General features: G+C 57.5%; 85 protein-coding genes, 3 tRNA genes and 3 rRNA genes (1 of these 91 running past the window's edge). 47 read left to right on the plus strand and 44 right to left on the minus strand.

All coding sequences use genetic code 11. The features are described 5' to 3' along the window. Window positions 1-24: 24 nt before the first annotated feature. From rrf to P8A25_RS00025, 5 genes are all read right to left on the minus strand, one after another. Window positions 25-140, minus strand: a 5S ribosomal RNA gene (gene rrf, locus P8A25_RS00005). A gap of 235 nt (window positions 141-375) precedes the next feature. Then, window positions 376-3,211, minus strand: a 23S ribosomal RNA gene (locus tag P8A25_RS00010). Window positions 3,212-3,421: 210 nt separating this feature from the next. Further along, a tRNA-Ile gene (locus tag P8A25_RS00015) sits at window positions 3,422-3,498 on the minus strand. An 82-nt stretch (window positions 3,499-3,580) separates the two neighbouring features. Beyond that, window positions 3,581-3,656, minus strand: a tRNA-Ala gene (locus tag P8A25_RS00020). Between the two features lie 170 nt (window positions 3,657-3,826). Continuing rightward, window positions 3,827-5,338: ribosomal RNA gene (locus P8A25_RS00025) — 16S ribosomal RNA — on the minus strand. Together the 16S, 23S and 5S rRNA genes with 2 tRNA genes alongside form the textbook arrangement of a ribosomal RNA operon. Before the next feature lie 968 nt (window positions 5,339-6,306). Here P8A25_RS00025 and P8A25_RS00030 point away from each other — a divergent pair. Further along, entirely contained in the window at window positions 6,307-7,059 is a 753-nt protein-coding gene (locus P8A25_RS00030; RefSeq protein ID WP_215442958.1) for a PEP-CTERM sorting domain-containing protein, read from the plus strand. Between the two features lie 151 nt (window positions 7,060-7,210). Here P8A25_RS00030 and clpB read toward each other — a convergent pair whose 3' ends face one another. Further along, window positions 7,211-9,793 (minus strand): ATP-dependent chaperone ClpB, encoded by a 2,583-nt coding sequence (gene clpB, locus P8A25_RS00035; RefSeq protein ID WP_215442956.1) that lies wholly within the window; start codon window positions 9,791-9,793, stop codon window positions 7,211-7,213. 185 nt (window positions 9,794-9,978) lie between these two features. On the opposite strand from clpB, the gene P8A25_RS00040 reads away from it, so the two are divergent. Beyond that, a complete protein-coding gene (locus tag P8A25_RS00040; RefSeq protein WP_215442954.1) occupies window positions 9,979-11,583 on the plus strand; it encodes a putative Ig domain-containing protein in 1,605 nt (534 codons plus the stop codon). Between the two features lie 149 nt (window positions 11,584-11,732). On the opposite strand, the gene kdpC is transcribed toward P8A25_RS00040, so the two are convergent. From kdpC to P8A25_RS00070, 6 genes are all read right to left on the minus strand, one after another. Continuing rightward, the gene (gene kdpC, locus P8A25_RS00045; protein ID WP_102721304.1) at window positions 11,733-12,299 is read right to left on the minus strand and encodes a potassium-transporting ATPase subunit KdpC; all 567 of its coding nucleotides are present in this window, start codon (window positions 12,297-12,299) and stop codon (window positions 11,733-11,735) included. Between the two features lie 29 nt (window positions 12,300-12,328). Continuing rightward, the gene (gene kdpB / locus P8A25_RS00050; protein WP_404838797.1) at window positions 12,329-14,440 is read right to left on the minus strand and encodes a potassium-transporting ATPase subunit KdpB; all 2,112 of its coding nucleotides are present in this window, start codon (window positions 14,438-14,440) and stop codon (window positions 12,329-12,331) included. A gap of 33 nt (window positions 14,441-14,473) precedes the next feature. Beyond that, window positions 14,474-16,174, minus strand: a complete 1,701-nt coding sequence (gene kdpA, locus P8A25_RS00055; RefSeq protein ID WP_022397914.1) for a potassium-transporting ATPase subunit KdpA — start codon at window positions 16,172-16,174, stop codon at window positions 14,474-14,476. A gap of 114 nt (window positions 16,175-16,288) precedes the next feature. Then, window positions 16,289-17,059 (minus strand): TonB-dependent receptor, encoded by a 771-nt coding sequence (locus P8A25_RS00060; protein WP_215442944.1) that lies wholly within the window; start codon window positions 17,057-17,059, stop codon window positions 16,289-16,291. A 153-nt stretch (window positions 17,060-17,212) separates the two neighbouring features. Continuing rightward, complete coding sequence (locus P8A25_RS00065; RefSeq protein WP_022397916.1) at window positions 17,213-17,911, minus strand: response regulator; 699 nt, start codon at window positions 17,909-17,911, stop codon at window positions 17,213-17,215. Between the two features lie 18 nt (window positions 17,912-17,929). After that, the gene (locus P8A25_RS00070) at window positions 17,930-20,608 is read right to left on the minus strand and encodes a sensor histidine kinase KdpD (RefSeq protein WP_215442942.1); all 2,679 of its coding nucleotides are present in this window, start codon (window positions 20,606-20,608) and stop codon (window positions 17,930-17,932) included. Window positions 20,609-20,804: 196 nt separating this feature from the next. On the opposite strand from P8A25_RS00070, the gene P8A25_RS00075 reads away from it, so the two are divergent. The 4 genes from P8A25_RS00075 (at window position 20,805) to P8A25_RS00090 (ending at window position 25,990) form a co-directional block, all read left to right on the plus strand. Continuing rightward, entirely contained in the window at window positions 20,805-23,942 is a 3,138-nt protein-coding gene (locus P8A25_RS00075) for an exo-alpha-sialidase (RefSeq protein WP_404838724.1), read from the plus strand. 81 nt (window positions 23,943-24,023) lie between these two features. Beyond that, the gene (locus P8A25_RS00080; RefSeq protein WP_404838725.1) at window positions 24,024-24,236 is read left to right on the plus strand and encodes a hypothetical protein; all 213 of its coding nucleotides are present in this window, start codon (window positions 24,024-24,026) and stop codon (window positions 24,234-24,236) included. 88 nt (window positions 24,237-24,324) lie between these two features. Further along, window positions 24,325-25,302 (plus strand): hypothetical protein, encoded by a 978-nt coding sequence (locus tag P8A25_RS00085; RefSeq protein ID WP_102730698.1) that lies wholly within the window; start codon window positions 24,325-24,327, stop codon window positions 25,300-25,302. 19 nt (window positions 25,303-25,321) lie between these two features. Beyond that, a complete protein-coding gene (locus P8A25_RS00090; protein WP_102721298.1) occupies window positions 25,322-25,990 on the plus strand; it encodes a PEP-CTERM sorting domain-containing protein in 669 nt (222 codons plus the stop codon). Window positions 25,991-26,323: 333 nt separating this feature from the next. On the opposite strand, the gene P8A25_RS00095 is transcribed toward P8A25_RS00090, so the two are convergent. Together P8A25_RS00095 and P8A25_RS00100 are read right to left on the minus strand one after the other, a co-directional pair. Then, on the minus strand, window positions 26,324-30,118 hold the full coding sequence (locus P8A25_RS00095) for a glycoside hydrolase family 2 TIM barrel-domain containing protein (RefSeq protein WP_215442938.1): 3,795 nt from the start codon (window positions 30,116-30,118) through the stop codon (window positions 26,324-26,326). Between the two features lie 139 nt (window positions 30,119-30,257). Further along, the gene (locus P8A25_RS00100) at window positions 30,258-31,319 is read right to left on the minus strand and encodes a lipid A deacylase LpxR family protein (protein ID WP_215442937.1); all 1,062 of its coding nucleotides are present in this window, start codon (window positions 31,317-31,319) and stop codon (window positions 30,258-30,260) included. 123 nt (window positions 31,320-31,442) lie between these two features. Between P8A25_RS00100 and P8A25_RS00105 the strand changes: the two genes are divergently transcribed. The 3 genes from P8A25_RS00105 (at window position 31,443) to P8A25_RS00115 (ending at window position 33,551) form a co-directional block, all read left to right on the plus strand. Next, entirely contained in the window at window positions 31,443-32,258 is an 816-nt protein-coding gene (locus P8A25_RS00105; RefSeq protein WP_215442935.1) for a TatD family hydrolase, read from the plus strand. 69 nt (window positions 32,259-32,327) lie between these two features. After that, the gene (locus tag P8A25_RS00110) at window positions 32,328-32,816 is read left to right on the plus strand and encodes a LysM peptidoglycan-binding domain-containing protein (protein WP_022397927.1); all 489 of its coding nucleotides are present in this window, start codon (window positions 32,328-32,330) and stop codon (window positions 32,814-32,816) included. A 30-nt stretch (window positions 32,817-32,846) separates the two neighbouring features. Beyond that, on the plus strand, window positions 32,847-33,551 hold the full coding sequence (locus tag P8A25_RS00115; RefSeq protein ID WP_215442933.1) for a L,D-transpeptidase family protein: 705 nt from the start codon (window positions 32,847-32,849) through the stop codon (window positions 33,549-33,551). Between the two features lie 97 nt (window positions 33,552-33,648). Here the strand turns inward: P8A25_RS00115 and P8A25_RS00120 are convergent, their stop codons facing one another. From P8A25_RS00120 to P8A25_RS00130, 3 genes are all read right to left on the minus strand, one after another. Then, a complete protein-coding gene (locus P8A25_RS00120; protein ID WP_251828000.1) occupies window positions 33,649-34,083 on the minus strand; it encodes a hypothetical protein in 435 nt (144 codons plus the stop codon). A gap of 438 nt (window positions 34,084-34,521) precedes the next feature. Then, a complete protein-coding gene (locus tag P8A25_RS00125) occupies window positions 34,522-34,797 on the minus strand; it encodes a hypothetical protein (protein ID WP_215442926.1) in 276 nt (91 codons plus the stop codon). A gap of 98 nt (window positions 34,798-34,895) precedes the next feature. Further along, window positions 34,896-40,592: an RHS repeat-associated core domain-containing protein gene (locus tag P8A25_RS00130; RefSeq protein ID WP_251828001.1), complete on the minus strand. Its 5,697-nt coding sequence runs from the start codon at window positions 40,590-40,592 to the stop codon at window positions 34,896-34,898. 445 nt (window positions 40,593-41,037) lie between these two features. Between P8A25_RS00130 and P8A25_RS00135 the strand changes: the two genes are divergently transcribed. Together P8A25_RS00135 and P8A25_RS00140 are read left to right on the plus strand one after the other, a co-directional pair. Beyond that, a complete protein-coding gene (locus tag P8A25_RS00135; RefSeq protein WP_215442924.1) occupies window positions 41,038-42,096 on the plus strand; it encodes a hypothetical protein in 1,059 nt (352 codons plus the stop codon). A 102-nt stretch (window positions 42,097-42,198) separates the two neighbouring features. Next, complete coding sequence (locus P8A25_RS00140) at window positions 42,199-42,639, plus strand: hypothetical protein (RefSeq protein ID WP_022396128.1); 441 nt, start codon at window positions 42,199-42,201, stop codon at window positions 42,637-42,639. 305 nt (window positions 42,640-42,944) lie between these two features. On the opposite strand, the gene dnaN is transcribed toward P8A25_RS00140, so the two are convergent. Then, window positions 42,945-44,045 carry a DNA polymerase III subunit beta gene (dnaN, locus tag P8A25_RS00145; RefSeq protein WP_022396127.1) on the minus strand — a complete coding sequence of 367 codons (1,101 nt, stop codon included), beginning with the start codon at window positions 44,043-44,045 and terminating at the stop codon, window positions 42,945-42,947. Between the two features lie 480 nt (window positions 44,046-44,525). Here dnaN and P8A25_RS00150 point away from each other — a divergent pair, with 480 nt between their 5' ends. Then, window positions 44,526-45,239 (plus strand): LamG domain-containing protein, encoded by a 714-nt coding sequence (locus tag P8A25_RS00150; RefSeq protein WP_146017817.1) that lies wholly within the window; start codon window positions 44,526-44,528, stop codon window positions 45,237-45,239. A gap of 91 nt (window positions 45,240-45,330) precedes the next feature. Here the strand turns inward: P8A25_RS00150 and P8A25_RS00155 are convergent, their stop codons facing one another. Beyond that, on the minus strand, window positions 45,331-46,140 hold the full coding sequence (locus P8A25_RS00155) for a hypothetical protein (RefSeq protein ID WP_215442922.1): 810 nt from the start codon (window positions 46,138-46,140) through the stop codon (window positions 45,331-45,333). Between the two features lie 426 nt (window positions 46,141-46,566). Here P8A25_RS00155 and ribD point away from each other — a divergent pair, with 426 nt between their 5' ends. After that, window positions 46,567-47,622 carry a bifunctional diaminohydroxyphosphoribosylaminopyrimidine deaminase/5-amino-6-(5-phosphoribosylamino)uracil reductase RibD gene (gene ribD, locus P8A25_RS00160; protein ID WP_215442920.1) on the plus strand — a complete coding sequence of 352 codons (1,056 nt, stop codon included), beginning with the start codon at window positions 46,567-46,569 and terminating at the stop codon, window positions 47,620-47,622. Between the two features lie 357 nt (window positions 47,623-47,979). Here the strand turns inward: ribD and mnmG are convergent, their stop codons facing one another. Together mnmG and holA are read right to left on the minus strand one after the other, a co-directional pair. Then, a complete protein-coding gene (gene mnmG, locus P8A25_RS00165; protein WP_215442912.1) occupies window positions 47,980-49,866 on the minus strand; it encodes a tRNA uridine-5-carboxymethylaminomethyl(34) synthesis enzyme MnmG in 1,887 nt (628 codons plus the stop codon). Beyond that, the gene (holA, locus tag P8A25_RS00170; RefSeq protein WP_215442911.1) at window positions 49,866-50,972 is read right to left on the minus strand and encodes a DNA polymerase III subunit delta; all 1,107 of its coding nucleotides are present in this window, start codon (window positions 50,970-50,972) and stop codon (window positions 49,866-49,868) included. Before holA ends, mnmG begins: the two co-directional genes overlap by 1 nt. A gap of 250 nt (window positions 50,973-51,222) precedes the next feature. On the opposite strand from holA, the gene P8A25_RS00175 reads away from it, so the two are divergent. The 3 genes from P8A25_RS00175 to hrpA all read left to right on the plus strand — a co-directional run bounded on the left by P8A25_RS00175 (window position 51,223) and on the right by hrpA (window position 57,051). Continuing rightward, a complete protein-coding gene (locus tag P8A25_RS00175) occupies window positions 51,223-52,686 on the plus strand; it encodes a trypsin-like peptidase domain-containing protein (protein WP_022396121.1) in 1,464 nt (487 codons plus the stop codon). 124 nt (window positions 52,687-52,810) lie between these two features. After that, on the plus strand, window positions 52,811-53,293 hold the full coding sequence (gene ilvN / locus P8A25_RS00180; RefSeq protein WP_022396120.1) for an acetolactate synthase small subunit: 483 nt from the start codon (window positions 52,811-52,813) through the stop codon (window positions 53,291-53,293). Between the two features lie 68 nt (window positions 53,294-53,361). Further along, window positions 53,362-57,051 (plus strand): ATP-dependent RNA helicase HrpA, encoded by a 3,690-nt coding sequence (gene hrpA, locus P8A25_RS00185; RefSeq protein WP_022396119.1) that lies wholly within the window; start codon window positions 53,362-53,364, stop codon window positions 57,049-57,051. A gap of 33 nt (window positions 57,052-57,084) precedes the next feature. Here hrpA and P8A25_RS00190 read toward each other — a convergent pair whose 3' ends face one another. From P8A25_RS00190 to P8A25_RS00205, 4 genes are all read right to left on the minus strand, one after another. Beyond that, entirely contained in the window at window positions 57,085-57,789 is a 705-nt protein-coding gene (locus P8A25_RS00190; RefSeq protein WP_022396118.1) for a TrkA family potassium uptake protein, read from the minus strand. 10 nt (window positions 57,790-57,799) lie between these two features. Further along, on the minus strand, window positions 57,800-59,548 hold the full coding sequence (locus tag P8A25_RS00195; protein WP_022396117.1) for a TrkH family potassium uptake protein: 1,749 nt from the start codon (window positions 59,546-59,548) through the stop codon (window positions 57,800-57,802). Window positions 59,549-59,782: 234 nt separating this feature from the next. After that, entirely contained in the window at window positions 59,783-62,233 is a 2,451-nt protein-coding gene (locus tag P8A25_RS00200; RefSeq protein ID WP_215442910.1) for a sialate O-acetylesterase, read from the minus strand. Window positions 62,234-62,310: 77 nt separating this feature from the next. Then, window positions 62,311-63,084, minus strand: coding sequence for a PEP-CTERM sorting domain-containing protein (locus P8A25_RS00205; protein WP_102727245.1), 774 nt, complete (start codon window positions 63,082-63,084; stop codon window positions 62,311-62,313). 457 nt (window positions 63,085-63,541) lie between these two features. Here P8A25_RS00205 and hisF point away from each other — a divergent pair, with 457 nt between their 5' ends. The 4 genes from hisF to P8A25_RS00225 all read left to right on the plus strand — a co-directional run bounded on the left by hisF (window position 63,542) and on the right by P8A25_RS00225 (window position 69,812). After that, window positions 63,542-64,309, plus strand: coding sequence for an imidazole glycerol phosphate synthase subunit HisF (gene hisF / locus P8A25_RS00210; RefSeq protein WP_022396114.1), 768 nt, complete (start codon window positions 63,542-63,544; stop codon window positions 64,307-64,309). Window positions 64,310-64,363: 54 nt separating this feature from the next. Then, window positions 64,364-66,496 carry a glycoside hydrolase domain-containing protein gene (locus P8A25_RS00215; RefSeq protein WP_215442909.1) on the plus strand — a complete coding sequence of 711 codons (2,133 nt, stop codon included), beginning with the start codon at window positions 64,364-64,366 and terminating at the stop codon, window positions 66,494-66,496. A 591-nt stretch (window positions 66,497-67,087) separates the two neighbouring features. Continuing rightward, entirely contained in the window at window positions 67,088-68,743 is a 1,656-nt protein-coding gene (locus P8A25_RS00220; protein WP_215442907.1) for a hypothetical protein, read from the plus strand. A gap of 1 nt (window position 68,744) precedes the next feature. Next, window positions 68,745-69,812, plus strand: a complete 1,068-nt coding sequence (locus P8A25_RS00225; RefSeq protein WP_215442905.1) for a hypothetical protein — start codon at window positions 68,745-68,747, stop codon at window positions 69,810-69,812. Between the two features lie 244 nt (window positions 69,813-70,056). Here P8A25_RS00225 and P8A25_RS00230 read toward each other — a convergent pair whose 3' ends face one another. Further along, on the minus strand, window positions 70,057-70,296 hold the full coding sequence (locus tag P8A25_RS00230; protein ID WP_215442902.1) for a hypothetical protein: 240 nt from the start codon (window positions 70,294-70,296) through the stop codon (window positions 70,057-70,059). A 128-nt stretch (window positions 70,297-70,424) separates the two neighbouring features. On the opposite strand from P8A25_RS00230, the gene P8A25_RS00235 reads away from it, so the two are divergent. After that, entirely contained in the window at window positions 70,425-70,853 is a 429-nt protein-coding gene (locus P8A25_RS00235) for a hypothetical protein (RefSeq protein WP_022396110.1), read from the plus strand. A gap of 119 nt (window positions 70,854-70,972) precedes the next feature. Here P8A25_RS00235 and nifJ read toward each other — a convergent pair whose 3' ends face one another. Next, the gene (gene nifJ / locus P8A25_RS00240; protein ID WP_022396109.1) at window positions 70,973-74,551 is read right to left on the minus strand and encodes a pyruvate:ferredoxin (flavodoxin) oxidoreductase; all 3,579 of its coding nucleotides are present in this window, start codon (window positions 74,549-74,551) and stop codon (window positions 70,973-70,975) included. Between the two features lie 356 nt (window positions 74,552-74,907). Between nifJ and lysS the strand changes: the two genes are divergently transcribed. The 10 genes from lysS (at window position 74,908) to P8A25_RS00290 (ending at window position 85,604) form a co-directional block, all read left to right on the plus strand. After that, window positions 74,908-76,389, plus strand: coding sequence for a lysine--tRNA ligase (lysS, locus tag P8A25_RS00245; protein WP_215442900.1), 1,482 nt, complete (start codon window positions 74,908-74,910; stop codon window positions 76,387-76,389). A gap of 17 nt (window positions 76,390-76,406) precedes the next feature. Further along, on the plus strand, window positions 76,407-77,192 hold the full coding sequence (locus P8A25_RS00250; RefSeq protein WP_102721684.1) for a PP2C family serine/threonine-protein phosphatase: 786 nt from the start codon (window positions 76,407-76,409) through the stop codon (window positions 77,190-77,192). Between the two features lie 269 nt (window positions 77,193-77,461). Continuing rightward, window positions 77,462-78,118: a glycerol-3-phosphate 1-O-acyltransferase PlsY gene (gene plsY / locus P8A25_RS00255; protein ID WP_102752951.1), complete on the plus strand. Its 657-nt coding sequence runs from the start codon at window positions 77,462-77,464 to the stop codon at window positions 78,116-78,118. A gap of 1 nt (window position 78,119) precedes the next feature. Next, on the plus strand, window positions 78,120-79,130 hold the full coding sequence (locus P8A25_RS00260; RefSeq protein WP_102721682.1) for an NAD(P)H-dependent glycerol-3-phosphate dehydrogenase: 1,011 nt from the start codon (window positions 78,120-78,122) through the stop codon (window positions 79,128-79,130). A 57-nt stretch (window positions 79,131-79,187) separates the two neighbouring features. Next, window positions 79,188-79,622 carry an exosortase system-associated protein, TIGR04073 family gene (locus P8A25_RS00265; protein WP_022396104.1) on the plus strand — a complete coding sequence of 145 codons (435 nt, stop codon included), beginning with the start codon at window positions 79,188-79,190 and terminating at the stop codon, window positions 79,620-79,622. 146 nt (window positions 79,623-79,768) lie between these two features. Then, window positions 79,769-80,587, plus strand: coding sequence for a hypothetical protein (locus P8A25_RS00270; RefSeq protein ID WP_022396103.1), 819 nt, complete (start codon window positions 79,769-79,771; stop codon window positions 80,585-80,587). A gap of 72 nt (window positions 80,588-80,659) precedes the next feature. Beyond that, a complete protein-coding gene (locus tag P8A25_RS00275) occupies window positions 80,660-81,721 on the plus strand; it encodes a radical SAM protein (RefSeq protein ID WP_215442899.1) in 1,062 nt (353 codons plus the stop codon). Beyond that, window positions 81,714-82,961: a radical SAM protein gene (locus P8A25_RS00280; RefSeq protein ID WP_102721679.1), complete on the plus strand. Its 1,248-nt coding sequence runs from the start codon at window positions 81,714-81,716 to the stop codon at window positions 82,959-82,961. The genes P8A25_RS00275 and P8A25_RS00280 overlap by 8 nt, the downstream gene beginning before the upstream one ends. A gap of 198 nt (window positions 82,962-83,159) precedes the next feature. After that, entirely contained in the window at window positions 83,160-84,449 is a 1,290-nt protein-coding gene (locus P8A25_RS00285) for an O-acetylhomoserine aminocarboxypropyltransferase/cysteine synthase family protein (RefSeq protein ID WP_102721678.1), read from the plus strand. Window positions 84,450-84,947: 498 nt separating this feature from the next. Further along, window positions 84,948-85,604 carry a PEP-CTERM sorting domain-containing protein gene (locus P8A25_RS00290; protein ID WP_180971121.1) on the plus strand — a complete coding sequence of 219 codons (657 nt, stop codon included), beginning with the start codon at window positions 84,948-84,950 and terminating at the stop codon, window positions 85,602-85,604. Window positions 85,605-85,714: 110 nt separating this feature from the next. Here P8A25_RS00290 and P8A25_RS00295 read toward each other — a convergent pair whose 3' ends face one another. From P8A25_RS00295 to leuB, 4 genes are all read right to left on the minus strand, one after another. Further along, window positions 85,715-87,250, minus strand: a complete 1,536-nt coding sequence (locus P8A25_RS00295) for a YifB family Mg chelatase-like AAA ATPase (protein ID WP_215442890.1) — start codon at window positions 87,248-87,250, stop codon at window positions 85,715-85,717. A gap of 73 nt (window positions 87,251-87,323) precedes the next feature. Continuing rightward, window positions 87,324-88,199, minus strand: coding sequence for a rhomboid family intramembrane serine protease (locus tag P8A25_RS00300; protein ID WP_215442888.1), 876 nt, complete (start codon window positions 88,197-88,199; stop codon window positions 87,324-87,326). A gap of 84 nt (window positions 88,200-88,283) precedes the next feature. After that, window positions 88,284-89,324: an FAD-dependent oxidoreductase gene (locus P8A25_RS00305; RefSeq protein WP_215442886.1), complete on the minus strand. Its 1,041-nt coding sequence runs from the start codon at window positions 89,322-89,324 to the stop codon at window positions 88,284-88,286. Between the two features lie 129 nt (window positions 89,325-89,453). Then, window positions 89,454-90,563 carry a 3-isopropylmalate dehydrogenase gene (gene leuB / locus P8A25_RS00310; RefSeq protein WP_215442884.1) on the minus strand — a complete coding sequence of 370 codons (1,110 nt, stop codon included), beginning with the start codon at window positions 90,561-90,563 and terminating at the stop codon, window positions 89,454-89,456. Between the two features lie 165 nt (window positions 90,564-90,728). Between leuB and P8A25_RS00315 the strand changes: the two genes are divergently transcribed. The 6 genes from P8A25_RS00315 to P8A25_RS00340 all read left to right on the plus strand — a co-directional run bounded on the left by P8A25_RS00315 (window position 90,729) and on the right by P8A25_RS00340 (window position 94,631). After that, window positions 90,729-90,803: transfer RNA gene (locus P8A25_RS00315), tRNA-Asn, on the plus strand. A 693-nt stretch (window positions 90,804-91,496) separates the two neighbouring features. Then, entirely contained in the window at window positions 91,497-91,706 is a 210-nt protein-coding gene (locus P8A25_RS00320; protein WP_102721629.1) for a hypothetical protein, read from the plus strand. Then, the gene (locus tag P8A25_RS00325) at window positions 91,703-92,998 is read left to right on the plus strand and encodes a phosphoadenosine phosphosulfate reductase (protein ID WP_102721628.1); all 1,296 of its coding nucleotides are present in this window, start codon (window positions 91,703-91,705) and stop codon (window positions 92,996-92,998) included. Before P8A25_RS00320 ends, P8A25_RS00325 begins: the two co-directional genes overlap by 4 nt. Next, window positions 92,995-93,510 (plus strand): ParB/RepB/Spo0J family partition protein, encoded by a 516-nt coding sequence (locus P8A25_RS00330; RefSeq protein ID WP_022396438.1) that lies wholly within the window; start codon window positions 92,995-92,997, stop codon window positions 93,508-93,510. The genes P8A25_RS00325 and P8A25_RS00330 overlap by 4 nt, the downstream gene beginning before the upstream one ends. Before the next feature lie 17 nt (window positions 93,511-93,527). Then, complete coding sequence (locus tag P8A25_RS00335; RefSeq protein ID WP_102721627.1) at window positions 93,528-93,722, plus strand: hypothetical protein; 195 nt, start codon at window positions 93,528-93,530, stop codon at window positions 93,720-93,722. Window positions 93,723-94,001: 279 nt separating this feature from the next. Then, the gene (locus P8A25_RS00340) at window positions 94,002-94,631 is read left to right on the plus strand and encodes a thermonuclease family protein (protein WP_215442882.1); all 630 of its coding nucleotides are present in this window, start codon (window positions 94,002-94,004) and stop codon (window positions 94,629-94,631) included. A 58-nt stretch (window positions 94,632-94,689) separates the two neighbouring features. Here the strand turns inward: P8A25_RS00340 and P8A25_RS00345 are convergent, their stop codons facing one another. Next, window positions 94,690-95,712 carry an alginate lyase family protein gene (locus tag P8A25_RS00345; RefSeq protein ID WP_102721625.1) on the minus strand — a complete coding sequence of 341 codons (1,023 nt, stop codon included), beginning with the start codon at window positions 95,710-95,712 and terminating at the stop codon, window positions 94,690-94,692. Between the two features lie 193 nt (window positions 95,713-95,905). Here P8A25_RS00345 and P8A25_RS00350 point away from each other — a divergent pair, with 193 nt between their 5' ends. From P8A25_RS00350 to feoB, 3 genes are read left to right on the plus strand one after another with little or no spacing between them, the layout of a single operon-like run. Then, window positions 95,906-96,562 (plus strand): metal-dependent transcriptional regulator, encoded by a 657-nt coding sequence (locus P8A25_RS00350; RefSeq protein WP_022396434.1) that lies wholly within the window; start codon window positions 95,906-95,908, stop codon window positions 96,560-96,562. 28 nt (window positions 96,563-96,590) lie between these two features. Continuing rightward, the gene (locus tag P8A25_RS00355; protein ID WP_102721624.1) at window positions 96,591-96,815 is read left to right on the plus strand and encodes a FeoA family protein; all 225 of its coding nucleotides are present in this window, start codon (window positions 96,591-96,593) and stop codon (window positions 96,813-96,815) included. Continuing rightward, window positions 96,812-98,965 carry a ferrous iron transport protein B gene (feoB, locus tag P8A25_RS00360; RefSeq protein WP_215442880.1) on the plus strand — a complete coding sequence of 718 codons (2,154 nt, stop codon included), beginning with the start codon at window positions 96,812-96,814 and terminating at the stop codon, window positions 98,963-98,965. The genes P8A25_RS00355 and feoB overlap by 4 nt, the downstream gene beginning before the upstream one ends. Window positions 98,966-99,109: 144 nt before the next feature. Here the strand turns inward: feoB and P8A25_RS00365 are convergent, their stop codons facing one another. The 5 genes from P8A25_RS00365 to P8A25_RS00385 all read right to left on the minus strand — a co-directional run bounded on the left by P8A25_RS00365 (window position 99,110) and on the right by P8A25_RS00385 (window position 102,943). Continuing rightward, window positions 99,110-100,009 (minus strand): SDR family oxidoreductase, encoded by a 900-nt coding sequence (locus tag P8A25_RS00365; protein WP_251828002.1) that lies wholly within the window; start codon window positions 100,007-100,009, stop codon window positions 99,110-99,112. 409 nt (window positions 100,010-100,418) lie between these two features. After that, window positions 100,419-100,985 (minus strand): chromate transporter, encoded by a 567-nt coding sequence (locus tag P8A25_RS00370; RefSeq protein ID WP_102721622.1) that lies wholly within the window; start codon window positions 100,983-100,985, stop codon window positions 100,419-100,421. Continuing rightward, window positions 100,982-101,551, minus strand: a complete 570-nt coding sequence (locus P8A25_RS00375; RefSeq protein ID WP_102727899.1) for a chromate transporter — start codon at window positions 101,549-101,551, stop codon at window positions 100,982-100,984. Before P8A25_RS00375 ends, P8A25_RS00370 begins: the two co-directional genes overlap by 4 nt. A 381-nt stretch (window positions 101,552-101,932) precedes the next feature. Continuing rightward, a complete protein-coding gene (locus P8A25_RS00380; RefSeq protein ID WP_146021054.1) occupies window positions 101,933-102,169 on the minus strand; it encodes a hypothetical protein in 237 nt (78 codons plus the stop codon). Between the two features lie 132 nt (window positions 102,170-102,301). Next, on the minus strand, window positions 102,302-102,943 hold the full coding sequence (locus tag P8A25_RS00385; RefSeq protein ID WP_215442879.1) for a hypothetical protein: 642 nt from the start codon (window positions 102,941-102,943) through the stop codon (window positions 102,302-102,304). Between the two features lie 178 nt (window positions 102,944-103,121). Here P8A25_RS00385 and P8A25_RS00390 point away from each other — a divergent pair, with 178 nt between their 5' ends. Continuing rightward, window positions 103,122-103,589, plus strand: coding sequence for an acyl-CoA thioesterase (locus tag P8A25_RS00390; protein WP_022396427.1), 468 nt, complete (start codon window positions 103,122-103,124; stop codon window positions 103,587-103,589). Between the two features lie 28 nt (window positions 103,590-103,617). On the opposite strand, the gene P8A25_RS00395 is transcribed toward P8A25_RS00390, so the two are convergent. The 3 genes from P8A25_RS00395 to P8A25_RS00405 all read right to left on the minus strand — a co-directional run bounded on the left by P8A25_RS00395 (window position 103,618) and on the right by P8A25_RS00405 (window position 107,456). Beyond that, window positions 103,618-105,027: a DHA2 family efflux MFS transporter permease subunit gene (locus tag P8A25_RS00395; RefSeq protein ID WP_022396426.1), complete on the minus strand. Its 1,410-nt coding sequence runs from the start codon at window positions 105,025-105,027 to the stop codon at window positions 103,618-103,620. 116 nt (window positions 105,028-105,143) lie between these two features. Beyond that, complete coding sequence (locus P8A25_RS00400) at window positions 105,144-106,301, minus strand: acyltransferase family protein (protein WP_404838726.1); 1,158 nt, start codon at window positions 106,299-106,301, stop codon at window positions 105,144-105,146. Between the two features lie 264 nt (window positions 106,302-106,565). Continuing rightward, a complete protein-coding gene (locus P8A25_RS00405; RefSeq protein ID WP_102736768.1) occupies window positions 106,566-107,456 on the minus strand; it encodes a hypothetical protein in 891 nt (296 codons plus the stop codon). Window positions 107,457-107,743: 287 nt separating this feature from the next. On the opposite strand from P8A25_RS00405, the gene P8A25_RS00410 reads away from it, so the two are divergent. Next, complete coding sequence (locus P8A25_RS00410; protein ID WP_215442878.1) at window positions 107,744-108,685, plus strand: IS1595 family transposase; 942 nt, start codon at window positions 107,744-107,746, stop codon at window positions 108,683-108,685. Window positions 108,686-108,785: 100 nt separating this feature from the next. Here the strand turns inward: P8A25_RS00410 and P8A25_RS00415 are convergent, their stop codons facing one another. Further along, window positions 108,786-109,532 (minus strand): outer membrane beta-barrel protein, encoded by a 747-nt coding sequence (locus P8A25_RS00415; RefSeq protein WP_215442877.1) that lies wholly within the window; start codon window positions 109,530-109,532, stop codon window positions 108,786-108,788. Between the two features lie 174 nt (window positions 109,533-109,706). Here P8A25_RS00415 and P8A25_RS00420 point away from each other — a divergent pair, with 174 nt between their 5' ends. The 3 genes from P8A25_RS00420 to P8A25_RS00430 all read left to right on the plus strand — a co-directional run bounded on the left by P8A25_RS00420 (window position 109,707) and on the right by P8A25_RS00430 (window position 111,049). Then, window positions 109,707-110,090, plus strand: coding sequence for a hypothetical protein (locus P8A25_RS00420; RefSeq protein WP_215442876.1), 384 nt, complete (start codon window positions 109,707-109,709; stop codon window positions 110,088-110,090). A gap of 61 nt (window positions 110,091-110,151) precedes the next feature. Beyond that, window positions 110,152-110,400: a hypothetical protein gene (locus P8A25_RS00425; RefSeq protein WP_215442875.1), complete on the plus strand. Its 249-nt coding sequence runs from the start codon at window positions 110,152-110,154 to the stop codon at window positions 110,398-110,400. A 1-nt stretch (window position 110,401) separates the two neighbouring features. After that, window positions 110,402-111,049 carry a hypothetical protein gene (locus P8A25_RS00430; protein ID WP_215442874.1) on the plus strand — a complete coding sequence of 216 codons (648 nt, stop codon included), beginning with the start codon at window positions 110,402-110,404 and terminating at the stop codon, window positions 111,047-111,049. 165 nt (window positions 111,050-111,214) lie between these two features. Here P8A25_RS00430 and P8A25_RS00435 read toward each other — a convergent pair whose 3' ends face one another. Further along, window positions 111,215-111,436 carry a hypothetical protein gene (locus tag P8A25_RS00435; protein ID WP_215442872.1) on the minus strand — a complete coding sequence of 74 codons (222 nt, stop codon included), beginning with the start codon at window positions 111,434-111,436 and terminating at the stop codon, window positions 111,215-111,217. A 282-nt stretch (window positions 111,437-111,718) separates the two neighbouring features. Between P8A25_RS00435 and P8A25_RS00440 the strand changes: the two genes are divergently transcribed. Further along, window positions 111,719-112,195 (plus strand): hypothetical protein, encoded by a 477-nt coding sequence (locus P8A25_RS00440; protein WP_215442870.1) that lies wholly within the window; start codon window positions 111,719-111,721, stop codon window positions 112,193-112,195. A gap of 369 nt (window positions 112,196-112,564) precedes the next feature. Here the strand turns inward: P8A25_RS00440 and P8A25_RS00445 are convergent, their stop codons facing one another. Further along, window positions 112,565-113,587 carry a 2-hydroxyacid dehydrogenase gene (locus tag P8A25_RS00445; protein ID WP_215442868.1) on the minus strand — a complete coding sequence of 341 codons (1,023 nt, stop codon included), beginning with the start codon at window positions 113,585-113,587 and terminating at the stop codon, window positions 112,565-112,567. A 16-nt stretch (window positions 113,588-113,603) separates the two neighbouring features. Continuing rightward, window positions 113,604-114,368, minus strand: a complete 765-nt coding sequence (gpmA, locus tag P8A25_RS00450; RefSeq protein ID WP_102731221.1) for a 2,3-diphosphoglycerate-dependent phosphoglycerate mutase — start codon at window positions 114,366-114,368, stop codon at window positions 113,604-113,606. A gap of 203 nt (window positions 114,369-114,571) precedes the next feature. Between gpmA and P8A25_RS00455 the strand changes: the two genes are divergently transcribed. Then, a protein-coding gene (locus P8A25_RS00455; RefSeq protein WP_215442866.1) for a beta-galactosidase crosses the window boundary here: on the plus strand, window positions 114,572-115,343 show its start. The gene runs 1,160 nt beyond the window's last position; only the first 772 of its 1,932 coding nucleotides appear in the window; the start codon lies at window positions 114,572-114,574; the stop codon falls past the right edge of the window.

Raw genomic sequence — 115,343 nt, forward strand, 5'->3', positions numbered from 1 at the left:
AACTGGCGGGGCCTGATGAAAAAATCCCGGCGGCGACCTACTCTTGCGGGACCTATCGTCCGACTACCATTGGCGCGGCAGCGTTTCACTTCCGGGTTCGGAACGGGACCGGGTGGGACCACTGCGCTCTGGCCACCGGGCTTCAGGGGGAAGAGTTTTTCATTTTCTTCATCCTGCCTGCCCGGGAGCCCTTGGGGGCTTTGAGGGGGATTTTTTAAGGGTTGTTGTGTGTGTGGCTAAGAAGATTTCCTCTCGTTACGAGGGGAAGGAATCAGCGTAAACTGACATCTGCGTGGCTGGTGGTGTTACTTTTAAACATACATCCAATGAACAAGACAACAGCAAGTTGTTATTCACGAACGGGAGTGATGTAATATGATGAAGTCTATTGGTGATTAGTATCGCTTGGCTCAATACATTGCTGCACTTACACCTGCGACCTATCAACGTGGTGGTCTTCCACGAACCTATAGGGAAAACTCATCTTGGGATGGGCTTGGCGCTTAGATGCTTTCAGCGCTTATCCCGTCCGCACTTAGCTACTCGGCCATGCACTTGACAGTACAACCGATGCACCAGTGGTGCGTCAGACCCGGTCCTCTCGTACTAAGGTCTGAACCCCTCAATTTTCCAACGCCCACAGAGGATAGAGGACCGAACTGTCTCGCGACGTTCTGAACCCAGCTCGCGTGCCGCTTTAACCGGCGAACAGCCGGACCCTTGGGACCTTCTCCAGCCCCAGGATGCGACGAGCCGACATCGAGGTGCCAAACCACGCCGTCGATATGAACTCTTGGGCGTGATCAGCCTGTTATCCCTAAGGTACCTTTTATCCGTTGAGCGACGGCAATTCCACTTTCTACCGCCGGATCACTTGGGCCTGCTTTCGCATCTGCTCGACTTGTTGGTCTCACAGTTAGGCGGGCTTATGCCCATGCACTCGACACCCGGTTGCCAACCGGGCTGAGCCCACCTTCGCGCTCCTCCGTTACTCTTTGGGAGGATACCGCCCCAGTAAAACTGACCGGCTGACACGGTCCTCTGGCCGGATTCACGGCTCAGGGTTAGATCCTCCAGTTTCAAAGGGTGGTGTCTCATTGATGACTCCGACGCCCCCTAAAGGGCGTCTTCAGCGTCTCCCACTTACTCTGAGCATTAAAACCGAAGAAACAATGACAGCTTACAGTTAAGGTCTATAGGGTCTTTCCGTCCTTCTGCGGGTAGGCGGCATCTTCACCGCCACTACAATTTCACTGAGCGCCTGGTTGAGACAGTGCCCAACTCGTTTCACGATTCGTGCAGGTCGGAACTTACCCGACAAGGAATTTCGCTACCTTAGGACCGTTATAGTTACGGCCGACATTCACCGGGACTTGGGTTCAGAGCTTCGCCTTGCGGCTAACCCCTTGCCTTAATCTTTCGGCATTGGTCACGTGTCACACCCTATACTTCGACTTGCGTCTTTGCAGAGTGCTGTGTTTTTGATAAACAGTCGGTTGGGCCATTTCTCTGCGGCCTGCATCGCTGCAGGCACCCCTTCTTCCGAAGTTACGGGGCTAATTTGCCGAGTTCCTTAACCAGGTTTCACTCTTACGCCTTGGTATATTCTACCCACCCACCTGTGTCGGTTTGCGGTACGGGTCGCTTAGCATACGCTGGGGCTTTTCTTGGCACTCGATCCAATGATGCGCTGAGTCCGTGGACTCAACTCGGAATTCAATAACCTAGTCATCTTTTCTCATGCGTCCCCCCAGTTTAAGGGTCGCGAGCTCAGGATTATTAACCTGATATCCATCGCCTACGCCTCTCGGCCTCGGCTTAGGTCCCGGCTAACCCAGGGACGAAACACGTTGCCCTGGAAACCTCGGGTTTACGGCGGCCGGGGATTTCACCCGGCTTTACGTTACTCATGTCTGCATACTCACTTGCATGTGCTCCAGGGTCAGTCGCCATCACCCTTCAACGCGCATGCAACGCTCTTCTACCACTCTACCGTAAGGTAAAGTCCAGAGCTTCGGTATAACGCTTGATCGCCAATCATTTTCGGCGCAGGATCACTCGATGAGTAAGCTATTACGCATTTTTTAAATGGTGGCTGCTTCTAAGCCAACATCCTCACTGTCTGTGTAATCCCACATCCTTTCCACTGAGCGTTATTTAGGCACCTTAGCTGCTGGTCTGGGTTGTTTCCCTCTCGACAATGAAGCTTATCCCCCACTGTCTCACTGCCACGTTCCATTGCACGGTATTCGGAGTTTGATAAGGTTTGGTAAGCGGGTGTGCCCCCTAGCCTTGTCAGTGCTCTACCCCCGCGCATCAGCACGTGACGCTGCACCTAAATGCATTTCGAAGAGAACCAGCTATCACGGGGTTTGATTAGCCTTTCACTCCTACCCTCAGCTCATCAGAGAACTTTTCAACGTTCACCTGTTCGGTCCTCCACATGGTTTTACCCATGCTTCAACCTGGCCAAGGGTAGGTCACCTCCGCTTCGGGTCCAGTACCTGCGACTTAATTCGCCCTATTCGGACTTGCTTTCGCTGCGACTCCGGGCCGGAAGCCCTTAGTCTTGCCACAAACACTGACTCGCAGACTCATTAAACAAAAGGCACGCCATCGCAGATTGCTCTGCTCTGACACTTTGTAGACATACGGTTTCAGGTTCTATTTCACTCCGCTCACAGCGGTTCTTTTCACCTTTCCCTCGCGGTACTTGTTCACTATCGGTCGCCAACTAGTATTTAGCCTTGCGCGGTGGTCCGCGCTGATTCATACATCGTTCCACGTGTGATGTATTACTCAGGATCCCACTAATTCCCACGCTGGATTTCGTCTACAGGGCTTTCACCTTCTACGGCCAGCCTTTCCAGGCTGTTCTACTATCCAGTATGGTCGAATATCTCGTGGTCCTACAACCCCGAAGGAGTACCTTCGGTTTGGGCTCCATCCGCTTTCGCTCGCCACTACTTACGGAATCGATTTCTCTTTCTTTTCCTCCGCTTACTGAGATGTTTCACTTCAGCGGGTTTCGCGTTTCATACCCTATGTATTCAGGTATGAACGATCGAGTATTGCCTCGATCAGGTTACCCCATTCGGATACCCCCGGATCATCGCTTGCTTGCAGCTTCCCGAGGATTTTCGCAGCTTGCCGCGTCCTTCTTCGCCTGTTGGCACCAAGGCATTCACCGTACGCCCTTACTTACTTCATCATATTGCAAAAGTTTTTTACCACTTCCACAATACCACAAAGCCCTTTCGTGACTTACTGTATTGTCTTATTTCTTGGTATGCATGTTTTAAATTGTGTATTGTAGTTGTTTTTCAACTACCCACTTTGTTGGAAAGCAATTGCTTCTCAGCAATTGTTTTCTTTGCCACGCAGATGTCAATTTTCGCTTTCCCTCAATAATCGATTTTTTTGGTGGGCCTGACAGGACTTGAACCTGTGACCCCGCGCTTATCAAGCGCGTGCTCTAACCAACTGAGCTACAGGCCCGGTTTTGGGTCTCTGAGAGACAGTTACCAAATACTAAAGTTTAGTTACTAAAGTTTTCCGGCTCCCGCCTTCTTACCGAAACTGGTGGAGGCACGGGGACTCGAACCCCGGACATCCAGCTTGCAAAGCTGGCGCTCTACCAACTGAGCTATACCCCCAGTTGCGGTTCTTTTTGAAAAAAGGTCGTCACGCACGTCGTGCCTAGTTTCGCTCCAAGCGAACTGGCTGTTTACACATCTTTGGTTCGTTGCGGGCCCTCGCGGGTTCCGCTCTCTCTTCCCTCGGGAAGAGATCCGACCTGTGCATTTTTCATGCACTTTCTCCATAGAAAGGAGGTGATCCAGCCGCAGGTTCCCCTACGGCTACCTTGTTACGACTTCATCCCAGTTACCAGTCTCACCTTAGGACCCTGCCTCCTTGCGGTTGGCTTCAGATACTTCGGGTGCGACCGGCTTCCATGATGTGACGGGCGGTGTGTACAAGACCCGGGAACGTATTCACGGCGCCGTAGCTGATGCGCCATTACTAGCGATTCCGGCTTCGTGTAGGCGGGTTGCAGCCTACAGTCCGAACTGGGCCCAGTTTTTAGGATTTCCTCCGCCTCGCGGCTTCGGCCCCCTCTGTACTGGGCATTGTAGTACGTGTGCAGCCCTGGGCATAAGGGCCATACTGACCTGACGTCGTCCCCACCTTCCTCCCAGTTGATCTGGGCAGTCTCGCCAGAGTCCCCACCTTTACGTGCTGGTAACTGGCAACAGGGGTTGCGCTCGTTGCTGGACTTAACCAAACATCTCACGACACGAGCTGACGACGGCCATGCAGCACCTGTGTAACGCCTCCGAAGAGTCGCATGCTTTCACATGTTGTTCATTACATGTCAAGCCCAGGTAAGGTTCTTCGCGTTGCATCGAATTAAGCCACATACTCCACCGCTTGTGCGGGTCCCCGTCAATTTCTTTGAGTTTTAATCTTGCGACCGTACTCCCCAGGCGGCACGCTTAACGCGTTAGCTCCGGCACGCAGGGGGTCGATTCCCCGCACACCAAGCGTGCACCGTTTACTGCCAGGACTACAGGGGTATCTAATCCCTTTCGCTCCCCTGGCCTTCGTGCCTCAGCGTCAGTTAATGTCCAGGAACCCGCCTTCGCCACGAGTGTTCCTCTCGATATCTACGCATTTCACTGCTACACCGAGAATTCCGGTTCCCCCTCCATTACTCTAGTCTCGCAGTATCATGTGCAGTCCGGGGGTTGAGCCCCCGCCTTTCACACACGACTTACGAAACCGCCTACGCACGCTTTACGCCCAGTGATTCCGAACAACGCTTGAGACCTCTGTATTACCGCGGCTGCTGGCACAGAGTTAGCCGTCTCTTCCTCTTGTGGTACTATCTTTTTAATTTGCTCCCACATGACAGGGGTTTACAATCCGAAGACCTTCATTCCCCCACGCGGCGTCGCACCATCAGGGTTTCCCCCATTGTGAATGATTCTCGACTGCTGCCACCCGTAGGTGTCTGGACCGTGTCTCAGTTCCAGTGTGGCCGGACATCCTCTCAGACCGGCTACCCGTCATCGCCTTGGTGAGCCGTTACCTCACCAACTAACTAATAGGACGCGAGCCCATCCCCAAGCGCATTGCTGCTTTAATCTTGCGATTTTATGCGGTATTAATCCCAGTTTCCCGGGGCTATCCCACTCTTGGGGGCAGGTTACTCACGTGTTACTCACCCGTGCGCCACTAGAGAATTATTAGCAAGCTAGCAATTCTCCCGTTCGACTTGCATGTCTTATCCACGCCGCCAGCGTTCGTTCTGAGCCAGAATCAAACTCTCCATCAAATATAATTTTTGAAATTGCTGGACCAAATGGAATCTTTCGATTTCATCTGCGCCATGCTTCAGTCAGCTCTTCCCTCAAGTTGTGTCTCTTGAGGTCCTCTTCGCTCTGCCAAGCACGGCGCGCGTCACGACCTTTTTTCTTTCCCCTTGCTTCTACCAATCCGCCCCTCTCGGAGCTAGGTCGCTCCTTCGGGTTTTTTCTCCCTCACACGTCTCTCGACGCATTCAGGAAAACCCTCGGCGGGTTCGGTAGTCATTCCCTTGAAATCTTCTTATCGGCCCCTTTAATGAGGCTCTTCCGGGTGGCCGGCCCCGGCTTCATTCAGGCCCTCTTTCGAGTCCCTCCTGCCGCCGGGCTTTTCATCCCGTCGCCGTGTTGGCGTGCCGAGAAGTCTACCATTTTCACCCCCCTTGTCAATTTTTTTCGAGTCGTTTTTTGTGAGAGTCTTTCATCCATTTTGTCACGTCCATTCATAACTTCCAATTTATAAAATAGTTAGGCTTTTGTCATACTCCCCCTCCCTCGTGCCATTTTTTTGAACATTTTCTCCCGTGATGTTTCCGCAATAACTACAGTTCCTCTTTTTTGCCCCCTGCCAGGACGAAAAAAAGGGCTATTGAACGCAGGTGCTTCCTTCGCCCACCTCCATTGCATTCCTTCCCTTGAAAAGGAGACTGAACCATTTTGTTTTCCCATGGACGGAAAGGATTTTTTCTGCTATCTATAGGAAGTTTTTATTATTTTGCCATCTATGAAAAGATCATTCTGGATTGGAATTATCTGCGCTGCCTGCTGCCTGGGAAACATTCCTTCCTCATCCGCTGTACAAACAGCCAGTATAGGCTCCACTTTTTCCTGCACCTTCCTGGATTCCGGGGACCAGGGATTTTTTGATTCATCAAGCACCCATACATGGGACCAAGGCCAGATAGACGCTGCCATACGGGCGTTGACCACATGGGATAGCTTGATCAATTCCACCCCGGGCAGAACACTTAATGTTGGCCTCACCTGGTACGACGGAGCCAATTCCTCCACTCTGGCCTCCGCCTATTCTCCTTATTTCTACTACCAGTCAAATGGACCGCAACAGGTTTCCACCCTGGTGGAGTCCGTCTGGCGCGATGGGAGCACGAGGACTGCCACGGGCTACGATATTTACATCCAGTGCAATACCTCTCATTTGAATTCTCTTTATTACGAGGCCGCCTTACCGGCGGAACATACGGGAAAATATGATTTTCAAAGCATCCTGACCCATGAGGTAGGGCATGCCGCAGGGTTTCTTTCCCTGGCGACACAAACCGGTACCTTCCAGGTCCAGTCCGGGAATGCTTCAGCAGCTTACAGCACCATGCTGTACACCAGGTATGATTCCCTGTTAACCAACCAGGAAGGCCAATCCATCGTGAATAAGGCCGGAAACGGGAATACGGCATTTACACTTGGAGAAACCCTGTCCCTGGGCGATACGGGGCTCACCGCCTATAACCCCGCCACCTGGCAGCAAGGGTCCAGCATGGCCCACATCGACAGCGCGAGCGATCCGGACGCCCTCATGCAGTATTCCATTTCGCCGGATACCTACCACCGTACCCTGACGGATGGAGAAATGGAATTGATGCGTTCCATGGGCTGGAAGATGGTTCCGGAGCCCGGCACCTCCACGCTTTCCCTGCTGGGGCTGGCCGTGCTCGCTTTACGAAGACGCCGCTGCTGACGGTTTCCTCTCCCGGATTTTCCTTTCACGCCGGCCAGACGGCAGTTTCCTTTAGCCGCCAGGGAGTGGATTGATAGCAGAAGGGCGTTCCTGCCAGGGAACGCCCTTCATGGTTTTTCCCGGCGGCACACCGGAAAAGCAGCCTTTTCAGTTATTTCTTTTCCTTGGTAAAGTCCAGCTTGCCGCCCTTTTCCCGCACCACGATTTCCGTCCCTTCCGGGAAGTCGCCCTCCAGGAGCTTGAGGCTGAGGGGGTCCAGCAGGTCATGCTGAATGGCCCGCTTGAGGGGACGCGCTCCATAGACAGGGTCAAAGCCATGGTCCGCCACCAGGGCCGTAGCCTCCGGAGTCATGCGCAGGAACAGGCCCTTGGCTTCCAGGCGCTTGCGGACGCGCTGGAGCTGGATGTCCACAATGCCTTTGAGTTCCTCCGCCGTCAGACGGTCAAAGATGATGATTTCATCAATGCGGTTCAGGAATTCCGGGCGGAAGTGGCCGCGCAGGGCTTCCATCGCCTTGGCTTCCCGCTGTTCCGCGTTGGATTCATTGAGGATGTACTGGCTGCCGATGTTGGAGGTCATGATGATGACGGTGTTCCGGAAGTCCACCGTACGCCCCTGGCCGTCCGTGATGCGGCCGTCATCCAATACCTGGAGCAACACGTTGAAGACGTCCGGATGGGCTTTTTCAATTTCATCAAAGAGGACCACGCAGTACGGACGGCGGCGCACGGCTTCAGAGAGCTGGCCGCCTTCTTCATAACCCACATATCCGGGAGGCGCCCCGATGAGGCGCGCCACGGAGTGCTTTTCCATGTATTCGGACATGTCAATGCGCACGATGGCGTTTTCATTGTCAAAGAGGAATTCCGCCAGCGCCTTGCTGAGCTCCGTCTTGCCCACGCCCGTGGGGCCCAGGAACAGGAAGGAGCCGATGGGCCTGTTTTCATCCTGCAATCCCGCGCGGGCGCGCCGCACGGCGTCGGACACGGCCTTGACAGCCTGCTTCTGCCCGATCACGCGGGCGCCCAGGCGTTCTTCCATATGCACCAGCTTGGCGCGCTCCCCTTCCTGCAGGCGCGCGGCGGGAATGCCGGTCCAGGTGGCCACCACCTTGGCGATGTCCCCTTCCGTGACTTCCTCCTTGAGCAGGCCTCCGTCCTCCTTCTGCATTTTGTTGAGCTTTTCCTTGCCTTCCGTCAGGGCGCGTTCCGCTTCCGGAAGTTCACCGTACGTGATTTCGGAAGCGCGGGTCAGATCCCCCATTCTCTTGGCCCTTTCGCTTTCCAGCTTGAGAGCCTCTATTTTTTCCTGTTCCCTGCGGACGGCGTCCAGAACGTCTTTTTCACTTTTCCACTTGGCAATCATGGAGCCGGATTTTTCCTTCAGGTCCGCCAGATCCTTGGTGATTTTTTCCAGACGCGCCTTGCTGTCGGCATCCTCTTCCTTCACCAGGGCCTGCCGTTCCATTTCAAGCTGCATGGCTTCGCGTTCGATCTGGTCGATTTCCGTGGGCATGGAATCCAGCTCAATCTTGAGCCGGGCCGCTGCTTCGTCCACCAGGTCCACCGCCTTGTCAGGCAGGAAACGGTCTGAGATATAACGGTCGGAAAGAGTGGCGGCAGCCACAATGGCGGCGTCCGTAATGCGCACGCCGTGGTGAACTTCATAACGTTCCTTCAGGCCGCGCAGAATGGCGATGGTGTCCTCCACGCTGGGTTCAGACACCATGACAGGCTGAAACCGTCGTTCCAGGGCCGCATCCTTTTCAATGTATTTGCGGTATTCGTCCAGCGTCGTCGCGCCGATGGTCCGCAGTTCGCCACGGGCCAGAGCGGGCTTAAGCAGGTTGGAGGCGTCCACCGCCCCTTCACTGGCGCCCGCGCCCACGATGGTGTGCAGTTCGTCAATGAACAGGATGATTTCACCGTTGGAGTCCGTCACTTCCTTGAGGAAGGATTTCAAGCGTTCTTCAAATTCGCCGCGGTATTTGGCCCCCGCGAGCATGGACCCGATGTTGAGGGACACAATGCGCTTGTTGCGCATGCTTTCCGGCACGTCACCGTTGACAATGCGCCGCGCCAGGCCTTCTGCAATGGCGGTCTTGCCCACGCCGGGCTCCCCGATGAGCACGGGGTTGTTCTTGGTCCGGCGGGAAAGGATCTGGAGGACGCGGCGGATTTCCGTATCACGGCCGATAACGGGGTCAATCTTGCCGGCGCGGGCGCGGGCCGTCAGGTCCGTGCCGTATTTTTCCAGCGTCTGGTATTTGCCTTCCGGGTTGTCGTCCGTCACGCGCTGGTTGCCGCGCACTTCCTTCATGGCGGCCAGATAGTTGTCCTTGGACAGTCCAAAGGTGTCCGTCAACTGGTGCACCTTGTTCTGCGTGTCCAGAGCCCCCAGCATGAAGTGCTCCACGCTGAGGTAGTCATCCTTGAGCTTTTTGCGTTCATCCTCGGCAGCGTGCATCACCGTAGCCAGGTCACGGCCCATCTGGGGCTGCGTGGTAGCACCGCTCTGGGTGGGTTCATGGGATACTTCCCTCTGGGCGGCCTGCAACAGCAGGCCCGGATCACAAGAGGCCTTCCGGAGAATAGGGGAAAGAATTCCGCCGTCCTGCTCCAGCAACGCCACCAGAACGTCCAGGGAGGAAATTTCCGGCTTTCCGAGCCGCCCTGCCGTCTGCTGCGCCTGCATCAGCGCTTCCTGAAATTTTGTTGTTAGATTGTTAAGCATGGTATGTTGGTAATTTAGACATAAGAATATCTCCAACCGTTGAATGGGAAAGCAGGATTTTTGCCGTTATCCAAATTTTTTTGACCCTCCGAATTCCTTGTAATATTGTAGTGCATCCGGCGTATTTTACAGAACCAGCATTTTACCGGCCTTTTCTTTTTTCCTGTCTCCAGTTTTTTACCAAAATGATCCGTCTTTCTTTTCTTCCGTTCCTATGCTCCGCCCTGCTCCTGGTTCAAACGGGAGCCTCCGGCAAGGAGATGCCTTCCCCCTATCCCGCTCCGGAACCCGGCGTCCGCCTGACACCGCCGGAATCACCGGCTCCCGTGCTGAACGAACCGCGGCTTTTCGGCGCACGCCCCGGCTCTCCCATCCAGTTCGCCATCTGCGCCAGCGGAGAACGCCCCATGAGCTTTGCCGCCGCCAAATTGCCCCCCGGCGTGAAGCTGGACAGGGAAACCGGCGTCATCACCGGTAAGATCAGCCGTCCGGGAACTTATGCCTTTCCCGTGCAGATAAGCAACAGCCACGGCAAAGCGAACGGGACCATCACTGTCCGCATCGGGAAGGAGATGTGCCTGACTCCCCCCATGGGCTGGAGCAGCTGGTATTCCTACAGCGGCGGCGTGAGCCAGGAAAATATCCTGAAAACCGCCCGGCTGCTCATCAGTTCCGGGCTGGCCCAATACGGCTACCGCTATGTCAACATTGACGATTGCTGGCAAGGCGCCAGAGGCGGCAAGTACCGCGCCATCCAGCCCAACAAGCGTTTTCCGGATATGAAGTCCATGTGCCGTGAAATCCACAGCCTGGGACTGAAAGCGGGGATTTACTCAACCCCGTGGATGGGAACTTACGCCGGCTACATGGGAGGCACTTCCCCCAATCCGCAGGGAGATTATTCCTCCCTGGCCCTTCCTGAAAACAAACGCCCGCAGCCCGATCAATTGTTCGGGAGCTGTCCGGGTTCCCAGCGGCTGGGAGCCGCCAAAACAGGCCCCGTATGGATGATTACCCAGGATGCCAGGCAGTGGGCGGAATGGGGGTTTGACTACGTCAAGATGGACTGGTACCTGATCGACGTGCCCAGCACGGAAAGAATCGCGGCGGATTTGAAAAAAAGCGGCAGGGATATTGTGCTGAGCGTTTCCAATTCCACCCCGTTTGAGATTGCCGGCCCCATCAGCAAAACGGCCAACGTCTGGCGCACGACGGGAGATATCGAAGACCACTGGGGCAGTTTGAAGAAGATCGCTTCCTCCCAGGAGAAATGGCAGCCCTATGCCGAACCGGGACACTGGAATGATCCGGACATGCTTCAAATCGGCCGCCTGGGCAAGGTCGGAAAGGCGAATACCACATTCTCCCCCACCCGGCTGACTCCGGACGAGCAGTATTTCCAGATGTCCTTCTGGGCCATAATATCCGCCCCCCTGATTATTTCATGCGATCTGGAGCATCTGGACGATTTCACGCGGGGCATCCTGTGCAACCGGGAAGTGATCGCCGTCAACCAGACGTTTCACGGCCCTTCGGAAAAAGTCCTGTCCCAAGATGATGGAGAAGTATGGATCAAACCGCTGGGGGAAGGCCGTACCGCCGTCGGCTTTTTCAATAAAAGCAATAAAGGCCAGATCATTCATGTCCCCCTTTCCCGCCTCAAGCTGAAGTCTCCGCAAAACGCGCGCGACCTGTGGAAGCAGGAAAACGCCGGAACGGCAAGCCGGGAAATGAAGGTGCGGCTCAATCCCCACGGAGCGGCCCTGTTTCTTCTGGAAGGCAAAAGATAGCCCCATGGTTCTGGAGGAGAGTTCCTCCCTTTCATTCATAAAATCCGCCCCGGCGACCGGAGAAAGATGCGGAACCAAGGCACCGGACAACTGCCGGACGATTTTTCCGCCAGGGTATTCCCCGGACCGGGACGGTCAACTATATACCACTAACTGGGGGGCAATGTATCCAGGGCGGCGTTCAGCGTCATCACGTTGATTACGTTTTCCCCCAGGATGCCGCCCGGAATGAGGTGTTCCGCCACCAATCGCCTTACTTTTTCCAGTGGCAGCTTGCGGGCCGCCGCCACGCGGGCCGCCTGGAATTCCGCCGCTTCCGGGGAAATGCAGGATTCCAGACCGCTTCCGGAAGCGAACAGGAGATCTGCCGGAACAGGCGTTTCCTGCGGCAGGTTGTGGGCTTTCAGCAGGGCCGCCTTGCGCTCCGCCACCGTCCTGACCAGTTCTCCGGAGGTCCAGGAGAGGTTGCTGGCACCGGAAGGCATGGTGGCGTAGTCCCCGGCGGAGGGCCTGGGCCAGAAGTACCTGGCGGAAGTGAAGGGCTGGGCGATGAGCTCCGAGGCGATGACTTCCCCCCGTTCATTCCGGATCAGGGAGCCGTGCGCCTGATGGGGGAACAGAATCAGGCTGACAAGCGTGACAGCCAGGGGATAAATGCCGCCGGTGACGACGGCCAGCGCCAGAAACAGGCGCAGATTGGGAAATGTCCATTTCATAATGATTCAGCAGGTTGATTTTTAATTGTTCAGACGAGGTGCAGGGCGGTGACGGCCATGTCAATGAGCTTGATGCCGATGAACGGCGCAATCAGGCCGCCTACCCCGTAAATGAGGATGTTGCGCTTCAGCAGGGAGGCTGCTCCCGCCGGTCGGTAGGAAACCCCCTTCAAGGCCAGTGGAATAAGTGCCACGATAATGAGGGCGTTGAAGATCACCGCGCTGAGGATGGCGCTCTGCGGGGAGTGCAGTCCCATCACGTTCAGGGCGGAAAGCGGCCCCCGGGCCATGCCGTCAGCCACAAAGAGGCCCGCAAACATGGCGGGGATGATGGCGAAGTACTTGGCCACGTCATTGGCGAAGGAGAAGGTGGTCAGCGCGCCGCGGGTGATCAGCATTTGCTTGCCGATTTCCACGATTTCAATCAGCTTGGTCGGGTTGCTGTCCAGGTCTACCATGTTGCCCGCCTCCCGGGCGGCCTGCGTGCCGGTGTTCATCGCCACGCCCACATCGGCCTGGGCCAGGGCGGGAGCGTCGTTGGTGCCGTCCCCGGTCATGGCCACCAGATGGCCTTCCGCCTGTTCTTCACGGATGCGCGCCAGCTTCATTTCCGGCGTGGCTTCCGCAATGAAGTCATCCACTCCGGCCTCCGCCGCAATGGATGCGGCAGTCAGGGCATTGTCCCCTGTCACCATGACGGTGCGGATGCCCATGGCCCGGAGCCGGGCGAAGCGTTCCTTAATGCCGCCCTTGACGATGTCTTTCAGGTAAATGACGCCCAGCATGTCCCTTCCCCGTGCCACTACCAGCGGCGTGCCGCCGGCACGCGCGACGTTCTGCACGGTCATTTCCACCTCCTGCGGGAAAGCTCCGCCCTGGTCCTTCACCCACTGCGCCACGCTTTCCGCAGCGCCCTTCCGGATGGAAACGGCCGGCTGGCCGCCGTGCGCCGCAATGTCCACGCCGCTCATGCGGGTGGAAGCGGAGAACGGAACAAAGGTGATGTGGTCCGCGTCCATGTGGCGGCCCCGGATTCCAAATTGCTTTTTGGCCAGTACTACGATGCTGCGCCCTTCCGGCGTTTCATCGGACAGGGAGGCGAGCTGGGCGGCTTCCGCCAGCTGCTGGTCCTCCACGCCGGGTGCAGGCAGGAATTCATTCGCCATGCGGTTGCCGAAGGTGATGGTTCCGGTCTTGTCCAGCATCAGCACATCAATGTCCCCGGCCGCTTCCACGGCACGGCCGGACGTAGCCAGCACGTTCCGGCGCACCAGCCGGTCAATGCCGCTGATGCCGATGGCGCTCAGCAGGCCGCCGATCGTCGTCGGAATCAGACACACCAGCAGGGAGACCAGAACGGGCAGGGAAATATGGCCATCCGCCCTGAAGCCCAGCGCCCGGGCGGAATCTTCAATGTATCCGGCCATGGCTGGGAGGGAAAGCACTACGGCAATGAAGACGATGGTCAGCGCCACGAGCAGGATGCCCAGCGCGATTTCATTGGGCGTCTTCTGCCGGCTGGCGCCCTCCACCATGGCGATCATGCGGTCCAGGAAGGTATTGCCCGGTTCCGCCGTGATGCGGATGACGATGCCGTCGCTGATCACGCGGGTGCCCCCCGTTACGGCGCTGCGGTCTCCCCCGCTTTCACGGATGACCGGGGCGGATTCCCCGGTAATGGCGGATTCGTCCACGCTGGCGATGCCTTCAATCACCTCGCCGTCAAGAGGAATGATGTCCCCGGCCTCGCACAGCACTTTTTGCCCCTTGCGCAGCTCGGAAACGGAGACTATTTCCTCCGTCCCCTTGTCCGTCAGCAGACGGGCGTTCACATAGACGCGCATTTTTTTCAGAGCGTCCGCCTGGGCCTTTCCACGGCCTTCCGCCAATGCTTCCGCAAAGTTGGCGAACAGGACGGTGAACCAGAGCCAGAGCGTGACTTGCAGGGTAAAGCCGAAAGGCTGCCCGGCGGCGGCATCCCGGATAAGGACGACCGTAGCAACCAGGGCACCGATGGCCGTGACGAATATCACGAAGTTTTTGGATAAAGCACGCGGGTCAAATTTGCGCAGCGCGTCCCGGAAGGCCGTTTTCAGCATGGCCCCGTTGCACCAGGATTGATTCTTTTTTTCTTCTTTCATCATCGTAAAATCTGGTTTGTTGGTGAATGCTCCTTACAGCATGGTTCCCGAATACAGGAGCAGATGCTCCAGAATGGGCCCCAGGGCCAGGGCCGGGAAGAAGGTGAGGGCGCCTACAATCAGCACCACGGCCACCAGCAGAACCATGAACATCAGGTTGTCCGTCGCCATGGTGCCCTGGGCCGGAGGCGCGGTTTTCTTGGATACCATGCTGCCCGCAATGATCATCACCGGAATGATGGCTCCGAAGCGGGCCAGCAGCATCGCCAGGCCGCCCAGCACGGAATAGAAAGGCGTATCCCCCACAGCCAGGCCGGCAAAGGCGCTGCCGTTGTTCCCGGCCTGGGAACCGAAGCAGTACAGGATTTCCGTCAGCCCGTGGGGTCCGGCATTGCAGATGGATTCACGCCCCACTTCCGTAGCGGCGGCCAGTCCGCTCATAAGCAGGACGGTTATGCCGGGCAGCAGAACGCCCACCATGGACCAGCGCACTTCCCGCGCTTCAATTTTTTTGCCCAGGAATTCGGGAGTACGTCCCACCATCAGCCCGCACAGGAAGACAGTGATCATGGCGAACATCAGCATGCCGTACAGGCCACAGCCCAGACCGCCGAAGATCACTTCACCCAGCAGCATGTTGAACAGGGCAATGCCGCCGCCCAGCGGGGACATGCTGCAGTGCATGCAGTTCACGGAGCCGTTGGAGGAGGCCGTCGTAGCCACGGACCAGAGGGAGCTGTTCGTCACGCCCAGGCGCACTTCCTTGCCTTCCAGCATTTCCATGCCGGGGAACAGCGGGTTCCCCGTGTGTTCCGCCCACTGGGAAAGCCCGATGGTCGTCACAAGCAGAAGCATCATGGCGCCGAAGATGATCCAGCCCTGCCTTTTTTTCCCGATCATCACGCCGTAGGCATACGGGCAGGCGCAGCCGATCAGGAGCAGGGAGAGCATTTCAACCATGTTGCTGAACGGCGTGGGGTTTTCAAAGGGGTGCGTGCTGTTGTTCCCAAAGAAGCCGCCGCCGTTCGTCCCAAGCTGCTTGATGGCCACCTGGGAGGCCGCCGGACCGTTGGGAATCACCTGCTCCACGCCGTCCATGCCCGGTACGGTGGCGGGTCCGTCAAAGGACTGCACCACCCCCTGGGAGACCAGCAGAAGCGCGACGACCACGGAAATCGGAATCAGAAAGTACAAGGTACTGCGCGTCAGGTCCGCCCAGAAGTTGCCCAGAGTGGAGGCGCATTTCCTTTTCAGACCGCGGATCAGGGCGGCCATGACGGCAATCCCCGTGGCGGCACTGACGAAGTTCTGCACGCCCAGCCCGGTCATCTGGACAAAGTAGCTGATGCCTTCCGGCCCTTCGCCGGAGTAGAACTGCCAGTTCGTGTTGGTCATGAAGCTGATGGCCGTATTCAGGGCAATGTCCCACCGCATGTTTTCCGTGCCGGCGGGATTCAGCGGCAGCCATTTCTGGCACAGCAGGGAAAGGAACAGGATGAGGAATCCGGCGGCGTTGAACAGAAGAACGGCCGTCAGATACTTTTTCCAGTCCATTTCGCGGGAGGGGTCCACGCCGGCCACACGGTAGGTGCAGCGCTCCACGGGACCAAGAACCGGGGAAAGCCAGCTCCGCTTTCCCTGTAAAACATTCGCCAGCCACTTCCCGAGCAACGGAGTGAAGGCGACCAGTATGCCTATGAATAGGACAATGATTAACAAGTCGTGTGAGGACATAACGCAACTTTATACATGTTCCGGAAATTCCGGGTAGTTAACAAGGGGCTGCCGGACATTAAGAAATTGTTAATTTCCCTTTGGAAGCCCGTTTTTCATGACGCCAGTACGCCGTTAGAATTCCACGCCCAGGCGGAAGCCCACCCAGAACTCGTCCCCGGCGTCCCTGCGGCGCAGCACCGTAGCCGCCTGGGAATAATTGACGGAGCCGGAAAGGGAATAATGTTCCGCAAACCGCCACGTCACGCCCAGGCTCCAGTCAATGCAGTTGGAGCCGTCGTCATAGTCCACGTTATAACCGCCGTTGTACCCGTACCTGGCCATGGGCGTTACCGTCACGTTCTCCACGGGGGACCATTCCAGTTGCACAAAGGCGCTGTAATAGGCTTCAAAATCCTGGTGTTCCACCTTCACCTGGGTTTCCGCCCCCACGGTCAGCCAGTCCGTCACGGCATAGGAGACGGTCAGGGCCGGATTGGCTACGTTGTAGTCCTGCGTGAAATAGAACTGGTGCTCATACCAGGGATTGACGGTCCACTTCCCCAGCTTCCAGGCGTAACCCAGAACCAGGTCCAGCTCGTCATAATTGGAGGAATCCCCCCCGGCGTACCAGGCGCTGAGCGTAAGGTCTTTCCAGGAGATGCTCGGAGCCACTTCCCAGATGCCGCTGCCCGGCAGGCAGTCCAGCCCTTCCGTCACGTATTTGCTGGACCAGCCCGCGGAAAGGGAGAAAGCCCAGTCCGTGTCCGTAGAAGGGATGGCGGCCTCCTGCGCGTTGGCCAGGGAGGAAGAGGCCGTTTCCCCGCCCATGCAGACGGTTCCTGCCATCATGGCGCAGCCCAGAACTGCGGCCCCTATGTTTTTTGCGGTGTGTGTAATCTTCATAAAGACGTATCGAATACGTCCTGAATCCTACACAGCATATTGACCTTCGTGAAGTTAAGCCATGCCCTGCAAACGTTATGAAAAAATATATTTCCCGGCTTCCACGGGTGGAAGGCCACAGCCTTTCCCGGCCCGCGGAAATGGGAAAAAGATTTATTCAGCTCCGTCCGCCACAATTCTGTACCCCAGGCCGGATTCCGCGCGGATGATGCGGTTTTCCGGATCGGAATCCCCCAGCTTCTGGCGCAGGTGGGCGATGTGCACCCGCAGGTAGTGCGTATCTTCCTCATGCTGGGGGCCCCAGATTTCACGGAGAAGCTGGCGGTGGGTCATCACCTTGCCCTGATGGAGCAGCAGAAGGCGCAGAATGCCGTATTCCTTGGAGGTCAGATGGATTTCCTCCTTCCCCTTCTCCACGCGCCGGGAGCTCAGGTCCACAATGATGGATCCCAGCCGGAATACGGAGGGCTCCCTGTCCGGCCGGTTGCGCCGCAGCATCACGCGCAGGCGCGCCAGCAGTTCCCGGCCGCTGAACGGCTTGGTCAGGTAATCGTCCGCCCCGGCGTCCAGGGCGTCCACCTTCTCATCCTCCCTGTCCCATGCCGTCAGGATCAGAATGGGAACCTGCGTCCATTCCCGGAGCTGTTTGAGCACTTCCAGTCCGTTGATGTCCGGAAGGCCCAGGTCCAGAATAATGGCGTCCGGCCGTTTCAGAGCGGTCTCGCTCAGGCCGAGCTGCCCGTTTTCACACTCGCGGACATGGTAGCCTGCGCCGGTCAGCGTCAGGTTCAGGAGACGGCGTATCTGCCGTTCGTCATCAATAACCAGGATATCTGCGGGAAGGTCGCTCATAACACGGGGAAGGAAGGTTTATTCTTCAGGAACATGATCATGCTCCACCAGGGGAAGGACAAGACGGAAACAGGTTCCGGCGGGAACGGCAACCAGGGTAACGGCTCCCCGCTGCGCCTCCATGAAACCGCGCACGATGGAAAGCCCCAGGCCCAGGCCGCCGGGCCGCGTCGTCCGGAAACGCTCAAAAATGGTTTCCGCCCGTTCGGGGGGAATGCCCGGCCCCAGGTCATGGACATCCAGCCAGACCTGGCCGCGCACGGGATCGGCGCCGCCCTTCAGCGTAATGGGGGTTCCCGCAGGAGTATGCACGCAGGCATTCAGCAGCAGATTGACCAGCACCTGCTCCATCAGGGAGAAATCCGCCTTCACCAGCGGATAATCCGGCGGCAGGGCGACAGACACGGGATGGTCCCGGCGCGCCTCCCTGGTGGCGGCCAGAGCCCCTTCAATCACATCCCCCAGGTCGCACCAGTCCAGTTTGGGCTTCAGGGCGCCGGATTCCAGGCGGCTCACGTCCAGCAAATTTTTCACCAGGCGGCGCAGGCGGCGTGCGGCCAGCAGGATTTCCCCATACTCCTCCCGTTCCTCCGGCGCGGACGCGGCGCGCCCGGCCAGCTTCTCACAGCCGCCCTCAATCACGGCCAGAGGCGTCTTGAACTCATGGGAAACGCTGTCCAGCAGGGAGCGGTGCAGTTTTTCGGATTCCTCCATGAGCCGCGTACGCGCCCGTTCCGCCCGCAGCTCTTCACGTTCCAGCGCCATGGCCAGCTGCGCGCCCATGCTTTCCAGCAAATCCTTCTGCCCTGCCGTAAGGCGCTCCCCTTCCTCCGGCCTCACGCCCAGCACGCCCATGCAGCGTTCCCCGGACATCATGGGGAGGTAAAACCCTTCCGCCACCGGGAGCGTATCCGTAAACCTGCCTGCGGGCCGGCGGTGCTCCAGGCACCAGGCAGCCACGCTCCATTCCTTGTCATCCATGGAAAAAGCCCCCCCGGATTCCCAAAGCTTCAGCCTGCGGCCGCTGCCTTCCGGCGTCATGACCGCCAGGCGCACCCCCATGATCTGGCTGATCTGCCCTGCGGCGACGGAAATCAGGGAAGGCACGTCCGAGGCGGACCCAATGGCCCGCGAATACAGAAACAGGGCATTCGTCTTTTTTTCCCGTTCCCGCTCCTCCTGCTCGCGGACCCTCAGGCGGGAAGTGAGCCGCCCCGTGGAGAGAGCCACCAGAAAGAAGAAAAGGCACATCAGGGCATCCTCCAGCCGTTCTATCTTGAATGTCATCACCGGGGGAATGAACAGCAGGTTCCACAGCAGGGCGCTCAGCGCAGCGGCCATCAGCATGGCCCAGCGGGAACGGATGAAAAAGCCCAGGCCCACTACTCCCGCCAGATACAGGAAGCCGGGAGCGAAATAACCGGTAAACGCGGAAATCAACAGGCCGATTCCCGTAACGGCCGCCGTCACGCCTGCGGCCAGCCAGTAGTCCCGGCCATATTTTTCCGTTTCCCGGTGCCAGCTCTTCCACCGGTTCCGGACCGGACCGGGAGCGGCGGGAACTACGTAAATGTCAATCTGGTCGCTCCCCTTTACCAGTTTGTCCACCAGGGACATGGGCCGCACCAGCCCCCACAGGTAAGCCTCCTGCGGCTTGCCCACCACAATCTGGCTGACATTTCTCAAAAAGGCCATGCGGAGCAGCGTCTCCGCCAGGTCGGAACCGGGCATCACGATCACTTCCGCACCCAGCCGCCGCGCCAGCTCCAGGTTGGCGTCCAGCCGCTGCTGCTGTTCGGGGGACAGCGGCACGCCCGTATCCACGGAAAGGGCAATCCACGGAGCGTTCAGGGCGTAAGCCATGCGCCGCGTCCAGCGCACCAGCCGGGCGGAAAACGGGCTGGGCCCCACGGCTACCATCAGCCGTTCCCCGCTGCGCCAGATGGAGCGGTCCCCGGAGATGGTGCGCACCTCCGTCAGCTCATGGTCCACCTTCTCCGCCATGATGCGCAGGGCCAGTTCCCGGAGGGCCGTAAGGTTGGACTCCTTGAAAAAATGGTTCAGCGCGGCGGAAGCCTGGGGAGCGCTGTATACCTTCCCTTCCTGAAGACGCGTCCGCAACTGCTCCGGCGTGATGTCCACCAACTGGATGCAGTCCGCCTCCGCCAGCACGGAATCCGGCACGGTTTCCTGTACGGGAGCGGCGGTAATGTCATGAACGGTATCGGAACGGCTTTCCAGATGCTGCACGTTCAGCGTGGTGTAAACGTCTATCCCTGCGGCCAGCAAATCCTCCACATCCTGGTAGCGCTTCCTGTGACGCATTCCGGGAACGTTCGTATGCGCCAGCTCGTCCACCAGAATGAGCTGGGGCTTCACGCGCAGCGCCTCCTCCAGGTCGAACTCCTCCATCTGCACGCCCCGGTAAGCCATTTTCTTCATGGGCAGGCGCGGCAGCCTGCCGATAAGGCGCATCGTATCCTCCCGGCCATGGGATTCCGCCACGCCGATCATGACCTGCACGCCTTTGTCCGCCGCCTGGATGGCGGCCTCCAGCATGGCGTACGTCTTGCCCACTCCCGGCGCCATGCCGAAGAAGATTTTCAGCAGGCCGCGGCCGGGGCGGGATTCCTCCCTCCGGATGGAGGCCAGAATCCTGTCTGCCCACTGGCTGTCCGAATGCGTTTCTGAAAACATGAAAAAAGGGAACCGTAATGGTATCCGGCTTGAATGTTAGAATTAACCTAATGGAAGACCGTTCAGGGTGCAAATAAAACAGACCAGAAAAAACGTTAAAATTTTATTAAATCCCACCCCCCTTCCCCATTTTTGTTTCCATTCTTTCTTCTTTTCGTTATCAAGCATTTTTAAATTTTCCCCTTTCCTTTTCACAATGAACGCCTTCCAGACCATTCGCCGCACCGTCTCCTCCTCCGCAGTCCTGTTTCTCCTGCTCCTGGGAACCGCCCTGGCGCGGGGAGCGGAGGAAGCCGCTTCTGAAAACTTCGACTCCTTTCCGACGGGCAGCTTCACCTCCCTGGAAACCGCTCTGGGGACCATGACGGCGGAAAGCGGGCATGCCGCCATCGCCAGCAACCGCTGTTCCTCCCAGCCCAACTGCATGCGGCTCATCGGCCTGGGCGCCGGGACGAAAAGCACGGCCACGCTGACGCTGCCCGCTCCCCTCGCCGTCAAAAAGACGCTTGCCCTGACCGGGGAACGCTGGACGTCCGACAGCCCCTTTTCCTTCACCATCCACGCCGCGGACGGGGAAGGGAATGAAACACTGGTCGCGGACGGCTCCTCCCTGAAAACGGGCAGCAATCCCATGACCCAGCAGGTGAGGGGCGCCATCCCTTCCGGCACCGCGCGCCTCATCTTCCGCTGCGAGGCCCCCGCCAATAAGGGCGTTCTTTTCGACGATCTGGTCTTTTCCGAATTCAACCCCCTCTCCAGCACCGCGGAAGCATGGCCGGCCATGATCCGCATGGAGGCCAACGGCATCCTCCGCTTTTCCCTGACGGAACTCCCCGCTGCGTATGACGGCATGGCCGTCACGGTGGACATGAGCCCGTCCGACGACCTGGGTGACATTGAAAGCGTTTCCCTTTACACCGGTGACGCGGACGGCATCTATTCCGCGCCCGCCTACGGCAGCAGCGGCCACGGCGCCATGAGCACCACGGGCGTCCTTGCCAGCCCGGCCCAGCCGCCGGCTCCCGTCATGACGTTCCCCGTCACTCCGGGGGTTCTCACGAACGGACGGCAATACTACTTCTGGGTCAGCGTCAAGCTCAAGAACTCCGCCAGCATGGACCACAAGGTGGGCGCCAGAATCACCTCCGTCACCGTGGACGGGCAAACGACTGATGTTGCCGATGGAGTGACGGCCAGGCAGCGGATAGGCTATGCCGTCGCCAAGGCGAACGATCCGGTTTACGGAGGCTCCTTGGAAGGAAAGGCCTCCAGGAAATCCCGCATTCCGGGCATTGTGCGCGCCAGGAACGGGGATCTGGTCTCCGTTTTCGATATCCGCTACGACGGCCGGAACGACATGCAGGCCAACATCGATACGGGATGCAGCCGTTCCACGGACAACGGACGCACCTGGACGCCCGTCAACGTGGCCGTCAACTTCAACCCCACGGGCGATTCCGCCAACGACTACCATTCCGGCTACGGCGTCAGCGACCCCTGCATCCTTCTGGATGAAGTCAACGGTACCCTGTGGGTGGCAGGCATCGCCAGGCACGGGCTGGCCTCCTCCAAGGCCAACGTGGACGTGGAAAGCCTGGAAACCGCCCAGTATGTGGTAGCGTACAGCACGGACAACGGCCGGACATGGGGTTCCGCGGACCCCGGCACGGGGGAGTTCGTAAAAATGAAACCCCGGAGCATCAACAAGGACATCAAGAACAGGGCCTGGAAATCCTTTTTCCAGGGTCCGGGCCACGGCATTACGATGAAGAAGACGGTCAACGGCGTACGCCCCATTGTCTTTCCTTCCCAGATATGGACGGGCGCCAGCGGCGCGGGAACTCCCCAGTCCTGCATCATTTATTCTCTGGACCGCGGCCAGACCTGGATCAGCGAGGACATCGGCAAATCCGGCACGCCCGGCATCGGAGCCGGCTCCAGCGAATGCGCAGTCACGGAGCTCAGCGACGGGCGCCTGATGCTCAACGCCCGCAATGAAAGCAGAAGCGGGTACCGTAAGGTCTTCACGACGGACGACATGGGGAAGACGTGGACGGCTCATGCCACCAACCTGAAAGCCCTGCCGGAGCCCGCCGCCTGCCAGGCCAGCCAGCTCGCCGTGGAAAACTCCGCGAACATCAGCAGGGCCCTCCTTTTCTCCAACCCTGATAAAACTTCCGCCCCCCGCGCCCGAATGACCCTCAAAGCCTCCTTTGACGAAGGCGCCACATGGCCCTCCAGCCGCCAGGTTCTTTACGATTCCCGCCCCTGCTGCGGCTATTCCGACATCTGTGAAACGGGAGACGGCCACATCGGCGTGCTGTATGAAGGGCTCAACGGGGACGAAAATATCTTCTTCCTGCGCATTCCGTATGATGAATTCCTTCCTTCCCTGGACGTTCCCGCCGCCGGAGCGCCCGTCCGCGTGGGACCGGAAGGCGTGACGGCAGCCACGTTCACCGTCTCCAGCGACGATTCCTGGACGGCGTCCTCTTCCGCTGGCTGGATCACCGTCTCTCCCTCTTCCGGCTCCGGAAACGGCTCCGTCACCTACAGCGTGGACCGCTGGGAAGGCGCGGGCGAACGCACCGGAACCATCACGGTTGCCGTTCCTGGCGTCCAGCCGGTCTCCGTCACTGTCATCCAGTCCGGCAGGGCCCCTGCGCTGGCGGTTTCCCCCGCTGCGCTGGTGCTTCCCAAAAACGGGGGAACGGCGGTCTTCTCCGTCACCTGCGACGCCGCCTGGAATGTCTCCAAAACGGCGGACTGGATAAACATCACCGGCATGCAGGGAGCGGAAACGGGCAATGGAACCGTATCCATTGCCGCAGAGGCCAATGCCGCGGAAGGCTCCCGTACGGCGCAGCTTTCCTTTTCCTCCTTTGGAACCGTCCGCTCCGCCACCGTGACTCAGCGGGGGCAGAAACGCACGTGGAATGAATGGAAGGAGGATGAAATCACCTCCCGGGACCCGGACACGGACCAGACAGGCCCCAATGATTCCCCGGCCGGGGACGGCATCCCCAACCTGTTGAAATACGCCACAGGATTGGATCCCCTCAAACCCTGCGGTAGCGTCGTGCAGGTCACCGCGGAGGAAGCGGGCGGAGACGCCTGCCTGGTACTGGGCTGGCCCGTCAACCCGGAAGCCACCGGAATCAGGCACGCAGTGGAAGCCTCGGAAGACCTCCAGACCTGGACGGAGACGGCGGAAGTGGAAACGGAAGGCAAAAGCTCCGCCACTTTCCGGGATGCCGTGCCCATGAACGCGGAAAGTCCCCGGCGAAGATTCCTGCGCCTGAAAATTTCCCGTGAAGGGGAAAGCCCGCTTTAAGGGCAAAACAAGCACGCGGCACCGGGAATCTTCCGGCAAGGGAAAAAAAGCCTTTTTCCCTCAGCCCATCCTTTTCCGATATTGGAGAAGGAACCAGATGCCATGCCGCCATTTTTTCCGGATGAACTGCACTCCGCACTAAAAGCGGAAAATGCCGGAAAAGCACTTGAACCCGGTAAATTTCACTCTTGCCGTGTCCGCGGCCAACCGCAGGAATCCCCTTGTTTTTCTGCGTTCGCAAAAGACCGTCTAACAAATAAAATTAAAAAATCGGAACGTTTTTTCCTTTCTTAATTGACAAACCATGCCCTTTCCTCTTAATGATTTAATGTTTATGAATCCGGTATATTGTCTGCCAGCGGCCCTCTTCACATGCGTGTTGTTGTCGGCAACAGCCGCCTCCCTGCATGCGGAAACAGCGTACAGCACGCCCTGCGGCTACATCCAGACGGATCTGAATGCCAAAACAACGGGCTATCTGGGCCTGGGAGTGCATCCGGAAGCCCTGATGCAGCATACGCTTGAGGAAAACAACATCACCGTTTCCGGCAGCAAAATCACCATCACGGACCCGGACGTCAATTTTACCGACCTGATGGAGACGGATTCCGCCTATGTTCTGGAACTCATTTTCGGAGACGAGGCGATGGCCCTTCCCCTCAACAGGGACGCGTGGAAAAAGCCCGCCCCTTCCTGGACGGCGAATAAAATAACGGTGGATGACAAAAGCGCAGCGGACCTGATTAAAAACAGCAAGCCGGTTTCCTACGTGCTGCGCAAGGCGCGCACCCTGAACGATGTTCTGGGAGGCGACAATACGTTCAGCCTGAAAAGCGGCACTTCCGGCACGGCGGATGCCGTTTATATCTCCACCTCTCCCTCCATCCAGATTCCGGTTTACCACTCCGCTACGGAAAACAAATGGATGCGCCGCGGTTCCCGGGACGACATGGGCCTTCTCCCCGTCTTCAATCATGAACCCCTTAAAATCGTCCGGAAAGCCGGCAATGGCGTGCAGGCCTTCGTTATCGGGGAAGTGGCGCAGAAGCACCAGAGGCTCCAGCTCTCCCAGGAAAGCACGCTCCTTCATACGGGGCTGCCTGTTCCCCAGACGCTTCTCAGCACCTCCCTCCACACCGCCCTGCCCGATCCTTCCAGTGACGTGGTTTACGTGCCTCTCACACCCGGCGGCCCTCTGGAGCCCTGTTATTATGATTCTTCCTCCGGACAGTGGAAAAACAGGGACACGGGTGAAAACGTATCCTCCACGGCGGTGGAAGGCATCCTGAACATCCTTTCCGGCACCAGGCTTCCCGCTTACACAACTGTCCAGACCAATACATTACCTACTCCTCAATAACAACTTAACAAGTGATACCATGATGAAACATTCCTTCCTGCTGTACGCAGCCGCCGGACTGATGATCGCGGGAGCAGCCTCTGCCACGACGCTCACCGTTTACAATGAAGACGAATATGGGACTGCCCCTATTACGTCCATTCTTGACGCTTCCGGCCATTCCCTGCAAAACGGCTCCGCCATGCTCGGATACCTTCAAGACAGTACCTGGTCTTTCGACCTGGTTGACGGCAAGATTGAATGGTCCAAAAACAGCACGCCCGCAGGCCAGTTGAGCTACAGCCAAATGGCGGAAATCAGGCAAAGCTTCACCACCAGCCTTTCCGCCGTTTCTCCGGAATATCCCGGCGCCATCACCAATGGCGGCCAGTTTTCACTTTCCGGCACGCTGGCCTCCGGTCTGGAAGGAAAGCCCATTGTCCTCCTGGTCAACAACGACGATTCCCCCGGCGAATTCTCCATGTTTACGTTCCGGAACGTGGATACGGGCGAGCTGGCCAAGTACCCGGGAGTGGTGGGGAACGACATGACGTTTTTCTTCGGGTCGCAGGCGGATGCCATTACCGAGGGTTATGAGTGGTATGCCATCCCTCTCTTTAACGACAACTTCAATCTGGTTCCCGAACCCGCCACCGCTACGCTGAGCCTCCTCGGCCTGGCGGCGCTGATGATGCGCAGACGACGCTAAAAGAGCTAGCTTTCACCACCGTTAAAGCCTCCGCACGGGAATGCCTGTGCGGAGGCTTTTTTGCAGGCGGATGGCTGCCGCAGGCCAGGGACCCTTCATCAAATCCCGCCGCCGGAGGAGCGCCGCGAGCCTCTGCGGCAACCGATTCATCATGCGGCTGGCAGCCGCACTGGTTTTCAGAAAACGCGCCCGCTGGCGCCCAGGTTCATCTTTAGTTGGCGCAAGGGCTTGCGGCGCTCCAACCAGGCTCCAAACGGCATTGCGGCAAATAAAACGCCCCGCGCACTCCGAAAAGCGGCGGGGCGTCTGTTCAAGCGGTGGAAACCGCAGGAGTTACTTTTTAACGGGGATGATGTCCAACTCCGCTACAGCGGCGTAATCCCGGCCCTGCGTCTCACTGAGGGCGGAGAAGCGGAAATAGCGCGCCTTGACGGGCGCCTGGAACTTCACTTCCTGAAGGTCCACGCTGTCCGGGAAGGCGCCCTTGGCGGCAGGCTGCCATTTTTCACCGTCCGTGCTCACTTCCACGGAATAATCCTTCACGCGGCCGTTGCCGCTGCCGTCCTGGCGGGGCAGGTAGGTAATGCCGGAGAACTCCCGCTCCTTGCCCAGGTCCACGGCCAGCACGTGCGGGTGCTTGGTCACGGTCTTGTTGTACTCGGAGTGCCAGAAGGTGCCGGGGTCCCCGTCAATGGCGAACTCGGCATCCGCCTCGCCCTGCTCCTGGCTGGTCACGCTCTTGACGGTATACTTGTCCGTACGGGTCAGCATGGTCATGTCCAGCTGGGCCGCGGGCACGCGGATTTCACCCTTGTAGGACTTGGCCGTAACGGGACGCATGAAGAAGGACAGCGGGTAGGGCTTGTTGGCCTTGATGATGTCCCTGCTCATGGGGCCGGGGCCGCAGGAGGCGCCCCCCAGGCCGCGCGTGGCGGAGGAGAGGACCAGCACGGTTTTGTCCGTCGTCTTGGGCAGCTCCACGGGGTGGTTGGCCAGAATCAGGTCCGTCGTGGTGTAGGGAATGGCTGAGAAGGCAAACGGGGCGCCCACGGAACCGAAGAGCAGGCCCTGCCCCTTGTCATCCGTGACGGCCACCCAGCGGGTGTCTTCATGGTTGCCGCAGTCCTGCGGCCTGCCGTACGGGAAGAAGGAATCCCGGGCCGTCGTCTTGTAAACGCCCAGAGGCATGCCGCTCTTGCGGTCCGCATAGTTTTCCTCCGGCCCGCGGCCGTAGTAGGTCACGTTGCCCATGTTCGCCGGCAGCTGGAGCTCATACCCCAGGCGCAGCAGCTCCAGGGGATTGCCGCGCGGCAGCAGCACGGACTGGCAGACGACGGTTCCATCCGGGTAGATGGTCCATTCCAGATTGTTGATGAAATGGGTGTTCGTGTCATTCAGGGGCTGCTTTTTGGGCGTGATGGAGGTCTTGGTGTCTCCATAGCCGCTGATGTTTTCAGCCTGCTTGCCGCTTACCTTGACGGACTGCTTGACGGTGACGCTGCTGCCGTTGTCCACGGCTTCATAACTGAGCAGTTCATGCTTCAGTTCACGGAGGCCGTTGGCCATGCTCTTGGCCATGACGCCCGGCTCATTGCTGGAAGCGGCGCGCAGGGCGTTCACCGCCATGGGCGTCTTGAACAGGGGCTTGCCGTTCACGGTGAACTGGGCCAGTTCCCCGGTGGCCGCGTCAAACTGCACGGAGAAATCCTTGCCGGACACGGTGTGCTTGTCCGCGCTGAGGGTTACCTTGCCGGAAGGCGCCTTGAACATGGGCAGGTCTCCCTGCACGGGAAGCTGGAGCTGGTCAAAGGCCAGTTCATAGCCCTTCCCGGCCCAGTCCTTGTCCTTCTTCAGCTTGTAGCCGATGCGCAGGGCGTATTCCGCTCCCGGCTTCCGGTTCTTCAGCTGCGGGATGTCCGGCACGGGCACCACGATCTTCTCCCTGGGTCCGGCCGGAGGCGTATCCAGCCTGCCTTCCGCCACCACATTCCCGTTCTCCGTCAGGGTCCAGGTAATGTCGTACGGAGACAGGTCCGTGAAGAAGTTCTTGTTGAAGATGGCGATCTTGCCGTCGTCCGTCAGGGACGTGGAGATATTCTGATAGACGTGCTTCACTTCAAAGTAGCCCGGTTCCGGCGTGCGGTCCGCCAGAATGGTGCCGTTGAACACGAACTGGCCGCTGTTGGGATGGTCGTTGAAGTCCCCGCCGTAGGCCAGCATCTTTTCCCCGTTCGGCAGGGTCTTGTACAGTCCCTGGTCCACCCAGTCCCAGATGGCGCCGCCCATGATGCGGTCGGAGGACTCGATAGCCTCCCAGTAGTCCGCCAGGTTGCCCATGGCGTTCATCATGTTGTGCGCGTACTCTGAAATGTAGTAGGGCTTCGGGAAGTTCTTGTTGGCCGCCATGGAGCGCGTCCAGTCCACGGAGGGGTACTGGTTGGAGCCCAGGTCCACGATGTCGTTGTTGCGCTCATAGTGGGTGGGGCGGGACATGTCCCTGGCCTTCACGATCTTTTCCGCGCTGCGGAAATTCTGGCCGGGCCCTGCCTCATTCCCCAGGGACCACATGATCACGCTGGGGTGGTTCTTGTTGCGCTCCACCATCGCCATGATGCGGTCCACGTGGGCCGGCATCCATTCGATGGGGTGGGAAAGGGACTCCTTGCCGTAATAGTAGCCGTGGGATTCGATGTTGGCCTCATCCTGCACGTAAATGCCGTACTTGTCGCAGAGGTAGTAGAAATAGGGATCCGCGGGATAATGGGAGCAGCGCACATGGTTGATATTGGCGCGCTTCATCATCTGCACTTCCTCCTCCATCTGTTCCGGAGTCACGTAGTGCCCGGTTTCCGGGTGGCTTTCATGGCGGTTCACGCCCTTCACCTTGACCGGCTGGCCGTTTACCAGGAACACGCTGTCCTTGATCACCACGTTACGGAAGCCCACGCGGGAGGAAACCATTTCCTCCGTCTTGCCGTCACGCTTCAGCGTCAGCACCAGGGTGTACAGGTTGGGATCCTCCGCGGACCACAGGCGGGGCTTGGAGTAAATGCCCAGCAGGGAAGTTTTGAAATCCTTCATGCCGGTGAGGCGCAGGGGCTTTTCCAGCACGCCGTCATACGGGGCGTCCTTGGGCTTGACGGGCTCCACCAGCTTGCCGGCGGCGTCATACAGGGCCATGGAAATGGTGCACCCTTCCAGCTTCTCGGTCGCCGGGAACAGGTTGCGCACGTCCACGTCCACCTGGAGGCGCCAGTCCCCGTTCATGGTGCCGGGCTTGGCATGATCAATGTTCAGGGCCCAGTCCCGCTGGTCCACCGGATTGGTCTGCGCGAAAAAGTCGCGGATGTGGACCTTGGGCACCGCAAAAATGGAGACGTTGCGGAAAATGCCGGACAGGCGGAACATGTCCTGGCATTCCAGGTACGCGCCGTCGGAATGGCGGTACACCTCCGCGGCCACCACGTTCTCCCCCTTCTTGAGGTAGGGGCTGATGTCAAAACGGGCCGGATTGCGGGAATCCTTGGAAAAGCCCACGTACTGCCCGTTGATCCAGAGGTAGAAGAAGGAATCCACGCCGTCAAACTGCATGTACACCTCCCTGCCGTCCCAGTCCGCGGGCACTTCAAACGTGCGGCGGTAGGAGCCTACGGGATTCCGTTCCTTGTAGGACGTGTAATTCTTGTTGGAGGGCTCCTTCATCACATAGGGCCAGGAGCGTTCAAAGGGGTACGGCTGGTTGGAATAAATGGGGGTGCCGTAGCCCTGCGTCTGCCAGGAGGCGGGCACCTTGATTTCCTTCCAGTCCTTCACGTCGTAATCCGGCTTGTAAAAATCGGCCGGGCGGCTCTGGGGATCCTTGGCCCAGTGGAACTTCCACTGTCCGTTCAGGGACTTGCGCCACTTGCTGTTTTCAGGCAGCACTTTCAGGGCGGACTGCAAATCGCTGAAAGACGCAAAAAAGGCCGTAGGGGCCTCCTTGTTCAAATGCAGGTTCTGCTCCTGCTCCCATTCCAGCCCGGTGGGGGCGGGCGCGGGGGCGGAATCGCCCGGGGCTCCCAGGCCGCACATGGCGGAGCCTACCGCCAGCGCGGTACAGGATAAAAGCCAGGATCTGGTCGTTCTCATGAAGTAAGTATGTGTCAACGTTGGTATGCAAAAACGGATTGTCCTGTTACATACGAATCCGCAATTCTAATTCTAACAGCAAACTTCACCTTTGCAAGCTGCCGTTGCGTTTATGGACCGCCTGCGAAGAACGCAACCGTTAAAAAGTATGCTTTAACTGGAGGACGCCCACGCACTGCATGGATTCCTGCTGTGTATACTCCTTGGTAATGTAGTGCAGGCCGAACAGCAGTTCCGTGCGCTTGTACCGGAGGCCGAAGCCGTAACCCCATTCCCCCACCACGGGATACTTGTTCACGTACTCCGGAGAGGAGCGGAACACCGTGCCGTCCAGGTACAGGTCATGGGCCACGGCGCGCACGGCGGCGTGCAGATAGCCGTAATACCCCCAGTTGGCGACGTTCGTCCTGTTGTAAACGAAGGGCGGCGCGGCGCTGGTGGCCCCGCGGATGCTGTTTTCAGGGGAAGTATTGCCCAGATTGTAGCCAAAGCGGAAGGACATGCCGCCGCCCGCCTGCACCTTCACCGTGCCGGCATCCGCGTGCCAGTACGCCAGGGCGTCCGTTTCAAAGCCGGAGCTGTAGCGCTTTTCCAGGCCGCGCAGGCGGTAGTAACGCTTGAAAAACAGATTGGCCGTCATCTCTCCGGGGAGCTGGTTGGACCAGCCGGGCCATTGTTCCATGCCCCACAGCTTATGAATGAAATGCTGGGAGCCCTTCGCCAGGGAATTCGTGCCCGTGGTGCCCAGCTGCAATTCCAGGGAATTGGCCCTGTCCTCATTCTTCACCAGGGAAGCCAGGCCCAGCGTCAGGTTGCCCACGTAGGGATGCTGGTTATAAATGGGGTAGGTAGCCTTCTGCTCCGGGGTATACATGAGCTGGGTCAGGTCCAGCCCCCACTGCTGGCGCAGGTTGGGGGAACCGTTCATGCCCATGAAACGCCGCCAGGAAGCGGAAGCGTTCGTGCCCCCCAGCACCGTTCCCAGCATGCCGGAAAAAGTGTGGCTCCGTGATGTGGTGCCGGACATCCAGGCAAAGCGGACGCCGTTGGTATAATTATCGTCATCTCCCACGAACATGTCGTTTTCCAGATGGAAACTGATGACAGGGCCCTCCTGCGGCGCTTCTATCTGCTGGGTCCCTGCCTGAAGGGAAGCCACCGACAACAGGCCGGCGCACATGCACAAAGCCGTACAATTCATGCGCGGCAGTTTGTGCGTTTCACTTCCGCGTGGCAAGGAAAAATCAGGCATGCCCTGCGTTTGCACTTTTCAAAACCGGGAAATATCCACAGACTTCCCCTGCCCTGCCAGGGTTTTTACGCCATGATTATTGACACGCACTGCCATCTGGCTTCCGCGCAATTCGACCAGTCCCGCCGGGAAGCCTATGTGGAGCATGCCCTCCGGGAAGGCATAGACCGCATGATTACGCTGGGAGCCCGCCCGGATGACTGGGAGGCGAACGCAGCGTGGGCGCGCCAATTCCCGGACGTGGTCTTTTGCGCGCTGGGCATTCATCCGGACGACGCCCATGACGCGCCGGAGGGCTGGGCGGACCGCCTTTCCCGCATGGCGCAGGATATCCCCCTGGCCGCCATCGGGGAAACGGGGCTGGACTACTTCCACGGAGCCCCCCGGGGCTGGGAGGCTGAAAGCTTCCGCCGCCGCCAGCAGGAGCTGCTGGAACAGCACTTTGACCTGGCGGCGCGCCTGGGCCTCAACATCGTCCTGCACACGCGGGACCGGAAAGGGTCCGGAAGCTTTGAAGACGCCCTGGCGATTGCCCGGAACCACGCGGGCCGCGTGCGCCCCGTGTTCCACTGCTTCATTGGAGACACGGCCCAGGCCGCGCGAATTTTTGACGAACTGGACGGCATGGTCTCCTTCACCGGGGTGGCCACCTTTAAAAACGCCCCCGTGGTGGCGGAAACCGCGCGATGGTGCCCGGAAGACCGCATCATGCTGGAAACGGACTCCCCCTACCTCAGCCCGGAACCCCTCCGGGGCCGCATGAACGAACCCGCGCACCTCATCCATACGGCCCGTTTCATCGCCGCTTCCAGAAGCATGGAACTGGATGAGCTGGCCCGCGTAACGACGCGAAATGCGGAAACCTTTTATAATCTGGACAAGGGCTGAAAAAAAATCCCGGCAATCCGCGCTAGCGCCTTGAATCCGAAATCATAAATTAGTATGAACAGGGCACACATGAAAGCGCCATTCATTTTTACCTGCGCCTGCGCTGCCGCGCTGGTGCTCCCCTTCTCTTCCTGCTCCACCCAGAATTCTTCCACAGCCGGCTATGATACTGCGGAACCGGCCAGCGGCGAAATCCCGCCGTGGATTGCGGAAAGCTCTGATCCCGCTTATGAATCCGGCCATTACAGCCCGGTGAAGAGCTCCTCCAGCTCTTCCAGTTACGCCTATAATCCGCCCGCCAAGCCTTCCGTCAGCAAGAAATCCCCCACGCGGAAAACCACGGCCAGCAGCAAGTCCTCCCGCAGCACGAGCGCCAGAAAGAGCACCACGCGCAAGCCCGCTCCCAAGGCACGCACCTACACCGTGAAGAAGGGCGATACGCTGGGAGCCATCGCCCGCAGGAACGGCACCTCCGTCAAGGCGCTGAAGAGAGCCAACGGCCTCAAGTCCGACATGATTCACATCAACCAGAAGCTGACGATTCCGCGTTCCAAGTAATCCGGGGCTCCCTCCCCGGCTTAACCACTTATGAAGCATCTCTTTCTTCTGGCCGTCCTCCCCGTGGTTCTCATGGGGTGGACGTCCTGCACCCACTCCGGCAAGGGCCATACGGCCCTGCCGGATCCGCGCACCGTGGACAAATCCGTCCCGGAATACAAAAACCCCTTCCATCCCTCCACGTATGCCCACTTCGTAGCCCGCAAGGACTACCGGAAAACGTATGACGTGTACAAGGATGACACCCTCCTGAACCGCAAGCCGAAGAAATCCCGCAAAATCTTCGTCTGCCTGGACGAGCAACGGGGCCAGTACCTGGTGGACGGCCTGGTTGCCATGGACTTTCCCCTCTCCTCCGGCGTCAAGGCCTACCCGACCAAGACGGGAGACTACACGGTCATCTCCAAGAAGGAGGACCACGCGTCCAACCTTTACGGCAAGATGTATGATGCGGAAGGCAAATGCATCAACTACAATGCGGAAGCCACGGACCCCGTTCCGGAAGGCGGCCGCTTTGACGGTTCCCCCATGCCCTACTGGCAGCGGCTTACCAACGCGGGCCTGGGCCTGCACGTGGGGAAGGTGCGGCGCCACCCCATCTCCCACGGCTGCGTCCGCCTGCCCCGGAACGTGGCGGAAATTCTCTACAAGCAAACCAGCGTAGGAACGCCCGTCACCATCCAGAGAACGCCCCTGCCCGTGCCGGAAGCTCAGAAAGCCCCTGCCGTACAGTAACAAACAGATAGAATCCTGCTACAGCAAAAACGACTTTTACCGGACAGTCTTTTTCAAATATATTTCTAAAAAATTCTCTTCCTTTAGCGGATCCCTGTTAATTCACCTGCCGTCTGCAGGATTGTAATAACAACAGTTGTAATAGACCCAGAGCCAATTTGCCATCGTTCATTTCGCTGGACCATTGCACCGGCTGGACGAGGTTTCCTGTGCTGCCAACTATCCCATAGGGGGAGTAGTCGTAAGTTGCCGCGATCGTTCCCTGCCCATCAAAAACTTCCGTCACATTCTTGTTGAAGTCCGTTCCATAGCAGTAAAGAGAGGCGGCCTGCACCAGGGCCAGGGGACGCGTAGCCACCGGTTCCAGGGGATCCCACAACAGTGTCCGAATCACGTTCCAGTTGTCCAGCATGTCCAACACCGCTAGTTGCAGGTAGCCACGGTACAGGTAGAGTTCATGGCTGGCGACCGTCCCGTTGACGGTGACTTTCTTCATGTAGCGGCGTCCCATGGAGTTGTACCCGCATTCCACTACTATGCGTCGTCCTCGCTGGTGAAGCTTACCGCATGGTTGGTTGCGTTGTACATAGCTGTCCACACGCCCGTTGCGGTCTTGATCAATGTTTTTTGGTTGCCTGAAGCGTCATATTGCAGCACAAAGGGCGTTTCCCCACTTTCTTCAATGCGGGTGTACTGGTTGAGTTCGTTGACTGCGTAAGTGAGTTCTTCCGCTATTTCCCGCGCCGCCTTGCGATTGCCGATGTTGACGTGACTGTTCCCAAGGCGGCTCTAGTGAGTTCACTTCTGGCATTATAAGTGAAGCTGTCGGCGCGGACGTTTCTGTTCCACGTAGTTAATAACTACATTCCTCGATGGCAGTAGTTTCTTCTTTCGGCTTCTTAATTTAATGGAAAGGATATTCTGTTTATCCACACAACACCCCTTAATTTGGATGGCGAGTGTAATAGAACTATTCCTCTATTTCATCATTATATAATTTAAATAGATAAAATTCAATATATCCTACCATTAATCCAACCGCTCCTGACAATATCAAAAAATAATGATGTTCATCGCATAAGATGCGGTCCAGCATAGCGCCCATAATGAGTCCGATAATCAGTCCTAAAAAACAAGCTACCAGTTGATTTATTTCACTAGAGAAAATACGCCAGATTACCCAGCCAATTACAGCCAATATAAATGTTACTGGAAATGAAAATACAATCATTGAAAATCCAGCCATGACGGCATGGTGAAAATTAGATAAACACATAGAATATCCGGCGCCAATAAGCCAAGGAGCAACCCCGCAAATTAATATGATATGAATTATGTTGTATATTAGTTGCATTGAGAATCATTAAGTAACATATTCCAACCAATATCAGAACCTCCTTCTGGAAGTCCCAAAAAAGGAATAAAGCCTCGGCTGGCATAACAAGTCACATGGGCTTTTAGCCTACAGTTGTTTCTTTCTGAACAACACGAGACGTCTTGACACTGCTTTTCAGCATTTACCAAGCAAAGGGCTGTCGAAATGACTGCAATTGAAAATTGGTATCTCTTCAAAAAATTAATACATATGGACTTTGCCTTGGCCGGATAAGGATCAAGAACCTTTGATGAATTTTGGCATGTGCATTTTGGTGCAGGTATAGAATAGTTACAAAATACTGATGCCAACTCATCTGGAGTAAGAGGTGTGGATGGAGGCACCCCAGGTGGAGTGTATTCACCATTGGGCCATACATTACCGCCATTACTTGTTGGGGTAGGAAATTCCGGATGAGGAATAGGCAGGTCAAATCCTAAGCCATTCTTGTCCCCCTTATTTATTGCGTTATTACTAATAAACGCATACAAATTCCATCCTCCTTCTTCGGCGATGGGATCGCGATTGATCCACCTTCCATCAGCGGGATTGTAATAACGGTAATTGTAATAGACCAGGGCGAGTTCTTCGTCGTTCATCTCGCTGGACCACTGGACGGGCTGGACGAGACTGCCTGTGCTGCCAACTGTCCCATAGGGAGAGTAGTCATAAGCCGCCGCAACAGCTCCCTGACCATCGAAGACCTCCGTCACGTTTTTGTTGAAGTCCATGCCATAGCAATACAGAGCATTGTCCTGCTCCAAGGCCAGGGGACGCGTGACTACCACTTCCAGCGGATCCCACAGCAGTGTCCGAAGCACGTTCCGGTTGTCCAGCATGTCCAACGCCGCTAGTTGCAGGTAGCCACGGTACAGGTAGCGTTCATGGCTGGCGACCGTCCCGTTGACGGTGACTTTCTTCATGTAGCGGCGCCCCTGGTAGTCGTAGCCGCATTCCACCACCGTACTGCCGTCCCGGCTGGTGAAGCTCACCGCGTGGTTGGCCGCGTTGTAGACTACTGTCCATACGCCCGTTGATGTCCTGATCAAGGTCTGGTTGCCCGAGGCGTCGTACGTCGGCACGAAAGGCGCCTCCGCTTTTTCTTCGATGCTGGTGTACTGGTTAAGCTCGTTGGCCGCGTAGGTGAGTTCTTGGGCCAGTTCCCGCGCCGTCTTGCGGTTGCCGATGTTGTCGTAGCTGTAACCGTAGGGGTCTGTTCCCAGAGTAGCCCCGGTGAGTTCGTTTCTGCCGTTGTAGTTGAAGCTGTCAGTACGAGTTGCTTCGGTTCCCCGCTGCTGGGTGCGGGTGACCGGGCGTCCCAATGCGTCGTAGCTCTGGCTGCGGGTGACCAGCGCGGTTTCCCCCAGACGGCAGCTTATGGCCACTGCCAGGTCGCGGTGTTCTTCATAGGCAAGTTCCCGGACGATGCCGTTGGGCATCGCGAGGCTGGAGAGCAGGCTGCTTCCCGCCAGGTAGCCGTAGGCGAAGGTTTGCTCTTCTCCTCCGTGCACGATTCCGGCGCCGGCAAGCCTCCCGTTGGCTTCATAGCCCTGGCTTGCTTCCTGGAGGACGTCGGTTCCCTGTTTCAGGGTATAGCCGGAGGACCGGCCGTAGGCATCATAGTTTTCCTGGATCTGGCAGGAGGCGCCTCCTATGGTGATGCTATCGGTGTCCGGTTCGTTGTAGGGGGTGTAAGTGATGGTGCGAGAGCCTGAGGCGTCCGTGACCCGGGTCAGCTGGTTGAGGTAGTTGTAGGCGTACTGGATGCCGGGCGTGGAGTCGCTGTAGGAAACGGAGGTATTGACTCCTTTCTTCAGGTTGTAGCCCCAGGTGGTGACCACACCCCGCGCGTCCGTGAGCGTGGATCTGAGGTTCAGGGCATTGTAGGTGGTGTCTTCATGGGTGCCGTCCGCGTAGGTTTTGCGCAGGAGCAATCCCGTGGCTTCATCATAATTCCAGGTGGTGACGTCTCCGTCCGTACGTCCCGCAGGATCGGTGGTGATGTCGCCCGCGTCCTCCCGGAAGGTGGTAAGGCTGACCATTCTGTCGGCTTCGTCGTAGCCGAAGAGCAGGGGCTGGATGGCCGTACCCCATTCGGCAGTCTTTCGGCCCCGGAGGTCGTAGCCGTAGCAGGCCGTGTCCCCGAGGGCGTTGGTGACGGCGGAAGGCTGGTCGAAGTAAGGGCTGTAGGCCGTGGAGGTCGTGTCGCCCGCCTCATTTGTCACCGAGACAGTACGCCCGGCGATGTCGGTGCGCGTCGTGACCGTGTTGCCACGGCCGTCCGTGTTAGTGTAGATGATGCCTGTTTCCGCATAGGCTCGGGTCTGCGTGGAAGTAATGCCCGCGTGGTCCGTCTGCGTGGTAGTAAAGTCGTCGATGACCGTCGCGGTGGCCGTGATATTGGAAGTGGGGATGCTGCTTTTTTGCATCCGGACGGCCCCCACGCCGTATTCGCTCCACTGTGTGGATATATTTCCTCTGGGATCGATGGAGATCGTTTTGCTTTCCAGCGTGGCCGAGAGGGAGGAAACCAGCGTCTTCTGCGTTTCGCCATAGGTAGTCCCCTGGCCGTTGTTCCTGGTCGCCGTGACGACGCGGTACACGCCGTCCTGCGCCTGTTCCACGCCGTAGCTCCACGTGGTGATGCGCGAGTTGGACACGGTGGCCGGATCGGCAAGCTTCCAGGTTTCCTTGACCTTATTGCCGAAGTCGTCGTATTCCCACAGGGTCGGCGCCATCGTCGTAGCTGCGGTTTCCGCATCTGTCTGTTCCTTGGTCAGCTGTCCCTTGGCGTTGTAGGTGCTCCTCGTGTAAATGACTCCGCCGACGGTGTTGGGGACGCCCGTGCGCAGAATTTCCCCGGCACCGTTGACGACGCTGCGCTGCAGTTCGGTTTCCGTTTCCCCGGAGACGGCTTTCGTGAAGGTCCGAACGCCGTCGGCAACCAAGTCGAGGGAATAGATGATATGCCGCTGTCCCGTGCCGGATTCTTCCAGGACCGTTCCATCCGGCGCGTTGCGCGTGACGAACGTGGCTCCCGAGGGGATGGTCTGCGTCGTCGTCAAGCCATCCTGGCTGTAGACGTAGGCGGTGACCCGGCCCAGGACGTCCGTAGAGGAAGTTATCCTCCCCAGCAAGTCGTACTCCGAGCTTTCGCTGGTCGTCATGGCCCCCGTATCCCGGCGCGTAGAGAGGATGCGCCCCGCCGCATCCCGGGTGTAGGTGGTGATGATTTCCGGCGTGATGACGGTTTCCCCGTCCATTACGGCGGAGCGGGTCGTTTCTACCAGTTGGCGCGCCGTGTCGTAGGCATAGTCCATTCTTACACCATTTTCATCAATGTCCCACAACAGGCGCCCGTCGCACATCAGCTCGCGCTCCGTTATTCGGCCATTGCCCGCCGTCCTTTTCACCCACCTGTTCTGCGTGTCAAATTCATAGGAGGCGCTGTCTGTGATGGTCCATTCCCCGCCGGTGAGCAGAGCGTAGCTTTCTTCCCTGACGCGCTGCCCTTCCGCCGTGATCCAGGTGATGGTGCGCGTGCTCTGGCCCGGCACGGTTTCCCCGTTGAGGCGCGTTTCTACTGTTTCCGTGTAGAGGGCACCGTGTTCCGTAGTGGCCGCGTAGTCGTGCCAGGTTTGCACGCCGGTGAGGTCTCGGGTCATCCGGATGCGTCCGCGGGCGTAGACGTCGGGCGCGCCGGCCAGCCATTGTTCCGTGGCCGTCAGGCGCGTTCCCGTCACACCTAACCCCGTGACCCTCTTTTCCGTCCTTTTGACGTGGTTGGCTGTCGCGTACTTGTAGGCCGTGGTGGTCAGCGTCTTGATGTGCCCTTCCAGCGGAAGCAGGTCTACCGTTTCCGTGGCGGGTTCGTCGTTGAAGTCGGCTTCTCCCGAATAGGCATAGGTGTAGCGCGTGATGCGCCTGCCGCTTTCCGCCCACGGTTCGTCGCGGGAGAGCAGGCGTCCGTAGAGGTCATACGCGTAATGAATTTGGCTGCCGTCCGGGGCAGTTTCCGTCTTGAGCCGTCCGCACTGGTCGTAGGCGTATTGCGTGGTCTGGGCTTCCGGGCTTTGATAGCCTTCCACTTGAGTGAGCAGCAGATCGCCTACGTCCGTCGTTTGATAGATGGAGCAGGTGCGCTCTGCCACGATACCTCCTTTGGAGATTTCCGTCACCAGCTGCCAGACCGAGTCTTCCGGTTCCAGCTCCGTGCGCGTGCGAATGGTCGTGACGGCGTCTTCCCCCGTTCCCCTCCGCATGTTCCACGCCAGGCCGTCGTTCCACCAGGTGACGGCGTAGGGCTGCCTGGCCGGCGCCTGTTCCGTGACGGTGAAGTGGCCGTCCGCGGAAAGGGAAAGGTTGAATGTTTTAAAGGGTGTCCCGGTGACCGTATAAAATCCCTGTTCGTCCGTTCCGGTGATTTGGCCAGGGGTATAGAGAGCGATGGTGTAGCCCGTGGCCGTGACGTTTTCCACGTTGAGCAGGCCGTCCCACAGGTTCCAGATTTGCCTCAACGAGCCGTCTTCGGCATGCTTGACGTCCAGATAGGATGACGTGTTGGAGATGACCTGCTTGTCGGTGGTGGTGTAGGAGAGGAGCGTTCCTGTTTCCGCCGAGAAGAGGTATTGGCTGCCGTCCTCCACGATCCAGCGAAGGCAGGATTGTCCTTCCACCGTGGCCAGCGCCGCACGCCCTCCGCCCGACGTGTCCACGCCAACGGGCAGCACGGAGCCGTTCATATAGCAGCGCATGGCAATCACCCGGTCCCCCTGCACCAGATTGAACCGCACTCCGGGTACAATTCCCCCTTGGGGCACGTCCAGACGGCTGTTCAAGGGATGGTTGTAGGCCAGTGAGGATGGGCTTTCCAGGCCGGAGACACTTTCCTCAGCCCTCAGTTCCACAAGGCCCGCAGGAATCCCTCCCAGTCCCCGGAACGCTCCGAAGTTGCAGGACCAGTACATCAGGGTGGCCGTGCTTTCCGCACTCACACTGCACCCTGCGGAGGAGTAGTTTCCCAGCGTGCTATTCCCCACCGCGGAGCTCGACCGGGCCAGCGACGGGGAAGGCGGCGTTCCGCCGCTGTTATCACACGTGTCTCCCTCGCACGGGCACTTCTCGGGCTCCTCCTTGCCTCCCGGCTCCGTCGGCACGACGTCGATGCTGTAGTTGCAGATGGAGACGTTGTCTTTTTCAGGCTTGTAGTCGATGTTGGTCTGGTTGACTTCCCAAATGTAGGAGCCGGAGGGCAGCTGCGCCCCGCCGGTCCCCGTGTGGTATTTATGGCCGCCCTGCTTGCCCGCCGTCTGCGAGTCTTTCTTCAGGTCCACCTGCGCCACCACGCTGCCGCTGGAGTCCTTCACTTCCAGGCTGCCCCAGTCGTCCACCCCCAGGAAGAGCGAACAGGTGCCGTAGAGCTTTTTACCGTCCGCTCCTTCCGGAATGGTAAAGTAACCGTGAGCACTGTGTCCATCCGCCGACGTACTGGGCGGTCCCACGGTAATTTCATCGTGTTCGTGGATTTCCTCGAACGGTAGCGGATCGGGCTCCGGAGAGGCGCGCATGCCACGCGGCATGGGTTTGGCCGTAGAGCCAAAGTACCATTTGCGGTAAGCGGGGATGGAAGAAGGGGTGCCGGCAGAAGAAGTAGTTGGAGTATTCATAAGGCATTAAAGAACTGGGATTGATGATGAAATTAGAGGAGAGCAATCCTCCATGATCATTTTCCCAGTAGCATGATCCAGAGCCAGTGTCAATAAAGGTTATTTGCAAATTTTTGTTTGCCTATGAAACATAACGATTTTTTCCATCAAAATATAATATAATAATTTTTATAATCAGCGCCTTCCTTTTACAGACATCAATATTATCTATTTGTTAGAAAAAATCCACAATAGGATGTCATTCCTGCTTGGCGCCAGTCAAATTCCTGTAAAAAATGTCTCTCTCATGGAGAAAGAATGGTTGATGATTCAGTAGTTTGTCTTTTCGAATTTGCCGCAACTTCTGAAAACCCTTAAACAAAAAATACATCTTTTCCGAAGTTTTTCTATGAAAACGAGAGGAGAAAGATTGCCCTCCATCCGTAGAACCCTTACAATTTTTGTCATGCCTGTATCTCCGGCGCGCATTCTGGAAGATTTGTCCTCCTTCTACCGGCAGGAGGAATTTCCCGTGCTTCTGCACCAGTGTGAAACGTGGGCGGAAAGCCGCCCGTTGGAGGGATGCCGTGTGATTGACGCCTCCCCCGTATTCCGGAATACCTGCGCCAAATACGCCGCCCTGCTGGCGGCGGGAGCGGAGTTGACGGCAGCAGTCTCTCCGGTGATGCCCCACGATCCGGAAACGGTCGCGCTGCTGGGCAGGTATGGAATACCCGTGGTGGAGGCGGAACGGGCGGACGGACCCTATGATGTGGTGATGGACTGCGCCGGGGCGCTCAGCCATGTTCCCAGCCGCTGCGGGTATGTGGAACTGACCCGGTCCGGAGCGCAGCATTATACGCGCTGCACGCAGCCCGTGTGGATGGTGGACGCCGGAAAAATCAAGCAGATAGAAACCTGCCTGGGAACCGGGGAAAGTTTTTTCCGCGCGCTGGAAACGCTGGGAATTGAGAGTGGCCCGGGACGGACCCTGGTAGTCATCGGGTACGGAAAAGTGGGCCGCGGAATCGTTCTGCACGCGCTCAGGCGGGGCTTGAACGTTATCGTGGCGGATGTGGAGGAAAAACCTCTCCCTCTGTCCTCCGCCTCATTCGTGCGCGCAACGGATGGGGAAGCTCTCACCAATGCAGTCAGGCATGCCTTTTGCACCGTCACGGCCACAGGGCGGCGGCATGCCCTGTCAGGAGTGATTGACCCGGCTGTGGCGCGCTCCTCCGGCGTTCTGCTGGCCAATATGGGCGTGGAGGACGAATGGGGACCGGAGATTCCGAAGGAGCGCATGCTGAATGGAGGGCGTCCCCTCAACTTCATTCTGCCGGACCCTACGCAAATGTGCTACATAGACCCTCCCCTGGCGCTCCATAACCTGGGCGCCGTGGAGCTTGCCGCAGGCCGCGCCATGCCGGGCATTTTTCCGCCGCCTCCGGAAATGGAGGAAGCTTTCCTTTCCCTGATCCGCTCCCGCGGTTCCCTGCCGCCGGACATGCTGGACTGGATTTCCTGACTTATCATCTTGTCTTTGCAGGAATGAAGGAGTATCGTACAGAGTACGGCTGGGGGCTTCGCGTTCCCTGGCCGGCCTGACGTTTCATTGACTTCGCAATTCATGAACACTTATTATTCCTACCGCAGCTACCGGCTGGGAGGGAGACTCCTCGGCACCCTGGGGTGCGGCCTGGCCTGGGCATTCTTCGGGTCCGGATGGTGGAGCTTTCTCCTCGGCGCTCTTCTCTTGTTCCTGTGGCTTCCCGTCATTCTGGGGAGACCTTATTTTCTCACAATCACTTCCTCCTCCATCTCCTGGGGCAACAGCATTTCACGCAAGGAAATTCCATGGGAACTGATTGAGCGCATAGGATGTACGCCCGATCATGAATCTGAACCCGGACTGATGATTGAACTGAAAGACGGCCGTATTCTGGATGTGGAATCCTCCTGCTTCGGTTCCCTGCCTCCCGTACGGGAAGCCATTCTGCAAGCCTCCGGTTCCTATCCTTTCCATCTTGCTCCGGATTTGTTCGCCGATCCGGGGTTGTTGAGCGAATGACGCGGCGGAGCCTCCTTAAACCCGCTGCGGCACTCCGTGCCTTCCCTTGCGCCTGAACCGCACGTTCCCGGCGCCGGAAGGTGTTTATACGCGTTTTTTCCGGTGCCATGCCGGCACGCCTGTTTTTTTATCCCTCCCCCGGAAATCACCGTCCGGTTTATTGACGACGGTGGAAAATGAAAAATGTTCCACGTAGAACATTCATGTGAATAACCCAGTTATCACTTTCATTTTCAATCAATAAAAAACAGGCGCCGTGACAGCACGGCGCCTGTTCTCGTATGAATGATTTTGTACCATCAAAATCAGTTGGGAGATCTCATTGGCATGAGCACGTACAGGAACTCATCACCTATCTTCAATACGCCCGGGCTCATTTCATCAATGAGGTTCAACGTAATGATCGTATCCCCGGCCATCGTCTTCAGGGGAGCCATGAAGAAATCCGGGTTGAAGGAAATGGAAAGCGGCCTTCCGGCATAAGTGATCGTCATGGATTCATGAGCTTCACCCACGCCTTCCGCGCTGGAAGCCACTTCGAGTTCGTTTTCACGGAAGTTCAGCTTGATGTTCGTGCTTTTGTCCACGGAAAGGAGGGACACGCGGCGCACCGTTTCCAGCAGTTCCCCGCAGGGCAGTTCAATGCTTTCCTTGCAGTCCGTCGGGATTACCTGGCGGTAGTTCGGGTAATTGCCGTCAATCAGCTTGCTGATCAGCAGCGTGTCATTGATTTCAAAAGCGGCCTGGTTGCGGGTGAACCGTACGGTGACGGTCCCCACTTCATCCAGAAGGCGGCGGAGTTCACCAACGGCCTTGGTGGGCAGAATGGCGTCCAGTTGCTGTTCTTCCGGGAATTCCAGGGCGGTTTCCGCCAGGGCCAGGCGGCGGCCGTCCGTAGCCACCAGAGTCATCTTGCCGTTGCGGAAGGAAAGGGAAATGCCGTTCAGCACGTAGCGGGTCGTATCCGTAGAGATGGCGTATTCCGTGCGGCGGATGCAGTCGCGCAGCAAATTCTGGTCCACCTGGTACACGGTCGCCTGTTCAAAGGACGGCAGTTCGGGGAATTCGTCCGCCGGAAGGCCATTCAGCTTGAACTGGGAGCGGCCGCATTCCACAGTCGCCTGGTTGCGCTGGTTGACGTCCACCTGGACTTCGGCTTCAGGAAGCTCGCTGATGATGCTCACCAGCTTTTTGGCGGGAAGAGTCACGGTGCCCTCGCGCAGCACGTTCGCGGGAACTACGCCGGTGATGCATACGTCAAGATCCGTAGCCGTAAAACGTACCTGGCCGTTTTCAGCTTCAATCTTGACGTTGGAAAGAATGGGCAGCGTCGTCTTGGAAGACACCACGCTGGCAACCTGTCTCAGACCGTCGAGAAATACTTGCTTGGAAATGGTAAACTTCATGTGTCTGTGCTTTTATCTGCCTCGCATCCTCTCACAAGTGCCTCCTGTGATTCAAGCCATTTCTCCGTCAAACCCTAATATTTGGCAGTATTTTTTTAAAAGCATACCATATGTAGTAATATGCTATTTCTCCGGGCATATCTTGCATGAAACGGTTTTTCAAATTATTTAAGTATTCTTAAAAGTCCGTTCTCCGACGAACAATTCCCGGTTGACGCGCACGCGGATTTCGAATCCGGGGTCAAATTATTTTTTTAAGAACAAGCCGGTTAACAAAAAGAAAGATCACGGAAAAATAAAAGCATGAAAGGAAACATAAACAGCGCTTCTTCCGGATCGTGTATATGTTCAATGAATTTGCCGCTTTCCAGAGGAAAAAGAACGGCATCCGGATTCGAAATCCGCTACTTTTCAGCCAAGCTTCGGCGATTTTAAACAACAAAGACTTTCAGAATTTCTGTGAAACGTTCATTCATTATTTTGTCTTTACTGGTTGCGGGAGGCATGGCCCATGCGGCTTCTCCCATTTATTCCTGGGAGTGGACCACGGAAGGAACGCAAATAACTGCTCCCGGCTGGAACGGTTCATTCAATTATACAACCGGCAACGATTATGCCACTTTCGGCAGCGGCTCCGGCGGAGGCACGCCCTACAACTCTGGCATAGCGGGAATTTCAGGCAGTTTCACCGTCAGCTTCGACCTGAAAAACCTGAGTTCCACCAACAACGCCTGGAAAGACGTTTTCAGCCTGTATTCCAATGGAACGGTTTCCGGAGAATCCAACAGCATGGTACTGGAATTCAATGCCTCCGGGGAACTTTATTTTTACAACAAGGGATTTGGAGGCCAATCCGGCGGAAACATCAATACAGGCCTGACCTGGACGGACCTCCAGCAGGACAACTGGAACAATCTGAGCATCGTTTCCGATCTTTCCTCCCAGACTCTCTCCGTGTACGTCAACGGCGCCCTGGCAGGTACGATCACCGGCTGGAATCCGTCCTCCCCTGCCCTGACAGGCTCCCAATTTGGATCTTCCTTTGGAAACACCCGTCCCATGAACGGAACCATAGATGTCAACAACATCAAATTTTACGACGGCGTTGTGCTTCCTGTTCCGGAAGCGGCCACTGCTTCCCTGGGGCTGCTGGGCCTGGCCGCCCTGCTGATGCGCCGCCGCCGGAGCTGCTAAGCATTTGCCGTTATCCAGCAAGAGGCCGCATGCCGGGAAGGGTTCCCCCGCATGCGGCCTTTTCCGTATTCCGGCACTTCCGTCCCGGAATTCATGTTCCCGTGAATGTTTCCCCCGGCATGGTCCAGGCGCCGGGCGGAACCACCCTGCCCGGCAAAACAACGGTACTGGCGCCCAGGCGCACATGATCCCCAATGACGGCTCCCAGCTTGTTCCTTCCGGTAATTTCCAGCCTCCCGGCCGCCATCATCCTGTGCTCCCCGCCGTCATGGCGGAAATTGGAACACACCGTTCCAGCCCCGAAATTGACGTCGCTGCCAATGATGGAATCACCCGCATAGCTCAGATGGGGAATAAACGTCCCGTCTCCGATGATGCAGTTCTTCAGTTCCACCCCCTGCCCCGCTACACAGCCGTTTCCCATGGACACATATCCTCTCAAATGGCAGTTGGGCCCAAGACGGCAGCCGTCCCCCACCCATGCGGAGCCCTCAACCACCACGCCGGGCATCACCACGGTGCCCTTTCCCACACGGAGACTGCCCAGGACGTAAACGCCCGGCCGCCCGGAAAAATCGTCTCCCTCCATTCCCTCCATCACTCTCTCCTGCCAGTCCAGCAGGTCCCAGGGATAGACGAGGCGCTCCACAGCCGCCTCCCGCCCGGAAAAAACACGTGACAGTCCGTTCCCCGGCCCTTTCCGGGCCAGCAGCCGCCCTTCTTCATTCCGTACTTCCCCTGTCCCGCAGGAAGCAAGCCATGCGGCAGCTTCCGGGGAAAAATCATGCATGGACACCTCTACCACTTCCGCCGCACTTTCCGTAACGGCGGCTTCCGGATTAAAAACCGCCTCAAAGCCCGCTTCCCGGAGCCGGGAGGCACAATAGGCGGCTATGCTCACCCCGGCCACGGAAAAGCCGCGGAAAGGCCTCTCAGAGCTCGTTGCGGGAAAGGTATGGTCCCTTTCCGGAATGTAAATCAATCTGGCAACCCTCATGGAGGAATGGTATGCTTTCTTCCGGCGCTTCCGCAAGACGGAACGTGCGGCTCCGTTTCACGGTTCCACTTGCCAATAACCCTGTGAAAGGATAAGTCAATTAACTGTGAGTATGGTGTGAATAAGTTATTCAGATGTTATCCACATTTTTATGAACCGAATTTATTCACACTGGCGGATGGTTTCAATCCATTCATTCCCAGGCGTTAAAAACGTTGTTCACACTGGGCACAGGGTAGAAGAAGAAGGAATTTAATATTGTTAAATCTAATATTCTTCAATCACACAACGTGATTGTCCTTTCTCGCGCATTCGTGCTACAAGGTCGGCATGAACACGGAGGACCAGGATACGCGCTGGATGAACATGGCCGTAAAACTGGCCGAAAAAGGGGTCGGGCTGACAAGTCCTAATCCCTGCGTGGGAGCGGTCATCGTGCATGAAAACCAGGTGATCGGCTCCGGTTTTCATGAAAAAGCCGGCCTGCCCCATGCGGAAAGGAAGGCTATTGCCGATGGAACGGCCAGAGGCAACGCCGCCCTGTTTGCGGATTCCACTCTGTACGTTACTCTGGAACCGTGCAGCACCACCGGAAAAACGCCACCCTGTACGGAAGCCATTCTGGAACACCATTTCAAACGGGTGGTTTATGGTTCTCAAGACCCCAACCCCAGGCACCGCGGCGCCGCGGCTGACATTCTTGGGAGAGCAGGCATCCAGGTCACCTGCGGAATTCTGGAAAAGGAATGCGATCATTTAATCCGGGGATTCAGGCTGAACATTCTGGAGGGGCGCCCATGGGTGATCGCAAAGAGCGCCATGTCCCTGGACGGCCGCATTTCACGCAGTCCGGAACGGTCCCAGTGGCTGACGAATGAAAAATCCAGGTCTTTCGTACATACCCTGCGGGCTGAGTGCGATGCGATTCTTACCGGAGGAAATACCATGCGCCTGGACAATCCGTCCCTGACCATCAGAAAACCGGACCGTCCCGTTTCTTCCCTTAAGGAACAGCCCTGGCGCATTATCCTGACTCACAACGCCGCATCCATTCCTGCGGATTCCGTTTGCCTGACGGATGAATTCCGTGACCGGACCCTGATTGTAGAGAACGTTTCAAGTTATTTGGAATTATTAAAAAATCTGTATAATGAAAGAAAAACAGGGACTGTCCTGCTGGAAGCGGGAGGCTGCCTGGTCCGGGAATTCCTGAAAGCCGGCCTGGTGGATGAATGGGTGGGATTTTACGCGCCCATCATAACGGGCGGCGGCGCAGACGGCGTAACGGGCGGTTCATTCCTGGAACGTGAAGCCTTTCTTGAGCAGCCGGTTGTGAGCATCTTTGGAAGCGATGTGTGCATCCGGGGCGACGTAAGCTACCGGTAACGGGCACAGCCAATTATTCATTCGCCTTCCGGATGTTTTTAAACCGGGAAAGCATCTTTAATTACCGGTGAGCCTGCCATTCGGCGGTTTTTCTCATCATTGTGCATCCTCTCTGTTCGTGTCCCTTTTTTAAGACAAGCCGGATGGCATGAACCGAGCCGGAAGCGTATCGGTCATACAGGGGAAAATATTCAGGAAAAAGCCCCCCCCTCGTTTATAAACCGGAGCCTGCAGGGAGTGGAAAACGGGTCATAGGGAGAGCATGAGGCTTTTACCTTGCATGCATGCAAGTTTTCAGCATTCAGGAGCCGGGCCATATTCAAATTTAAAGCCCCGGCATGAAAACGGCGCAGGCTTTCATGCCTGCTGCCTGCCGCGCTTTTGCAAATGAACAAGCAGCAGGGCAATGTCCGCCGGAGTAATGCCCGGAATGCGGGAAGCCTGCCCGATAGTGGCAGGACGTATGCTGCCCAGCTTGATGACCGCTTCTTTTTTCAGGGCGTGAACGCGTTCGTAATCAATGTCGGCAGGAATGATTTTACTTTCCATCCGGGTGATTTTTTCCGCCTGTTTTTTCTGTCTTTCAATGTGGCCTTCATACTGGATATCCGTGGCAATGGCATCCAAATGTTCCACGTGGAACATTTTTTTCAGTTCTTCAGGCAGCAGGGTCCAGTCATTGCCTGGCCTCTTGAGCCAGGTGGAAAGGGAAATGCCTTCATGTTTAAGCAGAGCTGCTTTTGCTATTCCTTCCTCAATGGCGTTTTGCCTGTCTTCCGTTTTCCTGAACGTTTCGCGGGTGATGAGGCCCGTTTCAAAAGCCAGGGGGGCCAGGCGCAGGTCCGCGTTGTCCTGGCGCAGCAGCAGCCGGAATTCCGCCCGGCTGGTGAACATGCGGTACGGTTCGTCCGTTCCCTTGGTGACAAGGTCGTCTATCATGACGCCGATGTAGGCCTGGTCGCGGCGCAGCACCAGGGAGGGCTTGCCCAGAGTTTTCAGAGCGGCGTTTGTTCCCGCCATCAGACCTTGCGCGGCGGCTTCTTCATAGCCGGAGGTGCCGTTGATTTGTCCTGCAAAGTACAGGTTTTCCACCAGCTTGGTTTCCAGAGTAGGGTGCAGCTGCGTGGGAGGGCAGAAATCATATTCCACCGCATACCCCGGACGAATCAGTTGGGCGTTTTCCAGGCCGGGGATGGTGTGGATGAAATCGCATTGCGCGGAGTAGGGCAGGGAGGTGGAAACGCCATTGAGGTAGAATTCCTCCGTACTGCGGCCTTCCGGCTCCAGGAAGACCTGGTGGCTGGTTTTTTCCGCAAAGCGCACGATTTTGTCTTCAATGGAAGGACAGTACCGGGGGCCTATGCCCTCAATGATGCCGCTATAGAGAGGGCTGAATTTTAAATTGTCCCGGATAATGTCGTGGGTGGTCTGATTGGTGTAGGTAATCCAGCACGGCATTTGCTTCATGCGGAAGTCTTCGTCTCCCCATGTGTTCAGGGTGCAGAAAGGTTCGGAAGCGCGTTTCAGTACGTCGCGGGAACGGTAACTGAACAGAGCCTCCGGCGCGTCTCCGGGCTGCATTTCACAAACGGAAAAGTCAATGGATCTTCCATTGACGCGCGGGGAGGTGCCCGTTTTAAGCCGTTCCACTTGAAAGCCAAGCGCGGCGAGGTCGGTGGAAAGGCTGGAAGGAGCGCAGCCCATGCGGCCGCCCGTTATGTGCTGAAGACCCACGTGCAGCAGCCCCTGCATGAATGTACCGGAGCAGATGACCACGCTGCGCGCGCAGATGGTGTAGTCCAGGGAAGTGACGGCTCCCGTCACCTGCTGCTCCCCGTTGACGAGCAGTTTGACCACGTCACCCTGGAACAGGCGTATGCCCGGGGCGGTTTCCAGAACCATTTTCATTCGTGCGCGGTAGGCCGTTTTGTCGCATTGGGCGCGGGGTGCGCGCACGCTGGGCCCCTTGGAGGCGTTCAGCATCCGGAACTGGATGGCGGTGGCGTCCGTATTCAGTCCCATGGCCCCTCCCAGGGCGTCTATTTCCCGGACAATGTGGCCTTTGGCAAGCCCCCCGATGGCCGGGTTGCAGGACATTTGCCCGATGGTATCCAGGTTGTGGGTCAGAACGGCGACGGAGCACCCCAGGCGGGAGGCGGCCAACGCCGCTTCAATGCCTGCGTGCCCGGCGCCGACGACGAGGACGTCGAACAGGGGGGAGGCGGAGGAAGGAGAGGAATTCATCAGGATGCGGAGCAAATGGCAAGACGGTGCAGAATCAGCCGCGGATCAAGCGAAGAAGATACCAGGGCCTTGTCCGCCTTCATGCATTCCTTTAAAGTCTGCTTCAACCGTTCCGTCTTGAATTTGGAAGCGTTCTGCGCCGCCAGGAAAAGCGGGTACGCATTGGGAGTGCCGTCTTTTTTCAGGGGAATCAGCGCCGCGGCATAGGAGGGCAGGGAGGAGATGCGGGCCGTAAATTCCTTGAAGTTGGTGGGCTTCAGATTGAACGCGTCACATAAAAGCCTGGCGGCCAGCAGATTTCTCAGCGTGGGGATGAACGCTGCGCGCATGATCGTGACGGCGTTTTCACCGCGTTCCAGTTGAAAGTCAATCAGGGAGATGGCCGCATCGCTCTTCTTGTTTTCCAGAGCACGTGAAATTTCAAAAATGACGCCCGTGCGCGTCAGCGGAACCATGCGCTCCACATCCTCCGTCATCACGGTGCGCCTGTCCGCGCCCAGATAAAGGTCCAGTTTTTCAATTTCGGAAATAATCTGGCGGGAGGATTCGCTGACGCGGTGAATGAATAACTCCAGAGCGGCGGAATCGAAGTTCATGCCCCGCGCGCCTGCCTCCTTGTTGATAAGGGGCATCAGGCTGCCTTCCCAGCCGGCCTTGGTGATGTCCGGCTTGTTCAGTTCCTCCGCGGCGGCGGATTGTAGCAGGAATTTGTTAAAGGAACGGCGCTTGTCAAATTCGGAGGCGGAGATGAGCAGCAGGACGTCCGGTCCCAGCCCCGCTTCCAGCAGATGCCTGAGAGAGTCCAGAGCCGCTTCCGTGGTGGAGGAACGCCCCGTGACGGAATCCCCCAGAAAATTGCAGTTCTTCATCCAGACCACCTTGCGGCCCGGAAAAAACGGCAGCGTGCGCAGGGCTTCCATGACCTGGCGCGTCACCTGGTCCGCTTCATCGGAATCGCCGCAGGCCGCTTCCAGGATTTCATGGGAAAATTCATTCGTGCCTTCCGTCAGGGCGGCAAAGATGCCGGAAGCCTTTTCACGCACCATTCCTTCGTCCGTACCGAAAACGAGGTGAATGGCTTGTTGTTGTAAAGTGCTGGTACCCATAAAACCGTACCCATACGGTATCATAAAATATGCCTCGTTAAAAGACGTATTTGTCATTTGAAAGTTTTTTCATTTGAAGAGAATAGGCTTAAATAGTATCAATAGAGCCGGAATGTCAAAAAGCGGCTGGAGTCTTCCAGGTCCATTTTTCAGGCATCTCCTCGTGATCAAGCCGCAAACCGTTTGATCGTTACTACGGCAGGGCATTTCCATGAGATCGACTATATGGACACGGGCTTTACTTGTCATCATGATGACGGTTATGATGACCGTCGTCTCCGTTGCCTATTGGAGGTGGAACAGCCGCGTTACGGAGAAGAACGTTTCCTTCCGGTCTGAGGTGTTTACGATGGCGCAGCAGTCCGAACTCAAAGAGGAGGACGTTCCCATCCTGCACCAGCTCAATGAAGAATATTCACGCGTCGCCCGGCTGGTGGAACGGGTGCTGGTCAGCATAGACACCACGGGCGTGACCAGCGTGCCGCAGCCTTCCGAAGACGGCGAATCCATGATTGAAAAAAGGCTGGCGGTCCATGGCCTGGGTTCCGGCGTCATCGTCACGGAAGAGGGGCATATCATTACCGCCTACCATGTCATTCAGAACAAGCATGCGCTGCGCGTCACGCTGAGCAACGGGAAAAGCGTTTCCGTGCGCCTGGTAGGGGTGGATCCGGAGCTGGACATCGCCGTGCTGCAGGTGGAAAACCCGATGGCCTTCACGCCTCTTCCGTTCGGCAACAGTGACGAGATTGCACCCGGCATGATCGTCCTGGCCTGCGGCAACCCCTATGGACTGGGGACGACGGTTTCCCGCGGCATCATCAGCGCCCGTGAACGCAAGCTGGTGGATTCCGGCCTGGACCTGATCCAGACGGATGCCAGCATCTTTCCCGGCAATTCCGGAGGGCCTCTCATCAACATCCGCGGTGAAATCATCGGCATCAACAAATCGGTGCTTCCCAATGTGGAGAAAAACTACGCTGGCATTGGCTTTGCCATTCCCTCCAATCTGGTGGTGCACAGCTTTGAGCAGATTTGCAGGCATGGACGCCCCATGAGAGGATACCTGGGGCTGGACATTGTGCGCAATACTCCCCCGCTCCGCAGTTTCCTGGACTACCATGAAGCAGGCGGCGCAGTAGTCAACATCGTGAAGCCCGGTTCCCCGGCGGAGCAGGCGGGCCTTCAGACGGGAGACGTGATGCTGAGCTTCAATGAAGTTCCCATCCAGACCGACAAGGATGTGAAGGACCACATTGAAAATCTTTCCATCGGCGACAAATTCCGGCTGAAAATCTGGCGCAAGGGACAAAAAATGAACGTCACCCTGAAAGTGGGGGACAGCATTTTAAAGAACGTTCCTTCTCCGTGGGAGGACTTTATGGAAGGAGTGGGCATGCACCTGCGTGAACTCACCGCTGAGGAACAGTCCATCGGCGCGCGGGGATTGCTGGTCATCCAGGTGAATCCGAAGAAATCCGTGGGGCAGATCCTCCAGGCCGGGGACATGGTCTTTGCCGTGAATCATCAGAGCGTCAGCACTATGGATGCACTGGTCAGGGCTTTGAGGGAGGGGCCGGCCCTGCTGACCGTTTCCCGTGACGGGCAGCAGTTCAACGTGAAAGTGGATGCCCGCCCGGTTTCCGAAAAGACGCTGCTGCCCCGCATTCCCACGGCGACGAAGAGCAACGCCATCATGCCGCGGGAGCTTTGAATTCCGCCTGTGCGGCGTCTGCGGAAGACCGCATCCGGAGAAGCGTTTTCCGGCATCCTTATGCCGCGGGCTTGACTGGCAGTCAAAAGCGCCTATAATGCATCACCTTTAAGAAATTAAACTTATGACTCGTCATACTATCTCCGTACTTGTTGAAAACAAATTTGGCGTGCTTGCCCGCATTGCCGGTTTGTTCAGTGGACGGGGCTACAATATTCATTCGTTGAACGTTGCCCCTAGCCAGGACCCGCGCTTTTCACGGATGACCATCGTCGTACGCGAAAAGGAGGATGTTCTGGACCAGATCATCAAGCATCTGGAAAAACTCGTCAACACGGTGGAAGTAGTGGATTTCCGCAACACGGACAACGTGTACCGGGAGACGGTATTGACCCGCATCGGCGTGGATTCCGCTTCGCGGCATGAAGTCATTGAATTCTGCCAGATCCTGGGCGCCAGCATCGTGGACGTCACGCGGGACGCCCTGACCATTGAAGTGACGGGCGGTGAGCACAAGATTGACCGCTTCCTGTCTCTCATTGAGGATTACGACGTGCAGATGCTGACCCGGAGCGGCCGCATCGCCCTTCCCAAACCCCGGCAGTAAAGAAATCCTTTCCGGCTTTTCCATCAACCCTGCAGGACGTTCTTGCAGGGTTTTTTTCTCCCTCCATCATGAACATCACTTATCCGGACCTCCCCATTTCCCGCCGCCGGGACGACATTCTGGCGGCGATGCGGGAGCATCAGGTCATTGTGGTGGTGGGTGAAACCGGGTCCGGCAAGACCACCCAGCTTCCCAAAATGGCCATGGAGCTTGCCGGGGAGGCGCGGGGCAGGGTGGGGTGCACCCAGCCCAGAAGGCTGGCCGCGGCTTCCGTTTCCCGCCGTGTGGCGGAAGAACTGAATTGCGAACTGGGCGGCCTGGTGGGCTACCAGGTGCGCTTTGAGGAAAAAGCCGGGCCGGACACGCGCCTGAAGTTCATGACGGACGGCATTCTGCTGGCGGAAACGCAGCATGATCCGGACCTGCGCCAGTATCATACCCTGATTCTGGATGAAGCCCATGAACGCAGCCTCAACATCGACTTTCTGCTGGGCTACCTGAAGCTTCTGCTGGACAGGCGGAAGGATCTGCGGCTGGTCATCAGCTCCGCTACGCTGGATGCGGGTGGCTTTTCCGAGTTCTTCGGGGGCGCCCCCATCGTCCAGGTGGAAGGCCGTACCTATCCGGTGGACCTTCATTACCTGCCGCCTCTGCGTGATGATGAAGAGCTCCCCGCCCATGTGGCGCGCGCCGTGGACTGGCTGGACACCCTGGACGACCGCGGGGACGTGCTCGTCTTCCTCCCCGGAGAGCGTGAAATACGTGAAGTGGCGGAAAAGCTGGAAGGCCGGAATTTGAGGAATACGCGCATCCTCCCCCTCTTTGCCAGGCTGGGCCTTGGAGACCAGCAAAGGATTTTTCATCCGGAACGCGGCTGCCGCCGCATCGTGCTGGCGACCAACGTGGCGGAAACATCCCTGACCATTCCCGGCATCATTTACGTCATTGACTCCGGCCTGGCGCGCGTCAGCCGCTACAGTCCGGCGCGGCAGGTGCAGCGGCTTCAGATAGAACCCGTCTCCAAGGCCAGCGCGCGCCAGCGTGCTGGCCGCTGCGGCCGCGTGTGCGAGGGCGTCTGCATCCGCCTGTACAGTGAGGAGGACTGGGAGGACAGGCCGGACTTCACGGACCCGGAAATCAGGCGCAGCGCGCTGGCCGGGGCTCTTCTCCGGATGAAGGACCTGGGTCTTCCGGAAATGCCGGAATTCCCCCTTCCGGACCCTCCTTCCTCCAAGCTGGTCACGGAGGGCTACCGCACCCTGCGGGAAATCGGCGCCCTGGACAAGGCCCGGCAGCTCACGCCCGTGGGCAGGAAGCTGGCGCGGCTGCCCATTGACCCGCGGCTGGGCCGCATGCTGCTGGAAGCGCAGCATGAACAGGCCTTGCCGGAGATGCTGGTGATTGTGGCCGGCCTGGGCATCATGGATCCCCGGGAACGTCCGGCGGATGCCGCGCAGAAGGCGGACCAGGCCCACGCGCAGTGGAAGGATGAAGACAGCGATTTCCTGTCCCTGCTCAAACTGTGGAAGGCTGCGTGGCAGTTCCGGGAAGGCCGGCGCTGGCACAAAAACCAGCTCCGGAAATGGTGCGGGAAAAACTTCCTCAATTTCAACCGCATGATGGAATGGTTCAACCTGTGGGAAGACCTTTCCCGGCTGCTGAAGGAGACCTTGAAATGCAGGATCCCCCCCCTGGAGGCGGAAGTGGAACGGCAGGCTTCCTTCGCCATGATTCACCGGAGCATCCTGGCGGGCGTTCCGCGCCAGTTCGGCCTCTGGGATGCGGACAACCGGGAATACCGCGGCGCTGGGGGACGCTCTTTCGGCATCTTTCCCGGTTCCGGCCTGTTCCGCCGCAAGAAGCGGAGCGAATGGGTGATGGGCGTGGAGCTGGTGGACACCACGCGCCTGTGGATGCGCCGCGCCGCCCGGCTGGAGCCGGAATGGGTGGAACAGGTGGCTCCCCATCTCTGTGAATCCCATTATTCCGGAGCCCGGTGGGACAAAGAGCAGGGCGCGGTTTACGCCGTGGAGCGCGTGGTGTGCGGCGGTCTGCGCATCATTGACAACAGGCGCGTGCACTATGGCCGCATCAATCCCGCCCATGCGCGGGAAATCATGATCCGTGAAGGGCTGCTGGGCGGCGGCTTCCGTACGAAACCCGGATGCATCAGGCATCTGGAAACGCTCCGGGAGGAAGTGCGGCAGATAGAACTGAAGCTGCGCCGCCCGGACCAGGTCTGGTGCGAGGAAGGCGTTTTTGAATTCTTTGACAGGCTCATTCCGCAGGACTGTTGCACGGCCAGGGCCTTTCTGCGCTGGGCCGGAAGCATGGAAAAAGACAACCCGGAAGCCCTGCACGTTCCGCCGCAGGAGGCCATGTATGATTTCTGGGGCAGGGACCTTCTGGACGGCTTTCCGGATGAAATTTCCTGCGGCGGCGCGGAATACGCCGTGTATTACCAGAATGACCCCGGCGCGGAAGATGACGGCGTGACGCTGGGCGTCCATATCGACCAGTTGCCGGACGTGCCGGAATGGCTGCCGGAATGGGGCGTCCCGGGCCATTTGGCCCAGCGGGCGGAATGCCTGCTGCGCACCCTTCCCAAGGACCTGCGCGTCTTTCTCCAGCCCATCAGCCAGAAGGCCGCATACTTCGCAGAGCTGCGGCATGGCCTGGATCCGGACGGGCCGCTGGCGCAGAAGCTGGCGGAATTCGTGGAAGCGGAAACCGGGCGTTTCTGCGCTCCCTCCTTCTTTGACATGAACCGCATTCCGGCGGAGCTGGTCACGAAAATCTGGGTCTGCGACGACGAAGGAGAAGAGCTTGCCATGGGTACGGACGTTGCGGAGCTGAATGCGCGGCTGGGCAAAAAGCTCTCCCGCCGGTTCCGGGAAACAGCGGCGGACATCGTATCCGTAACCGGAATGAAGGAATGGACCTGCGGAGATTTGGAGCGCACGGTGGACGTGGCGGGAAGGCCGGGTTACGTAGCCCTGGTGGATGAAGGCCCGTCTGTAGGCGTCCGCGTTTTTGAGGATGAACTGCGCGCGGAAGAAGCCCACCGGAGAGGCTGCCTGCGCTTCATGCGCCTGCGCCAGACGGACCAGCTCAACCACCTCCGCAAGAAATTCCCGCTGAAACTGGAAGGGAAGCTTTCCCTGCACATGCTGGGCAGGGACCCGTCCACCAATGCGGACGACCTGGTGGACGTCTCCGCGGAGATCGCCATGGGCCGCCCCCTCCCGCGCACGGCGGAACAATTCGCCGCTGCGGAAATGAGCCTGCGCCAGAACCTCTTTGACGCCGCCCACAGCGTGGCGGACGTCTGGGAGTTGATAGCGGCCACGGAGCATGCCGCCAGGGACTTTATGGCCGCGCAGCAGGGCGTGCGCCATACGGAGCGCATCACGGCTGATCTCCGGCGCCAGCTTGACTGGCTGCTCCGCTCCCGCTTCCTGTGGGCGCATGGAGCGGAACGCCTGCCGGACCTGAAACGGTACATGCAGGGCATCGCGGAACGCATCAGGCGCATCGGCCAGCAGCCCCTGGCCAGGGAGCTGGAACGCCTGGACCTCTTTGAACGCGTGTACCTCCCCTGGCATCAGGCCCTGCCGGAACATGACGGCGACCCGCGCTGGACGCAGTACGGCTATCTGCTGGAAGAATACCGCCTGGCCGTCTTCGCCCCCGCTATCTCCGTCAAGGGCCGTATCTCTGAAAAGCGCTTGATGACCGCTTTTGAAGAGCTGTCCTGAAAGCCCGGTTTCCGGAATGGGACTGGTCCGGGTTTACAGGCCCTTGGACAACTGGGCGAATTCAATCAGGTTCGTCTCCTTGCCGAACAGGATCAGGATGTCGTGGTCTTCAAAGACGAGGTCCGGGGAAGGGGTGCCAATGACGGGAATGCGCGGGATGGAAAGAATTTCCCGGCGCCCCTGCGGGGTCTGGGCTTCTCCGCGGCGGATGGTGAGCAGGTTGAGATGGTGCTCCGTGCGCAGGCCCACGTCCCGGAGGCGTTTGCCCACCCAGATGCGCGGCACGGCTATTTCCACGATGCTGTGGTTCTCATCCATGGGGGAGACGCGCAGGAATTCCGGGGATTCCAGCTGGCTGGCGAGTTGCTTGGAGGCCACGCGCGACAGGTTGATGAGCGCGTACACGTTCATTTGGCTTAAAATGTGCTCGTGCACCGGGCTCATCACGCGGGCGTAGATGTAGCGCACGCCCATTTTCTGGAGGTGCGTGACGACGAGGAGGTTTTCTTCAAAGCTGTCCCCGATGGCGACGATGACGGCGGACTGGTCGTCCAGCTCCAGTTCCCGCAGGGCGGCCGGATTGGTATAATCCGTTACCACGGCGTAAGTCACCAGGTCCTTGATCTGCTCCAGTTCTTCATCCGTGGAGGCGACGGCCACTACTTCAATGTTGCGGGCGGAAAGCTCCGTGCAGAGCTCCTGTCCAAACTGGCCCAGGCCGATAACGGTATATCTCATGATGGTATGTTCAGGTTAACGGAATTTTGACGGATGGATAGCGGTAATGCCGCGGGGTAGGGGTGCCGGCCAGCGCGATGAGGAAGGCGAAAAGCCCCACGCGGCCGGCGAGCATGTTGATGATGAGAAGATACTTGGAAGGGTCGCTCAGATTGGGCGTGATTCCCCGCGACACGCCTACCGTAGCAAAAGCGCTGCAGTTTTCAAAGAAGATATCCAGTGAGCTCATGGCGGGCTCCAGGCTGCAAATAAGAATGGTGAAACAGCCGATCCAGGCGCAGGAGACCACCACCGTGATCACGCACCGCGCCACGGTGCGCTGGTCAATGCGGCGGTGGAAGAATTCCACGTGGTCCCGGCCGCGGAGGATGCGCAGGATTTCCGCGCCCGCAATGGCGCAGGTGGTGGTTCTCATGCCGCCCGCCGTGCCGCCGGGGCTGCCGCCCACCACCATCAGGCCGCACATGATGAGGCTGGCCGCGGGCAGGTAGCGGCTGTAGTCGCTGATATTGAATCCCGCCGTGCGGGCCGTGACGCTGTCAAAAAGGCAGCTCCAGAGGTGCTGCCCCAGCGGTTCGGAAGTGTGGGGGGCGGAAACGGCGAAAATGGACAGGGCGCCCCCAGCCAGCAGAATGCCCGTGGCGATCATCACCAGTTTGAAATACGGGGTCCACTGCATGCGCAGGCGGCGGTGCTTGGCCAGAAAGCGGTTGACCAGGCGGGAGTTGATTTCCTTGTAAATGCCGAATCCCAGGCCGCCGCATACGATCAGCGCCATGATGACGGCCTGCCCGCTGTAGCACAGGCGGATGCCCGGCTCCATCAGATTCATCGGGAACGTGGAAAAACCCGCGTTGCAGAAGGCGGAAACGGAGTGGAAGAGGGAGTGCCACCACAGGGGTTCCCCCATCAGGTTGATATCCTTTCCTTCCCAGGAAAAGTACAGGAGGACGGCCCCGCACAGTTCAATGAACAGCGTGCTGACTACGATGGTGGTGATGAAGGAGACCACGGACCCCAGGTTCCCTTCGTCCAGCAGGTCCGTCAGCAGCACGCGGTCACGCAGGGAAAAGCCCTGGCCCGCCACCATGGCCACGAAGTAGGCGAACGTCATGATGCCGAACCCGCCGATCTGGATGAGGGCAAGCGTGAACATTTCCCCCAGCGGGGTGAAAGTGCTGGCGAAGTCCACGGCGTTCAGCCCGGTGACGCACACGGCGCTGGTGCTGGTGAACAGGGCGTCCGTAAAGCTCAGCGTGATGCCGGGATACGTGGAATTGGGGAGCAGAAGCAGCCCGGTGCCCGCCAGGATGACCACCCCCAGGGAGGTCACAAACTGCATGGCGGGAGCCATCAGCGGGCGCCCTTTTTTCTGCTTGCCCAGCAGCCATTCAAAAATCCTGGTCAGGGACATCAGCGTGGGGATGGCGATCAGCCCTGCCGTAATCACCAGGCGGGAAAGCTCCGTAAACCTCATGTAACTGTCCTCCTGCTGCTCCCTGGCGATCAGCAGGAAGATCAGCAGGCAGCAGATAATCTGGAAAATCAGCAGCCTCAGGGAAGGGTGGTTGATCTCCTTCCGGAAGAAGGAGCCCAGCACGCCCGTCAAATGGCCCAGCGTGGCGACGGCCGCAATCAGGCGCGACCATTCATGCTCCGCATGCGTCAGGGGCCACCCCAGCTCCCAGATGACGGCCCCCAGAAGGATGGCAATGCAGATAGCTGCAAGTTTGGTAAATCCCGAGCGTGTGGTTGTCATGGGTGGAGATGCCTTGCGCGGAGTCTAGCACCTGGACATGGAAAGAAAAGCTATTAAGCCGTTTGCCCCATTTCGCCCTGTTTACTCCGGTTATTTCCAACGCGCGCAGAGGAAAGGCGGCTGGGGGGAGGAAGGCATAACTTCCAGTTAAATCCCCGGGCTGTTCAGGTCCGGTCACGGAGCGCCGCAAAGGCTGGCGGCGCTCCTGCTGGCTTCGGGAGCAGGGGGAAAAAGTCAGGCCCTGCGGCGCATTGCCAGCAGAGCCGCCATGCCCAGGAGCCCCAGCAGGGCACAGGACGGTTCGGGCACGGAAAGCGTCACGATTCCCGTGGAAGCGTCGTAATCCAGCACATTCCAGCCATGGGCGGCCTCTGCCAGGGAAAAATCTTCCGCGGAGGAAAGCCCTTCCAGGGTACCCCCTGAAATATCCGTAATCCTGAAGGACATGGTGCCGGAGCGAGCAAGGATGCCGCTGACGTCCAGAGTCAGGCCGTCCAGCAGGTTCAAGGCGCCTCCCGTCATGATGATGGAGGCCAGCCCTTCGCCTCCTTCCACCAGGTTCATGGATGAAAGCTCCACGGTAAAATTTCCCGCCGCCAGGCTGTCGCCCGTTCCCAGCGTCATGGAATTGCCGGCCAGGATGCGGGAGCCGTCGGACAAGGCGAGCGTTCCTTCCAGGTGCTGGTCCGCCCAGACCACCTGGTGGCCGATTTCCACACGCGCAACGGTGCCCCAGTTCAGCACCTCCCCTCCGGACAAGCGGATGGTGTTGGAAACGTCATAACGGTTCAAATCCAGCGTTCCTCCCATGTGAACGGCCGCCGTTCCCGTGCCCAGGGCGTTTCTGTCTCCGAGCCGCAAAGTGCCTCCCCGGATTTGGGTGCCTCCCGCATAGGTATTGGCATGGGCCAGAACCAGCGTATTGCCGGTGGTCTTGGACAAGGCCCCATTTCCGGAAATCCCGCCGGACAGGGTCAGGACTTTTCCGGTGGCGTTGGTGGAGCTCCCGAAGGAGGAAACGGTGCCTTCCTCCAGAATGAAACGGTTGCTCCACGTATTGGACGTCACGTGTTCCCAGCCGGCAAGGACGGTTGCCCCCTGGAGCGTGACGGAGCCCGTTCCCCAGCCGGAGCCGGCGGTCTTGGTATCCGTGCCGTTCATTGTTAATTCCACGCCGGGACCGACGGTCCAGTTTCCCGTAAAAGCGGCGGCATCCGTATTGACGTAGGCGTTGACCTCCACTCTGGCGATTCCGGAGGGATCAGCCGCAAGGGTGGAATTGCGGATGGCGACGTCTCCCGTTCCCGTGATGAACGTGAGCTGATGGTTGCCGGAAGAACTGCTCCCCCGGATGGACAGGGTGCTTCCTCCCGCAATGTTCCATTGCTGGTCGCCCTGAAGCTCCAGCACGGAAGCGATGTTCAGGTTTTTTCCGGTTGCGATGTCGATGCCGCCGCTCCCCAGGATCAAATGGCCGTCCTGCATGGAGGGAGCGGAACTGCCGTCAACGGCCACGCCCCGGATGGTGATGGTGTTCAGGTATGTATCTTCAATCCTGATGCCGTAAAGCGCGGCGTTGGTTCCGGCGGCGGAACTCACCATGTTATCCTTGGCGGAGGAGGCTGCGTCCCAGACGGCCGTGCTGTCCACGGGAAGCTTGCCGTTCATCCAGGCTTCCGTGGAAGAGAGAGCGGCGTCGTAATTTCCGCTGCGGACCGTACCCGTATCATACCCGGCCAGCCTGGCCGCCTCATAGGCATACCGCGCTCCGATGGTGATCTGGGACTTTCCGTCGTAATGGACGCCCATGCTGTCGCCGGAGGTGATTTTGGCGAGGTCCCGTGTCGGAACCCAGCCCATGTTGTCGTTTGCCCGGGCCAGGGCTTCCTGCTGGTCGCGGGTTGTTCCGGAAGAACCTTCATTGCCGTTGAATCCTCCTGTGACGTCCCCCGTTTCAGCATTTGTGACGTTGGTTGTGCCCCACTTGGCCTGTTCTCCCAGAATGGCCTGATGTGCCGCCAGAGGGCCGGTGTCCACTCCATCCCGGGCAAGGTCCCCCTGCAAGTTGTCCAGAAACGTTAAAAATGAATTGGCGGCATTACTGCTGTCAGTGACTGTATTGGACTCTCCCTGAAGGTACATTACGCCCATGATCTCCACCTTGTCGTAACCGTTGGCCAGGGCGTTTTCACAGGCCTTCCTGACGGTCTCCACTATGGCATTATAGGCGTTCGTGCCTTTGTTCCAATAGGAATTGCCTCCTCCGTCCAGAGCGGCCTTGACGATTCCCATGTCCGCATGTCCGGAGCCAGGGCCGCCCAGGGACCATCCCTTGCGCTCCATCATGGCGGCAAAGCCGTACTCCGGCCCCATGCAGTTGTAATTGCTTGACTCCGTTCCGCACACCTGGGGTACGACAGAACCCCAGGAAGAGGAAGCTGGCGGATTGCAGTCTACGGAACTGCCGGTGATCTTGTTGAAATTATTGTGCCAGAATTTGGTGCTTCCATCGGACCTGTACTGTTCCAGCAGCTCCGCGGACGCCGGAGACCCCTTGACGGCTCCCAGGGAATTGGATTGTCCTGTCAGGATGTATAATTGAAGCGTCTTGGCTTCTGCCGCGCCGATGAAAGCCGCCGTTATGGGGATGAACAGCAGACTGCGGTAAAGTGATGAAAATTTCATGGCAGTTGGATTCAAAGGGATAAAAAACAAAAGCCGCTGGCTGCATGAAACCGCCAGCGGCCCGACAAGAGGAAATTTTACTTTCTCCGGCGGCGCAGGAGCAATGCGCCCAGCCCCAGAAGGCTCAGGGAGGCAGTGGCCGGTTCCGGAACGTTGATGATGGCTGCCAGGTCATCCTGCGTTGCCGCGCCTTCCCAGAAGCTGAGGCCGGATACCGTTGGGGAACTCTGGTTCCCGTTCAAGGTTGCCCAGCAGCCGATATAGAGCTGGTCCAGATTTCCGGCTTGGGCCATGTTGGGCCAGGACACGGTCTGAGTGGTGCCATTCTGCGTAATGAACACGCTGTAGGCTCCCCCTGCCTGAACGGAGAGAGTCAGTGAAAACGGGCTGTTGAAGTCAATGGCGGTGCTGCTTAAGCCGCTTGCGGGACGTCCCGAGCTGCTGCCATTGTTGGCGATGCCTATCTTGCCGCTTTCATAGCGTCCTACAATGGAATTAAGACCGGTTCCGCCAATGGAAGCGCAGAAGAGGGAATCCGTGTTGTCCAGGCTGGCGGCGCTGGAGAAGTTAATGTTCACCGTATAGCCGGCAGCTCCGGAAAGCTGAAGGGAGGAAACGTCAAGCCCGTTTTTCTTTGAATTGGTCGCATTGGACGTCCATGTTCCGTCGTTATTCCAGAGAGCGTCGTTAAGCGTCCAGCTGAGGGACTTCGTTCCCAGGTCGGAAACAGCGGTGCCGCTGTCCGGTGAAGTCTGGTCAAACCGGGAAAATCCGGAAACCAGGGTGACGGCGGCCTGGCCGCCGGAAATGCCGAGAAGCGTGACGGCCAGAAGAGAAAGTGTTTTCTTCATTTTATTAAACTTTTGAGTAAAAAATACTGGAAGGAAGTATTTCTACCCGTTTACCGGATTAAGAATCCGGTTTTTTTATGTGAAATACAAATTTTGTATAACTTGCGGAGCAAGTATGGAAAGGATGAATTCAAAAAAGACCAGGAATACTATAATGATAGTATTTTCAATGCATTAAAATGTACAGTAAATTAATTGTTAATATTTTTTATTGTTTGCGGATTCTTAATCCGCAGACATTTATTGAACAGGAGGAGGAAAGCGTGTGTAAAATGCTTTCTATACATTTATCCATTTATTGAAATTCAAGGAATTGTCTTCAAATTTGATGGAGGTGACAAAGAAAGCCTGCAACGGGATATTTGTAGGAAAGAGACGTTTTTTCCCATCATAGGCATCCTGCGGCAAGCCGTATTTTAGGCTTCCCCTTTGCTGGCGGTGATGGCTTGATAAGGCCGTGCTGGCAAAAAGAATCATTCCATGTCTGGACGTAACGGACGGCAGAGTCGTCAAGGGGACCAATTTCGTCAACCTGAGGGATGCCGGTGACCCGGTGGAATGCGCCAGGGCATATGATGCCCAGCAGGCGGACGAGCTTGTTTTTCTGGACATCACCGCTTCTTCCGACGGCCGCGCCACCATGGTGGACGTGGTGCGCCGCACGGCGGCCTGCTGCTTCATGCCGCTGACCGTGGGAGGAGGCATCCGTTCCGTAATGGACATGCGTGAAATGCTTCTGGCGGGCGCGGACAAGGTGTCCCTGAATACGGCGGCCATCAACCGTCCGGAACTGATCAATGAAGGCGCGGCGGCCTTCGGCAGCCAGTGCATCGTCGTAGCCATTGACGCCAAGAGGCAGGCGCCCGGCAAATGGGGCGTTTCCACTCATGGCGGCCGTAAATTCGTGGGGCTGGATGCCGTGGAATGGGCCGTGGAGGCGGAACGCCGCGGTGCCGGGGAAATCCTGCTGACCAGCATGGATGCGGACGGGGCCAAAACCGGGTACGATATTGAACTGACCCGCGCCGTCAGCGAGGCGGTGCGCATTCCCGTGATCGCCAGCGGAGGAGCGGGCAGCCTGGACCACATGGTGGACGTGCTGGTGGAGGGCAAGGCGGACGCCGTGCTGGCGGCTTCCATCTTCCACTTCGGCGAATACACGGTGCCGGAAGCCAAAACCTACTTTGCCTCCAGGGGTATTCCGGTGCGTCCGTTGGCGGAATAGCGGAAACGCTCTTTTTTCTTGAGAGAAAATGGAATTCCGGTACGTAATGTACGCATGCGCCGTTTTCTTTTTCCTCTGTGTTCCGTTATTGCCTTAACGTCTTTTGTTCAGGCCCAGTCGCCGGACAGGCACCCTCTGTACGAACCCGCCCTGGTTTCCGCCGGAGCGCCGGGTGATGCGGGCAATCTGTTTGCCGGGGCCAAAGTCACCGCTTCCGGGCATTACGGCAACGACCGTCCGGAACTGGCCGTGGACGGCCAGGCGAGCAACGCCGGCAAATACTGGGGCTGTGAGGGCATTCCCGTCTGGCTTCAAATAGACATGGGGAAGCCCCGCGCGCTTTCCGCCCTGCATGTCTGGCCGTATTGGGAGGGGGGACGTATTTACAAATATAAAATAGAAGGCTCTGAAGACGGCAAAAATTGGAAAATGCTGGCGGACCAGTCTTCCAACAGCATTGCGGCCACCTCGGAAGGCGTCCCCTTCAAATTCAACCCCCGGACGGTCCGGTACGTCAAAATCACCTTCCTGGGCAACAACGCCGGCAATGACAAGGGAGGGCACCTGGTGGAAATCAAGGGCTACGGCCCTGATGCCGCCCTGAACCTGCAAGCCGCGGCGGTGAAGGATTATGACCGCATCCCTTACAGCGGCGCTCCCAGGCAGGAAATGCTTCAGGATTCCGTGCGCCTGTCCGGCTGGAGGGGCGAACGCGCCGCCGGACAGATTGCCGTCTGGTCTTCCCAGGCGCAGCCCCAGTTATCCGCTACCTGCGCCGGGGTAAAAAATGCTGCCGGACAGGTCATTCCCGTCCGGACCTCCATGATACGCTACACCAAGGGAGGCAACAGGCTCATTTCAGATATCATCGGCAGTGAAAACAGCTGTGACCTGCAGGCCGGGGGCGTGCGTCCCGTCTGGGTGGAAGTTAACATTCCCCCGTCCGCCAAACCCGGCGTGTACAAGGGAAAAATAGTGGTTTCCGCGGAAAGCGGCTCTCCCGTGAGCGTTCCCGTAGTTCTGGAGGTGGCTCCGGAATCTCTGCCTGCGCCCGCCAATTGGCAGGTTCACCTGGACCTTTGGCAGCATCCGCAGGCCGTGGCGCGCTGGCATGATGTGGAACCGTGGTCCCCGGAACATTTCGCGCTGATGAAGCCGGTGATGAAAAGGCTGGCGGATGCCGGGCAGAAGGCCATTACCTGCTCCCTGATTGATGAAGCCTGGAACGCCCAGACCTACGATTGGTTCCCCCCCATGATCGAATGGATCAAGGGCAAGAACGGAACCATGCGCTGGAACTACGCCAACTTTGACAAATGGGTTTCCTTCATGATCAACGAGGTGGGCGTCAAGGGCCAGATATCCTGCTACACCATGATTCCGTGGAACATGAAAGTCCGTTATCTGGATGAAGCTACCGGAAAATACAAGTTCCTGGACCTCAAGCCGAACGACCCTTCCTACGAAGCCATCTGGGGGCCTTTCCTGACGGATTTCCGCAAGCACGTCAAGAGCAAGGGATGGCTGGACAAGACCTGCATCGGGCTGGATGAACGGCCGGACTCCATGGTAAAGGCGGCCAAGAACGTGCTGGACAAGTATGCTCCGGAATTCAAGATCGTCTCCGCCGTCAACCGGCCTACCGCCATGACCCGGGACGTGTATGATGTCTCTCCCGTGCTCGACCATGCGGACACGGTCACGGGCGATCTCCTGGCGCAGCGCAAGAAAGAGGGGAAGAAGACGACGTTCTATGTTTGCGTCCATCCCAAAAAGCCCAACACCTTCACCATCTCCCCGCTGGCGGAGGCGGAATGGCTGCCCCTCTTTGCCGCCGCCAACCATCTGGACGGCTTTTTGAGGTGGGCCTACAACTCCTGGAACCGCAATCCGTTTGAAAAGACGGACTTCGGCAACTGGCCCGCGGGAGACTGCTACCTGGTTTATCCCGGCAACCTCAGTTCCCTGCGGTTTGAAAAACTCCGAGACGGGCTGGAAGAATTTGAAAAGGTCAATATCCTGCGCGCCCGCGCCGCGAAGAACCCGAAGGCGAAAGCCGCCGTGGCCCGCATGGATGAGGAGCTTTCCAAGCTCTTCACCGTGGAAAGAAGCCGCGGCGATTCCCATGAGGACGACGTGCGCAAGGCCCGTGAAATCATCCGTAAAACGGCGGAAGCCGCTAGATGATTTTATAGCTTCCGCGTTTTCGATTCTTTATTTTTATAAAAAGCTTGTCCTTGTCTTTCAGGTTGCTGGGAGACAACGGGCAAGCTTTATTTATTGTTCTTCCGTCTCTGGGAGCGAGCAGTTTGGGTAGTCCTTTGGACTTTCCGCCCGTAGTGGCAGCATTTATGGAATTTGCTTATTTTCAACAGGAGGGAGTAGAGGCACGTATCGTCCGTGTTTAATTCGTCAAGTAATGGTTGAATCCCAAAAAACCGATATTTACGATGGCATTCCATAAAAATACTAAATGCAATGAATAACGCAATTTCAGTAAATAACGGTGATTCCCGGCATGAAATAAAGATTGAAAACGGGAAGATGGGTTCAACGGGAGCATTAAATCAGAAACACGATCAGGGATATGCGGAAGGCGTCGGATTTAAATATGGATTCATTTCTTCCACGGAAGGAACTTCCGACCGTGCTTCCAGAATCCGGAAATGGTATGCCCTCCGCGGAACAAAAATAGAATACTGGTCCGTAGAAAGTGATCATGTTACATGTGCAGAGCTGGATTCTGACAAAACTTCCGGAGGCATCAAACAAAGGATCATGTTCTTTGAAGACAGGGATTCGTTTGACACTCCGGATTATGCCGCGGGATTTTATGTAATTTCGTGGAAGGACCGGGGCAGGCGCGGTGATGAGGGCAACAAGGTTAACAATAGTTACCATGTTAAAGTCACGCTGGGAGACCCGTCGCAGAATACCGGAGAAGTAATCGCCTCGTTGAATGTCAAGGAGGGTGAAATTATCCCGGGGGAATGGAGAGACAGATGCTTGCTGATGCGCCTCAAGCGTTCCCAGGAATTCAATACGGGAAGGGAGGACATATGGCTCTCCATGGAATGTGAGCAAGGCGGAACTTTTGGGACCCTGATTACGGAAGTGGATATTCATCCCGTCACCTTGAAGGCTTTTCCGGCTCCGCTGTTTGGAGTATCGGAAAGATTGGTCGTACCGCAGGAAGATGATCATTCCGATGCGCTGGGATATGTGGACGGCAGGAATACTGACACGATTGCATGGATTGATTATGCAGAGACAGGTTCCGGCCAGGAAAGCAGTCCTAGAATGCCCAGTTTGCATTTTGAAATAAAAGGGTTGGATGCCGGGCGTTTTTCCTGGAAAACCAGGCTGACGGTAAGCTACAGCCGCCCGGCGATCCAATATGCAGATGCCCCTGCCGGAACCCGGGATCGCAACCGGGCCGTTTTGGATAAAGATACAGTACATATCCCTTCCATTCAGGAAAATTGGAAAGAACAGCCAGTGTCCTTATGGAATATTGCGGAGGATACGGATTGGCTTGGAGAGGTGAATGAAGGCTTTTTTGGAGGAAATGCCAGTCTGGAATTTGAAATTAAATCCAAAAACGGCCACTCCTCCTATACAGGCGCGGATATCTATCGTTTCCGCATTGGAGGGCAGAATCCGGACGATCAAATGTGCACCCGGTATATTCAGTCCTACGTGCTTCAAATGTATCCGGATACTTTGGCCTCCATGGAATGGTGTCTTCCCGCCGTAGGCAAAAGCGAATCATTTGGATATGGCGGCGAGGCGGTTTATTACCCCTTCTCCTGGAGTAATGCCCCGTCATCCTTGTACAATCAATTTTTGGCCGGAGGCGGCAAGTACCGGAGGGAACCCGGGACGGAAGGAATTCCGCTTCATAGCCAGGATACCGCCGGCGCCGGCGGTTACGGCATTTTTCAAGTGACGGGAACGGCAGGGGGAGACGGCATATATACCGCCATCCCAAGGGAGCAAATATGGAACTGGCAGAAAAACATTCAGGCAGCCCTTCAAATCATCCTTGTCAAATACAATGAGGCGCACAGGTGGATGCTCCGTCAACTCCAGCAGCAGCAGGCGGAAGCGCCTGAAAGTGCTCTCCCGGTTTATCGTGCGGCCGATACCAATCCAGGCCAGGGGGTTCCGTATGATTATTCATTTGCGGAAGGAACGGCCTGTACCATCGCCCAGCTTTGCACGCTTAAGGCATATAACGGAGCTTCCAAATGTTCCCGGCAGATTAACGAACCCGGCACCAAGGTGCGCTCCCCCGGTTTTCTTTATGATCCCGGAAAAAGCGGCCACTACTGCGCCTGGATGAATACTTCTAGACAATGGTGCATTTCCAGATATAATAGCAATAATTTTGATTATGTGGACAGGGTTCTGTCCAGGGTAAATCAAATTTAGAATGAATGCTTTAATCACAGGATTATGCTTTTTATGCTGCTCTGCCGCCTTGTTAAAGGCGGCAGAGCAGCCGCCTGTTTTTTCCCTTCATTTTTCCCAGCTTCCTTCTTTTCTCCAGTGGAATATTCGCAAACAGGTTTCCGGACAGGGCGATCTTATTGAATCATGGACGGGCTGGAATCCTGCATTAAAGAATTCAGACGGCCCCAACGGCGGCCTTGTTTTTATGCAGGAAATTGATCTTGTGGGAGACCATGGAAAAGAAAGAATTTTCCTGTACCGGAACCCTGAAATAGCTGGAACTCCTCCCCCGCAGGATGAACATGTAAGGTTTATCTGCAATGCGGATAACTCTTATCTTTATACGGTTCCTTCCTTCTGCCTGCACGGGAAGAAAATCGGCAGTGTTTTTCGTGGTGAAGAAGCTTATTATTTTTGTCCTGACAGGTATGTTAACAGGTATCGCTTTACCTATGGATGGAAGCAATGGGAACTGACGGAACAGTATGGCAGGGTATTGGAATGGAGCGGCTGTGAAGAGATCAATCCCAAAGATGGAACCCGCTGGAAAAGCGGCATGGAGCAGACGGAAAGCGTTTATGTAAATACGGGCGTCATTAAGGAAACATGCTCCCTTTCCCCAGGCAGCCGCCGGGTGCCTCTTTCCCAGGAAACCGAGGGTGAAGATCCGTTTGAAACAATAGTAAAAGAAAAGACAAAATCGCCTGCATCACCTGAACAGGAAAAATTGGCAGAGGACATGCCCTCTGAAACGGTTTGGGTTGTGTCCCTCTTTGAACTTCTTACACAGGATGCTCCCCAGTGGAAATGTTTTAAGGCGGTTTCTTTAAAAGAGGCGGAAAAAGAATGGAGGAAAATTTCCGGTCCTGCCCTTGAGCAATCCCGGAAATGGAATCAGAAAGAAGCCGTGCAGGCTATGGATGCGTTTCTTAACGTGAAGAATCCCCAAGGGGTAAAAAATTGTCCCTTATTCCAATCTCCGGCTGAAACCGCATTGAAAGATGATAAAACGCCGCCGGGCAGTCCCATGGGCGGGGAAGAACCGTAAAACAGAAATGTCCTTGATCTGCGGGCTTGGCGTGTTCATTTGCTGATAGGCTTTCCCCAGCGGGGACATGGGGCCAGAATGGGTACATTCCGCGCACAGAGTTAAGAGGTACTTCCGCATGCACTTTCCACGTAAGCAGGCCATTTTCTTCCATGAAGCGCAAATGCGCGCCCGGGTTCGTGGCAGTGCAACCGGTGCAGTTTGCCTGCGGCCACCGTTATCATGAAGTAAGTGAAGAAGTATTTTACATCATCAGGGACCATGCCGCCGTGCGTACTCCGGAGGGTGAAAAGAATCTGAAGAAGGGGATGCGCTCTCTCCGGATGTCGGTACCCGCTTCATGCCCGATGTGGTGCACTTCCCGGATACGGCTTCCGGAATGGTATGTTCTTCCTCCGGCATGCACCATTTCCAGGAGTCCTGAGCAGTATTCCTGCTCCGGGAGCGTTCTTCCGGTTTTTCCCCAGGCGCGGTCTGTCTTCACGCGGGCCGCGCCTGGGGAAGGAGATGCCTGGGACCGTTTTTCTTCCCGGCGGATAGCATGCCGGGATTGGTTTATTTCTTGCGGGGAGGAAAGGCTGCACCTATGCTTGATGCATTCAGACAAGTCCCATGTACGGAAATATTGTTTTGCTTGCGTTGTTTCTGCTGTCATCCATCGTTCCGGGGGTGGAGCCGGACGCTGCTCATTGCTTTTCCGCGAAGGGGTATTTGATCATGGATTCCCTGCTGTTTGCGGGGTGCTTCTGTTTCCAGCTGGTGATGATTTTCATCCAGTGCGGGAATCCGTGGAAAGGCCGCAGATGTGAAAGACCTTCCCTGAAAAGGTTTCTGCTGTTCCGTGGCGCATGGAGCTGCGGCTACTTTCTGGCGTGGTTTCTCGCGGCTGTCACCGCGGGGCAGGCGGTGCACCTGCTGCTGTTCCGGGACTGGAAGAACGGGTGGCTGTGGACGGACGCGCTCGGATGCCTGGCGGCCTGCGCGGGTCTTGTGGCCGGACATGCCGTGGGACTGAAGCTGTGGAAGAAAAGGGTTCTGTGAACCTGCGCGGAAGGCGCCCGTATCCGGCGCGCAGAAAAGAGCTCTCTCCTGTTGAATGAATAAAAACGCCCCTGCCGGACGAACCGTGCAGGGGCGTTGAAATTCAGCGGCTGTACGCTTTATTCCGCGGACTTGTCGGCGCCCATGTTGGCAATGCTCTGGTACAGGTTCCAGCGGTGCCAGACGTCCTTCTGGGCTTCTTCAAGGAGTTTTTCAAATCCTTCCTTGTTGGTCTTCGCCAGAAGCTTGAAGCGGTTTTCGCTGAGAAGCACGTCGCGAAGGTCGCCCTTCGGTCCCTTGCCTTCCACGATCAGCGGATTCTTGCCCTGGAGGGCCAGGTCCGGATTGTAGCGGTAGAGCAGGATGCGGCCGGAATCCACCCATGCCTTCTGCTGCTGCAGGCCCTTGGCCATGTTGATGCCGTGGGAGATGCAGTGGGAGTAGGCGATGATGATGGCGGGGCCGTCATAGGCTTCCGCTTCCACAAAGGCTTTCAGCGTATGTTCGTCCTTCGCGCCGAGGGCGACGGAAGCCACGTACACGTTCCCGTAGGTCATGGCCATGAGGCCCAGGTCCTTTTTCACGCCGGGCTTGCCGGTCGTGGCGAACTTGGCCACGGCAGCGCGCGGGGTGGACTTGGAGCACTGGCCGCCGGTGTTGGAGTACACTTCCGTATCCATGACCAGCACCTTCACGTTCCTGCCGCTGGCCAGGATGTGGTCCAGGCCGCCGTAGCCGATGTCGTAGGCCCAGCCGTCGCCGCCGAGGATCCAGACGCTCTTGCGGACGAGTTTGTCCGCCATGGTCAGGAGGCGTGCGCATTCCGGCTTGCCGGTGATTCTCTTCTTGAGTTCGGCGACGTTTTCACGCTGCTGCGCGATGTCCGCCTCATCCTTCTGCGGGTTGGTCAGGATCTGGTCCACCAGTTCCTGGCCCACGATGCCGGCGGCTTCATGGAGGAGCTCAATGGCGTGTTCCATCTGCTTGTCCAGGGAGACGCGGAAGCCAAGGCCGAATTCGGCGTTGTCTTCAAACAGGGAGTTGGACCAGGCCGGTCCGCGCCCTTCGGAGTCATGGGACCACGGGGTGGTGGGCAGGTTGCCGCCGTAGATGGAGGAGCAGCCCGTAGCGTTGGCGACCACTAGGCGGTTGCCGAAGAGCTGGGAGAGCATTTTCACGTACGGGGTTTCACCGCAGCCGGCGCAGGCGCCGGAGAATTCAAACAGCGGGCGCAGCACCTGCATGGAGCGGATGTTGTCCGTCCTTACCTTGGTGCGGTCCACGTCCGGAAGGCTCATGAAGAAGTCCCAGTTGGCTTCCTCCTTGTCGTGAATCTTCAGGGTGGGCACCATGGTCAGGGCCTTGTGGGTGGGGTCCGTCTTGCTCTTGGCCGGGCAGACGTCGGAGCAGAGCGTGCAGCCCGTGCAGTCGTTCGGGGAGACCTGGATGACGAATTTTTCACCCTTCCAGTCCGGATGCTTGGCATCCAGGCATTCAAAGCCTTCCGGCGCGCCGGAGAGGGCGTCCGGAGAGAAGAACTTGCTGCGGATGGCGGCGTGCGGGCAAACGGCCGTGCACTTGCCGCACTGGATGCAGAGGGCGGGATCCCATTCCGGGAGGTCCAGGGCCAGGTTGCGCTTTTCGTACTGGGAAGTGCCGTTCGGGAACGTGCCGTCCACGGGCATCTGGCTGACGGGGATGCTGTCCCCTTCGCCGCACATCATCTTGCCGAGGACGTTCTGGACGTAGTCCGGAGCGTCAGCGGACATGACGGGCGGAATGGCATGGCCGGTGATGGTCTTGCCGGTGGTGTCCACCTGGTGGAGGTTTTCCAGCGTGGCGTCCACGGCGGCGATGTTCTTGTCCACCACTTCCTGGCCCTTCTTGGCGTAGGTCTTGGCGATGGCTTTCTTGATGTAGCCGATGGCTTCATCAGCGGGAATCACGCCGGCCAGCTTGAAGAAGCAGGTCTGCATGATCATGTTGATGCGGCCGCCCATGCCCGTTTTCCGGGCCACGGAGAAGGCGTCAATCGTGTAAAGCTTGAGGTTCTTGTCCAGAATCTGCTGCTGCATGCGGGCGGGCAGCGTGTCCCACAGCTTGTCCGCGGGGTGCGGGCTGTTCATCAGGAAGGTGGCGCCGTTGGCGGCGTTCTTCAGGAAGTCAAACAGGTTCAGCAGCGTGGGCTGGTGCAGCGCCAGGAAGTTCGCCTTGGTGATCAGGTACGTGGACTTGATCGGGCGCGGGCCGAAGCGCAGGTGGGAGATGGTGGAGGAACCGGCCTTCTTGGAGTCGTACACGAAGTAGCCCTGAACGTACAGGTCCGTGTGCTGGCCGATGATCTTGATGGCGTCCTTGTTGGCGCCCACGGTGCCGTCGGAACCGAGGCCGAAGAACATGGCGCGCGTCACGTCGTCCGCTTCCGTGGAGTAATCTTCATCATACGGAAGGCTGGTGCCCAGCACGTCGTCGTTGATGCCGATGGTGAAGTGGTTCTTGGGAGCGTCCTGTTCCAGGCTGTCATAGACGCCCTTGACCATGGCGGGAGTGAATTCCTTGGAGGAGAGGCCGTAGCGGCCGCCTACCACCTTGGGCATGCCGTTGGTGAAGGGGAGCGTGCCGGAGCCTTGGGCGTCAAAGAGGGCCTGGATGACGTCCTGGTGGAGCGGTTCGCCCTGGGAGCCGGGTTCCTTGGTGCGGTCCAGCACGGCGATCTTCCTGACCGTGGCGGGGAGCGCCTTGATCAGTTCCGCGGCGGGGAAGGGGCGGAACAGGCGCACCTTGAGCACGCCCACCTTGGCGTTTTCACGGGCGATCATGGCTTCCACCGTTTCTTCCACGGCTTCCGCGCCGGAACCCATCAGGATGATCACGCGTTCTGCGTCCGGGGCGCCGGAGTAGTCCACCAGATGGTAGGAACGGCCCGTGAGGTCCGCAAACCTGTCCATGGCCTTCTGCACGATGGCGGGGGTGGCTTCATAGAACTGGTTGACCGTTTCACGGCCCTGGAAGTAAACGTCCGGGTTCTGGGCGGTGCCGCGCAGCACGGGAGCGTCAGGCGTCAGGGCGCGTTCGCGGAAGGAGTCCGCCCATTCCTGCTTGATCATGCCGTTGAGCGTATCGTCCGTGATATCTGCAATCTTGCCGATTTCATGGGACGTGCGGAAGCCGTCAAAGAAGTTCATGAACGGAACGCGGGATTCCAGCGTGGCGGCGTGGGAAATGGCGGCAAAGTCCGCGGCTTCCTGCGTGGAGGAGCCGCACAGCATGGCCCAGCCGCAGGAGCGGGCGCTCATCACGTCGCTGTGGTCGCCGAAAATGGAGAGGCCCTGGTAGGCCAGGGAACGGGCGGCCACATGGAACACGGCCGGAGTCAGTTCCCCTGCGATCTTGAACATGTTCGGGATCATCAGCAGGAGGCCCTGGGATGCGGTGAAGGTAGTTGCCATGGCTCCGGTCTGGAGGGCGCCGTGAACGGTGCCTGCCGCGCCGCCTTCACTCTGCATTTCCACCACGGAGGGAACGGTGCCCCACAGGTTCTTCCGGTTGACAGCGGCCCAGCTTTCGGCTGATTCACCCATCGGAGAGGACGGTGTAATGGGGTAAATGGCAATGACTTCAGAAAAACGATAGGCTACGGAGGCTACGGCTTCGTTAGCGTCAATCGTGCTGTAAGTTACGGTTGTCTGATCACTCATAAGTCTGCACGGATAGTATATAATTGATAAATAAGGTGCGCCTTAACGGAGTTATTTATAACATGTCTGACGCCGAAGGTAAAAGCAATTATGCGTATGTGGGGTTTTGGCGGCTATTTTTTAATAATAAGACCAGTTTCTTTTCAATTCCTTTGAATATCGTGCCTTGCGTGGTTCTCCCGCTCCTTTTTACAGAGGCTGCGGACGGGCATCCACCCCCGCGGGTGTGTCCCCCGGCGCCCGGACTCCGGAAAGGAGGGCAAAAAGGTCCCCGGTTCCGGACAGACCGCCAAAAATGCCCCCTGCCTGACAATGCACTAGCCAAAACGGAGGCAAGCCTTTAAAATCCCCGCACTATGTCCGAACAACAGCAGGCACATCCGAATACGACGGAATCCGAACTTATTGCCGTGCGCCGCGACAAGCTCGCCAAAATCCGCGAGCTGGGGATCGATCCCTACGGCGCAAGATTTGACGTGACCACTACCCCCGCCGGATTGAAAGCCGATTTCCAGGAAGACAAACAGGTAGCCGTGGCCGGCCGCCTGCTGGCTATTCGCGACATGGGCAAATCCCAGTTTTTCGTCATCGGGGACGTACGTGGCAAAATCCAGGGGTTCCTGCACAGGAATGAAGTGGATGAACCCACCTGGAAGCTGTGGAAGCTTCTGGACCGCGGGGACTGGATCGGCATTGAAGGAACCACCTTCCTGACCCGTACCGGAGAACCCACCGTGAAGGTCTCCGGCCTGACCATTCTTTCCAAGAGCCTCCGCCCCCTGCCGGACAAATGGCATGGCCTGGCGGACAAGGAGGTCACCTACCGCAAGCGCCATCTGGACCTCATTTCCAATGAGGAAAGCGCGTCCCTGTTCGTCACGCGCTCCCTCATGATTGCGGAAATCCGCCGCTTTCTCCAGGAACGCGGCTATCTGGAAGTGGAAACCCCCATGCTTCAGGACGTGGCCGGGGGCGCCGCCGCCAAGCCGTTTGAAACGTACCATAACGCGCTGGACATGCCGCTGACGCTGCGCATTGCTCCGGAACTCTTCCTCAAGCGATTGATGGTAGGAGGCTTCACCAAGATTTTTGAACTCAACCGCAGCTTCCGCAATGAAGGCATCGACCGCCGCCACAACCCGGAATTCACGATGCTGGAAGCCTACTGCGCCTGCGGCGATTTTGAAACCATGGCGAACATGGTGGAGGAACTCATCTGCCATCTGGCGGAAAAATTCTGCGGAGGCCTCCAGATTGACCACAAGGACGCGGAAGGCAACGTGCTTTACACGATCGACCTCAGCCGCCCCTGGAAGCGCGCCGACTACCAGGACCTGATCCGCAGCGTGGCCGGGCAGGACTGGTTTGACATTTCTCCCGAGGCGCGCCGCGCCCGCTGTGAGGAGCTGGACGTGGAAATCAGCCCGGACATGAAGGATGTGGACGTTTCCCAGCAGGTTTATGAAAAGCTGGTGGAGGAAAAAACCATGAATCCCTGCTTCGTCACCCATGTGGCCAAGGACCTGGTTCCCCTCGCCAAGCTGAACAAAGAAAACCCGGACGTGGTGGACGTGTATGAACTGGTGATCAACGGGCAGGAAATCTCACCCGGCTATTCGGAACTGAACGACCCGGACGTGCAGAAGGAACGCCTGGAACACCAGGCCGCCGGGGAAACCCAGCGCGTGGACTACGACTTCATTGAAACGCTGGAATACGGCATGCCCTCCGCAGGCGGCATCGGCATCGGCATTGACCGCGTCATCATGATGCTGACGGGCGCCTCTTCCATCCGCGACGTCCTGCTCTTCCCGCAACTGAAACGGAAGGACAGTTAATTCAGCCCACCAGCCGCATGGCCCCCCCCACCCCGGATACCCTGGACTGCGCTTCCGCCCAATGGATCGGCAAACGCCGTGAGCAGGAAGACGTGGTTAAAAGCCTTCCCGCCGCCGGCGGGATGCTGGGCATCGTGTGCGACGGCATGGGGGGCCATCTCCGCGGAGACTGCGCCTCCTGCGTGGTGGCGCAGGAATTTGCCGCAGTATTTGCGGAAAGCGGCGTGGAGGATATTCCGGAGCGTCTGACGGAAGCGCTGCATGCCGCCAACCGGGCGCTGGCCGCCATCCAGAAGGAGCCGGAGGAATCCGGAACCACGCTGCTGGCCGTCTTCATCCGCGGCCATTCCCTGTGGTGGATCAGCGTGGGGGATTCCCCCCTGTACTTATGGAGCGGAGCGGACAGCTTCCGCATGGACCGCCTGAATGAAGACCACTCCATGAGGCCCATTGCGGATTGCCTCTACCGGAAGGGGGAAATGTCCCTCCAGGGCGCTCTGCGCCAGCGCTGCGTTCTGCGGTCCGCCGTCATGGGGGGGCCCATGGAACTGGTGGACATCAGCGCGATGCCCCTGCTTCTGCATCCGGGGGATGCGGTGCTGGCCTGCTCGGACGGCTTGCAGGTCTGGAGCGAACTGCTGAGGGAGCCTTCTTTCCTGGCTCTCCAAAAGGCCAGGGACTGTTCCAGCCGGGAGCTGGTGGGAACCATCATGGAGCAGGTGAAGGACATGCTGGAACCGCAGCAGGACAATGCCTCCGTCTGGGCCGCCGTGATGCGGAAACCCTGCACGGACGGTAAATAAACCCGTTCCGGCAAAGGAAAAATAAGACCGGGGGCATGTTCCCCACGAGCACGGGGCGAGCCTGTGCCGTTTTTACTGCGTCGCTTTTTAAAAGAGGGCCTTTCCTCCGGACGGGGGCGGTGCAGGAAGCCTTCTGGAAATCCGGTGCCGGGGAAGGCCGTTGAACGTTCCGCTGTTCCGCGGGAGCAGGCCGCCGGAAAGAAGCGTCCCGGAGACGATTTCCCCATTGTCATTTGACGGGCGGGGGGGTAGAATACTCTCCGCACGACATGATTGCCTGGATAGTTCTCTATATTGCAGCCTCCTACCTGGTTGGAGCGGTTCCGTTCGGCTACCTTGCCGGCAGGATCAGGGGCCTTGACCTGAGGCGGGAGGGTTCCTGCAACATAGGCGCTACCAATGCATGGCGCGTGCTGGGCTGGAAGTGGGGCCTCTCCGTTTTTGCGCTGGATTTTTTAAAGGGGTTCGTGCCCGTGTTCGGCGCCCTGAACTGGCTGCCGTTCCTGACGGGGGATGCAGGCGGCTGGGACTTCAACGCCGTAGTCGTCCTCGTCTGTTTCGCCGTGGTGCTCGGCCATACCTATACCTGTTTCCTTGGGTTCAGGGGCGGAAAGGGCGTGGCGACGACTGCGGGCGTCTTGTTTGCCCTCAATCCGGTGGTGGCCTGCGTGGCCCTGGGTGCGTGGCTGGTATTCATGGGAATCTCCGGCATCGTGTCGCTGGCCAGCCTGGTGGCTGCCGTGGCGATGATCGCCGCCGGATGGTGGTTCTACCCGCTTTGCCAGGGCGGGACCGTTTCTCCCCAGATACTTTACATTGCCTTTTTCACGGTGGTGGGGGCTCTGGTCATTCTCAAGCACCGTTCCAACATCGTGAGGCTCCTCAATGGAACGGAACACTCCTTCTACTCCAAAAAGTCCAAGTAAGATGATGAATCGGTTACATAAAATAGCAGTCATCGGCGCCGGTTCCTGGGGTACGGCCCTCTCCATGGTTCTGGCGACCCGGGAATGTGAAGTCGTCCTGTGGACGCCGGAAGAAGCGCAGGCCCGGCAGCTTGCTGAAACCAGGCGCAGCCCGGTCCTGTCGGAAACCGCCGCGCCCCTGGCCCCCAACATCCATCCCACTTGCGACCTGGACCAGGTGAAGGACGCGGAGCTCATCGTGGTGGTGGTGCCTTCCGTAGCCATGCGTTCCGTAGCGCAGCGGCTGCGCGGCCTGCCGGTGAGGCCGGACGCCGTCATCGTCTCCTGCACCAAGGGCATTGAACAGGGCTCCCATAAAAGAATGACGGAAATCCTTCAGGAATATCTGCCCTCCAATCCCATAGGCGTGCTCTCCGGCCCCAACCATGCGGAAGACATCTGCCTGGGCCTCCCGTCCGCCTCCCTGATCGGGTTTGAGGATCCGAAATATGCGGACTGGGTGCAGCAGATATTCGCCTCCAAGACCTTCCGCGTTTATTCCGCTACGGACATCATCGGCATGCAGCTGGGGGGAACCATCAAGAACGTCTTTGCCATCGGGGCCGGACTTTGCGAGGGGCTGAACCTGGGAGATAACGCCCAGGCCGCCCTGCTGACCCGCGGCCTGGCGGAAATGACGCGCATCGGCGTAGCCAGCGGAGGCCGCAGGGAAACCTTCATGGGCCTTTCCGGCGTGGGCGATCTCATCGTCACCTGCTATTCCCGCCACTCCCGCAACCAGACGGTGGGGCGGAGGCTGGCGGAAGGAAAAAGCCTCCAGGAAATTCTGGACGCCCTGGGCATGGTGGCGGAAGGGGTGCCCAACACGCTCTCCGTCTATGAAATTGCGCGGAAGCTGGGAGTGAGGACGCCGCTGATTGACGCCGTCTATTCCGTTCTTTATGAATCCAAGCCGCCCATGGAAGCGCTTGTGGAACTCATGACGCGGGACCCCCGTCCGGAATTAGATTGATTTTTTGTTTTTTTGAGTTGCTTTCCCTCGACAAATTATACTATATAAACAATCAGTATGAAACGTGCCATCATCTCAGCTCTTTTTGCCGCCGGCGCCATCGGTGTCGCCAGTGCGGACATTCAGGCTCCACCCGCTTCCGAATACACCCCCACCCGCAAGCTGGGCCGCGCCATCGCCAACATCATTTACTCCGTTGAAGAAATTCCCCTGGGAATCATCAACTGGACGAGCCGCGAAGGTGACTATGCCGGTTTTTCCGTGGGCATTGTTGATGGCACCACCACCATGCTTGAACGCATGGGCTACGGCATCTATGAACTTGTCACGTTCTGGGCTCCCACCTACAAGTGCACGTACAAGCCCCCCTATCAGGGACGTTGCGGCATGAGCGGCCTTAAGGAATACAATCCCAACGGCGGCCTGAGCGAATTCCCTGCGGAACTCAGCTTCCAGAGCTACTACAAGTACTCCCGCCAGCAGCGCGACTAAGTCACTGTTAAAAATTTCAAAAGGGCTGTCTGTAATGAAGCAGACAGCCCTTTTTATATGGTGCGGTTGAGTGGTCTTGACAATAGCCGCCATTGACGGGAAAAGGGGGAAAACGTATTCTTCCGTACCGGAAAGGCTTTCCCATCATGAATAAAACAGTTGCTTTCATCGGCCTGGGCGCTGCCGTCTGCATGACGGCCCCCGCATTTGCCCAGGACACCCATCTTTCCCTGACCAAGGAGAGCGTTGCCAGCATGCATGAAATCACGGCGGCGCTGGACAAGGTGACGGACGAGCCCGGAGCGGCGGACGCCGTGAAAACGGTCAAAAAGGTGCGTGAAAAGCTGGTGGACCTCGGAAAAAGGCAGCTTGAACTTCCCGGCGCCACGCCGCAGGAGCAGGCGCAGATTTCCGCCCAGATGACGGAAGTGCAGAAAATTTCCGGTGAATTGGTGAAATCCCTTGCGCGCTTGAAAAAGGAAGGTCTGCTCACGCCCGATTTGCAGAAGGCCCTGATGGATTTGCAGTCCGTGCAGACGGAACTGGCGCAGGCTTCCCAGGACAAGGCCGCGCAGGCGGAGCCGTTCCCGAAGGATGCGGAGGGCAACACGCATGAAACCCTGCTGGCAAAAACCGTGGATGAAGTCAAAAACCTGGATGAATCCCTGTCCAGGGTGAAGGATGAGGAAACCAGCAAGGCCGCTGTGGACCAGATAGGGCATTACCGGGCCGCCCTGCTGGACATCGCCAAGAAACAGGCCGCCCTGCCGCCCCTCACCCGCAACCAGCAGGCCAAGCTGACGGGAGTGCAGCAGCAGCTTGTGGAAATGATGCAGCCCATCGTCAAGCATGTGACGGCCATCATGCTCTCTCCGGATGCCTCCAGGAATTTGAAGGAGGCCCTCAATTCCCTTTCCGAACTGCCCAAGGAAGTTCAGAAAATCCGTGAAGAGGCGGCCAAGTGAACTTTTTGGGGGAATGCCCCTCTTTTGGACTGGTCAAAAATTATAATTGTTCTAAAGTGGCTGTCCTGAGGAATGCGACCGATTTTTAGTGAAACAGATCTCAATGAACGCCCCTTCCTGGTTTTCTGGGAAGTGACGCGCGCCTGCGCGCTGGCGTGCAAGCATTGCCGCGCCGTAGCCCAGCCGCGGCCCCATCCTGATGAACTGACCCATGAGGAAGCCCTGCGCCTGATTGACCAATTGGCGGAGCTGCGCCCTCCCATGCTGGTGCTGACGGGCGGGGACCCCGTCATGAGGCCGGACATTCTGGAATTGATCCGCGCGGCGGCCGGCAAGGGGCTGCATGTGGCATTGAGCCCCGCCGCTACCGCCCGGCTGCTGCATGCGGACTTCCACGCCTTGAAGGAGGCGGGGGTTCAAAGCATGTCCCTGAGCCTGGACGGGGCGCATGAGGCCACCCATGACGCCTTCCGCGGCGTTCCCCACACGTATGAACGGACCCTGCGCGCGGCGGAAATGGCGAAGGAAGCGGGCATGCACCTGCAAATCAACACCACCATCACCAAGAGCACCCTGGGTGAGTTTGACGATTTTGTGGAGCTGATGAAGAAGATGCAGCCGGGCATGTGGAGCGTGTTCCTGCTGGTGCCTACGGGCCGCGCCGCCATGGATGAAATGCCCACGGCGGAAGAAGTGGAGGCCGTTTGGGAAAAACTCAGCAAGGTAAGCCGTGAAGTCCCCTTCGGCGTCAAGACCACGGAAGGGCACCATTACCGCCGCGTGGCTTTTCAGGAAGCCCGCGCGCAGGGGAGCAAGCCCGCGCGCCGCGCCGTTCCCACCCGGGACGGCAAGGGCATCATGTTCATCTCCCATACCGGGGAAATCCAGCCTTCCGGATTCCTGCCCATTACGGCGGGAAACGTGCGGACGGATGATCCGGGGGAAATCTACCGCACGCACCCCCTTTTCCTCAAACTCCGGGATGACAATGCACTGGAAGGCAAATGCGGACGGTGCGAGTACCGCACCGTCTGCGGCGGCTCCCGTTCCCGCGCCTATGCCGTTTACGGAGACATGATGGCGGAAGACAACCTCTGCCCCTACCAGCCCAGGCTTTCACAACACCATGATTAACATTACCAGACTTTGGACAGGGGCGGAACAGCCCGCGGACCATTTGAGATACGGACAGGGCCACGGGCACGGCCGCTCCGCGGGAGGCGCCGTGGAATCCTGCGCTCCGGCTTCGTCCCGCGTCCGCAAGCCCATTGTGGTCTGGAACATCACGCGCACCTGCAACCTCAAGTGCGTGCATTGCTATGCGGACGCCTCCGCCCGGAAATTTGAAGGGGAGCTGGATTGGGACCAGTGCTGCGCGGTCATTGACGATCTGGCGGACTACAAGGTGAACGCCCTGCTGTTCTCCGGCGGGGAGCCGCTGGTGCACCCGCGCTTCATGGAGCTGCTGGAACGGGCCACTGGAAAAGGGCTGAAAGTGACCATTTCCACGAACGGCACCCGCATCACGCCGGAGGCCGCCGCGCGGTTCAAGGAACTGGGCGTGGCGTACGTGGGCATTTCCCTGGACGGCATCGGCGCCGTTCATGACAAGTTCCGCGGAGTGGAAGGCTCCTTTGAACAGGCGGTGCGCGGGTTCAAGCTCTGCAGTGAAGTGGGGCAGAAGACGGGCCTGCGCCTGACGCTGACCCGCAACAACGTGCAGTGCATGGACCAGATTCTGGACTTCATTGACGCCAATGACATCCAGCGCGTCTGCTTCTACCATCTGGTGCCCACGGGCCGCGGCGTGGAAGTGCAGACGTTGACGCAGGAGGAAGCGCGGAACGCCATGGATACGCTGATTGCCCGCGTGGAGGAATGGAAGGCGGAAGGCAAAAACCGTGAAGTGCTGACCGTCACCCAGCCAGCGGACGGCATTTACCTGCTGCTACGCCAGCTCCGGGAAGGCTCCCCGCTGGCGAAGGAAACCCTGAACCTTCTTCAATGGAACGGCGGCGGGGCGAACAGCTCCGGCCGCGGCATCGCCAACATTGACACGCAGGGCGTGGTGCACCCGGACCAATTCTGGCAATCCGTCACGCTGGGCAATGTGAAGAACAACCTGTTTTCCGATCTGTGGGACGCCAAGGCGGGGGCCGCGGCGGAGATGCTGCCTGAGTTGCGCGGGTCCGACAATCCCCTGGAACGGCAGAAAAAAATTGAAGGCCGCTGCGGCCGCTGCGTGCACTTTGCCCTGTGCGGCGGCGGCTTCCGCACGCGCGCCGCGTTTGCCAACGGGCACTGGTACGGGTCCGATCCCGGCTGCTACCTGACGGAAGAGGAAATTTCCACCCCTCTGCCGGAAATCAGGTAAAATCCGCAGGCTGTTCCCTTCTCCGGAAGAAGCTCCAAATACGGTGGCATATTTCTCAGGCCGTCTTTGGGAACAAGAGCCTCCCGGCACTTGAACGCGGCTGATTGTAACCGCGAAGGCGGGGAGGCAGGGAGCGGCTGGAAATGCCTCCTTTCCCTGCTTTACAAGGGAGGCGGCATGGCATAGCATCCCTGCATCATGAGTCAGGAATTGAGACCGGAAACCCTGTGCGTGCAGGCGGGTTGGACCCCCAGAAAGGGTGAACCCCGCGTATTGCCCATTTACCAGAGCACCACGTTCAAGTATGAAACCAGCGAACAAATGGCCAAACTGTTCGATCTGGAGGAAGCCGGATTCTTCTATACGCGCCTCCAGAACCCCACCAATGAGGCGGTTGCCAGAAAAATCGCCGAACTGGAAGGCGGCGTGGCCGCCATTCTGACCTCTTCCGGGCAGGCGGCCTCCTTCTTTGCCGTCTTCAACATCTGCGAGGCGGGGGACCACATCGTCAGCACCGCGTCCATTTACGGAGGCACGTACAACCTTTTTGCCGTCACGTTCCGGAAAATGGGCATTGAGGTCACCTTTGTGGACCAGGACGCCCCGGCGGAGGAAATCGCCAAAGCCTTCCGTCCCAATACGAAGGCCCTCTTTGCGGAAACCATCTCCAACCCCACGCTTTGCGTGCTGGACATCCGCAAAATGGCGGACATCGCCCATGCGCACGGCGTCCCCCTGATCGTGGACAACACCTTCGCCACCCCCATCAACTGCCGCCCCTTTGAATGGGGGGCGGATATCGTCACCCACTCCACCACCAAGTACATGGACGGCCATGCCGCGGCGGTGGGCGGCGTGATCGTGGACAGCGGCAACTTTGACTGGGAAGCCCACAGGGACAAATTCCCGGGCCTGACGGAGCCGGACCCTTCCTATCACGGGCTTTCTTACAGCAAGAGCTTCGGCAAGGGCGCCTACATCACCAAGGCGACCGTCCAGCTCATGCGCGACCTGGGTTCCATTCAATCCCCGCAGAATGCCTTCCTGCTCAACCTGGGCCTGGAAACCCTCCACCTGCGCGTGCCGCGGCACTGTGAAAACGCGCAAAAGGTGGCGGAATTCCTGCAAGGGCAGGAGGATGTGGCCTGGATCAACTATCCGGGCCTGCCGTCCAACAAATACCATGACCTGGCGCAGAAGCAATTCCGCAACGGGCAATCCTGCGGCGTAGTGACCTTCGGCATCAAGGGCGGCCGTGAACGCGCCATCAAGTTCATGGACAGCCTGAAACTGGCCGCCATCGTTACCCATGTGGCGGATTCCCGCACCTGCGTCCTCCATCCCGCCAGCCATACGCACCGCCAGTTGACGGATGAGCAGCTCATGGAGGCGGGTGTCCGGCCAGACCTCATCCGGTTCTCCGTGGGAACGGAAGCCGCGGAAGACATCATTGCGGACCTCAAGCAGGCTCTAGAAGCCATCCGTTAAACCGGTCTTTCCTTTCTCGTGCGAACAGCCGTTCCGCGCATGTCCGCGGAGCGGCTGTTCTGCGTGGGTGACGGGTGAAAAAGCCGGGATGGCCCGGCGTATTGAACGTTTCCGGAAAAGAGCGCCGGCAGACGGGAGGGCGAGGCATATGCTCCCGCTGGGGAAAGACCGTTTCCGGGAGCAGGGGCCTCCCGGCTCCTGTAAAAACCTGCGGAAACTCCGCAGAAAAATAACTTCATTTCATGTTCTCCTTATTCCAAAGTTTAATTCCACGTAAAACAGGTATTTTAATAGGGTTATAAAGAAAAATCCAGCAACGGCGCATTACGGGGAACGGCTCGGCCATTCAACCTCAAGAAGATGCGCCAGATTTCAGAAAAATCTGAAAAATTCAAAGACTTTTCTTCTTAAATGTAAATTGACACACCATAATAAATTTATTATGGTGTGTAACTTATGAAAAATAGATATTGTGCTGTATTAATAAGTTGCGCCAGTGTGCTGGCTGCAAATGCTGCTACCATCATTGCCGAACTGCCCGAATCAGCCAATCTGTCGCAAACCGCGACCATGGCGCCGCAAACGGGAAACCAGCTGCTGGATAAAGTAAAAGGCCGTGAATTTGGCGTCTATGCGGGAGGCAATAACAACAGCCTGGCCAACTGGCCCCAGAATGGGGAGGGAACCTGGGTCAACCATGATGACGTCGGTTCCATCATCCTGTGCGGCAGAAGCGGCGTGGCCGGAGACTCCTTTGCCATGGTGCTGGGCGGCCCCCGGCAGGGAGAGCTTGTTTCCTCCATCATCTTTTCCTGTGACACGCCCACCTCCGTCATCACGAGCTACACCATGGTGCTGGCGATTTACGACTCCGCCGGAACGTTGGTCCGGAACCTTTCCACCGTGGAAAGCTTTACCTTTGATTCCACTTCAAGAACGACGACCGTTTCCCTGGACATGGCGGATTCTCCCCTGGCGTGGGGGGAAGGATACAAGCTGGTTGCCGGAGTGCGCGGCGGCGCGGGCGGCGCCACCTCCCCCTATACGCTTGCCAACATCCAGGTATCCTATGAAACCGTTCCGGAACCGGCTACCGCATCTCTGGGAATGCTTGGCCTAGGAGCCCTCGTCTTCCGGCGTTCCCGGAACCGGTGAGCGGTACACTTTTCAATCGGGAAGGAGGCGACCTGAAAAACGCCTCCTTTCCTTTTTCCGTTCGGAAAAGGCACGCTTTGGCATGGCGTAACGCGGCATTCCGGAATGGTTCATTCCCGGAGAGAATGTTCAAAGGCCCGGTACTGTACGGCCTCATACAAATGGGAATCCTGAATATCAGGGCTGCCCTCCAGATCCGCTATGGTGCGGGCCACCTTCAGAATGCGGTCGTAGGCTCTGGCGGAAAGGGCCAGTTCTTCCACGGCGCGGAGCAGGATGGCGCGGCTTTCCGGCAGCAGGCGGCAATGCCTCTGGAGTGCTTTTCCGGAAAGTGCCGCATTGCTGCGGAAGGGAGTGCCCGCATATCTGCTGCACTGGAGCTGCCGGGCGGCCATCACGCGTTCCCTGATGCCGGCGGAACATTCCCCGGCGGGTGCGGAGGCCAGAATAGAGGGGTCCACGGCGGGAACTTCCATCAGCAAGTCGAACCGGTCCAGAAGCGGTCCTGAAATCTTGCGGCGGTAGCGTGCGACCTGCACCGGGGGACAGGTGCAGGTTCTTCTCCTGTCGCCCAGATAGCCGCAGGGGCACGGATTCATGGCGGCTGCCAGCATGAAGCGGCACGGAAACGTCATGGTGCCGGAAGCGCGGGAAATGACCACCTGGCCGGATTCCAGCGGTTGCCGCAGAGTTTCCAGCGCGGCGCGGCGGAACTCCGGCAATTCGTCCAGAAAGAGCACGCCGTTGTGGGCCAGGGACACTTCCCCCGGCGTGATATTCGCTCCTCCGCCCATCAGCCCGGCATCGGAAATGGTATGGTGCGGAGCCCGGAACGGACGCCGGGCCACCAGGCCGTTTCCCCGTTTCAGCAGTCCGCATACGGAATGGATTTTACTGGTTTCCAGAGCTTCCTCCGGATTCAGCGGAGGGAGAATGGTCGGGAGCCTCTGCGCCAGCATGGACTTGCCCGAACCCGGAGAACCGCAGAGAAGGATGTTATGGCCGCCTGCCGCCGCAATCTCCATGGCGCGGCGCGCATAGGGCTGCCCCTTGATCTCGTCGAAGTCAACGGCAGCCTCCTTGTCTTCGGCCTCCCGGTCCTCTCTTCCGGAAGCCGTGAAGGGAGGGGGCAGAACGGAGGAGGTAAGGAGTGCCCACGCCTCCTTCAGAGAAGCCACGGGGTAAATCTCCACGCCCTGCACGGGCGTTCCTTCGTGCGCGTTAGCACGTGGCAGCATGATGTGCTTCCTGCCCATGCGCCGCGCCTCCATAATCTGCGGCAGAATGCCCTGCACGGGGCGTACGGCGCCATCCAGGGCCAATTCCCCCACGATGCACCAGGAAGAAGCGTCCATGTCCCTTTCCGCCGCTCCGGCGACCATTCCCAGGGCGATGGGGAGGTCAAACCCCGGTCCCTGCTTCCTTAAATCCGCCGGAGCCAGATTGACGACGAAAACGCCCTGCTGGAAGGGCAGCCCGCTGTTCTGGATGGCCGTATCCACGCGCTGCCCGCTCTCCTTCACGGCCGCATCAGGCAGCCCCACGATAAAGGTGCGTTTTTCCGCCATGGGGCGAAAATCCACTTCCACCTCCACTTCTACGCCATCCACGCCCAGAACGGTGGAGGAATACAGCCGCGTCATCATTCCTCCATGCTAGGAGGAAATAATGAAAAAGAAAGAAAAATAACAAAAATACGAGGAATATCTAACAAATAATTCAACGGCGGGAGGCGCGCCGGAGAACTTCCCGTTCCTCTTCCGTCAGGCTGGACAGGCCGGAGCGGGATATTTTTTCCATGATTTCATCCACCTCCTCTTCGGAGGGATGGTTACCGGCGGGGCGGCGTGCGGAGTGCGAGGTGGAATGGTGGGAGGAAGAAACGACCCGCCGCCTGGGAGAGGACAGTTTTTCCTTCCATAGGATCAGCAATGTCAGGATGAACCCGGCGAACATGCCGCCCAGGTGTCCGGCTTCCCCGCCCGCGTTGTTCCACTGGAAAATAATGACGGCGCAGGCGATGCCGAGGACGGCCAGGGCGAACTGGCGCACGCTCAAATTGACCGGAGGGAACAGAAGCTGCACCCGGGCGCGCGGAAAAAGCACCGCACACGCGGCCATGATGCCGTAAATGGAGCCGGAGGCCCCCACCATGGGAATGAAGCGCCATTCCGGATCAAAGAACCCCATGTACCCCAGCAGGGAGGAAAACAGGGCCGCCGCCACGCCGCAGAAAAGATAATACAGCAGGAAGCGCAGATGGCCGAAGCGTTCCTCCACGACCGGCCCGAAAAACCACAGGGCGATCATGTTGAACATGATGTGCCCCAGATTGGCGTGCAGGAACTGGTAGGTAAACAACCGCCACAGTTCCCCTTCATGAAAGCACGTGTATTCACTGTAGGCCCCGTAAAGCTGGATCAGGTCCAGACGGCCCGGCGGGTAAATATCCCGTGGAATATCCACCTGGAAGAAAAACCCGAGGATAAAGACGACCACATTGAGCAGGATCAGCCAGTGCACCATCACGGCGCCGCGCTGGTCAAACAAATGCTCCCGTACCGTATCTCCCAAGTTCTCGTTCTCCGCTCGCATATAAGGCCGCATGTAATCGTGTTCAGGGCGTTTTGACAAGGAAAATAGCTGTCCCGTTCAAGGAAGTACGGGAACCGCGCCGCATTATTTCCATAGCGCGGCGGGCAGCAGGTCCGGCGGCAGTTCCGCCCCGTGCACAAGATGTTCCGCCAGCTGGGCCGCGGCCCACGGGGAAGTGGTCACTCCCTTGCTGCCCAGTCCGGAGAAGACGAACTGGCCGTTCAGGCCGGGAATGGGCCCGGCGACGGGCTGGCTGCGCCGGATGATGGGGCGCACGGCGGCTCGGGCGCGGAGGAAGCCCGTCTCCCCGGAATAGCGTTTGACGAGGTCCAGCATCAATTCCTGGACGGCGGGGGCTTCCGGAATGCCGGGAGCGTCCCATGCCCACGCGTAAGTGGCGCCGAAGCGCCAGAAAGAACCGTTGTGAACCAGCCAGTGGCCGAAGTGCAGGATGCCGGCGTGCCAGTCCAGCTCCTTCAGGTCCAGGTCCAGAATAGTGCCCTTGGAAGGGCGTCCCTTCAAGGGAGTCATGTCCGGGTGGCATCCGGCTTCCCAGCCGGTGCACCAGGCTATATGGGAAAACGTCTGGCCGTTCCAATGGAAAAGGCCGTTTTCATCCGGACGGATATCCGCGGGGGACACGTCCGCTTCCACAAAACGGCCCTGTTTCGTGAAAAACCTCCGCATGGCGTTGACCATGTCCTCCACGTGCAGCACGGCGGAGCCGCGCGTATAGGCGGCTTTTCCGCGGCCTTCCCAGTGTTCAGGCCATGGGAAAAGGGGGCCCGCATAGGCGCAGGACTCCGGGGCCGTCTGGCGTTCCTGCCAGACTTCCAGTTGGTCCTCCGTTTCCAGTTCCCGGAAAATAGGGGTCTTCTGCCACCAGGAGCCGCCCAGTTCCCGTTCCGTCTCCGGATAAAAGGCCTCCGCTGCGGACAGGCATTCCTCCTGCCGCCAGCCGGGGCGGAAGGCCCGGCCCGTCAGGGGATTCACCAATCCAGCCGCCACCCGGGAGGCCGTTTCCGCGATGGGGCGGTCCGCAATCGTGAAATCCGCGCCGCGGCGTTTCAACTCCCACGCCAGGCAGCTGCCGGCGATTCCCTGGCCAATGATAAGAACGTTCATGATAGGTGGATGAAGAACCGGAGAAATCCGGAAGTGAGGGAAAAACAGAGGAGCAGTCCAGCCTTCCTCCGGAAGGAAAAATGCCCCGCAGGGGATGGAAGCGCCTGCGGAGCCGGAAAAACGGCCCTTTTACAGAGCTGCGATGATGGCATCCCCCATTTCCGCCGTATTCACGCGGATTTCTCCGGGAGCGCCCGTAGCCAGGTCGCCCGTGCGGCAGCCCTGGTCAATCACGCGGCGGACGGCGGCGTCAATGGCGTCTGCCGCGGCTTTTTCTCCCAGGGAGTAGCGCAGCAGCATGGAGAGGGAAAGAATCTGGGCGATCGGGTTCGCAATGCCCTTGCCGGCAATGTCCGGGGCGGAACCGCCGGAGGGCTCGTAAAGGCCGAAGAACAGGCCGTTGTCCTGTGCGCCCTGGCACAGGCTGGCGCTGGGCAGCATGCCCAGGGAGCCGCAAATCATGGCCATTTCATCGGAAAGAATATCTCCGAACAGGTTCTCCGTCACCAGCACGTCAAACTGGCGGGGATTGCGCACCAGCTGCATGGCGGCATTGTCCACGTACATGTGGAGCAGTTCCACGTCCGGATAATCCCTGGAAACCTCAATCATCGTCTCGCGCCACAGCAGGGAATTGGTCAGCACGTTGGCCTTGTCCACGCTGGTGACGCGCTTGCGGCGCCCTCGCGCGGCCTCGAACGCCACTTTGGCGATGCGCACCATCTCGCTCTTGTGGTAGCGCATGGTATCCACGACGACTTCGTCGTCCCCCTCCTGTTCGCGGAAACGGGGCTGGCCGAAGTACAGGCCGCCGGTCAGTTCCCGGACGCATAAAATGTCAAAACCGCCTTCGATCAATTCATTCTTGATGGGAGAGGCGTGGGTCAGGGCAGGCAGGCATACGCCCGGGCGCAGATTGGCGTACAGGCCGAAATGCTTTCTCAGCGGCAGCAGGGCGCCGCGCTCCGGCTGTTCATTGGCGGGAAGGTGCTCCCACTTGGGGCCGCCTACGGAGCCGAACAGGACGGCGTCCGCCTCTTCACAGGCTCGGATGGTCTCTTCCGGAAGGGCCTTGCCGCAATGGTCGATCCCCGCGCCGCCCACAAAAGCCTCCTTGCGGCTCACGGTAAATCCAAACTTGGAACTTACGGCGTCCAGAACCTTCAGGGCCTCCGCCATGACCTCGGGCCCGATGCCGTCGCCGGCCAGAACAGCAATATGATGGTGATGTTCACTCATGTCGCTGAAAGTCTGGGCATTCTCCCCTCAAAGGTCAAGAAGCACCGTTGGCATGCCCACGCCGCGGAAGCCTTTTTGCGTCAAAAAGCCTACAGAAACAAAAAAGTACTTGCCAAACGCCTGTGCCTCCAGTAAAAATCCCTCCGCGCTCCATGGAACGCAAACTCCCCTGTAGCTCAGCGGTAGAGCGGGTGACTGTTAATCACTAGGTCGTTGGTTCGAGCCCAACCGGGGGAGCCATTAATTTTCTAACCCTCACAAGTGCAACTGCTTGTGAGGGTTGTTTTTTGCCCGGTTCAGGGTGGAAAAGGCAGAATTCATGCGAAATCGGCCGTGAATCATAGTGAAGCATGATTTTAATTCCGTCTTGGCATGAAATTGGCGTGCCGGAGGGCATCATGAAACGCTGAAGGCGAACCTGGCAACTTGCTCAAAGCGTGACTGGCAGAGCCGTATTCCGCCAGGCTTCCGGGCTTTTGAAAAAGAAAGGCCAGATATCTTTCCTTCAATAGGGAACAGCAGGCTGCCTCGCCAATCTGAAAAATGCGGACGCAGGATGGCGCTTGGGAAAAACGTTCGTGACGAGAGACCGGGCATAACGCCGTCATCGCAGAATTTGTCCATTCAACGTGACGCCCAAGGATGTAATTGCTCCTGCATCTCCAGGCTCAGGGCCGTGATTCCCATAGCGGAACATTGATGCTGAAAATAATGCGGACGCTCCGGAGAAGTGGGGGCGGCCATGCCTCCATGGACGCGGAACTTCTGGAATGGCGTTACTCGCTAAAAAGCATAGGTATTTTGAGAAGAAGGCGAATGGAAATAAAATTACTGAAATAATTGCAGTAAAAGCATTGACCTGCTATAATAATTGAGTAGGTTGGCGTTGTTGCAGGAAAACAGCGAACAATCACCTACTGCGTATTTTAAAACATGGAAAAACATGATGTTATTTACTTATGCGGGCATAAAGGCGTTGCAGCCCTGTTTGGAAAAGCATGGGATATCCCTATCGACTGCAAGCCACTAAAAGAACTTCAGGAAAAATACATGGCCTCCGTCAATAGTATCCGTGCCGGCGTATTTCCGCCCGGCAGGGAATTGACGATGGGTGACGGAAGAAAGGCTCTGGAAGAATTGTGAAAACCTACCTGGACAAAAACGTCTATGAAGCGGCCCTGGAGCGCATAGCCTATTGCTTCCAGGAGTTTGACAATGTTCTGGTGGCCTTCTCGGGCGGCAAGGACAGCGGCGTCCTGCTCAATCTGTGCTACAATTACGCCGACGAACACGGTTTGCTGGACAAGCTGACCATGTACCACCTTGATTATGAGGCCCAGTACCAGATGACGACCGAGTATGTGACCCGGACGTTCCTGGAACAGTTCCCGGGCATCCGTAAAATGTGGTACTGCGTGCCGATCAAGGCCCAGTCGGCATGCGCCCTGGGGGAACCTTACTGGACGCCGTGGGACGCCGCCAAAAAAAAACTGTGGGTGCGGGCCATGCCGGAAAATCCCTATGTGGTTCACGAAGGGAATCTGGACGTTCCATTCCGGCACGGCATGGTGGACTACGAATTCCAGGACAAGCTCTCGCGCCATTTTGCCAAAAAGCGCGGCACCACCGCCGTCATGGTGGGGCTGCGGGCGGATGAAAGCCTCAACAGGTACGCGGCCGTGGCGCGCGGTAAAAAAAGGAGATCCTACGAGGGCAGGAAGTGGATTACGCAGACCAGTGCCGTGACGGCCAACGTTTACCCTCTCTATGACTGGCGCGTCAGCGATATTTGGACGGCCACCGCCCGCTTTGGTTTTGACTACAACCGTCTCTATGACCTCTTGTACCAGGCGGGCCTTACTGCCGGGCAGATGCGGGTGGCAAGCCCGTTCAACGACTGTGCCCAGGAAAGCCTGAAGCTCTACAAAGTGATCGATCCCTCCAACTGGGCGCGCATGATCGGCCGGGTCAACGGCGTCAATTTTACGGGCCTGTACGGAGGCACGACGGCCATGGGCTGGAAAACCATCAAGCTGCCGCCCGGCCATACCTGGAAATCGTATTATGAATTCCTGCTTTCCACGATGGATGCGAGGACGGCGGCCCACTACAACAACATCCTGGAAAAATCCAAAAGGTACTGGATGCAGGGGGGAACCGTCGATCCCGGAACCGCCGATGAAGTGCTGGCGGCCTACCCGCTGGCTGCCGTGACGGGAAAATCGGGCCGCTACGATGGACGCGATATCGTTCAATTCATGGGTTATCCCGACGACATGCCCGTCAGCAATTTCCGGCAGGTGCCCTCTTACAAGCGCATGTGCATCTGCATCATGAAAAATGACTATTTCTGCAGATATGCCGGATTCAGTCCAACCAAGGGAGCGATTGCCCGGCGCCGTGCCGCCGTCAACAAATACCGCAACATTTCATGAACCCCCCCTATCAATCCCCCGTTTATCAAATCCGGCGTGTTCCGCTGGACCAAATCCGCTCCAATGCCTATAACCCGAACAGTGTGGCGCCGCCTGAAATGAAGCTGCTCTACCAGAGCATCAAGGAGGACGGCTACACGATGCCGATTGTCTGCTATCAACTGGAGGACGGCACCTATGAAATCGTTGACGGCTTCCACCGCTGCCAGATCATGAAAACTTACCGCGACATCTACGAACGGGAGGATGGCATGATGCCGGTGGCCGTTATCGACAAGCCTCTTGGAAACCGCATGGCCTCCACCATCAGGCACAACCGTGCCCGCGGGTCTCACAATATCGGACTGATGACCAGCATTATCCAGGAACTGACGGAAGCGGGCATGTCGGATGCGTGGATACTCAAAAACCTCGGCATGGATGCGGAGGAATTGTTGCGCCTCAAGCAGCTCAGCGGCATTGCGGCCCTGTTCCGGGACGGAGAATTCAGCCGGGCGTGGGAATCGAAATAACGTCAACCCGGGAAACCATGAACAAATATGTCACTCAACTGCTGGAAGTCATCCAGAAGAAAACGGGCTGTGACACGAGCAGCGCCGTGCGCTGGCTGGCGGAACAGGCCGGAGTATCCGAAAGAACAGCCTGGAACTGGAAACAGCAGGAAAAGTTGAGGAAGGCAACGGAAAAGAACCTCGGCAGAATTGCCGAGGAATTGAAGAAGTGAACAGGGTTCCGTGTTTCATCCTGCTGAATGCCGCCGGGCATCCGGTTCCCTGCTGGACGCGCGGTTTTCTCAAGCGGTTTCATGGGTAACTGCATGAAACTTCCTGTTATCCTTAAGCCGGCAGCGGAATGCAGGCTTTTCCGCGCGGAGCAGTGATGCAGTCTGGCCTATCAATGCTCCGGCCAGGTTCGGAATAGGTTCAGGGGTTGCGGTGTGGTGTGCCGGGAAGCGCAATGAACGTTCTGGAACCTCATGTTCCAACGGTGCTGCCATGGATGTTTGTTTTCATTTGCGACCGGACGGACGGTGCGGGAAAGACTTTCTCCAAAGAATGATTGCTTGTTGCAATTTTTTGAATTATATCATTTTTTTATGAGATGGCTGCTGGTTTTCCTGATGAGCTCTTGCATGGCTTTTGGTGAAAGTATCAGGGGAGTTGTGATTAACGTGATTGACGGCGATACCATTACTCTCCTGGAAAAAACGCCCGAACAGAAGCGGACCTGCCGGATACGGCTTGAAGGAATTGATACGCCGGAAAGGGGGCAAAACGGGTATGAAGGAGCCAAGGAGTATCTGGAAAAGCTGATTTGGGGAGAGACGGTTACAGTCAAGTACAGCCAGCATGACAGGTACGGCCGTATTTTGGGGGAAGTCTGGTATGGAAAGGTGTTCGTCAATGAGGAGTTGGTGAAGGATGGATGGGCGTGGATCTATAAAAAATTTTCCGCCAGCCGGAAACTCGCTTCCCTTGAAGCGGAGGCCAGGAAGTCCAAAAAAGGCCTTTGGGCGGAGCCGAATCCCATCCCGCCGTGGGAATGGAAAGCCGCGAAGAGAAGGGAAGATGCCGCCGGAATGTTCCTTACTGAACAGGTTTCCCGGGAAAACGTCTCTTTCCGGGTGCCGTGATGTTGCCGAACAAGGGGTATTCCAATGAATCAAAGGCAATTTTAATAGCTGCCGTTGTTCAAGGGCGGTCCTGTTTTTCCTTATCCGGCCGGGACGGTTCAAAGATGGCGGGAAGCGGGGTTCCTGCCCTGGAGCCTTTCCAGGGCCACGCTTCCGGATGGGTACGGAACGGCAGGAGATAGTCCGCAGCTTTCTGGATGGAAGCCCCGGCGGCCGTTTTCCGGTAACGGTAGTTTTTATCTCCCATGCGTTCCGCAATTTGCACGAGGTAGCCCCAGGCCTGAAGGGTGTAAACACTGTATTGCCATGGTTCCGCCCGCTTGAGTTCTTCCGGCTGGGAACCGTCGGGGGCAATGTGGCGGTCCATGTTGGCGAAGGCTTCCGCCAGCCATTGGCGCGCTTCGTTGTCGCGGCCCAGAAAGTGAGCCAGATGGGCGCATTGCGCCACATAGAACAGGTAATGGTTGTTGCTGCGCGTATGCGCATGCCTGCCCTGCCTGCTGGTGGCCAGCCATGCGTAGTACTGGTTCAGCCACGCGTCCACCCGCTTCCATTCCTCTTTTGTCAAGGCCCCGGAGCGTTTCAACGCCGCCAGGGCATCCAGAAAATCGGGCATGCGGTAAAGGTCTATGATGCCGCCTCCGTCGCCTTCCGTCCGGTGTCCGGGGCGGATCTGGGCGTATTTCAGGTGGGGCTGCATGCGGGTTGCCGGAGCAATGAACCAGGCTCTCAGCCATTCCCCGGCACGGGAAGCGGCTCGCGGGTCCCTGTTGAGTTCGTACTGGCGTCCCAGGCTGCAAACCGTACCGATAAAAGCGGCCATCTTGCCGCTGTCGTCCATGCTGCGGAGCCGTTGGTTCTTTTTGCCGTCAATGGGCTTGTAGGGGCCTTCCGGATTGGCGGGGTCAGGCCAGTAGTAGAGGGCATAGCTGACGTATTCATTAGCCTGCGCCTTTTCTCCGAACAGGCTTTTTTTCTCTCCAAGGGTGATGACGGGAGCATCCAGCGGGCCGCCATGCGCCGTGGGAAGGAGCAGGGCCGTTAAAAGAAGAAAAGACAGAGCAGTGCCGCCGAAGGACATGCCTTATTCAAGCAGGAACTTTCTGCGGGGACAACCGGGAAATGAAGGAATGCGCCTAATTCCTTTTCAAAGCCGTTCCCTGCCGTTTGCGTAATGGAAAAAAATGGCTCTGCTGACACGGGAGAGGCTTTTTTGTTTGAGCGAAATATCATTTTGTTAGGTATACCTTATAACGAAGGAGATCATCAGAGCCATGACCAGCAGCCGTGAAGATTATTTGAAAGCGATCGCCGAGCTCCAGCGGAGCAGGGAGAGGGTCGGCAACAGGCATATTGCTGATTATCTGGGCGTTTCTGCCGCTTCCGTCAGCGAGATTATCCGGAAGATGGAGAAGGAAGGCCTGGTGGAGAGCATGGAAAGACGCTCCATCCGCCTGACGCGGAAGGGAGAGGAAGCCGCCATGCAGCTGGTGCGCATTCACCGGCTGTGGGAGGTTTTCCTGGTGGAACATCTCGGGTATTCGTGGGGGGACGTTCATGAAGAGGCGGAGAAGCTGGAACATGCGGCTTCCCCCCGCTTGATGGAAAAACTGGACCGTTTTCTCGGTTATCCGGAGATGTGCCCCCACGGAAGGAGGATTCCGGGGAGGGAGGACGGGCCGCTGCCGGAAGGGCCGCTTTCCCGCCTGTCCGACATCCCGGCAGGGATTCCGGCCGTAATCAGGCGCGTTCCCGAATCGAAAGAGCTGCTGGAGCTTCTCACCTCCCTGGGCATTCATCTTCATGAAACGGTAGCCCTGATGGAGGCGGAAGCGCACAGCGGAGCGTTTCTGGTGAAGGCGGAAGAAGGACAGCGGCTGGAATTGCCTGCCGCCGCCGCTGACGCCATCCTCGTGGAAGTTTCTGCATGAACAATTAATGGAAAGGAGAAAACTAACAATGACATTGAACCAGTTGCCTGAAGGGGAGACCGCCAGGATTGAGTCTCTCGGGATGGAAGGCCGTTTGAGACGGCGGTTGATGGATATAGGCATGATTCCCGGCACCCGGGTGGAATGCCTGGAACGGGGGCCGTTCGGAGACCCCGTCGCTTTTCTTGTGCGCGGAACGGTCATGGCGTTCAGGTCTTCCGATCTGGAAATGATTACCGTTAAGTCCGCGTGAAATCAGCCATGGAAGGAGAACGGGTGAGGCTGGACAGCGGAACGGAGAAGGGCGGATCTTCCGGCGCGGCGGAAGAACGCATGCCCGTCGTGGCCCTGGCGGGCGCTCCCAACGTGGGAAAGAGCACGGTGTTCAATGCGCTGACGGGGCTGAGGCAGCATACCGGGAACTGGCCCGGCAAGACGGTCGTCCGCGCGGAAGGCATTGTGGGGCGCGGTCCCCGGGAGTACCTTTTGGTGGATACGCCGGGCACGTATTCTCTGCTGGCCTGTTCTTCGGATGAAGAGGCGGCACGGGATTTCATTTGTTTCGGTGACGCGGATGCCGTCATTGTCGTCTGTTCCGCCACCAATCTGGAACGGGATTTGAACCTGGCCCTCCAGGTGATGGAAACGACGGGAAATGTAGTGGTCTGCGTCAATTTAATGGATGAGGCCCGGCGGAAGGGCATCCGCATCGACTGCCCGCTTTTGGAAAAACGCCTGGGAGTTCCCGTGGTTCCGGCATCGGCGGCGAAAGGTGAAGGCCTGGACGTTCTGGCTGATACGGTGCAGCGGATGGCGTGGTCCGGAAAGAGGCGGCCCCCCCTCCGGCTGCCCTATGGGGAGCACGTGGAACCGTGGCTGGCGCGTTTGGAAATGTTGGCCGGGCGTCTTCCGTGGCGCGGTTTGTCGCCCCGCTGGGCAGCCGTCAAGCTGCTGGAAGGGGACGAAGGAACGCTGCGGCTTCTGGAGCAGTACGCGGGAACCGGTTTGAGAGAGGAGAAGGAGGTGCAGGAGATTCTCCGTGAGGCCGCCGCCGCGGAGGCCGGTTCTTCAGGCAGTTCTTTTGGCGACCGCGTGGCGGCGGTATTCGTGGAACAGGCGGAACGCCTGTGCAGGGGAGTGGTCGCTTTGCCGGACGGAGGGGGGCTGGGGCGCGACAGGCGCATCGACAAGGTGCTGATGGGGCGGTGGACGGCTTATCCCCTGATGTTCGCCCTGATGGTGCTGATTTTCTGGATCACCATCGTGGGGGCGAATTATCCTTCCCAATGGCTGGCCGACCTGCTTGGAAAAGGCCAGGAGGCGCTGACGGACCTGTTCCGCCTGGCGCATGCTCCGGAATGGCTGCACGGCGTGCTGGTGCTGGGCGTTTACCGCGTGGTGGCGTGGGTCGTGTCCGTCATGCTGCCGCCCATGGCCATCTTTTTCCCCCTCTTCACGCTGCTGGAGGATTCCGGTTATCTGCCCCGCGTGGCGTTCAACATGGACAAGGTGTTCCAGAAGTGCTGCGGCTGCGGCAAGCAGGCGCTGACCATGTGCATGGGGTTCGGCTGCAATGCCGCGGGCATCACCGGATGCCGGATTATCGATTCCCCCCGGGAACGGCTCGTAGCCATTTTGACGAATAATTTCGTCCCCTGCAACGGCAGGTTCCCAACGCTGATTGCCCTCATGACCATGTTTTTTGCGGGGACGGTGGCGTCCGGGTTGCAGCCGCTGGCTTCCGTGACGGGCCTGGTGCTGCTGATCGGGCTGGGCGTGGGAATGACGTTTGCGATAACGGCCCTCCTGTCCCATACGATTCTCAAGGGAACTCCGTCTTCCTTTACCCTGGAACTGCCCCCCTACCGCAAGCCCCAGATCGGCCGCGTGATCGTCCGCTCCTTTCTGGACAGAACCCTGGCGGTCCTGTGGCGCGCGGTAATGGTGGCGGCTCCGGCGGGAATCGTCATCTGGCTGATGGCGAATATCCGTGTTGGAGACTCCAGCCTGCTTGTCCACGGCACGCAGTGGCTGGACCCCGCCGGGCGGCTGATGGGTCTGGACGGCGTGATTCTGATGGCGTTCATCCTCGGCATTCCGGCCAATGAAATCGTTTTCCCCCTCATCATCATGGGTTACCTGGCTTCCGACAACATGATGGACATGGACGATATGAACGAGCTGAAGTCCCTCCTGACCAATAACGGTTGGACCTGGGTGACGGCGTTGTGCACCATGCTGTTTTCCCTGATGCACTGGCCGTGTTCAACGGCTCTTCTCACCGTCCGCAAGGAGACGGGCAAATGGAAGTGGGCTGTTCTTGCCTTCGCCATTCCGACGGCCTGCGGCGTCGTGATGTGCCTTCTGGTGGCGGGAACGGCGCGCCTGCTGGGGTTTGCCTGACGGATGAATGGAGTTCATGCTTCCGCGGAGGGATGATGGCGGCAAAAGTTTCCCTTTCCGGGAGTCCGGAAAGGGAACGGGCCATGGTTCCGGGTTTGCCGGGCAGGCAGCATGAAGCCTTTTCCCGGGCCGCGGATTTCCGTATCAGGCCAGATGCATGCCGCCGGTGACGCCGAAGACTTCCGCAGTGATGAAGCTGGATTCCTGAGAGGCGAGGAAGACGTACAGGCCGGAGAGCTCCACGGGCTGTCCGGCCCGCTTGAGGGGCGTTTTCTGCCCGAATTCCGGCAGGTCCTTCTGCAACTGGCCTCCGGTCACTTGCAGAGCCGTCCAGATGGGGCCGGGAGCTACCACGTTCACCCGGATGCCCTTGGAGGCTACCTGCTTGGCCAGGGCGCGGCTGAAGGCGATGATGGCCGCTTTCGTGGAGGCATAGTCCACCAGGTTCTTGCCGGGCTGGTAGGCCTGGATGGAAGAACACGTGATGATGCTCGCTCCCGGCTTGAGGTACGGAAGGGCTTCCTTGGCAATCCAGAACAGGGAGAAAACATTCACTTCAAATGTCTTAGTCAATTGCTCCGTGGTAATGTCCTGAATGTCCTCCACCGCTACCTGCTTGCCGGCCACCAGGGCCAGAATGTCCAGGCCGCCAAGTTTTTCCAGAGCGTCCCTGACGAGTTTTTGACAGAAGGCTTCATCGCTGAGGTCGCCCGGCAGCAGAACGGCGTTCCGCCCTTCCTTCCTGATGAGCTCCGCCACTTCCTCGGCATCGCTCTGTTCTTCGGGAAGGTAGTTCAGGGCTACGTCGGCTCCTTCGCGTGCATACGCAATGGCGGCCGCACGGCCTATGCCTGAATCTCCCCCCGTGACCAGGGCCTTCCGTCCACGGAGCTTGCCGCAGCCATGATAGCTTTGTTCTCCGGCGTCCGGCACGGGTTCCATTTCGGACTGGAGCCCGGGAGCTTTCTGCTGCTGTTTTTCATACCCTTCCTGGCGGAATTCGTCGCGCGGGTCCTGCATTTCGTGAATGTCTTTAGTACTCATTTTTTCATCAGTCATGTTTTGGCGTGAAACTGCCGGGAGAAGGAAGGCGCCGCCCGCCATGCGTAAGATAGCTGGCTGCGTCCCTTTCTCCGGTGTTCCGCATTTCCTATCCGTGATGACCGGGATTTGGATGGCCTGTTCAAGGGAAGACATGCTTTTATTTCAGCATGTCATTGATATTCACTTATATAGGATTATTCTGAATGTTATTTCCATTGATCCTGATAGAGCCGTTCATTCACTGGTCTTCCTTGAATCCTGTTGAATTTCTCCAATCCGTTTTCGGGAAAAGCCGCTATATTGTGCTGATGAACCCGCTTGATGATCAAATGATTTGATCCTTTCATCCTATTTGCGCCGAGGGAGGGCGGGAACCTTCCTCCGTTTTTCAGCGCGTCCGCGCCGGATTTCAGGACAGTCCGTAAATGAAGTATCCGGCCACTCCCGTCAGGGTCATCAGCAGGATGGGGTTCATTTTCCATTTCCGCAGGACGAACAGGGCCGCGCCGAACAGGAGAATGCTCGGGAAGTCCACTTCCGCGATGGCGTGCCAGTCAAAGGTGCCGCAGAAGGTCAGCAGCAGGATGGTGCCGCCCGCGGACATGATCAGGCCCACGGAAGCCGCTTTCAGCCCTTCCAGCACCCCGGAAACATAAGCGGATTTTTTATGCCTTTGGAAGAAAAGGTGCAGCAGCAGCGCCGCCGCCACGCCGGGAATGATGCAGCCCAGGGTGGCCGCCACGGCGCCGGGAATGCCGGCGATTTGCAGCCCGACGAAGGTAGAGGTGTTGATGGCCAGAGGGCCTGGCGTCATCTGGGAAATCGTGATGATATCGGTAAAAACCTTCTGGGTAATCCAGCCCTGGTGAATGACCACCTGGTCCCGGATCATCGGGATGACGGCGTAGCCGCCTCCGATGCTGAACGCTCCGATCTGGAGAAAGACGCTGAAAAGCTGCCATAATGCCTGAGTCATCCGGCCCTCCTTCCCAGCGTTTTCCGGACGTGCCACAGGCTCAGGAGGCAGCACACGGCCAGAATGGCGGCGATGTTGGCGTGAAAGGCGAAGCTGGCGAGGAACGCGCCCGGAACCAGCGCGTTCAGCAGGGCGGATTTTCTGCGCAGGATCATCTGCCACATGTCCACGACTATGTCCACAATGAGGGCCGCCACGCCTGCCTGCATTCCCCGGAGGACCGCTTCCACGGCGGGATTGGAACTGAAGGCGTCATACCAGACGGTGATGATGGAAAGAATGACCAGCGGCGGGATGATGGCGCCCAGGCAGCTGCAAATGACTCCGGCCATGCCTGCGGTGCGGTGCCCCGCCAGCGCGGAGAGGTTGACGGCAATGGCTCCGGGCGTGGATTGCGCGATGGCGGCCATGGAGAGAAGCTCCTCTTTGGAAAACAGCCGTTTTTTCCAGACAAAGTATTTATTGATCATCGGCACGACAATGTAGCCGCCCCCGAACGTGAATGCCCCGATAAAGAGGTTGATCCAGAAGAGCCAAAGGCATTTTTTCACTTTTTCTCCGGTCATGGCGTTTAAAGAGGAAGGAATGGCGTTCCGGGTATTCCGCCTTTGCGGGAAATTCGGCAGCCGTTGTCCGGGAAAAGGCGGCTGAACGCCGCGCCGTTCCCGTTTTCCCGGAATAAGGGGTGGAGGGATTCTATCACAGGCGGCGGTGGAAGGCCATGCCATTACATGGATAAAGGGGAGAAAAGAGGTGAAGGTCTGCCTCTTTTATAAGTGGGGGGGACAATTGCGGAGCTTCCCGCGGCGCGCAGCAGGCGGCGGAACAAAAAAAGTCCGGCAGGTTTTACCCTGCCGGATGGCAAAGAATCAAGGGAGCCGGGGGAGAAAGCCATCTTTCCCGGCTTGTTTCCAGGCGCAAGAAAAAAGGAATGCAAGAAGCCGGAGTCAGCTTTTTTCCTGTTCCAGCTCCGCTTTCCGGGCCAGGATTTTTTTCATGACGGCGTGGCGGTCTCCTTCCGGGATTTCCACGGGATTGCCGCGGTAGTCACTGGTCATGGCGGCCAGGGCGCCCCCTACATGATGCATGTTGAAAATCGGCAGTTTCCAGGTGGAGGGCTTTTCCGGGTCGGGAACATAGGCGAAGTCGGAAGCGGGATGTTCCTCCCCGTCCACTTTTTTCATTTTGGGTTCATGGTCGCGGTCCATAAGGAATGGACAACCGTCCTTGCGGGCCATTGTAAAAAAGGCCGGGATAAGACGCACAAATTCAACCGTCCGGTGTAAAAGCGGCTTGTCCCGGCGCATTTTTATTTTTTATGGAGCCTTTTGTTCCAGCGGTTTCAGGGGAGCCAGCTTCAGGTTCACCATCCCTCCCGTAAAATAATAGACGGGGGTTTTTCTTCCCGGCACGTCCAAGGGAGCCCTTGCCATTTTGGATTCTCCAAAAAGCGTGTCGTCCACCTTCAATCCGAAGCGCTTGAAGGTTTCCCTGCAGGGGGCGAGCAGTTTTTCCTCCCGTACCAGCCTCACGCAGACGCTCATGTAATGGCCGTCCTTTTTGGAGACACGGCTTTTCCCCTCCCTCGCCAGCTGCTTGAATTTTTCCTGGACGTCCTTTGCCCGCCCCAGGGAAGGCGTGGAAAAGCAAGTGATTTTTTCCAGCGGCATTCCCCTGGCCTGCTGTTCTTCCAGGAATTGCTCCAGGGCCGCCAGGTAATCCTGCAGCATGTAGTCTTTGGGATAAGGGAAGGAACTGTCCCGTAACACGCAGGTAGCTTCTCCGCCGGGATGGGTATATTCCCTCAGCGTGAATTTGAATTGAGGCGCCTTTTTTTCTTTTCCCTCATTTTGAATGGAAGGGGAGGTTCCGGAGTCTGTTGTATCAGCCATGGAAACCGGCACGGCCAGCAGGGAAAGGGAGACGAGGGCAATGGGCGGGGAAGGAGGAATCCGCATGGTTCCTTTTAAACTGATAACACATCTATCGTCAATACTTTATTGTCCTGCGAAAACGTATTCCCCTTTCTTGGAGGAATCCTCCGGGGCTGTCCGCCTTCCGTTTCCGCGTTTTGCTCTTTACAAGAGGGCCGGGATAGATGAGCATGAGCCCGTTAATTTATAATTGTTCTTATTTATGGAAAATACATACCACCATACCCAGCTTCCGGAGGGACGCATTCCCGCCCTGCGCGTGGAACCGATGCCTGCGGACACCAATCAGAGCGGGGAAGTGTTCGGCGGCTGGGTGATGAGCCAGGTGGACCTGGCGGGAGCCAATACGGCCATGCGTTATGCGTTGAGCCGCTACATCGTGACGCGTGCAGTCAGCAGCCTGACGTTTGAAGCTCCCGTGCTGGTGGGCGATGTGGTTTCCTTTTATACGGAGATTATCAAGGTGGGGCGCACCTCCGTCACCGTAAAGGTGGAGGTGTATGCGGAACGCCTGACGAAGCTCTGCAATAATATTGCCAAGATTACGGAGGCGGAGCTGGTTTACGTGGCCCTGGGGGCGGACAAGAAGCCGATTACCCTGGAAGAGTCCCGCGCCCAGTTCGCGCAGTGCTGCTCCCTTGAAACGGGGGACAGCGTTTCCTGTTCCTGAACAGAGGCGGGGGCCGCGTTCCCGCGCGTCAGGCCGCTTTTTTCCGCCTGCGGGTGATGCCCTTGTTTTTATCCACCAGGGCGAAGATGAAGGAGCTGGCCGCGGCAATGGCGCCGATGGTGACGAAGGTGGCGTGGAAGGCGGCTTCCACGGCCTTTCCGGAAGTGGCTGAATGGCCGCCGAAGCTGTCCAGCAGCAGGGAGGCCGCGGCAATGCTGACGGCGATGGAGAGCTGCATGATGGTGGAGAGCAGGGAGTTGCCGCTGCTGGCGTCCGCGTTGGGGAGGTCAATCAGCGTCAGGGTGTTCATGCAGGTGAATTGAATGGAGTTGGCCGCGCCCAGCAGGGCGAGCATGCCCAGCAGGGTGAGTTCGTGGGTGCCGGGGCTGATGAAGTAGAAGGCGGCCAGCAGCGTCCCGATGGTAAAGGTATTGACGACCATGATGTTCCGGTAGCCGAATTTGCCGAGCAGGCGCGGCGCGACCGTTTTTGCCAGCAGGTTGCTCAGCGCCAGGGGAATCAGGGACATGCCGGACTGGAGGGCGGAGTAACCCAGCACCACTTGGAAGAAGAGCGGAATCAAGTACGGCAGGCAGCTTCCCCCCAGGCGGCAGACGATGTTGCCGGCGATGCCGATGGCGAAGTTCCTGATGCGGAACAGGGAGGGGCTGAAGATGGGCGCCTTTGAACGGAACGCCAGCACCCAGTACAGGAGCTGGAACACGCCTCCGGCGGACAGGAGCAGGGCCATGCGCGTCTTGTCGGCTGCGCCTCCTGCGGTGGAGAGGCCCATGGTGACCAGCACGGCGGAGGAGGAGAAGAGGAAGAAGCCCGCCCAGTCGAATTTCTGTTCCCGGACCGCTTTAAGGTCCGGCATCAGTTTCCAGGTGGCCCACAGGCCTGCGATGCCCACCGGAATGTTGATCAGGAAGATCCAGTGCCAGGAGGCGTACTGGACGATGATGCCGCCCAGCACCGGCCCCAGGAGAGGCCCCAGCAGCGCCGGAATCGTCACGATGTTCAGAACGTTGACGAACATGGAGCGCGGATAGGAGCGCAGGACGACCAGACGCCCTACGGGCATCAGGAAGGCCCCCCCGATTCCCTGGATGACGCGGCACGCCGTCATCATGGCGACGGAGGTGGAGAGGGCGCACAGCAGGGACCCCGCGGAGAAAACGGAGATGGCGAAGAGAAAAGTGCGGCGCGAGCCCAGCTTGTCGGATATCCATCCGGAGGCCGGTATCAGGACGCAGACGGTAAGCATGTAGGCCGTCACCAGGGAGTGAAGCTGCAGCGGGTGGCTGTTGAAGCTGCGGGCGATGGTGGGGATGGCCGTGTTCAGGATGGTGGCATCCAGCATCTGCATGAAGAATGCCGATGCCACAAGAAAGGGCAGGTAGCGCAGCGCTTTGGAGGATGTCGGCAGTTTTTCCATGGAAGACCGCCGCCAGTATCCGGCTGGGCCGCGCCGGGGGCAAGGCAGATGTTTGTCCCGGCGCTCCCGTTGTTTTCCGGGCGCCCCGGAACCGCCGTTATGCCCTGGGCTCCGTTTTACGGCCTGGGCTGTTCCGGTGCGCGCCGCGCCAGCACGCGTTTGGAAAGCCATGCGCGCACAGGTTCGTCATAAAGCTTCAGGCACCCGTAGGCCACGGCAATGCAGATGAACAGGACGCCCACCGCCACGGGGAGAGCGCGGGAAAAGGGCACTTCCGCATCGTGCACCCAGGCCAGGTACAGGTAAACGATGGGGTAGTGGGTGATGTAAAGGGGGTAGGAGATGTTTCCCAGGAATCGGCTGGCCCGGGAGGAGATGTCGCCTGGGATGTCGCTGGCTCCCAGAAAGACCACCGCGGGGAAGATGACGATGATGCAGAAGGCGTCATACAGGCCGTTCAGGCGGAAGTTTTCCGCCCCGCCCACGTGCGGCATGGCCAGCGCTCCCACCAGAAGCAGGCTGCACCACCAGAAGCCGTGCCTGACCCGGCCGGGCTTGCACAGGCGGAACAGGAGCAGGCCGCCGAAGAAGGGGAACATGAGCCGCGTCAATCCCACGCGGCACTGTTCCACGTCCAGCGTCCAGCCGCCGATGTTGTTGCCCTGCGTGTAGCACTGGTGGATGAGGGCGCAGGCCGCCAGGAAGACCAGGACCGCCAGCCACCGGCTGGTGGATTTCCTGATGAGCACGGCGTAAAGGATGTTGGCGATGTATTCGAAGAAGAGGGACCAGGCCGGACCGTTCAGCGGGTGCATTTCCGTCCATCCGCGAATATCCAGGGAAACGGGGACGGGCAGCAGCGTGAACCCCACGGTCATGACCAGCAGCATTTTCCATACGGGGGTCTGTGCGATGTTCGGGAAGATTTCAGACCCCTGGAAGTAAAAGAGGGCTCCACCCAGCAGCATCCCCATGACCACCATGGGTTGAAGGCGCACCAGCCGCCGCTTGCAGAAATCCCACAGGCTCATCTTTCCCCAGCGGTCGTCATAGGCATACCCGATGACGAAGCCGGACAGCATGAAGAAGAAGTCCACGGACAGATAGCCGTGATTGATGATCTGGTCCGTGTGGAATTGGAAGTCCCTGGCGCTTCCTTCAAACATGTGGAACAGGACCACCATGACGGCGGCTACGCCGCGCAGGCCGTCCAGGGCGGCATAATGAGGTTTGGGAGCCAGAACGGAGGGAGAGAGAGGGGCCGGAGTGCTCATGGTATAAGTACGGCGAAAAGTGATTGTGCTTACAGAAAAAGGGGCGATGCGTATTTTACGTGCGCGGCCGCGGAACCCCGGAACGGGTTTTTCCGCAGGGAAAGTCCCGGTACAGGCTGGTACTGAGACGGCTTGCCCGGCAGACGGGCAAGCCGTTTCCTATCTTCCACAGACGGCGTGAGACGTAAAGAAAAATGATGAAGGCTGTTCCTTCTCCCTTTTTCCTTTAAAGAGCCGGATTCCGGAGGAAAAGAGGCCCGGCGCCTACGGCGCGGGGGCAAGTACAATGGACTTTGTTTCCGCGCCGCTGGTGATTCCCTTGACGGTCAGGGTGCATTTTCCCGGCGGCAGGGTAAGGACGCCGGGGGAGTGCTTTACGAACCGGGACCATCCGCCGGTTCCCGGAAAAGTGAATTCCGTCAGCTTGTCATTGATGGAATAACCCAGCTTGAACAGGGTGGAGGCGGGATCGGCAATGGCATAATCCGTCGTTACCGTATAGGTTCCTCCGTTTTTGGTGAAGATTTCCCAGCTGACGGAGCTGAAGTGGGACAGGATGTTGAATTTTCCCGCATCTTTTGCCAGGGCATGCGTGATGAGGCAGTTTTCAGGCAAGAGCGTGATTTTGCCGCTGGCCGCCGGCTGGACTACCGGGAAGATGGAGGCGGGAATGAGCCGGATATAGCGGATGTAAATGCCGTCCCTCCCTTTTTTCTTGAGCGTAAAGGTTTGTTTTCCCTTAACCAGGTTCATGCGGCCCAGATGGTAGATTCCCCCATCGGCCTCACCGCCGCCGGAAGTGGGCACATTCCACAGGAAGGGGGCGCTGTCGCCGCATTTCAGTTCATAGCGGGCGGAAGCGGTAGCCGTCCAGGGGAACGTGTACCAGGCTTCAAGGATGTATTCCCCGTCTTGGGCGACGTTGATTTCCCAGCTTGCGCCGGAGTCTTTTTCCGCCATGCCGGCGATGAATTTGACGGACCGTATTTTTGCCAGCTTGCTTTTGGAAAGTTCCGCATTTTCAGCCTTCATCAGGACGGTCTTCCCCTGAATGGCGCCGGAGGCTGCCGTTTTAATCAGTCCGTCCGCCGGGAATTTGGCCTGGACGGCTGCGCAGAGCAGGAGGGAGGCATTCAGCATTAAGAGCAGTTTCATGTTGGATATGGATGGTTGGAGTTGAAAGACAGATGTTAATCTATTCCATCTTGTCCTTCAAGACGCTGTTGCCGTCAATAAAAAAGTGGGCAGGATTTTTCGTGCCTTCCCTCCGGATATGGTTCCGGAATGGCGAGAGGGCCGGCGATTCTTCGGCTTCCGGAGGGACTTAACAAGGGAGTTTTTACAGCTGGGAAGCTTGACGCTGGGCCTGATAATTTTGGGCCTTATATACTTGACTTCGGTTCCTCCGTATGCTATTAATTAGTCATACTAAGGAGGCAACCATGAACGACCGCTTAACCATTTCACTTTTTGAGCTTTTTGAAAAATTCCCCAACGAAGAATCAGCTAAAAAGTATTTGGAGGGAAAACGGTGGGGCGATAAGGTAGTTTGCCCGTTCTGCGGGAAAAGCGAAAAACAGTATAGAGTAAAGAGGAACGGGGTTGAAGGGTATTTTGAATGTGGGGAGTGCGGGAAAGTTTATACTGTGAGGACAGGAACTATCTTTGAACGAAGCCATGTTCCACTTCATAAGTGGATTTTTGCTTTCTATTTGGTAGTAACTTCCAGAAAGGGTATTAGCTCCATGCAACTCTCTAAAGAAATTGGGGTTACGCAAAAAACGGCGTGGTTCATGCTTCAAAGGATTAGGGAAGCTTGCAATTCCAACCATGATGACGATGACAATAACGGCTTTCTGTCTGGAATCGTTGAAGCCGATGGGGTGTATATTGGAGGGAAGGAATCCAATAAGCACGAATCTCAGAAATTGAAGGCCGGGCGTGGAATTGTTGGAAAGACGGCGGTTTTAGGAATGAGGACCAGAGCAGGAAAGGTTTTGGCAAGGGTTATTCCCGACACTTCAAGAGATACAGTTCACCAAGTTTTGAATAAGTATTTGAGCCAAGACTCCGTTCTGATTACTGATGAACATGCTTCTTACAAAGAATCACAGTTCAATCATCAGGTGGTGAATCATAGTGTCAAACAGTATGTTGACGGAATGGCCCATACTAACGGCATTGAGAGCGTATGGGCGGTTTTGAAGAGAGGATTCTATGGAATCTACCATTCATTCAGCACAAAACATTTACAGAGATATGTAGATGAATTTGCGTATCGATTGAATGAGGGAAATGTAAAAATCCATACATGGGTGAGATTGGATGCTCTTATGGCTAAAGCATTTGCGACGAGAATCACTTACGCCGAATTGAAGAATTGACCGCCACCCTGCAACAAGGTGACGGCCTAAGTCATGCAAATCAAAGAATCGCCCCCTTCCCCGAAAGGAAGGAGGCCAGTTAATTCACCGCCGAAGGTGGTTAAAAGGTCCAGCTAATGCCAGCTTGGATGACATGGTAAGGGTCAGTATCGTGGAATTTGAGAAGTTCGTACCCTAAAATCAAATCTGTTGTATTACCAATGGCAAAGCGGAATCCTAACGTAGCAGAGAATGTAAAATCGGCATTGACCTCAGTTGCACTAGCTCTACCTCTCTCTATTCGATAAGTGGAATTACTCAGCCAGACTTTTCTATCAACCGTAGCTGTGGCTTTCAAAGAATTGAAAGTTACGCCAATTTTGCCGCCTAAGAAGAAATATGCTTTCTCCTGAACTAATGGAAGGTTCAGCGTATATCCAGCTAGTAATGGAATAGATGTTTGGTATTTGATTTTCAGGTCAACATTCGTAATGTCATTCTCATTAAGAAATTGTTGAATCTGAGCATCGGAATATCCCAATTCGCGGCCAATATCAAAGGCATTGAAATGTTTAGCATCGGAAGACATCAATCCTGCCGTCAAAGACAATTCGTGAACGATATCTCCTGTTTCAGTATAGGAATTTAGGCTGAGCAGACCGCCGCCAAGATTGGGCATGTCACTATCTCCCGCAATCCCATAAACACCCTTGATACTCATTCCAAAGGTAGAATCGTATTTCTGAGTATAGGATGGAGAACTGTAAGAACTGCCTGCTCTATAATAGTTCCAAGGGTCAGACGCTTGGCTGAAAAAAGCACAGGACAATAGACCTAATGCACACGTTATAAATAAGTTTCTCTTCATGGTCGTTTATGGGTTGAAGTCATAATGAAGTCACGCTTGCCAACAAAGATTCCCGCTTAAGGGTCTCAATTGCGAATCGCAATAATCATCATATGCGAGTTATTAACATAACAAATGCGAACAATACAAGCTCTTTCTTTCTATGAACTGGGTTCTATCAGATAATCAAATCGCATGTTTACGAGCAATTCCAAGCCTGAACCGGAGTATGTGGACACGAAAAAATTAGGCCAATGGCTCAATGACCATTCCATTAGCCGCGCTGAAATAGCCAAAGCCCTTGGAGTCCAAACCACCGTGGTTCATAACTGGTTTGCCCGCCAAAGAATCCCTAAGAACGTACAAGGCTCATTGCGCCATTTGATGAGTGCCGATTATCCTTCGGAACTGGAATCTCAAATCGCCGTTCGAATGAAAAATTCTACTCTGAACGAGGTAGTCAAACAGGCCGTCAAGGAAGGATTGTCCGTGGAGGAATGGATTTTGAGGGCGGTGGAGGAGAAGTTGAAAAATCGTCAATCAATAGATAATATGCGTCATATAGATAATATCGTGTAATATTAGTTGACATATTTTATGAATAATCCATTTTGAAGAGGTACTTATTGTAGAGAGCATCATGTTACCTAAAATATCTTTGAATGAGGAAACTAAGCAGGCGATTGCTCGTTCTGTTGGAGTGCCTGTATCTAGAATATTAGAGATGGATGCCTCTGAATTAGATGCAGCTATAGAGTCTAAAATTGGCAAGAAACTAAAATTAGACACAAAACGCAATAGATTTCCACTAGTTGGAAGAGGTTCTGTATATTTAGCTCTTTCAAGATTTTTAAGATTTAATCTTGATAAAAAAATAGCTAAAATATAAAATGCTTTCCTCTGATTATTTATCACGTATAGAGAATCTCTATACGACATATAATAATACTATCAAATTATTGATAGCGGATATAGAAGCGAAATACGAAAAGTTTCCTATAGAACTTTTTAATGAAATTCGTGCTTTACATGACCATATAGCTAGATGCTATATTCCTGATTTAAAGCCCGAAACTATTAAAAATGAAATTGCAAAAGCGGAAGGACATATTTGGAGAATAATTTTGGATTGTTATAAATACCTTAATATTCATTTATCTGATTATGTTAAAAATTTTGAGAAAAGGACTAAGCGTGTCGATTTATTTGTAGTAGATAATGGACAATTTTATGTCACTTACAAAAAATTGCACAATGAAGCTATTTCCTCAGTTAGAGAGGCTAAAAAAATAGAAGGAATCGATAAAACAAAATCTCTGAAAAGATACGAAGACGCCTATAATCAATATACTGAGCTATACGACCATATTAATTCTAAAATGTCAGATATTAATTGGGCAAAAAGGAAATATTGTGTTAAATTTGGTTGGAAGGCTTTACTGTGGATTGCTTCGGTGATTCTTTCTTCTCTCATTACTATTTCAGTCGGTTGTCCGAAATTACAAAGTATTGTTGAAGGCGTTATCGCTTGCTTTTAAAGACAATGACATTTTTCAATATTGTTTCTTCTAAAGACGTATACTACACTATAGTGTAGTATACGTCTTTAGAAGCCTCTCCTCTTTACAAGTTAAAAAGCGCTACCTCATGAAGAAGTGAGGTAGCGCTTTTCTTTCCGCAGAAAGAGAAATCCCTATTACTTACTATTCTACAAAATCAAAAACGACACAACCTTTTCCTGCACGGGCAATCCGAATCAATTGGTCAGTTGTTTTTGCATTCGCATTTGCAAGAGTCAAATGAACCATTTTGTTAGATGCAGCCCTAGCAATGTCAACAAGTTGGTCAGTTGTTTTTGTAGATGCATCAATTCTTATCCCTCCACCAGCACGAGCAATATCTATGAGTTGATTAGTAGTTTTCATAATTGTATTTTTTACTACCTATTAATGGGGAATTTTTATGAAATTGGCAAGTACAAAAATATTTGGCTAAATTAGGGTTGCGTACCAAATAAGTCCTTTCTAAGAAGGATACCATTCGAAGAGAATTTTTTTGCCGAACTTAACTATATAAGACCCATAATTTTCCGGAAATTTCCAGTAGTATGTTGAGAAGGAAGAAAGAGGAAAAGCTGCTTGTTCTCCATGCGTCAAGAGCATTTAATCAACGATGGCCGGAATACTCCCTGGCTGCCCTGATGATTGATGATGAAACGTTATTTGCTGATTTTCCTCCTGTCCGGAATGGACACGGGAGCGCTGAAGGCTGAAAAGGTCCTGGACGGCTTTGACGAGGAACCTTTTGAACAGCCCGTAATCCTGCCTGAAAAAACGCGCCTGTCGCCTGCGGCGGCCCGCGTGGCGGCCTATATGGAGAGCCTTCCGCCGATGGAACGGGAAAAGCCGTCCGTGCCGTGCTTGCTGCAAGTGGTGGAGGTGGCCGCAAACAGATGGCCGGGCCTGAATGGAAAGGCGGGAACGGACTGGATTGCCGCCGAATTGTTTTTCCAGTTGAATAGTTGTTCCAGGATGCCCGGCAACCCGTTCTCCCAGTTGGTTCAAGGCTGTTGTTTTCCGGCTCCCTTCCCGCCGCGCTGCTCCGGGACGCCCTGCTTCCGGGGAATACTTATGAGAATCCGGAAAAGGCGGATGAAATTTGCCGTGCCGTTTTCAAGAATCTGAAGAGAGTGGAAGGCACGCTTCCCGCCGTACCGGATACCGGAGCTTTCCGTGGAATGCGTGTACCGGGTTCCGGCCATTTACAACGTGCGGTGGTCGCTGGAGAGCCGGGATTATGAAGGGAATGTGATGCGCGTGGTCAGGCGGCCGGTAGTGGAGAAAGAGGGGGGTGAAACTGTTTCCTATGACGTGCCTGTCCTCTGGCGCGGAAAAGCGGCGGCGTCTTTTCCGCTCACTCCGCCGGGGCGCATTCCCTGGCGCATGAACTTCATGCGCCGTCCGGCATACGGATGCCGGTGCGGCGGCCCTGCGGGGAAAACACGGATGGGAGGCCGCGCGCATTCCCCTCACGGAAGCAGGTGCCGGGTGCGCTCAGTGTGACTGGAGCGATACGCGGTTGGCCAGCGGCTTGCCTTCCAGGAAGTCCCGGATGTTGTGCAGGGTGACTTCCGCAATGTTGTGCAGGGCTTCCTTCGTGAAAAAGCCCTGGTGGGAGGTCAGGATGACGTTGTTGAAGGAGAGCAGGCGCGCCAGGGTGTCGTCGTCAATGATTCGGTCGGACTTGTCTTCGTAAAAATATTCACCTTCCTCTTCATACACGTCCAGGCCGGCGGACCCCACTTTTTTTGATTTCAGGCCGTCAATCAGCATTTCCGTATTAATCAGCTTGCCGCGTCCCGTGTTGATGATCATCACGCCGTCCTTCATTTTGCCGATGGAGTCCGCATTAATCAGGTATTCCGTTTCCGGGGTGAGGGGGCAGTGCAGGGAAATGATGTCGGACCGGGCGTACAGGTCGTCCAGCGTGGTGTACGTAATGCCGGCTTCTTCCGCAAAGCGCTGGTCGGGGTACGGATCGTAGGCCAGGATGTTCATGCCGAACCCCTTGAGGATGCGGATGAGGATTCTGGCGATTTTCCCCGTTCCGATGATGCCGGCCGTTTTCCCGTTCATGTCAAAGCCCATCAGCCCGTGCAGGGAAAAGTTGCCGTCCCTGGTGCGCCAGTACGCGCGGTGTATCTTGCGGTTCAGGGAGAGCATCAGGGCTACGGCGTGTTCCGCCACCGCATAGGGGGAGTATTGGGGGACCCTGACGATGGGCAGGTCCGCTTCTTCCGCCGCTTTCAGGTCCACGTTGTTGAATCCGGCGCAGCGCAGGGCCAGCAGTTTGACGCCGTTTTCCTTCAGGCTCCGGATCACTTCCCGGTTTGCCGTGTCGTTGACGAAGATGCACGCCACGTCCGTGCCGCGGGTCAGCGGCACGCTGTCCGGGGTGAGGTGCCCCTTGAAGTAGCGGATGTCGTAATGGAATTCGCGCTCGTTGATCGGGTTGAAGGAGTCCCGGTCGTAGGGCTTGGCGTCAAAAAACGCAATGCGGCAGGAATGGTCGGTCATGCGGAAGGGAGGGGGGTTAGGCGATCGGCGGTTTTTTCTTCGCGCTTCCCTGGCTGGCGACGGCTTCCATGCGTTTGCGGATTTCTTCCGGATCCCCCAGAAAGTAGTCTTTCTCCAGGTTCAGGGAATCGTCAAATTCAAACACATAGGGAATGGCGGTGGGAAGGTTCAGGGAAAGAAGCTGGTCGTTGGGGATGTTTTTCAGGTACTTGATCATGCCGCGCAGCGTGTTGCCGTGGGCCACGATCAGGATATTGTCCAGCGTCCGGAGGGAGGGGAGGATGGTTCCCTCCCAGTAGGGCATCATGCGGTCAATGGCCTCCTTCAGGGATTCCGTCCGCGGAAGTTCGTTATCCGGCACCCCCTTGTAGCGGGGGTCCCACTTGGGGTTGGCTGGATCGTCCTCCGCCAGGGGAGGGGGAGCCACGTCGTAGCTGCGCCGCCAGATCAGCACCTGCTCGTCTCCGTATTTTTGGGCCGTTTCACTTTTGTTCAACCCCTGGAGCATGCCGTAGTGCTTTTCATTCAGCCGCCAGCTTTTGGCGACGGGCAGCCAGTCCTGGTCCAGACGGTCCAGCACGCAGTTAAGCGTCTTCACGGCGCGCTTGAGGTAGGAGGTGTAAGCCTGGTCAAAAGCCATGCCCTTGTCTTTCAGCAGGTCGCCCGCATGGTTCGCTTCCTCTATCCCCAGTTCCGTCAGGTCCACATCCGTCCATCCGGTGAACCTGTTTTCACGGTTCCACGTGCTTTCTCCATGGCGCAGAAGAACAATTGTTTTCATATCGCTGAATTTAGACAGGCGCCCTCCGGCTTTCGCGCAAAGGAATGGAGGCGTATGACGTGATAATATTCCCCGCCGCAGGAGAAATTCCTGCCGCCCGGCCCCGGCAGTCCGCCGGGGGAGGGGAAAGACGCCTCACAGGTGCGGCGGCGGCGGGTAAAATTGTGATTGGCAACCGTCTTCAAATGGATTAACAGTTCAGCATGATGAAGCAATATGGTTTCAGTTGGGCTGCCGCCCTGATGGCCGCCGGAGTGGGAGCATTGGCATGGGCCGGTCCCGGGGCTGTCCGGAATGCGCAGAAGCCTGCTCCTTCCGGTGGAGCCCCCGCCGTGTTCAAGTTCGGCGGGGAAGGGAACCAGGAGTTCATGCTGAATGGAAAACCGTTCCAGATACGCGGAGCGGAGATGCATCCCCAGCGCATCCCCAGGGAGTACTGGAGGCACCGCATCAGGACTGCCCGGGCCATGGGCTTGAACACCATTGCGTTTTACGTGTTCTGGAACGACCATGAACAGCCGGACGGCAGCTTTGACTTCAAGACGGGCAACCGCGATCTGGGAGAGTTTCTCAAGATATGCCAGGAGGAAGGCATGTGGGTTCTGTTCCGCCCCGGTCCCTATGTGTGCGGGGAATGGGACCTGGGAGGGTTGCCCCATTATCTGCTGAAGGATCCCAAGGCCAAATTGAGGACTACGGAAGACGCCAAATTCATGAAGGCGCAGACGCGGTATCTGGAAGCCGTGGCCCGTGTGGCGGAGCCCTTTTTGGTCAAAAACGGAGGCCCTATCCTGATGACCCAGCTTGAGAACGAATACGGGAGCTACCAGAGGAAGGACCGCAAGTACATGGAGTGGCTGAAAGCGTTCTGGACCAGGAAGGGCTTCGGCCCCTTTTATACGTCCGACGGCGCGGGGGAACATTTCCTGAAAGGGGTGGTGCTTCCCGGCGTGGCCGTGGGACTGGACCCGGGGC

Origin of the sequence: Akkermansia sp. BCRC 18949, from assembly GCF_045011645.1 — a bacterium.
Classification (GTDB): Bacteria; Verrucomicrobiota; Verrucomicrobiia; order Verrucomicrobiales; family Akkermansiaceae; genus Akkermansia; species Akkermansia massiliensis.

Excerpts from the sequence above, each read along its gene's own strand:
- P8A25_RS00110 (WP_022397927.1), top strand. The coding sequence starts at position 32,328 with ATGAAAGCGCCATTCATTTTTACCTGCGCCTGCGCTGCCGCGCTGGTG.
- P8A25_RS00140 (WP_022396128.1), top strand. The coding sequence starts at position 42,199 with ATGAACACTTATTATTCCTACCGCAGCTACCGGCTGGGAGGGAGACTC.
- P8A25_RS00330 (WP_022396438.1), top strand. The coding sequence starts at position 92,995 with ATGAACCCCCCCTATCAATCCCCCGTTTATCAAATCCGGCGTGTTCCG.
- P8A25_RS00295 (WP_215442890.1), bottom strand. The coding sequence starts at position 87,250 with ATGATGACGCGGCTGTATTCCTCCACCGTTCTGGGCGTGGATGGCGTA.
- P8A25_RS00100 (WP_215442937.1), bottom strand. The coding sequence starts at position 31,319 with ATGAATTGTACGGCTTTGTGCATGTGCGCCGGCCTGTTGTCGGTGGCT.
- P8A25_RS00425 (WP_215442875.1), top strand. The coding sequence starts at position 110,152 with ATGTTACCTAAAATATCTTTGAATGAGGAAACTAAGCAGGCGATTGCT.
- P8A25_RS00115 (WP_215442933.1), top strand. The coding sequence starts at position 32,847 with ATGAAGCATCTCTTTCTTCTGGCCGTCCTCCCCGTGGTTCTCATGGGG.
- P8A25_RS00275 (WP_215442899.1), top strand. The coding sequence starts at position 80,660 with ATGCGACCGATTTTTAGTGAAACAGATCTCAATGAACGCCCCTTCCTG.
- P8A25_RS00280 (WP_102721679.1), top strand. The coding sequence starts at position 81,714 with ATGATTAACATTACCAGACTTTGGACAGGGGCGGAACAGCCCGCGGAC.
- P8A25_RS00375 (WP_102727899.1), bottom strand. The coding sequence starts at position 101,551 with ATGACCGGAGAAAAAGTGAAAAAATGCCTTTGGCTCTTCTGGATCAAC.
- P8A25_RS00320 (WP_102721629.1), top strand. The coding sequence starts at position 91,497 with ATGGAAAAACATGATGTTATTTACTTATGCGGGCATAAAGGCGTTGCA.
- dnaN (WP_022396127.1), bottom strand. The coding sequence starts at position 44,045 with ATGAAGTTTACCATTTCCAAGCAAGTATTTCTCGACGGTCTGAGACAG.
- ilvN (WP_022396120.1), top strand. The coding sequence starts at position 52,811 with ATGACTCGTCATACTATCTCCGTACTTGTTGAAAACAAATTTGGCGTG.
- P8A25_RS00380 (WP_146021054.1), bottom strand. The coding sequence starts at position 102,169 with ATGAAAAAAGTGGACGGGGAGGAACATCCCGCTTCCGACTTCGCCTAT.
- gpmA (WP_102731221.1), bottom strand. The coding sequence starts at position 114,368 with ATGAAAACAATTGTTCTTCTGCGCCATGGAGAAAGCACGTGGAACCGT.
- P8A25_RS00305 (WP_215442886.1), bottom strand. The coding sequence starts at position 89,324 with ATGAACGTTCTTATCATTGGCCAGGGAATCGCCGGCAGCTGCCTGGCG.
- P8A25_RS00410 (WP_215442878.1), top strand. The coding sequence starts at position 107,744 with ATGAACGACCGCTTAACCATTTCACTTTTTGAGCTTTTTGAAAAATTC.
- P8A25_RS00400 (WP_404838726.1), bottom strand. The coding sequence starts at position 106,301 with ATGAGCACTCCGGCCCCTCTCTCTCCCTCCGTTCTGGCTCCCAAACCT.
- P8A25_RS00060 (WP_215442944.1), bottom strand. The coding sequence starts at position 17,059 with ATGAAGATTACACACACCGCAAAAAACATAGGGGCCGCAGTTCTGGGC.
- P8A25_RS00430 (WP_215442874.1), top strand. The coding sequence starts at position 110,402 with ATGCTTTCCTCTGATTATTTATCACGTATAGAGAATCTCTATACGACA.
- kdpC (WP_102721304.1), bottom strand. The coding sequence starts at position 12,299 with ATGAAATGGACATTTCCCAATCTGCGCCTGTTTCTGGCGCTGGCCGTC.
- P8A25_RS00195 (WP_022396117.1), bottom strand. The coding sequence starts at position 59,548 with ATGACAACCACACGCTCGGGATTTACCAAACTTGCAGCTATCTGCATT.
- P8A25_RS00065 (WP_022397916.1), bottom strand. The coding sequence starts at position 17,911 with ATGAGCGACCTTCCCGCAGATATCCTGGTTATTGATGACGAACGGCAG.
- P8A25_RS00105 (WP_215442935.1), top strand. The coding sequence starts at position 31,443 with ATGATTATTGACACGCACTGCCATCTGGCTTCCGCGCAATTCGACCAG.
- P8A25_RS00385 (WP_215442879.1), bottom strand. The coding sequence starts at position 102,943 with ATGCGGATTCCTCCTTCCCCGCCCATTGCCCTCGTCTCCCTTTCCCTG.
- hrpA (WP_022396119.1), top strand. The coding sequence starts at position 53,362 with ATGAACATCACTTATCCGGACCTCCCCATTTCCCGCCGCCGGGACGAC.
- P8A25_RS00260 (WP_102721682.1), top strand. The coding sequence starts at position 78,120 with ATGATGAATCGGTTACATAAAATAGCAGTCATCGGCGCCGGTTCCTGG.
- P8A25_RS00395 (WP_022396426.1), bottom strand. The coding sequence starts at position 105,027 with ATGGAAAAACTGCCGACATCCTCCAAAGCGCTGCGCTACCTGCCCTTT.
- mnmG (WP_215442912.1), bottom strand. The coding sequence starts at position 49,866 with ATGAATTCCTCTCCTTCCTCCGCCTCCCCCCTGTTCGACGTCCTCGTC.
- P8A25_RS00040 (WP_215442954.1), top strand. The coding sequence starts at position 9,979 with ATGATCCGTCTTTCTTTTCTTCCGTTCCTATGCTCCGCCCTGCTCCTG.
- P8A25_RS00350 (WP_022396434.1), top strand. The coding sequence starts at position 95,906 with ATGACCAGCAGCCGTGAAGATTATTTGAAAGCGATCGCCGAGCTCCAG.
- P8A25_RS00215 (WP_215442909.1), top strand. The coding sequence starts at position 64,364 with ATGCGCCGTTTTCTTTTTCCTCTGTGTTCCGTTATTGCCTTAACGTCT.
- P8A25_RS00175 (WP_022396121.1), top strand. The coding sequence starts at position 51,223 with ATGATGACGGTTATGATGACCGTCGTCTCCGTTGCCTATTGGAGGTGG.
- P8A25_RS00345 (WP_102721625.1), bottom strand. The coding sequence starts at position 95,712 with ATGTCCTTCGGCGGCACTGCTCTGTCTTTTCTTCTTTTAACGGCCCTG.
- P8A25_RS00125 (WP_215442926.1), bottom strand. The coding sequence starts at position 34,797 with ATGGCTGGATTTTCAATGATTGTATTTTCATTTCCAGTAACATTTATA.
- P8A25_RS00300 (WP_215442888.1), bottom strand. The coding sequence starts at position 88,199 with ATGCGAGCGGAGAACGAGAACTTGGGAGATACGGTACGGGAGCATTTG.
- P8A25_RS00090 (WP_102721298.1), top strand. The coding sequence starts at position 25,322 with ATGATGAAACATTCCTTCCTGCTGTACGCAGCCGCCGGACTGATGATC.
- plsY (WP_102752951.1), top strand. The coding sequence starts at position 77,462 with ATGATTGCCTGGATAGTTCTCTATATTGCAGCCTCCTACCTGGTTGGA.
- P8A25_RS00335 (WP_102721627.1), top strand. The coding sequence starts at position 93,528 with ATGAACAAATATGTCACTCAACTGCTGGAAGTCATCCAGAAGAAAACG.
- P8A25_RS00270 (WP_022396103.1), top strand. The coding sequence starts at position 79,769 with ATGAATAAAACAGTTGCTTTCATCGGCCTGGGCGCTGCCGTCTGCATG.
- P8A25_RS00440 (WP_215442870.1), top strand. The coding sequence starts at position 111,719 with ATGATGAAACGTTATTTGCTGATTTTCCTCCTGTCCGGAATGGACACG.
- P8A25_RS00200 (WP_215442910.1), bottom strand. The coding sequence starts at position 62,233 with ATGAAATTTTCATCACTTTACCGCAGTCTGCTGTTCATCCCCATAACG.
- holA (WP_215442911.1), bottom strand. The coding sequence starts at position 50,972 with ATGGGTACCAGCACTTTACAACAACAAGCCATTCACCTCGTTTTCGGT.
- P8A25_RS00355 (WP_102721624.1), top strand. The coding sequence starts at position 96,591 with ATGACATTGAACCAGTTGCCTGAAGGGGAGACCGCCAGGATTGAGTCT.
- P8A25_RS00405 (WP_102736768.1), bottom strand. The coding sequence starts at position 107,456 with ATGAAACTGCTCTTAATGCTGAATGCCTCCCTCCTGCTCTGCGCAGCC.
- P8A25_RS00390 (WP_022396427.1), top strand. The coding sequence starts at position 103,122 with ATGGAAAATACATACCACCATACCCAGCTTCCGGAGGGACGCATTCCC.
- P8A25_RS00130 (WP_251828001.1), bottom strand. The coding sequence starts at position 40,592 with ATGAATACTCCAACTACTTCTTCTGCCGGCACCCCTTCTTCCATCCCC.
- nifJ (WP_022396109.1), bottom strand. The coding sequence starts at position 74,551 with ATGAGTGATCAGACAACCGTAACTTACAGCACGATTGACGCTAACGAA.
- P8A25_RS00220 (WP_215442907.1), top strand. The coding sequence starts at position 67,088 with ATGTTCTTTGAAGACAGGGATTCGTTTGACACTCCGGATTATGCCGCG.
- lysS (WP_215442900.1), top strand. The coding sequence starts at position 74,908 with ATGTCCGAACAACAGCAGGCACATCCGAATACGACGGAATCCGAACTT.
- ribD (WP_215442920.1), top strand. The coding sequence starts at position 46,567 with ATGAACACGGAGGACCAGGATACGCGCTGGATGAACATGGCCGTAAAA.
- P8A25_RS00435 (WP_215442872.1), bottom strand. The coding sequence starts at position 111,436 with ATGAAAACTACTAATCAACTCATAGATATTGCTCGTGCTGGTGGAGGG.
- P8A25_RS00415 (WP_215442877.1), bottom strand. The coding sequence starts at position 109,532 with ATGAAGAGAAACTTATTTATAACGTGTGCATTAGGTCTATTGTCCTGT.
- P8A25_RS00370 (WP_102721622.1), bottom strand. The coding sequence starts at position 100,985 with ATGACTCAGGCATTATGGCAGCTTTTCAGCGTCTTTCTCCAGATCGGA.
- P8A25_RS00250 (WP_102721684.1), top strand. The coding sequence starts at position 76,407 with ATGGCCCCCCCCACCCCGGATACCCTGGACTGCGCTTCCGCCCAATGG.
- P8A25_RS00225 (WP_215442905.1), top strand. The coding sequence starts at position 68,745 with ATGAATGCTTTAATCACAGGATTATGCTTTTTATGCTGCTCTGCCGCC.
- P8A25_RS00190 (WP_022396118.1), bottom strand. The coding sequence starts at position 57,789 with ATGAGATATACCGTTATCGGCCTGGGCCAGTTTGGACAGGAGCTCTGC.
- P8A25_RS00265 (WP_022396104.1), top strand. The coding sequence starts at position 79,188 with ATGAAACGTGCCATCATCTCAGCTCTTTTTGCCGCCGGCGCCATCGGT.
- P8A25_RS00365 (WP_251828002.1), bottom strand. The coding sequence starts at position 100,009 with ATGAGTACTAAAGACATTCACGAAATGCAGGACCCGCGCGACGAATTC.
- P8A25_RS00205 (WP_102727245.1), bottom strand. The coding sequence starts at position 63,084 with ATGAAGAAAACACTTTCTCTTCTGGCCGTCACGCTTCTCGGCATTTCC.
- P8A25_RS00235 (WP_022396110.1), top strand. The coding sequence starts at position 70,425 with ATGTACGGAAATATTGTTTTGCTTGCGTTGTTTCTGCTGTCATCCATC.
- P8A25_RS00285 (WP_102721678.1), top strand. The coding sequence starts at position 83,160 with ATGAGTCAGGAATTGAGACCGGAAACCCTGTGCGTGCAGGCGGGTTGG.
- P8A25_RS00070 (WP_215442942.1), bottom strand. The coding sequence starts at position 20,608 with ATGTTTTCAGAAACGCATTCGGACAGCCAGTGGGCAGACAGGATTCTG.
- kdpA (WP_022397914.1), bottom strand. The coding sequence starts at position 16,174 with ATGTCCTCACACGACTTGTTAATCATTGTCCTATTCATAGGCATACTG.
- P8A25_RS00075 (WP_404838724.1), top strand. The coding sequence starts at position 20,805 with ATGAACGCCTTCCAGACCATTCGCCGCACCGTCTCCTCCTCCGCAGTC.
- clpB (WP_215442956.1), bottom strand. The coding sequence starts at position 9,793 with ATGCTTAACAATCTAACAACAAAATTTCAGGAAGCGCTGATGCAGGCG.
- P8A25_RS00135 (WP_215442924.1), top strand. The coding sequence starts at position 41,038 with ATGCCTGTATCTCCGGCGCGCATTCTGGAAGATTTGTCCTCCTTCTAC.
- leuB (WP_215442884.1), bottom strand. The coding sequence starts at position 90,563 with ATGAGTGAACATCACCATCATATTGCTGTTCTGGCCGGCGACGGCATC.
- P8A25_RS00445 (WP_215442868.1), bottom strand. The coding sequence starts at position 113,587 with ATGACCGACCATTCCTGCCGCATTGCGTTTTTTGACGCCAAGCCCTAC.
- P8A25_RS00095 (WP_215442938.1), bottom strand. The coding sequence starts at position 30,118 with ATGAGAACGACCAGATCCTGGCTTTTATCCTGTACCGCGCTGGCGGTA.
- kdpB (WP_404838797.1), bottom strand. The coding sequence starts at position 14,440 with ATGAAAGAAGAAAAAAAGAATCAATCCTGGTGCAACGGGGCCATGCTG.
- P8A25_RS00420 (WP_215442876.1), top strand. The coding sequence starts at position 109,707 with ATGTTTACGAGCAATTCCAAGCCTGAACCGGAGTATGTGGACACGAAA.